The organism is Acinetobacter sp. 1542444 (genome assembly GCF_000581835.1).
Lineage (GTDB): Bacteria > Pseudomonadota > Gammaproteobacteria > Pseudomonadales > Moraxellaceae > Acinetobacter > Acinetobacter pittii.
This window is the reverse complement of sequence record NZ_JEYA01000001.1, coordinates 230,687-346,029: the sequence shown is the minus strand read 5'-3', so window position 1 is coordinate 346,029 and position 115,343 is coordinate 230,687. Positions and strand designations below refer to the sequence as shown.

The 115,343-nt window shown below is 39.8% G+C and carries 107 protein-coding genes and 3 pseudogenes (2 of these 110 running past the window's edge); 48 read left to right on the top strand and 62 right to left on the bottom strand.

Annotated features, from left to right (window positions below; all coding sequences use genetic code 11):
- On the top strand, nucleotides 1-574 hold the 3' portion of the coding sequence (locus tag J580_RS06070; RefSeq protein ID WP_032003456.1) for a LysR family transcriptional regulator. Its footprint begins 329 nt before the window's first position; the window shows 574 of its 903 coding nt (coding positions 330-903); its start codon lies beyond the left edge, outside the window; the stop codon is at nucleotides 572-574.
- 90 nt (nucleotides 575-664) lie between these two features.
- On the opposite strand, the gene arsB is transcribed toward J580_RS06070, so the two are convergent.
- Together arsB and J580_RS06060 are read right to left on the bottom strand one after the other, a co-directional pair.
- Nucleotides 665-1,699, bottom strand: a complete 1,035-nt coding sequence (arsB, locus tag J580_RS06065; protein ID WP_032003455.1) for an ACR3 family arsenite efflux transporter — start codon at nucleotides 1,697-1,699, stop codon at nucleotides 665-667.
- Nucleotides 1,700-1,803: 104 nt separating this feature from the next.
- A complete protein-coding gene (locus J580_RS06060) occupies nucleotides 1,804-2,133 on the bottom strand; it encodes an ArsR/SmtB family transcription factor (protein ID WP_032003454.1) in 330 nt (109 codons plus the stop codon).
- Nucleotides 2,134-2,217: 84 nt separating this feature from the next.
- On the opposite strand from J580_RS06060, the gene arsC reads away from it, so the two are divergent.
- Nucleotides 2,218-2,646 (top strand): arsenate reductase (glutaredoxin), encoded by a 429-nt coding sequence (gene arsC / locus J580_RS06055; protein ID WP_017481620.1) that lies wholly within the window; start codon nucleotides 2,218-2,220, stop codon nucleotides 2,644-2,646.
- A gap of 69 nt (nucleotides 2,647-2,715) precedes the next feature.
- Here arsC and J580_RS22900 read toward each other — a convergent pair whose 3' ends face one another.
- The 3 genes from J580_RS22900 to J580_RS06040 form a co-directional block, all read right to left on the bottom strand.
- Nucleotides 2,716-2,877, bottom strand: a complete 162-nt coding sequence (locus tag J580_RS22900) for a DUF1427 family protein (protein ID WP_000784879.1) — start codon at nucleotides 2,875-2,877, stop codon at nucleotides 2,716-2,718.
- A gap of 56 nt (nucleotides 2,878-2,933) precedes the next feature.
- Nucleotides 2,934-4,808 (bottom strand): amidohydrolase, encoded by a 1,875-nt coding sequence (locus J580_RS06045; RefSeq protein WP_032003453.1) that lies wholly within the window; start codon nucleotides 4,806-4,808, stop codon nucleotides 2,934-2,936.
- 109 nt (nucleotides 4,809-4,917) lie between these two features.
- Nucleotides 4,918-5,604: a hydrolase gene (locus tag J580_RS06040; RefSeq protein WP_001043290.1), complete on the bottom strand. Its 687-nt coding sequence runs from the start codon at nucleotides 5,602-5,604 to the stop codon at nucleotides 4,918-4,920.
- 196 nt (nucleotides 5,605-5,800) lie between these two features.
- On the opposite strand from J580_RS06040, the gene J580_RS06035 reads away from it, so the two are divergent.
- Nucleotides 5,801-6,691: a LysR family transcriptional regulator gene (locus J580_RS06035; RefSeq protein ID WP_032003451.1), complete on the top strand. Its 891-nt coding sequence runs from the start codon at nucleotides 5,801-5,803 to the stop codon at nucleotides 6,689-6,691.
- A gap of 49 nt (nucleotides 6,692-6,740) precedes the next feature.
- Here J580_RS06035 and J580_RS06030 read toward each other — a convergent pair whose 3' ends face one another.
- A complete protein-coding gene (locus tag J580_RS06030; RefSeq protein WP_068791269.1) occupies nucleotides 6,741-7,481 on the bottom strand; it encodes a GntR family transcriptional regulator in 741 nt (246 codons plus the stop codon).
- 400 nt (nucleotides 7,482-7,881) lie between these two features.
- Here J580_RS06030 and J580_RS06025 point away from each other — a divergent pair, with 400 nt between their 5' ends.
- Both J580_RS06025 and J580_RS06020 read left to right on the top strand, forming a co-directional pair.
- Nucleotides 7,882-9,351, top strand: coding sequence for an NCS1 family nucleobase:cation symporter-1 (locus tag J580_RS06025; protein WP_032003449.1), 1,470 nt, complete (start codon nucleotides 7,882-7,884; stop codon nucleotides 9,349-9,351).
- The gene (locus tag J580_RS06020) at nucleotides 9,348-10,082 is read left to right on the top strand and encodes an aspartate/glutamate racemase family protein (RefSeq protein ID WP_032003448.1); all 735 of its coding nucleotides are present in this window, start codon (nucleotides 9,348-9,350) and stop codon (nucleotides 10,080-10,082) included. Before J580_RS06025 ends, J580_RS06020 begins: the two co-directional genes overlap by 4 nt.
- 67 nt (nucleotides 10,083-10,149) lie before the next feature.
- Here the strand turns inward: J580_RS06020 and tauD are convergent, their stop codons facing one another.
- From tauD to tauA, 4 genes are read right to left on the bottom strand one after another with little or no spacing between them, the layout of a single operon-like run.
- The gene (gene tauD / locus J580_RS06015) at nucleotides 10,150-11,031 is read right to left on the bottom strand and encodes a taurine dioxygenase (RefSeq protein ID WP_032003447.1); all 882 of its coding nucleotides are present in this window, start codon (nucleotides 11,029-11,031) and stop codon (nucleotides 10,150-10,152) included.
- Between the two features lie 8 nt (nucleotides 11,032-11,039).
- Nucleotides 11,040-11,909 carry a taurine ABC transporter permease TauC gene (tauC, locus tag J580_RS06010; RefSeq protein WP_032003446.1) on the bottom strand — a complete coding sequence of 290 codons (870 nt, stop codon included), beginning with the start codon at nucleotides 11,907-11,909 and terminating at the stop codon, nucleotides 11,040-11,042.
- A complete protein-coding gene (locus tag J580_RS06005) occupies nucleotides 11,906-12,700 on the bottom strand; it encodes a taurine ABC transporter ATP-binding protein (protein ID WP_032003445.1) in 795 nt (264 codons plus the stop codon). The genes tauC and J580_RS06005 overlap by 4 nt, the downstream gene beginning before the upstream one ends.
- A 9-nt stretch (nucleotides 12,701-12,709) precedes the next feature.
- Entirely contained in the window at nucleotides 12,710-13,750 is a 1,041-nt protein-coding gene (tauA, locus tag J580_RS06000; RefSeq protein ID WP_081403545.1) for a taurine ABC transporter substrate-binding protein, read from the bottom strand.
- Between the two features lie 441 nt (nucleotides 13,751-14,191).
- Between tauA and J580_RS05995 the strand changes: the two genes are divergently transcribed.
- Nucleotides 14,192-15,376 (top strand): hypothetical protein, encoded by a 1,185-nt coding sequence (locus J580_RS05995; protein WP_032003442.1) that lies wholly within the window; start codon nucleotides 14,192-14,194, stop codon nucleotides 15,374-15,376.
- Between the two features lie 61 nt (nucleotides 15,377-15,437).
- Here J580_RS05995 and J580_RS05990 read toward each other — a convergent pair whose 3' ends face one another.
- The 4 genes from J580_RS05990 to J580_RS05975 form a co-directional block, all read right to left on the bottom strand.
- Nucleotides 15,438-16,904: an MFS transporter gene (locus J580_RS05990; protein ID WP_032003441.1), complete on the bottom strand. Its 1,467-nt coding sequence runs from the start codon at nucleotides 16,902-16,904 to the stop codon at nucleotides 15,438-15,440.
- 194 nt (nucleotides 16,905-17,098) lie between these two features.
- Nucleotides 17,099-18,490, bottom strand: a complete 1,392-nt coding sequence (locus J580_RS05985) for an LLM class flavin-dependent oxidoreductase (protein WP_032003440.1) — start codon at nucleotides 18,488-18,490, stop codon at nucleotides 17,099-17,101.
- A gap of 177 nt (nucleotides 18,491-18,667) precedes the next feature.
- Nucleotides 18,668-19,963, bottom strand: a complete 1,296-nt coding sequence (locus J580_RS05980) for an acyl-CoA dehydrogenase family protein (RefSeq protein WP_032003439.1) — start codon at nucleotides 19,961-19,963, stop codon at nucleotides 18,668-18,670.
- Between the two features lie 134 nt (nucleotides 19,964-20,097).
- Entirely contained in the window at nucleotides 20,098-20,916 is an 819-nt protein-coding gene (locus J580_RS05975; RefSeq protein ID WP_032003438.1) for a hypothetical protein, read from the bottom strand.
- A 643-nt stretch (nucleotides 20,917-21,559) separates the two neighbouring features.
- On the opposite strand from J580_RS05975, the gene J580_RS05970 reads away from it, so the two are divergent.
- The 5 genes from J580_RS05970 (at nucleotide 21,560) to J580_RS05950 (ending at nucleotide 26,689) form a co-directional block, all read left to right on the top strand.
- The gene (locus J580_RS05970; RefSeq protein ID WP_005076460.1) at nucleotides 21,560-23,005 is read left to right on the top strand and encodes a cytochrome ubiquinol oxidase subunit I; all 1,446 of its coding nucleotides are present in this window, start codon (nucleotides 21,560-21,562) and stop codon (nucleotides 23,003-23,005) included.
- Nucleotides 22,998-24,005 carry a cytochrome d ubiquinol oxidase subunit II gene (cydB, locus tag J580_RS05965; protein ID WP_005076463.1) on the top strand — a complete coding sequence of 336 codons (1,008 nt, stop codon included), beginning with the start codon at nucleotides 22,998-23,000 and terminating at the stop codon, nucleotides 24,003-24,005. The genes J580_RS05970 and cydB overlap by 8 nt, the downstream gene beginning before the upstream one ends.
- A 14-nt stretch (nucleotides 24,006-24,019) precedes the next feature.
- Nucleotides 24,020-24,154, top strand: coding sequence for a hypothetical protein (locus tag J580_RS22890; protein WP_005076466.1), 135 nt, complete (start codon nucleotides 24,020-24,022; stop codon nucleotides 24,152-24,154).
- A 98-nt stretch (nucleotides 24,155-24,252) separates the two neighbouring features.
- Nucleotides 24,253-25,671: a PLP-dependent aminotransferase family protein gene (locus tag J580_RS05955; RefSeq protein ID WP_032003436.1), complete on the top strand. Its 1,419-nt coding sequence runs from the start codon at nucleotides 24,253-24,255 to the stop codon at nucleotides 25,669-25,671.
- Between the two features lie 100 nt (nucleotides 25,672-25,771).
- Nucleotides 25,772-26,689: a LysR family transcriptional regulator gene (locus J580_RS05950; RefSeq protein ID WP_032003435.1), complete on the top strand. Its 918-nt coding sequence runs from the start codon at nucleotides 25,772-25,774 to the stop codon at nucleotides 26,687-26,689.
- Nucleotides 26,690-26,743: 54 nt separating this feature from the next.
- On the opposite strand, the gene madM is transcribed toward J580_RS05950, so the two are convergent.
- The 9 genes from madM to mdcA are packed head-to-tail and all read right to left on the bottom strand — an operon-like array spanning nucleotide 26,744 to nucleotide 34,083.
- A complete protein-coding gene (gene madM, locus J580_RS05945) occupies nucleotides 26,744-27,505 on the bottom strand; it encodes a malonate transporter subunit MadM (protein ID WP_000338775.1) in 762 nt (253 codons plus the stop codon).
- 44 nt (nucleotides 27,506-27,549) lie between these two features.
- Nucleotides 27,550-27,951 (bottom strand): malonate transporter subunit MadL, encoded by a 402-nt coding sequence (madL, locus tag J580_RS05940; RefSeq protein ID WP_002114391.1) that lies wholly within the window; start codon nucleotides 27,949-27,951, stop codon nucleotides 27,550-27,552.
- A 53-nt stretch (nucleotides 27,952-28,004) separates the two neighbouring features.
- On the bottom strand, nucleotides 28,005-28,937 hold the full coding sequence (mdcH, locus tag J580_RS05935) for a malonate decarboxylase subunit epsilon (protein WP_017481602.1): 933 nt from the start codon (nucleotides 28,935-28,937) through the stop codon (nucleotides 28,005-28,007).
- A gap of 13 nt (nucleotides 28,938-28,950) precedes the next feature.
- Nucleotides 28,951-29,559 carry a malonate decarboxylase holo-ACP synthase gene (locus tag J580_RS05930; RefSeq protein WP_068791268.1) on the bottom strand — a complete coding sequence of 203 codons (609 nt, stop codon included), beginning with the start codon at nucleotides 29,557-29,559 and terminating at the stop codon, nucleotides 28,951-28,953.
- Nucleotides 29,550-30,377, bottom strand: a complete 828-nt coding sequence (gene mdcE, locus J580_RS05925) for a biotin-independent malonate decarboxylase subunit gamma (RefSeq protein WP_032003433.1) — start codon at nucleotides 30,375-30,377, stop codon at nucleotides 29,550-29,552. Before mdcE ends, J580_RS05930 begins: the two co-directional genes overlap by 10 nt.
- The gene (locus tag J580_RS05920; protein ID WP_032003432.1) at nucleotides 30,374-31,225 is read right to left on the bottom strand and encodes a biotin-independent malonate decarboxylase subunit beta; all 852 of its coding nucleotides are present in this window, start codon (nucleotides 31,223-31,225) and stop codon (nucleotides 30,374-30,376) included. The genes mdcE and J580_RS05920 overlap by 4 nt, the downstream gene beginning before the upstream one ends.
- Nucleotides 31,218-31,517, bottom strand: coding sequence for a malonate decarboxylase subunit delta (locus J580_RS05915; RefSeq protein ID WP_025468447.1), 300 nt, complete (start codon nucleotides 31,515-31,517; stop codon nucleotides 31,218-31,220). The genes J580_RS05920 and J580_RS05915 overlap by 8 nt, the downstream gene beginning before the upstream one ends.
- A gap of 2 nt (nucleotides 31,518-31,519) precedes the next feature.
- Nucleotides 31,520-32,404 carry a triphosphoribosyl-dephospho-CoA synthase gene (locus tag J580_RS05910; RefSeq protein WP_032003431.1) on the bottom strand — a complete coding sequence of 295 codons (885 nt, stop codon included), beginning with the start codon at nucleotides 32,402-32,404 and terminating at the stop codon, nucleotides 31,520-31,522.
- Nucleotides 32,404-34,083: a malonate decarboxylase subunit alpha gene (gene mdcA, locus J580_RS05905; protein ID WP_032003430.1), complete on the bottom strand. Its 1,680-nt coding sequence runs from the start codon at nucleotides 34,081-34,083 to the stop codon at nucleotides 32,404-32,406. Before mdcA ends, J580_RS05910 begins: the two co-directional genes overlap by 1 nt.
- A gap of 384 nt (nucleotides 34,084-34,467) precedes the next feature.
- On the opposite strand from mdcA, the gene J580_RS05900 reads away from it, so the two are divergent.
- From J580_RS05900 to J580_RS05890, 3 genes are all read left to right on the top strand, one after another.
- Nucleotides 34,468-35,655 carry an MFS transporter gene (locus J580_RS05900; RefSeq protein ID WP_032003429.1) on the top strand — a complete coding sequence of 396 codons (1,188 nt, stop codon included), beginning with the start codon at nucleotides 34,468-34,470 and terminating at the stop codon, nucleotides 35,653-35,655.
- 160 nt (nucleotides 35,656-35,815) lie between these two features.
- Nucleotides 35,816-36,646: an oxidoreductase gene (locus J580_RS05895; RefSeq protein ID WP_001098856.1), complete on the top strand. Its 831-nt coding sequence runs from the start codon at nucleotides 35,816-35,818 to the stop codon at nucleotides 36,644-36,646.
- Nucleotides 36,647-36,685: 39 nt separating this feature from the next.
- A complete protein-coding gene (locus J580_RS05890) occupies nucleotides 36,686-37,678 on the top strand; it encodes an AraC family transcriptional regulator (RefSeq protein WP_032003428.1) in 993 nt (330 codons plus the stop codon).
- A 3-nt stretch (nucleotides 37,679-37,681) separates the two neighbouring features.
- Here J580_RS05890 and J580_RS05885 read toward each other — a convergent pair whose 3' ends face one another.
- Nucleotides 37,682-38,275, bottom strand: a complete 594-nt coding sequence (locus J580_RS05885; RefSeq protein WP_032003426.1) for a GNAT family N-acetyltransferase — start codon at nucleotides 38,273-38,275, stop codon at nucleotides 37,682-37,684.
- A gap of 42 nt (nucleotides 38,276-38,317) precedes the next feature.
- Entirely contained in the window at nucleotides 38,318-38,953 is a 636-nt protein-coding gene (locus J580_RS05880; RefSeq protein ID WP_032003425.1) for an FMN-binding negative transcriptional regulator, read from the bottom strand.
- Between the two features lie 114 nt (nucleotides 38,954-39,067).
- Here J580_RS05880 and J580_RS05875 point away from each other — a divergent pair, with 114 nt between their 5' ends.
- Nucleotides 39,068-40,558, top strand: a complete 1,491-nt coding sequence (locus J580_RS05875) for a PLP-dependent aminotransferase family protein (RefSeq protein WP_032003424.1) — start codon at nucleotides 39,068-39,070, stop codon at nucleotides 40,556-40,558.
- Nucleotides 40,559-40,565: 7 nt separating this feature from the next.
- On the opposite strand, the gene J580_RS05870 is transcribed toward J580_RS05875, so the two are convergent.
- Nucleotides 40,566-41,255 (bottom strand): LrgB family protein, encoded by a 690-nt coding sequence (locus J580_RS05870; protein ID WP_032003423.1) that lies wholly within the window; start codon nucleotides 41,253-41,255, stop codon nucleotides 40,566-40,568.
- A gap of 12 nt (nucleotides 41,256-41,267) precedes the next feature.
- On the bottom strand, nucleotides 41,268-41,699 hold the full coding sequence (locus tag J580_RS05865) for a CidA/LrgA family protein (RefSeq protein ID WP_032003422.1): 432 nt from the start codon (nucleotides 41,697-41,699) through the stop codon (nucleotides 41,268-41,270).
- Nucleotides 41,700-41,809: 110 nt separating this feature from the next.
- Between J580_RS05865 and J580_RS05860 the strand changes: the two genes are divergently transcribed.
- The 3 genes and pseudogenes from J580_RS05860 to yghU all read left to right on the top strand — a co-directional run bounded on the left by J580_RS05860 (nucleotide 41,810) and on the right by yghU (nucleotide 44,356).
- The gene (locus tag J580_RS05860) at nucleotides 41,810-42,715 is read left to right on the top strand and encodes a LysR family transcriptional regulator (protein ID WP_032003421.1); all 906 of its coding nucleotides are present in this window, start codon (nucleotides 41,810-41,812) and stop codon (nucleotides 42,713-42,715) included.
- A gap of 120 nt (nucleotides 42,716-42,835) precedes the next feature.
- The gene (gene yfcF, locus J580_RS05855; RefSeq protein WP_032003420.1) at nucleotides 42,836-43,462 is read left to right on the top strand and encodes a glutathione transferase; all 627 of its coding nucleotides are present in this window, start codon (nucleotides 42,836-42,838) and stop codon (nucleotides 43,460-43,462) included.
- A 33-nt stretch (nucleotides 43,463-43,495) separates the two neighbouring features.
- Nucleotides 43,496-44,356: pseudogene (yghU, locus tag J580_RS05850) on the top strand (glutathione-dependent disulfide-bond oxidoreductase).
- A 37-nt stretch (nucleotides 44,357-44,393) separates the two neighbouring features.
- Here yghU and J580_RS05845 read toward each other — a convergent pair.
- Nucleotides 44,394-45,314 carry a LysR family transcriptional regulator gene (locus tag J580_RS05845; protein WP_032003419.1) on the bottom strand — a complete coding sequence of 307 codons (921 nt, stop codon included), beginning with the start codon at nucleotides 45,312-45,314 and terminating at the stop codon, nucleotides 44,394-44,396.
- 125 nt (nucleotides 45,315-45,439) lie between these two features.
- Here J580_RS05845 and J580_RS05840 point away from each other — a divergent pair, with 125 nt between their 5' ends.
- The 5 genes from J580_RS05840 (at nucleotide 45,440) to J580_RS05820 (ending at nucleotide 50,994) form a co-directional block, all read left to right on the top strand.
- Nucleotides 45,440-46,177: an SDR family oxidoreductase gene (locus J580_RS05840; protein WP_032003418.1), complete on the top strand. Its 738-nt coding sequence runs from the start codon at nucleotides 45,440-45,442 to the stop codon at nucleotides 46,175-46,177.
- A 238-nt stretch (nucleotides 46,178-46,415) separates the two neighbouring features.
- A complete protein-coding gene (locus J580_RS05835; RefSeq protein ID WP_032003417.1) occupies nucleotides 46,416-46,925 on the top strand; it encodes a rhodanese-like domain-containing protein in 510 nt (169 codons plus the stop codon).
- An 18-nt stretch (nucleotides 46,926-46,943) separates the two neighbouring features.
- Nucleotides 46,944-47,885 (top strand): serine O-acetyltransferase EpsC, encoded by a 942-nt coding sequence (gene epsC / locus J580_RS05830; protein WP_081403544.1) that lies wholly within the window; start codon nucleotides 46,944-46,946, stop codon nucleotides 47,883-47,885.
- Nucleotides 47,886-48,125: 240 nt separating this feature from the next.
- Entirely contained in the window at nucleotides 48,126-49,058 is a 933-nt protein-coding gene (locus J580_RS05825; protein ID WP_001107594.1) for a family 2A encapsulin nanocompartment shell protein, read from the top strand.
- Nucleotides 49,033-50,994: a family 2A encapsulin nanocompartment cargo protein cysteine desulfurase gene (locus J580_RS05820; RefSeq protein WP_032003414.1), complete on the top strand. Its 1,962-nt coding sequence runs from the start codon at nucleotides 49,033-49,035 to the stop codon at nucleotides 50,992-50,994. The genes J580_RS05825 and J580_RS05820 overlap by 26 nt, the downstream gene beginning before the upstream one ends.
- A 394-nt stretch (nucleotides 50,995-51,388) precedes the next feature.
- On the opposite strand, the pseudogene J580_RS23765 reads toward J580_RS05820, so the two are convergent.
- Both J580_RS23765 and J580_RS05815 read right to left on the bottom strand, forming a co-directional pair.
- Nucleotides 51,389-51,509 (bottom strand): annotated as a pseudogene (locus tag J580_RS23765) (hypothetical protein).
- 88 nt (nucleotides 51,510-51,597) lie between these two features.
- Complete coding sequence (locus J580_RS05815) at nucleotides 51,598-52,236, bottom strand: LysE family translocator (protein ID WP_032003413.1); 639 nt, start codon at nucleotides 52,234-52,236, stop codon at nucleotides 51,598-51,600.
- A gap of 91 nt (nucleotides 52,237-52,327) precedes the next feature.
- Here J580_RS05815 and J580_RS05810 point away from each other — a divergent pair, with 91 nt between their 5' ends.
- Nucleotides 52,328-53,257 carry a LysR family transcriptional regulator gene (locus J580_RS05810; RefSeq protein WP_032003412.1) on the top strand — a complete coding sequence of 310 codons (930 nt, stop codon included), beginning with the start codon at nucleotides 52,328-52,330 and terminating at the stop codon, nucleotides 53,255-53,257.
- A 48-nt stretch (nucleotides 53,258-53,305) separates the two neighbouring features.
- On the opposite strand, the gene J580_RS05805 is transcribed toward J580_RS05810, so the two are convergent.
- The 5 genes from J580_RS05805 to J580_RS05785 form a co-directional block, all read right to left on the bottom strand.
- Nucleotides 53,306-54,172: a cysteine ABC transporter substrate-binding protein gene (locus J580_RS05805; protein WP_032003411.1), complete on the bottom strand. Its 867-nt coding sequence runs from the start codon at nucleotides 54,170-54,172 to the stop codon at nucleotides 53,306-53,308.
- Between the two features lie 82 nt (nucleotides 54,173-54,254).
- A complete protein-coding gene (locus J580_RS05800; protein WP_021510695.1) occupies nucleotides 54,255-55,115 on the bottom strand; it encodes a transporter substrate-binding domain-containing protein in 861 nt (286 codons plus the stop codon).
- Nucleotides 55,116-55,145: 30 nt separating this feature from the next.
- Entirely contained in the window at nucleotides 55,146-55,877 is a 732-nt protein-coding gene (locus tag J580_RS05795; protein WP_032003410.1) for an amino acid ABC transporter ATP-binding protein, read from the bottom strand.
- A 2-nt stretch (nucleotides 55,878-55,879) separates the two neighbouring features.
- Nucleotides 55,880-56,545, bottom strand: a complete 666-nt coding sequence (locus J580_RS05790; RefSeq protein WP_005076530.1) for an amino acid ABC transporter permease — start codon at nucleotides 56,543-56,545, stop codon at nucleotides 55,880-55,882.
- Nucleotides 56,535-57,194 carry an amino acid ABC transporter permease gene (locus J580_RS05785; protein WP_032003409.1) on the bottom strand — a complete coding sequence of 220 codons (660 nt, stop codon included), beginning with the start codon at nucleotides 57,192-57,194 and terminating at the stop codon, nucleotides 56,535-56,537. Before J580_RS05785 ends, J580_RS05790 begins: the two co-directional genes overlap by 11 nt.
- Before the next feature lie 64 nt (nucleotides 57,195-57,258).
- On the opposite strand from J580_RS05785, the pseudogene J580_RS22880 reads away from it, so the two are divergent.
- A pseudogene (locus J580_RS22880) lies at nucleotides 57,259-57,369 on the top strand (hypothetical protein); the annotation flags it as partial.
- A 109-nt stretch (nucleotides 57,370-57,478) separates the two neighbouring features.
- Here J580_RS22880 and J580_RS05780 read toward each other — a convergent pair.
- The 3 genes from J580_RS05780 to J580_RS05770 form a co-directional block, all read right to left on the bottom strand.
- Nucleotides 57,479-57,763: a GNAT family N-acetyltransferase gene (locus J580_RS05780; RefSeq protein ID WP_005069864.1), complete on the bottom strand. Its 285-nt coding sequence runs from the start codon at nucleotides 57,761-57,763 to the stop codon at nucleotides 57,479-57,481.
- Nucleotides 57,764-57,905: 142 nt separating this feature from the next.
- Complete coding sequence (locus tag J580_RS05775) at nucleotides 57,906-58,865, bottom strand: response regulator transcription factor (RefSeq protein WP_002114366.1); 960 nt, start codon at nucleotides 58,863-58,865, stop codon at nucleotides 57,906-57,908.
- Nucleotides 58,865-62,326 (bottom strand): ATP-binding protein, encoded by a 3,462-nt coding sequence (locus J580_RS05770; RefSeq protein ID WP_032003408.1) that lies wholly within the window; start codon nucleotides 62,324-62,326, stop codon nucleotides 58,865-58,867. The genes J580_RS05775 and J580_RS05770 overlap by 1 nt, the downstream gene beginning before the upstream one ends.
- A gap of 195 nt (nucleotides 62,327-62,521) precedes the next feature.
- Here J580_RS05770 and J580_RS05765 point away from each other — a divergent pair, with 195 nt between their 5' ends.
- Entirely contained in the window at nucleotides 62,522-64,138 is a 1,617-nt protein-coding gene (locus J580_RS05765; RefSeq protein ID WP_002114289.1) for a purine-cytosine permease family protein, read from the top strand.
- A gap of 56 nt (nucleotides 64,139-64,194) precedes the next feature.
- Here the strand turns inward: J580_RS05765 and J580_RS05760 are convergent, their stop codons facing one another.
- Nucleotides 64,195-64,650 carry an Lrp/AsnC family transcriptional regulator gene (locus J580_RS05760; protein WP_000376211.1) on the bottom strand — a complete coding sequence of 152 codons (456 nt, stop codon included), beginning with the start codon at nucleotides 64,648-64,650 and terminating at the stop codon, nucleotides 64,195-64,197.
- 156 nt (nucleotides 64,651-64,806) lie between these two features.
- On the opposite strand from J580_RS05760, the gene J580_RS05755 reads away from it, so the two are divergent.
- A complete protein-coding gene (locus J580_RS05755) occupies nucleotides 64,807-65,418 on the top strand; it encodes a LysE family translocator (protein WP_000885232.1) in 612 nt (203 codons plus the stop codon).
- Nucleotides 65,419-65,488: 70 nt separating this feature from the next.
- Here J580_RS05755 and J580_RS05750 read toward each other — a convergent pair whose 3' ends face one another.
- On the bottom strand, nucleotides 65,489-66,100 hold the full coding sequence (locus tag J580_RS05750; RefSeq protein WP_032003407.1) for a LexA family protein: 612 nt from the start codon (nucleotides 66,098-66,100) through the stop codon (nucleotides 65,489-65,491).
- 287 nt (nucleotides 66,101-66,387) lie between these two features.
- On the opposite strand from J580_RS05750, the gene J580_RS05745 reads away from it, so the two are divergent.
- A complete protein-coding gene (locus tag J580_RS05745) occupies nucleotides 66,388-66,621 on the top strand; it encodes a hypothetical protein (protein ID WP_002114518.1) in 234 nt (77 codons plus the stop codon).
- Nucleotides 66,622-66,683: 62 nt separating this feature from the next.
- On the opposite strand, the gene J580_RS23905 is transcribed toward J580_RS05745, so the two are convergent.
- Nucleotides 66,684-68,129, bottom strand: coding sequence for a KGG domain-containing protein (locus J580_RS23905; RefSeq protein WP_032003406.1), 1,446 nt, complete (start codon nucleotides 68,127-68,129; stop codon nucleotides 66,684-66,686).
- Between the two features lie 474 nt (nucleotides 68,130-68,603).
- Between J580_RS23905 and J580_RS05735 the strand changes: the two genes are divergently transcribed.
- Together J580_RS05735 and J580_RS05730 are read left to right on the top strand one after the other, a co-directional pair.
- Nucleotides 68,604-69,005: a DUF6367 family protein gene (locus tag J580_RS05735; RefSeq protein ID WP_032003405.1), complete on the top strand. Its 402-nt coding sequence runs from the start codon at nucleotides 68,604-68,606 to the stop codon at nucleotides 69,003-69,005.
- A 139-nt stretch (nucleotides 69,006-69,144) separates the two neighbouring features.
- The gene (locus J580_RS05730) at nucleotides 69,145-70,023 is read left to right on the top strand and encodes an SDR family oxidoreductase (protein ID WP_000432004.1); all 879 of its coding nucleotides are present in this window, start codon (nucleotides 69,145-69,147) and stop codon (nucleotides 70,021-70,023) included.
- 54 nt (nucleotides 70,024-70,077) lie between these two features.
- Here J580_RS05730 and katE read toward each other — a convergent pair whose 3' ends face one another.
- Together katE and J580_RS05720 are read right to left on the bottom strand one after the other, a co-directional pair.
- On the bottom strand, nucleotides 70,078-72,222 hold the full coding sequence (gene katE, locus J580_RS05725; protein WP_081403543.1) for a catalase HPII: 2,145 nt from the start codon (nucleotides 72,220-72,222) through the stop codon (nucleotides 70,078-70,080).
- A 41-nt stretch (nucleotides 72,223-72,263) separates the two neighbouring features.
- Nucleotides 72,264-73,682, bottom strand: a complete 1,419-nt coding sequence (locus J580_RS05720; RefSeq protein ID WP_032003403.1) for an iron-containing redox enzyme family protein — start codon at nucleotides 73,680-73,682, stop codon at nucleotides 72,264-72,266.
- A 314-nt stretch (nucleotides 73,683-73,996) separates the two neighbouring features.
- Between J580_RS05720 and J580_RS05715 the strand changes: the two genes are divergently transcribed.
- From J580_RS05715 to surA1, 3 genes are all read left to right on the top strand, one after another.
- On the top strand, nucleotides 73,997-74,473 hold the full coding sequence (locus J580_RS05715; protein ID WP_032003402.1) for a CinA family protein: 477 nt from the start codon (nucleotides 73,997-73,999) through the stop codon (nucleotides 74,471-74,473).
- Between the two features lie 279 nt (nucleotides 74,474-74,752).
- Nucleotides 74,753-74,980 (top strand): hypothetical protein, encoded by a 228-nt coding sequence (locus J580_RS05710; RefSeq protein ID WP_002114279.1) that lies wholly within the window; start codon nucleotides 74,753-74,755, stop codon nucleotides 74,978-74,980.
- Nucleotides 74,981-75,095: 115 nt separating this feature from the next.
- Entirely contained in the window at nucleotides 75,096-75,413 is a 318-nt protein-coding gene (gene surA1 / locus J580_RS05705; protein ID WP_002114287.1) for a surface antigen protein 1, read from the top strand.
- An 82-nt stretch (nucleotides 75,414-75,495) separates the two neighbouring features.
- On the opposite strand, the gene J580_RS05700 is transcribed toward surA1, so the two are convergent.
- From J580_RS05700 to J580_RS23630, 3 genes are all read right to left on the bottom strand, one after another.
- Nucleotides 75,496-75,717: a hypothetical protein gene (locus J580_RS05700; protein ID WP_032003401.1), complete on the bottom strand. Its 222-nt coding sequence runs from the start codon at nucleotides 75,715-75,717 to the stop codon at nucleotides 75,496-75,498.
- 95 nt (nucleotides 75,718-75,812) lie between these two features.
- The gene (locus tag J580_RS05695; RefSeq protein ID WP_032003399.1) at nucleotides 75,813-76,241 is read right to left on the bottom strand and encodes a hypothetical protein; all 429 of its coding nucleotides are present in this window, start codon (nucleotides 76,239-76,241) and stop codon (nucleotides 75,813-75,815) included.
- A gap of 265 nt (nucleotides 76,242-76,506) precedes the next feature.
- On the bottom strand, nucleotides 76,507-76,653 hold the full coding sequence (locus tag J580_RS23630) for a hypothetical protein (protein ID WP_005069891.1): 147 nt from the start codon (nucleotides 76,651-76,653) through the stop codon (nucleotides 76,507-76,509).
- A gap of 904 nt (nucleotides 76,654-77,557) precedes the next feature.
- Here J580_RS23630 and J580_RS23750 point away from each other — a divergent pair.
- Nucleotides 77,558-77,860 (top strand): hypothetical protein, encoded by a 303-nt coding sequence (locus tag J580_RS23750; RefSeq protein WP_016806122.1) that lies wholly within the window; start codon nucleotides 77,558-77,560, stop codon nucleotides 77,858-77,860.
- Here J580_RS23750 and J580_RS05685 read toward each other — a convergent pair.
- On the bottom strand, nucleotides 77,853-78,758 hold the full coding sequence (locus J580_RS05685) for a LysR family transcriptional regulator (RefSeq protein WP_032003398.1): 906 nt from the start codon (nucleotides 78,756-78,758) through the stop codon (nucleotides 77,853-77,855). The genes J580_RS23750 and J580_RS05685 overlap by 8 nt on opposite strands.
- A 111-nt stretch (nucleotides 78,759-78,869) precedes the next feature.
- Between J580_RS05685 and J580_RS05680 the strand changes: the two genes are divergently transcribed.
- On the top strand, nucleotides 78,870-80,108 hold the full coding sequence (locus J580_RS05680) for an SGNH/GDSL hydrolase family protein (protein WP_032003397.1): 1,239 nt from the start codon (nucleotides 78,870-78,872) through the stop codon (nucleotides 80,106-80,108).
- A 49-nt stretch (nucleotides 80,109-80,157) separates the two neighbouring features.
- On the opposite strand, the gene J580_RS05675 is transcribed toward J580_RS05680, so the two are convergent.
- The 5 genes from J580_RS05675 to J580_RS05655 form a co-directional block, all read right to left on the bottom strand.
- The gene (locus J580_RS05675) at nucleotides 80,158-81,513 is read right to left on the bottom strand and encodes an MFS transporter (protein ID WP_032003395.1); all 1,356 of its coding nucleotides are present in this window, start codon (nucleotides 81,511-81,513) and stop codon (nucleotides 80,158-80,160) included.
- 100 nt (nucleotides 81,514-81,613) lie between these two features.
- Entirely contained in the window at nucleotides 81,614-82,897 is a 1,284-nt protein-coding gene (locus tag J580_RS05670) for a DcaP family trimeric outer membrane transporter (protein ID WP_081403571.1), read from the bottom strand.
- A gap of 276 nt (nucleotides 82,898-83,173) precedes the next feature.
- A complete protein-coding gene (locus J580_RS05665; RefSeq protein ID WP_032003392.1) occupies nucleotides 83,174-83,845 on the bottom strand; it encodes a class I SAM-dependent methyltransferase in 672 nt (223 codons plus the stop codon).
- Nucleotides 83,846-83,916: 71 nt separating this feature from the next.
- Nucleotides 83,917-85,611 carry an AMP-binding protein gene (locus J580_RS05660; protein ID WP_032003391.1) on the bottom strand — a complete coding sequence of 565 codons (1,695 nt, stop codon included), beginning with the start codon at nucleotides 85,609-85,611 and terminating at the stop codon, nucleotides 83,917-83,919.
- Nucleotides 85,612-85,719: 108 nt separating this feature from the next.
- The gene (locus J580_RS05655; RefSeq protein ID WP_002114305.1) at nucleotides 85,720-86,337 is read right to left on the bottom strand and encodes a TetR/AcrR family transcriptional regulator; all 618 of its coding nucleotides are present in this window, start codon (nucleotides 86,335-86,337) and stop codon (nucleotides 85,720-85,722) included.
- Nucleotides 86,338-86,481: 144 nt separating this feature from the next.
- Between J580_RS05655 and J580_RS05650 the strand changes: the two genes are divergently transcribed.
- The 5 genes from J580_RS05650 to J580_RS05630 are packed head-to-tail and all read left to right on the top strand — an operon-like array spanning nucleotide 86,482 to nucleotide 92,995.
- Complete coding sequence (locus tag J580_RS05650) at nucleotides 86,482-87,654, top strand: isovaleryl-CoA dehydrogenase (RefSeq protein WP_032003390.1); 1,173 nt, start codon at nucleotides 86,482-86,484, stop codon at nucleotides 87,652-87,654.
- Between the two features lie 24 nt (nucleotides 87,655-87,678).
- On the top strand, nucleotides 87,679-89,280 hold the full coding sequence (locus tag J580_RS05645) for a carboxyl transferase domain-containing protein (protein WP_017481557.1): 1,602 nt from the start codon (nucleotides 87,679-87,681) through the stop codon (nucleotides 89,278-89,280).
- Between the two features lie 9 nt (nucleotides 89,281-89,289).
- On the top strand, nucleotides 89,290-90,093 hold the full coding sequence (locus tag J580_RS05640; protein WP_032003389.1) for an enoyl-CoA hydratase/isomerase family protein: 804 nt from the start codon (nucleotides 89,290-89,292) through the stop codon (nucleotides 90,091-90,093).
- 11 nt (nucleotides 90,094-90,104) lie between these two features.
- Nucleotides 90,105-92,096 (top strand): acetyl/propionyl/methylcrotonyl-CoA carboxylase subunit alpha, encoded by a 1,992-nt coding sequence (locus J580_RS05635; RefSeq protein ID WP_032003388.1) that lies wholly within the window; start codon nucleotides 90,105-90,107, stop codon nucleotides 92,094-92,096.
- Complete coding sequence (locus J580_RS05630) at nucleotides 92,093-92,995, top strand: hydroxymethylglutaryl-CoA lyase (RefSeq protein WP_032003387.1); 903 nt, start codon at nucleotides 92,093-92,095, stop codon at nucleotides 92,993-92,995. Before J580_RS05635 ends, J580_RS05630 begins: the two co-directional genes overlap by 4 nt.
- A gap of 251 nt (nucleotides 92,996-93,246) precedes the next feature.
- On the opposite strand, the gene J580_RS05625 is transcribed toward J580_RS05630, so the two are convergent.
- Nucleotides 93,247-94,188, bottom strand: coding sequence for a LysR family transcriptional regulator (locus tag J580_RS05625; protein ID WP_005069913.1), 942 nt, complete (start codon nucleotides 94,186-94,188; stop codon nucleotides 93,247-93,249).
- Nucleotides 94,189-94,392: 204 nt separating this feature from the next.
- Between J580_RS05625 and J580_RS05620 the strand changes: the two genes are divergently transcribed.
- Nucleotides 94,393-97,875 (top strand): indolepyruvate ferredoxin oxidoreductase family protein, encoded by a 3,483-nt coding sequence (locus J580_RS05620; protein WP_032003386.1) that lies wholly within the window; start codon nucleotides 94,393-94,395, stop codon nucleotides 97,873-97,875.
- A gap of 60 nt (nucleotides 97,876-97,935) precedes the next feature.
- On the opposite strand, the gene J580_RS05615 is transcribed toward J580_RS05620, so the two are convergent.
- Together J580_RS05615 and J580_RS05610 are read right to left on the bottom strand one after the other, a co-directional pair.
- Nucleotides 97,936-98,739, bottom strand: coding sequence for a thioesterase family protein (locus J580_RS05615; RefSeq protein ID WP_029424162.1), 804 nt, complete (start codon nucleotides 98,737-98,739; stop codon nucleotides 97,936-97,938).
- A 196-nt stretch (nucleotides 98,740-98,935) separates the two neighbouring features.
- Entirely contained in the window at nucleotides 98,936-100,738 is a 1,803-nt protein-coding gene (locus tag J580_RS05610; RefSeq protein WP_032003385.1) for an acyl-CoA dehydrogenase C-terminal domain-containing protein, read from the bottom strand.
- Nucleotides 100,739-101,046: 308 nt separating this feature from the next.
- Between J580_RS05610 and J580_RS05605 the strand changes: the two genes are divergently transcribed.
- Nucleotides 101,047-101,496: a PaaI family thioesterase gene (locus tag J580_RS05605; RefSeq protein ID WP_081403542.1), complete on the top strand. Its 450-nt coding sequence runs from the start codon at nucleotides 101,047-101,049 to the stop codon at nucleotides 101,494-101,496.
- A gap of 20 nt (nucleotides 101,497-101,516) precedes the next feature.
- On the opposite strand, the gene J580_RS05600 is transcribed toward J580_RS05605, so the two are convergent.
- The 6 genes from J580_RS05600 to J580_RS05575 are packed head-to-tail and all read right to left on the bottom strand — an operon-like array spanning nucleotide 101,517 to nucleotide 107,971.
- Complete coding sequence (locus J580_RS05600; RefSeq protein WP_032003383.1) at nucleotides 101,517-102,734, bottom strand: MFS transporter; 1,218 nt, start codon at nucleotides 102,732-102,734, stop codon at nucleotides 101,517-101,519.
- Between the two features lie 18 nt (nucleotides 102,735-102,752).
- Entirely contained in the window at nucleotides 102,753-104,069 is a 1,317-nt protein-coding gene (dcaP, locus tag J580_RS05595) for an outer membrane trimeric porin-like protein DcaP (protein WP_032003382.1), read from the bottom strand.
- Between the two features lie 36 nt (nucleotides 104,070-104,105).
- Complete coding sequence (locus J580_RS05590; RefSeq protein WP_002114302.1) at nucleotides 104,106-104,759, bottom strand: 3-oxoacid CoA-transferase subunit B; 654 nt, start codon at nucleotides 104,757-104,759, stop codon at nucleotides 104,106-104,108.
- Entirely contained in the window at nucleotides 104,759-105,427 is a 669-nt protein-coding gene (locus J580_RS05585; RefSeq protein ID WP_005069928.1) for a 3-oxoacid CoA-transferase subunit A, read from the bottom strand. Before J580_RS05585 ends, J580_RS05590 begins: the two co-directional genes overlap by 1 nt.
- Nucleotides 105,428-105,474: 47 nt before the next feature.
- Nucleotides 105,475-106,758, bottom strand: coding sequence for an MFS transporter (locus J580_RS05580; protein WP_212750310.1), 1,284 nt, complete (start codon nucleotides 106,756-106,758; stop codon nucleotides 105,475-105,477).
- A 58-nt stretch (nucleotides 106,759-106,816) separates the two neighbouring features.
- Nucleotides 106,817-107,971, bottom strand: a complete 1,155-nt coding sequence (locus J580_RS05575) for an acyl-CoA dehydrogenase family protein (protein ID WP_000617391.1) — start codon at nucleotides 107,969-107,971, stop codon at nucleotides 106,817-106,819.
- 311 nt (nucleotides 107,972-108,282) lie between these two features.
- Here J580_RS05575 and J580_RS05570 point away from each other — a divergent pair, with 311 nt between their 5' ends.
- The 6 genes from J580_RS05570 (at nucleotide 108,283) to J580_RS05545 (ending at nucleotide 114,855) form a co-directional block, all read left to right on the top strand.
- Nucleotides 108,283-109,071, top strand: coding sequence for an enoyl-CoA hydratase (locus J580_RS05570; RefSeq protein WP_032003380.1), 789 nt, complete (start codon nucleotides 108,283-108,285; stop codon nucleotides 109,069-109,071).
- A gap of 29 nt (nucleotides 109,072-109,100) precedes the next feature.
- The gene (locus J580_RS05565; protein WP_032003379.1) at nucleotides 109,101-109,862 is read left to right on the top strand and encodes an SDR family oxidoreductase; all 762 of its coding nucleotides are present in this window, start codon (nucleotides 109,101-109,103) and stop codon (nucleotides 109,860-109,862) included.
- A 61-nt stretch (nucleotides 109,863-109,923) separates the two neighbouring features.
- A complete protein-coding gene (locus J580_RS05560; RefSeq protein ID WP_032003378.1) occupies nucleotides 109,924-111,447 on the top strand; it encodes a 3-hydroxyacyl-CoA dehydrogenase in 1,524 nt (507 codons plus the stop codon).
- A 14-nt stretch (nucleotides 111,448-111,461) separates the two neighbouring features.
- Entirely contained in the window at nucleotides 111,462-112,667 is a 1,206-nt protein-coding gene (locus tag J580_RS05555; protein WP_032003377.1) for a 3-oxoadipyl-CoA thiolase, read from the top strand.
- A 109-nt stretch (nucleotides 112,668-112,776) separates the two neighbouring features.
- Complete coding sequence (locus tag J580_RS05550) at nucleotides 112,777-113,619, top strand: IclR family transcriptional regulator (protein ID WP_000081480.1); 843 nt, start codon at nucleotides 112,777-112,779, stop codon at nucleotides 113,617-113,619.
- Nucleotides 113,620-113,682: 63 nt separating this feature from the next.
- Nucleotides 113,683-114,855: an MFS transporter gene (locus tag J580_RS05545; RefSeq protein WP_017385560.1), complete on the top strand. Its 1,173-nt coding sequence runs from the start codon at nucleotides 113,683-113,685 to the stop codon at nucleotides 114,853-114,855.
- Between the two features lie 58 nt (nucleotides 114,856-114,913).
- On the opposite strand, the gene J580_RS05540 is transcribed toward J580_RS05545, so the two are convergent.
- Nucleotides 114,914-115,343, bottom strand: the 3' portion of a protein-coding gene (locus J580_RS05540) for an NAD(P)H-dependent flavin oxidoreductase (RefSeq protein ID WP_032003376.1). The gene runs 542 nt beyond the window's last position; the window shows 430 of its 972 coding nt (coding positions 543-972); its start codon lies off the right edge, out of view; it ends in the stop codon at nucleotides 114,914-114,916.

Below are 115,343 nucleotides of genomic sequence, written 5' to 3'. Positions count from 1 at the left end.
AGTATTGCGCTCATATCGAGAAATATATCCAAACGTACAAACTAAACTTGAAGAAGCAGGCAGCCAAAAACAATTAGATCGATTAATCTCCGAGAAACTTGATATTGCTTTTTTAAGAGCACCGATCAGCCGTGATATTGGGTTAAAACATCACCATATATTAGATGAGCCAATGATGGTGGCATTGCCTATAGGCCATCCACTTACACAAAAAGAAAAAATTAGTTCAAATGACTTATCAAATGAAAATTTTGTCTTATACCGTCGTTCTTCAGGACAAGGTTTATATGACAATATTTTATATAGTTGCTACCAAGCAGGTTTTAGTCCACGCATTATTCAAGAAGCGCCTCGACCTACCGCTACATTAAATTTAGTCGCTGCTGGAATTGGTATAACAATTGTGCCGGCCTCAATGCATAATTTTTGGGAACATGAAATTGTATATCGCGAGTTTGATGATTCAATGAAACTAAATGCGCCTCTTTACCTGATTACTCGGGAAAATGAGAGTTCTGCCAAAGTTTCAAACTTTATTGAACTATTACAAAAACTTTTGCCCACAATGGCCTGAATGTAAAAGCTAAACAATAAAAAGTGCCTATATAAAGGCACTTTTTTAAAGTCATTTTTAACAAAAAATAGTTTAAATTTTGCTACGTTTTTAAGAGTAATACTTTTTCTTTAACCAAAGCGAAACGGTGACGAGTGAAATTAAAACGGGTACTTCAACCAATGGTCCAATCACTGTGGTAAATGCCACAGGTGATGCCAAACCAAATGTTGCAATGGCAACCGCTAAAGCTAACTCAAAATTGTTACCTGCCGCGGTAAATGAAATTGCCGCTGTACGCGGGTAATTATTCCCCATACGTTTACTCATAAAGAAGCTAATAAAGAACATCACCACAAAGTAAATCGTGAGTGGAATCGCAATACGTAATACATCTAAAGGTAAGCTCACTACATCACCACCTTTTAGGCTAAACATCGCCACGATGGTAAAAAGTAAAGCAATTAAACTAATTGGGCTGATTTTTGGTAAAAATTTAGTTTGATACCATTCCAACCCTTTCGACTTGACTAAAATCAAACGCGTCAAGAACCCCATTAAGAATGGAATACCTAAATACACCAAAACCGCGTGTGTAATAGTCCAAAAATTTACATCAATGACTTGCCCTGCCACACCAAAATATGGAGGTAAGAAAGTTAAGAAAAGCCATGCGTAGGTACTAAAGAACAAAATTTGGAAAATACTGTTAAAGGCAACCAAAGCTGCAACGTATTGGTTATCACCACAAGCAAGACCATTCCAAACCAAAACCATTGCGATACAACGTGCCAAGCCAATTAAAATAAGACCAGTCATATACTCTGGATAACTATGCAGAAAAACAATCGCAAGAATGAACATTAAAACTGGAGCAATAATCCAGTTCTGTACCAACGATAAAGTTAAGGTTTTCTTATCTTTAAATACTTCAGGTAACGCAGCATAATCAACCTTTGCTAAAGGTGGATACATCATCAAAATTAAGCCGATTGCGATCGGAATATTAACGTTATCTACACTTAATTTATTTAAAGACCCAGATGCCTGAGGAAAGAAAACTCCAATGGCTAAGCCTAAAGCCATCGCAATAAAAATCCATAGCGTCAGGTTTCGATCTAAAAAGGAAAGCCCTTGTTTGGTCATGTTCTACTCGAAGAAAGAATTGATTAATTTTGCTCAATACACACAAATGACTAATGCATTTATGCTAAAAAAATCCGAATTTTTAAGACAGAAATCTAGGAAGATTAATCACAGCATGTTATCGTGATGAAAGGCTGATGCTGTTGTTTTACTCTTGTCTCATTCTCATCATTTCCAATCACTTTTAAAATATCTAAAGCCCAAATAGGTAAATCAGGATTTAAGCTGTAATAGACCCACTGGCCTTTTCTTTCATCCAGTAATACGCCATGAGTTCTTAATAAGGCCAAGTGTCTGGAGATTTTTGGTTGGCTCAACTCAAGCTGTTCTGTTAGCTCACAAACACAAATATTTTGTTTATTTAGAACTAATTTAAGAATATTTAACCGAGTTTGGTCAGATAGACATTTAAAGAAATCGACTTGGTTGATCATATCTTCAACAGAGTATATTCGTTATTGCAAATATACGGATATCCATATATAAATGCAATATCTTAATTTGACAATAAATTTACCATGACCGAGCTAGTAAAGATTTACCATAACCCTGCTTGTGGCACATCACGCAATACCTTGGCGCTTATTCGTCATGCTGGGTTTGAGCCTATCGTTATTGAATATTTGCAAACTCCACCTAGTAAAGATGAATTAATTCAACTCATTAAGGATTCAGGCTTAACTGTACGTGAAGCAATTCGTAAAAATGTTGATCCCTATAAAGATTTAGAGTTAGAACAAAACCATTGGACCGACGAACAGTTAATTGATTTTATGTTGCAATATCCAATTTTAATTAATCGCCCATTTGTTGTTACACCAAAAGGCACGCGACTTTGCCGACCTTCTGAGATTGTACTGGACATTTTAGATTCACAAAACTTAAGCTATTTTGCAAAAGAAGATGGCGAAGTAATCATTGATGAACAAGGCCGCCGTATAAAGTAATTGAAGATATTTATTAATATAAAAAGCTAAATGGCATGGCACCATTTAGCTTTTTCTGAATGAAACGGATTAAAAATAGGATTTAATAAAAGGAAGCAGTTGCTCTCCTATTACCATGCCTAATAAACCGACTAATGCAACAAGAGGTGGAGCTGGTGACTTAACATTTAAAACATAATATAAGACACCAACAAGCAACCCTACAGCCAAAGATAACAAGTACATTTTCATCGTACATACCTTAGAGAATCAAGCCATTTAATCAGCAGGTTCCCATACTGTTTTATTTAAAATGCAAAACACGAGCACCCAAGTGCGCCCCAGAAAGATTTTTTATCCTTATCATTTACAGGAACATCAAGTATCCAAGCATGGCTATGCCCATGCATGCCACAACTGCTAGCACATTCACACAATGCACTTTGTGACTGTAATGATTGATTCGAAGGTGCATTACGATTTTCGGATAACCGCCACTGACCACCGAAGCGTTTTACCGGCGACCATGTTGGAGATGCTGGCGGTAATGGCGGATCGTCTTGCTTAAACTCTGCCCCTGCGTACACCACTTTGCCGCCTAAAACAGTGAGTACAGACTCAATCCACTGGATATCTTCTGCTTCAACTTTGAAGTAGTCATCTGACAACACAACTAAGTCGGCGAGTTCCCCTGCTGTGAGTGAACCCTTAATATCTTTTTCACCTGAGAACCAAGCTGAACCTTTAGTCCAAAGTTTAAGTGCTGTTTGACGGTCTAATAGATTTTTTTCATCATAGAGAGGTAAACCGCCGACTGTTTTACCCGTACTTAGCCAATACAAACACACCCAAGGGTTATAAGAAGCAACACGAGTCGCATCTGTGCCCGCACCAACAGGAACACCAAGTTCTAACATTTTCTTAACTGGTGGCGTTGCCTGAGCAGCCTCGGCACCATAGCGTTTTACGAAAATCTCACCTTGGTAGGCCATACGGTGTTGAATGGCGATACCACCACCCAACGCACCTATACGTTCAATATTACGCTCAGATACAGTTTCGGCATGGTCAATAATAAATCGAGTTGCAAAAGGCTGTTTTGAATTTACTTTCTCAAATACATTGAGCAAACGATTAATACTTTCATCATAGGTTGCATGAATACGGAATGGCCATTTCTTTTCAGCCAAGTGCTCTACAATAGCTTCTAGTTCACCTTCCATTTTTTCTGGTAAATCTGGACGTGGTTCATAGAAATCTTCAAAGTCACCCGCTGACCAAGTCAGGTTCTCACCTGCTCCATTCATTCTAAATAGCTCATCACCATCACCCGGAAATGTCATTTCTGTCCAACGGCGATAATCATCAAGCTCTTGGCCTGCCTTTTGAGCAAATAGGTTGTAAGCGATTCGCACCGTCATTTGATTTTGATCGTGCAATTGCTTAATCACATCATAATCTTCAGGATAGTTTTGACCGCCACCACCCGCATCAATTGCTGAAGTAATACCCAACCGGTTCAATTCACGCATGAAATGTCGAGTTGAATTGACTTGATCTTCAACTGGCAATTTCGGTGCTTTCCCTAAGGTCGAATACAAAATCATAGCCGATGGCGTAGCGAGCAAGAGACCTGTTGGCTCACCTTTTTCATTTCGTACAATCTTGCCGCCAGGTGGGTCAGGTGTATCTTTGTTAAAGCCTAATACATCAAGTGCAGCTCGGTTCAACAAAGCACTGGCATATAGATGTAAAACGAATACGGGAGTATCTGGTGCAGCTTTATTAATTTCTTCTAAAGTCGGTAAACGCTTTTCGGCAAACTGGAATTCCGTCCAACCGCCTACTACGCGAACCCATTGTGGGGCTGGAGTATTATCGGCTTGTTCTTTGAGTAAGCGTAATGCATCTGCAACGGATGGCACACCTTCCCAGCGCAACTCCATATTGTAATTTAGGCCACCCCGAATAATATGCAGATGACTGTCATTTAGACCCGGTATAACGCGACGGCCATTTAAATCTACAACTTTACTTGTTGGAGTTGCGAGTTTCATTACCTCATCATTTGTACCCGTGCGTAACACTTTACCATCTGCAATCGCAATTGCTTGTACTTCTGGACTTTTGGGGTCTAATGTTGTGATTTTACCGTTTATGAGTATGAGGTTTATTTCGGTCATTCTGAACTCCATTCTTGTGAATTATCGTTCTAAAAAATAAAGGCATATCTGTATTAATATCACTTAAATATTGAATACTAGACATGCCTTTACCTAAATCAGTAGTGTTTTATTTTGCAGGAACTGGTGCAAGTACTTCATGTTTTGATGTTGTACGCTCAGGTGCCTTATGCACCATCGTATAAGCATAATCCACACCCATACCGTAAGCACCAGAGTGTTCACGGACAATCGCCATAACTGCATCATACGTATCACGGTGTGCCCAATCACGCTGCCATTCTAGTAATACTTGTTGCCAAGTTACCGGAACAACACCTGCCTGAATCATACGTTGCATGGCATAGTCATGTGCCTCTTTCGATGTACCACCTGAAGCATCTGCAACCATATAAATTTCATAATCCCCTTCAAGCATCGCACCAAAAGCAAAGGTGTTATTGCACACTTCAGTCCACAAACCTGAAACAATCACTTTTTTACGATTATTTTTTGCAAGCGAATCACGTACTTTTTGGTCATCCCACGAATTCATTGAAGTACGTTCTAGTAATGGAGCATCTGGAAATACATCTAAAAGTTCTGGATAGGTATGACCAGAGAAGCTTTCAGTTTCAACCGTGGTAATGGTGACAGGAATATTGAATGTTTTAGCTGCTTTTGCTAACCCTACAGTATTATTCTTTAATACTTGGCGATCTATTGATTGTACCCCAAAAGCCATTTGTGGCTGATGATCAATAAAAATAACCTGACAATTGGTTGGTGATAGTTGTTCTAAAAGTGATTTATTCATGGGTAAACTCCATTATTCCTTATGAGTAATGCATTAAAATTGCTTACTGGTTATTATGAAAACAGATAAAAATGTAAAAGCATAGACAGTAAATCAGCTCGAATCTGTATTCTGTACGAATACAATCAAAACAATGATTGCTTTTTAATTTTTATAGTTTAATCATTGATATATATTTTTTATTATTCGCTTATCCATGGATCGATTAGACTGTATTTCCACTTTTGTAAGTGTTGTAGAACATGGGAATTTTAGTAGCGCAGCCAGAGCACTCGATATTTCTCGTGACTTAGTTGCCAAACGTGTTTGCTACCTCGAAAATGACCTCAGAACCACACTTTTAACTCGAACCACAAGACAGATGAACCTCACCTCTTGTGGGGAAAAGTTTTATCAACATAGCAAAGTCATTTTAAGTGAGTTCGAATGGGCTGCATACGAAATTAGCTACAATCAGCAGTACCCTGAAGGCGAGCTCAAACTCAATACGCCAATGTCTTTTAGCAATATTTTTCTTCAACATATCATTTCGGACTTTATAGAGAAATATCCGAGCATCAAAATTGATTTATTCATGACTGATCAACTATTAGACACGAATAATAATAAATTTGATTTAACCATTCGTGTAGATGGCTCTCCTCCAAACTTAGCAAATAGTAAAATATTAAATACCTATCAACGATATTTATATGCAACCCCTGAGTATTTTAATCAGCATGGATTACCAAATTCATTAGAAGAACTTAAAGAACACAAGTTTCTAATTTACTATCAGGATAGCCGACATAAGAAATTGATCTTTCAAAAAGATCAAAAAGAAGTGTCCTTTAATTGCTTCCCTGTGATGACCTGTAATAATGGTGAATTATTATTAGATATGTGTTTGAAAGACCACGGCATTGTTTTTCTTCCAGAGTTTATTGCGGAGCCTTACTACAAAGAAGGTAAATTACAGAAATGTTTGGAAGACTACACCAGTCAGCCGCTTCACCTATATGTCACATGGCCAAACCGTAAGATTTTATCGAAGAAAGTAAAACTATTTATTGATTTTTTAACACGTCAAATCGTTCCTATAAAATAACCAATCCGGGCCTTTTCCATAGGAAATTGGCCCTTGATTTTCAGTTAGTTTAAATGGTTTCAATCTTCTTATTTTTAAATAAATTTAATAAATTTTGTTCTGCTGACGCTGTGCTGTCTTCTTCAATAAAGGTCGTCGCGTAATGTTCTAAATGTTCTTCCATCAATTGAGTTGCTCGTTTTTCATCGCCTTGCTCAATCGCATCTAAAATCGCGCGATGTTCATCTGCAGAACAATTATTATGTTTTGGGATTTCATATAACCCAATCAATAATGAAGTCCTTGCAATAAGCGTCTGCAAATAACTGGTCATAATCGTATTTTGATTTGCTTCAATCAACTTTAAATGAAATTGACCTGATAGCTTAATCCACTCAGCCCAATTTCCAGCTAAACGCTCATGAGACTCTTGATCTACTAAACCTCGAAGCTTACTAAAATCTAGGTTATGTGACTTTTGAGCTAGCTTTTTTACAGTAGCGATTTCAAGCATGCTACGTGCTTCAAAGACCTCTTTTGTTTCATGAACACTATGTTTTGCAATGAGTGCTCCACGATTGGGCTGAATTTCGATGACCTTATCATGAGCAAGTTTGACGAAAACACGTCTTAACACTCCTCGCGTTACACCGAATGCTTCACACAAAGGTGCTTCTACCAAACGTGCGCCAGGAACGAGTTGTCGATTTAAAATAGCATCTACAATAGCGTTATATATATGGTCATCAATTTCATCATTGCTCATTTCTACGGCTTTTTTTGGTGCATTTGATGGCATTGATTTCTCCATTTTTATTAACGCCTCCTCTTTTTAAAACTTTATCTAATAACTGTAGTGTAAGTTTAACTTAAGCATTTTGGAATATTGCTCTCATTCCCAAAACACTAATGTTGAGCTAAACAATTCAATATTAGACTTCTAAATATCCACTTATACACCTAACTTTACTTACTTTTTATAAAAAAATTAAGCACTTATCATTTTACAAATCTGTCTCTTCATATTCCAAAATCGTATCAAGCGAAATCACTCATCAATACCACATCTCAAGTTTGGCATAACTTTTGCTCAATATAATTGTGCACAATCCAAATACATATTGTGCACAATTTTAACTTCATTCTTTTAGCCAGAGTTTCAAGCTGCTGAAGAACGTGCCCGCCCAACATACGGGAAGTGAGTATTCAAGATGAATAATACCGAAGCAATAATTAATCCTTCTTATGATGCAAAGCTAACAAATCAAGACCTAGCTCCTTTAAAAAAACAAACTTGGGGCGCTTATAATATTTTTGCCTTTTGGATGTCTGATGTTCATAGTGTCGGTGGCTATGTCATGGCTGGGAGCCTTTTTGCACTTGGGCTAAATAGCTGGCAGGTACTTTTATCTTTACTCATCGGCATTGCCATAGTTCAGTTTTTTACAAATCTGATTGCCAAGTCTAGCCAACAAACAGGTACGCCCTATCCTGTTATTTGTCGTGCCACTTTCGGTGTGCTTGGTGCAAATATTCCTGCTGTTATTCGGGGTCTTATCGCTGTTGCATGGTATGGCATTCAAACCTATTTGGCCTCAAGTGCCTTTTTATTGGTCATTTTAAAGTTCTTTCCAGAATGGTCAGCCTATGCTGATGTTTCAACTTACGGCTTTCTTGGGCTTTCCTATTTAGGATGGGTTGGCTTCATGCTGCTTTGGCTACTGCAAGCGATTGTTTTTTGGTCTGGCATGGATAGTATTCGTAAGTTTATTGACTGGGCAGGCCCAGCTGTCTACGTTGTGATGTTTGCGATGGCAGTATGGCTGATCTGGGAAGCTGGCTGGCAAAATATTGATTTAAACTTGAGTGGTGTTCAATACGACGGCTTTGCGGTTGTACCTGTCATGATTGGTGCTATTGCGCTTGTAGTTTCATATTTTTCAGGGCCGATGCTGAACTTTGGTGACTTCTCTCGTTATGGTAAAAGCTTTAACGCGATTAAAATGGGCAACTTTCTTGGCCTACCGATCAATTTCTTAGGCTTTTCTTTACTTACTGTGGTTTGTATTGCTGCAACGCTTCCAGTGTACGGCAAGCTCATTACAGACCCTGTCGAGATGGTTGGAAAACTTGATAATACTTTTGTGGTGATTTTAGGCAGCTTGACCTTAATGATTGCTACCATCGGAATTAATATTGTCGCTAACTTTGTATCACCTGCCTTTGATTTTTCTAATGTTTCACCGAGCAAAATTAGCTGGCGCATGGGTGGAATGATTGCAGCAGTTGGTTCAATTTTCATTACCCCATGGAATTTGTTTAATAATCCTCAAGTGATCCATTACACCATTGATATTTTAGGCGCATTTATCGGTCCACTTTTTGGTGTATTGCTCGCCGATTTTTACCTCGTTAAAAAACAAAAAATTGTGGTAGATGATTTATACACCTTAGATACCAAAGGTTCGTATTGGTACAAAAATGGTTATAACCACTCTGCCTTTTATGCCTTAATTCCAGCTTCATTAATTCCTATTCTCTGCGTACTTTTACCACAACTGTCTGGGCTGGCTAATTTCACATGGTTTATCGGTATGGGATTCGGTTTTGTCATTTACCGATTCCTTAACCAACCGCTTGCCCATGCTAAATCAGCAATGACTAAGGTAAAAGTACAATGAAAATTAAAATTATTAATCCCAATACTACTCAAAGCATGACTAATAAAATTGCTACATCAGCAAAGATAGTCGCGAATTCTGGTACTCAAATTATTGCAGTGAGTCCTCAAATGGGCCCTGCAACAATTGAAAGTTATTACGATGAAGTCCTAAGTGCCGTAGGTGTGCTAGAGGAAATCCGCCAAGGTGAATTTGTAGGTGTAGATGCCTATATCATTGCCTGTTTTGGTGATCCTGCGCTTTATGCCGCCCGTGAAATGACGTCAGCACCTGTAATTGGGATTGCCGAAGCAGCTATGCGAACTGCAAGTTATGTCAGTACGGGTTTTAGTGTGGTGACAACCTTACAACGCACAGTGAATATGAGCTGGCATCTGGCTCATCGCTATGGTGCTCAACCCTTTTGCAAAAATGTTCGGGCATGTGATATCGCAGTTGAAGAGTTGGAGCTTCCTAACTCAGATGCTTATCGAACCATACGAGATGAGTGCAAAAAAGCACTCGCTGAAGATAAAAGCGATGCAATTGTTTTGGGCTGTGCAGGTATGAGTGATTTGTGTCTAAAGCTACAAAACGAGTTAGGCGTAATCGTTATTGACGGCGTTGCAGCAGCCGTTAAACAAGCTGAAATGCTAGTTCAGTTAAATTTAAAAACCAGCAAAGTTGGCGATTGGGCCTCACCTCCCGTGAAAAATTACACTGGCATATTGTCAGGGTTTGGAATGCACTAAAGAGTTACTGTTTCAATTCCAGCTCAAAACTCAGAGTTGGAATTGAAACAAAGAATAATTAAAGGAATTAAGCCTCTACTAACTCTGGCTGTTGTTCTTCTTTATAAAATGGCACATCGCCATTAATAGTTGCGCGGTGCATAATTCGATGGGCGTCGCCATAATCAAATAATGCTTTATGTTGTGTGCAACGGTTATCCCAAATCGCGACGTCACCGTCTTGCCATTTCCAGCGTAAATGAAATTGCTCTTGGGTCGCATGTTCAAACAAGAAATTAAGTAATTGCTCACTTTCTTGTTCGGGTAACTCATTAATGTGTGTGGTAAAGCCCTCGCTTACAAACAACAAAGGCTCGCCTGTGACCGGATGGGTACGCACCACTGGATGAACCACTGGCGGGTTACGCTTAAAGGTTTGCAAAAGCTTTTCACGTTCTTCTTCGTTATGAGCAAAACGTTCAAGCGGAAAAGACTTACGAATATCGTGTGTTGCGGTTAAGCCACGTAGTTTTTGCTGTAGTTCGAGCGGAAGCCCTTTAAAAGCTGCTGTGTTGCTCGACCATAATGTATCTCCACCTACAGGTGGAATTTTAATGGCTTGCAACACACAACCTAAAGGCGGGGGTTTACTAAAAGTCACATCTGTGTGCCAAAGTTCATTGTCACGCAAATCTTGTTTCCAGCTATCGAGTACCATCACTTCAGGTACATCTTCAATTGAAGGATAAATCGGGTGCACATGTAAGCTGCCAAAACTACGTGCCAAGTCTGCTTGTGCTTGCGGTGCCAATTGCTGCTTTCGAAAAAAAATAACCTGATGATCAAGCAAAGCCTGCTGGATTTGTTGCGTTGTCTTTTCATTTAACGCATTCAAATCAATATCGTGAATAATTGCGCCAATGGTAGGCTTGATCACTTCTATATTTAAGTTTGCTACTACTGTATTCATCTTCTTTACTACAACTGCTGACCATACCAAGGAGAAAACTGTTTTTGTAACCAACGTAAAAACAGCTCAAAACTAACTGCGACAATCGCAATCACAATAATGCCCAGAATCACCGTATCGGTAATTAAGAACTGTGCTGCCGATTGCACCATAAAACCAATACCACGGTCCGCTGCAACCAACTCTGCTGCAACTAATGTTGACCAACCCACCCCAAGACCAATACGAATACCGGTAATAATATGAGGTAAAGCTGTTGGTAAAATGACATGCCAAAATACTTGTGTCTGACTTGCTCCTAGCGACAATGCCGCACGTTCACGATTCAGCTGATGGCTTAACACACCATGCGCACTACTAATAATGACAGGCGCCAAAATCGAGAAGAAAATCAAAAGTACTTTTGTGGTTTCGCCAATACCGAACCAAATTACGAGTAAAGGTAAATAAGCTAACGGTGGAATTGGACGTAATAATTCAACTAAAGGATCTAGAACAGCGCGAACCCATTTGTTCAGGCCCATCCATAAACCCAGTGGTACACCAATCACCACGGCAGCAATCAAAGCTAAAAATACACGTGAGATACTGGCTGCCAAATGTTGCCACAAAGTCGCCTTCATAAAGCCTTCTTGGCTGACCGATATAAATTTTTGCCAGACTGCCTGTGGGCTTGGTAAAAACAGTTCAGGTACGACATGCAAAGCAGTAATGAGGAACCAGAGTGCAACCACACTTCCCACACTAATTATGCTAACTGCCAAAGTACGATGCTTTTCAAAAAATGACGATAGGAATGAAGCATTTTCTGTTTGCACATCTGGCTTAAGTTTTAGCCCTGCTTTGTCATATTCATAGACGTTATCTTTAGTACTCATATGGTTAACGCCTCCTTACCGCTTTGTTTTTGCGCCCTTAAACTTTCAAATAACTGCTCTCTGAGCTGAATAAATTGAGGATCCGATTTAATCGAGCGAATAGACTCGCCCTGACGATATCGATTAGCAAAATCGAGATGTAGAGTTTCTACAATTTTGCCCGGATGCGCTGTCATCAGTACTAACTGATTACTGAGCAATAATGCTTCTTCAATGTCATGAGTAATCAAAAAGAAGCTTTTATTTTGTTGAATCCATAAATCGAGCACTAACTGCTGCATGTTTTCACGCGTAAAAGCATCTAATGCGGCAAAAGGTTCATCTAATAAAATAAACGGCGCGTGACTGATCAAAGCTCTGGCAATACCAACACGTTGTTTCATACCGCCAGAAAGTTCCCAAATATTGGCTTTTTCAACGTGACTTAATCCCACAATTTTTAAAATTGCGTTCACTTGTGCTTCAATATCTGCGCGTTTTAAACCTTTTAACTGCAAAGCGAAGCCAACATTATCTGCAACATTTAACCAAGGAAGGAGTGCATGATCCTGAAACACGACAGCGCGGGTTACATCTGGTCCATTTACCACTTCATGATTTACAAGCACATCACCTGAACTCGGCTTTTGAAACCCCGCCAAGATATTAAGCAAAGTTGTTTTGCCACAACCTGACTCGCCCAAAATGACGGTTAAAGAACCTTCTTCAATCGTTAGGTTAATGTCTTGTAAAACTGGCTTTTGCTGTTTAGGAAAAGTCAGATGAATATGTTTGGCTTCTAGTACACTCATGACAACTCCTTAAGGCTGCAAAAATGAAGAATTCACATTGCCTTTATAATCGGCTTTAAGTTGATCAACCTTGCCCTGACCTTTTAGGAACTTCGCTGTATCAAAAATATTTTGCGCAAATTCACCATCTAACGTTTGTTTTTGCTGAGTGTGGTCAAGGTAAATATTTCCACTTAATAAAAGCGGGATATCTTTTGCATCAGAACCTGTGAGCTGCGCAATTTTTTGCACGTTATCGCTATCTTTAACGTAAGCAGCTGGGTCTTGGTTATATTTTTCGAGTTGCTCAAGTGTGGTTTTCACAAAAGCTTTTAAAAAGTCAGGATTTTTCTCTGCAAAATCTTTACGTACAACCCATAAGTCATAAGTTGGAGCGCCCCATTCACCCACTTGTTTTGAGTCGGTTAAAACCGTACCAGATGCTTTAGCTTTACTTAAAGTAGGTTCCCAAACATAGGCAGCATCAATATCACCACGTTCCCAAGCAGCTGAAATTTCAGGTGGACGCAAGTTAATAATTTTTACTTTGTCTTCTGGAATGTTCCAATGTTTAAGTGCCGACAAAAGGCTGTAATGCGTAGTTGAAACAAACGGTACAGCAATGGTTTTGCCAATTAAATCTTGAGGGCTTTTTATGCCTGATTTATTACTTACCACTAATGCTTCAGACCCACCAAGTTTTGAAGTAATTAAGAATACTTCAATCGGTAAATCACGGCTTGCCGCAGCAGCAAGTGGGCTTGAACCAATATTACCAAGTACGACATCACCTGAAGCCAGAGCATTGACAACATCTGAACCCGCATCAAATTTTTTCCATTGAATGTTACGTTGACTATGTTTTTCATAATCTCCGTTAGCCTGTGCAACTTTGCTTGGGTCAACCCCAGTTTGATAAGCAATCACGACAGGTTTGTTGTCACGAACTGAAACACTTGTATTATTGTCTTTTTTATTTTGCCATACGATAAATGCAACAATTGCTACAACCACAATTGCCGTGATAATCAACGGTTTGGTCTTTGTGCTCATAATTTCATGATCTTTCAATAATATAAGCTCATGGTATGCAGCTGGCTTTATAATGAAAAATAAAAAAATATGAGTTGCTTATCTAATTTTTATAAATAACTTTTCCTTATAAGTTTTTATCTTTTGGTAAAAAGCAATTTCCAAGTAAACTTACAGATTAAAATAAAAATTAAAATACTTATATATCAATAATTAAAAACCATATTCACAAATCATATGATTAGGCAAGCCTGACAGACGGCCTCTAAGTATTTTATCCTCTCATATTTGATCATTTTTATTTTTGCTTATTGCATCCAGAGTTTTGCATCTAATTAATTTTCATTCTTTTATATAAAGTTCAGATTTTATTATCTTTTTATCTTAAAACCTCTGCAAATATTGAGATTTGGGCAAATCTTTTTCTGGTTTATACATGACGCAAATTTAATTTTTATTTTTAAGAGGAGAAAAATTCTTTTGTTTAAACATTCTCAAATTTTGAAAAAAACATTAATTACAACGTCTTTAATTACATTTAGCCTTTCAAGTCATGCGGCTCTCACCTTTGGTAATGCTGAAGAAGGTCAACTTAAAGTAAGTGGTACTGTTCGAGCTAAATATGTTTATGATTTTGACTCTGAACCCTCTACCAGTAAATTTTCTTTTAATGACGCCGTATTATGGCTAGATTACAACTCCTCGAAATGGATTGGCCGCTTAGATTATCGGATTTATGAATATTACGGGCATTTAGGCGATGCCAATTGGCTCACCGATGCATGGATGGGTTATAAAATTAATGACAACAGTAAAATTATTGCTGGCTTAAACCCCGTTCCTTTTGGCTTGGGTCGCTTTTGGGGAAATACTTATTATTTAGGCATTGCCAATAGTGCTGGTTGGGAAGATGTACACAACCTTGGGGTGAAATATGATTTCAATGATGGCATCAATGAAGCACAACTCGCCTTTTATCCTACCGATGGTGGCACCTATAGAGGTAAAAGCAAAGACTCGAGTCGATTTAGTATCAACCCTGTCAATGCAGATGACTCAGTACCAGAAGGCACCAATACCAAAGAAAAGAACTCCATTGTTGTTCGTGGTGCTCATACCTTTAAGAATGTATTAGGCCAAGAAAATTTCTCTACCCAACTGGGCGCCTCTGCATGGTATTCCACCATTGAAAATAAACGTTCAGGGCAAGATGGCGATCGCCAAGTCTATTCAGTTTTTAGCAATACCAATTATAACCAATGGAATTTACAGCTTTTGGCTGGTTATCAAGACATTGATAATGCCGACAATGAATATAAAGATCATCTGACTTTGGGCGGTTTCGATTATTCATTCAACTCTGCAACCAAAGGTCAGATTTACTCAGCCGAACTCAGCTATTTATTTCCTCAGCAGTTTGGCCCAATTACCTCTGTTCGCCCGTACTTAAACTATAGTTCTTATCGAAAAGAGCAAGATGGCTTTAAAGACTCCACCCGTTTTATTCCCGGCATTGCCTTTAACTATCAAAAATTGACAGTACAAGCCGAGTTACTCATTGGTAAACACGATCCATATCTAGGAGACAGTGAAGGCCTTGCGGCTGGTGGAACCAATGATAAATGGAATAAAAAAGCATTTGTAATTTTTGCTTATTACTTCTAATTCTTAAAACAAAGGCCAACAGATGTTGGCCTTTGTTTTTATTTAGATATCTATTTTTACTCTAGTCGATTACTGGTGAATTATTGAGAGGAAGTTCTGCTTTATCTTCATCAATCACATCGACATCTTGAGCGGTAGGCTCAAACTTAATCAGTAGCCCAATCACAATTAAAGGAATAAACGCAAAGATAGAAATAATCAGGTAAACATCGGTTTTATATCCCGCCATCCAGATCGGTAAAACAAACAAAGCAATTGCTTGAGCAACACCCGTTACTGCACGGTTAAAGCCAACTCCAACGCCACGAATCGAAGCTGGATAAGCCATGGTTGGATAAACCATCATTTGTGCCCCAGGCCCAAAGCCTTCGGCAAAAAGCCACAAACCTAGCATGCCAATTGCAGTATAGAGTAAAAAGCTATTACCGGGTTCACCAATTAATGCTAAGGCAATGAGGGCTATAAACTGGAGTAAAAAGCCTGTAAGCAACACATGCCGAGATTTAAATCTACTAGCAACAAATACGCCTAACAACCCGCCCGTAAATGCAAATAGTAAATTAAGTCCAAGCGTGGTGGTAATGGTCGTCAAGACATCGGTATGAAAGAAACGCGTTAAAATAGAAGGTAAAAAGAAGGCAATGGTCGTGTACTGAAATGCCACCGAAATGTGAATCACAATGGCCACAATAGTTCTTGGCAAATAGGTTTTATTAAATAAAACTGCAAAACCCTCGCGCTTTTTCTTTTCAGCAGTTGTTTCTACTTTTTCAACTGTAGCAACTGCATTAATTGCATAGGATTCTTGTAGAACTTTAGCTGCCCCCTTTAAATCGCCTTGGTTTGCAAGCCAGATTGGTGATTCAGTTAAATATTTACCGCGAATAAAAATAATGAGTAACGCTGGCACTGCTCCGAAAATTAAAGATGCTCGCCATAACCAATTGCTATGCTCAGGGGGTAAAAGAAAATAAAGCGCCAGAACTAGACCAAAACAGACCGAAGAAGCGGCATACCACATTGGGCACCATGCAGCTAAACGCGCTGCCTTGTTGCTACTTCCATTAAACTTGGAAAACTCAGATAAGTATGACATTGCCACAGGCAAATCAATACCAACACTAATTCCCATAATAAATCTGGCTAAAATCAAAACCCATACATTCGGTGCAAAGCCTGCGACAATTGCCGCAATGACAAAGAGCACCATGTCCGCCATAAAGACCCGATAACGGCCAATTTTATCTGTCAGCCAACCACCAATCAGGTTACCAACAATGGTTCCGCAGACAATTGCTGAAGCCACCACACCAGTCATCACAGGGCTTAAAGAAAACTCTGAGATAACTTGCTCAATACCAAAGGACAGCGTTGTTAAATCGTAGGCATCAATAAACACCCCAATCAGTGCCAACCAAATAACTTTATTCGATTTACCCTTCCCTGCAAATTTGGAAATTAATTGTGAAACATCATCGGGAGATTTAATTTCATAACGATGGTTATGATCGAGTTCTTGTGTGCTCACTTAATAATTCCTGAATTTTAATAACAGGAACAAAATAATGATTATTCACATAATACAAAAACAAATTAATCTGATGTTTTAATCTAAATTATAGAATTATCTTTTCATTATTAACTCAGCAGTAAAATGGATATAAAAAGACAAAATAAAAGCTGGCATTTAACCAGCTATTTATTTAAAGGTTTTCCAAAATATTAACTTGCCTCAGCAAGTTTTAACTCTTTTAGATTACGATATTTTGCACCTCGGTGATTTTCAGGCAAATATGGCCCAGCACCAAATAGTTTTTCTCTTAATGTTCCTTGTGCATATGAGGTTTGATATACCCCACGTTTTTGCAACTCTGGCACAATAAACTCAACTACATCGGCAAAGGTTTGATGCGCCAAAATATAGGCAAGGTTAAAGCCATCAATATCCGTATCTTCGACCCATTGCTGTAAAGCATCCGAAACGGTTTCTGCCGAACCCACTAACACAGGTCCATTCCCACCTAAGCTGTTCCAGTTTGCAATTTCTTCAATGGTCCAAACACGTTCTGGGTCCGCATTTACATAAGAATCTAATAAAGATTGAATGGCATTGGTTTGAATATATTCAACTTTATCCGTTGGCTGGTATTGTGAAAAATCTACACCTGACCAGCCAGACAGCAAGGTTAAAGCACCATCATAGCTTCCATAGCTTTGATATTCTTTAAACTTAGCCTGAGCTTTTGCATCGGTTTCATCAGTGACAATCGATAAAAGTGCATAAATTTTAACAGAGTACGGGTCACGGCCTTCTTGAGCCAATTTCTGGCGAATGCCCTGTACCACTTTTTTAGTGGCAATTTTAGACGGCGCTGCAATGAATACGCACTCGGCATTTTGACTCGCAAACTTCTGGCCACGTGAAGATGCCCCCGCTTGATAAAGTACAGGTGTTCGTTGCGGTGATGGTTCACAAATGTGGATGCCGGGTACAGTAAAGTATTTACCCTCGTGCTGAATTGGATGCACTTTTTTATGGTCAGCAAAGATACCGTTTTCACGGTCACGAAGTACCGAACCCTCTTCCCAAGAACCTTCCCAAAGTTTGTACAGGACTTCTAAATATTCATCGGCAATATCATAACGATTGTCATGGTTGACCTGAGTTTTTAGGCCCAAGTTTTTCGAACCGCTTTCCAAATAAGACGTCACGATATTCCATCCAACTCGCCCTTTGGTTAAATGGTCTAGCGTACTAATACGTCTAGCAAAAGGATACGGATGTTCAAAGGAAATAGAAGTTGTGACACCAAAACCCAAGTGCTTTGTGACTGCTGCCATAGCAGGCACAATCTGTAGCGGATCATTGACTGGAACTTGTACTGCACCTGTTAAGGCATATTCAGCACTTTGATGATAAACGTCATAAATACCGAGCACATCTGCAATAAAAATACCGTCAAAAAAACCACGCTCAAGAATTTGTGCTAAATCTGTCCAATATTCTAAATCTTTATATTCAACAGATCGATCTTGAGGATGTCGCCATAATCCAGGAGATTGGTGGGCAATACAATTCATTTCAAAAGCATTAAAACTAATTTTCTTAGTCATAAAATATTCGCCAGCATTTTATTTAATTTTTATACTAAAGCAATTTTTATGTTTTCTTTATAATATATACCCCAAACAAAATATGATTTTATTCTAATAGGTTTTTATAATTTAATTTAAACAATCAAAATAATATTAAGCCACTAAAAATAGCAGCTTAATATCTATGATTATCAATTATTGTTTAGCTACTTCACCAATACGCCATTGATAAGGTGGTAATGTGCCGTTTACACTAAAATCACCGACAATTCGATTTTTAAATACTCTGGGATTATGTGAAGATAAAGTTCGTACGTTACGCCAGTATCGATCTAGGCCTAAATCTTTGTCCGTTGCAGAAGCACCTAAAGCGTCAAATAAAATCGTAGAAGCATTTAAAATTAGATCGGTAATTACCGTTTGAGACTGCGCACTTTCAAGTTCGGCAAGTGCATTTTGCTCTTCTTCAAGCTGCTCATTATTTTGAAATGCAGCTAAGTAAGCACGCTGTAAGCTTTGTGCAACTTTTTCAACAATCGCTCCTGCACTGTAAGCTGCACCACGAATTTGTCCCACTACTTGTAAAATTTGCGGATCCTGTTTTACAAATTGAGCATTTGCATGCGTGTAGTTTCGGGTACGTTTCGCCACAGCTTGAGAAACATCATAGGTTGCAGCACGTCCTAGCCCTGTAATGATTGCCAATTGGACCAGTTGATAGTAAGCAGCCGAATATTTAAAACGGTCATCGTCAGGTAAAATTTCGGTTTCATCGACCAATACGTCATGGAAATATGCTGTACCGCTTGCGGTGAGTTGCTGACCAAAACCATTCCAGTCATCAACAATTTCGACACCTTCATCTTCACGGCGAACAACGACCGAGCCAGACTCACCCTTTAAATCTGTTACACCAACGTCCACCCAGTCTGCATATAGACTCCCTGTGGTGTAATATTTTTTCCCTTTAACGCGAATTTTTCCTTCACTGTCTCGATACAAATGAGTTTCGAACTGATCAATTGACTCTTTCCCGCCTTCAGACCATGCACTACCGACTGTTTCCCCATTAGCAATTCGGCTAAGCCAACGCTGTTGAAACGCTTTGTCTTTACTTACCAAGACATCTTCAGTGAAACCAAAATGCACACGCAAAGCTTGCGGTAAGTTTGAATCGGCCTCGGCAAGTTCAATGAGCAATGCAAATAGTTCAGGGATGGTTGCATCAAAGCCACCATGAGCTTTAGGAAGTCTTAACCTTGTAAAACCAACATCTTTGAGCCATTGAAGTTGTTCATAGGGCAAAATATGCTGTTGCTCACGGATTAAAGCCCCTTCTTTAATGCGGGCAAAAGTTGGTCTGAAATTTTTTGCCAATTCATCATAACGTGATGACGGCCCTTCCCCCCACACCCGAGAAATAATTGTGGCCTGACTAAGTGCTGCATGCGTTAGTGAACCGAGATGATGCTCAAAATTTAAATTTGTCATGTAAGTAAAACCAATATTGCTTTGCTTTTACCATAAAATATTTATTTCACATGAAAACGATTATTTTTTTATAACTGTATTCATTCTTTATATAAGAACCCAAACACAAAGATAAAAAGCTCGTATCTCAAAGACTAAGACGCCTCTTTTTGCCGAACGCTCTGCTGGCTTTGCAATAAGGTTTGTATATATTCTGAATAGACAGATAATTTTTCAAAAATATGCTCTGAATAAAACATATCATCAATTAGATGCGTCATTTGACCAGCAGTAAAGGTGTCGCATAAACCAACCAGCGCTGCGTTCATTTGAGCGAATTTCGCGCATAATTTGATATAAGTCTCATCTTTATTTTTGAATAATAATTTCCGCATTTCTAAGCCATTTAGGTTTTTTAAGTCATCATCTTTTGTGGTTTTAATCCAATAAATTTTGACCTTTAAAAATTGCTCCAGTGCTTCTAAATGCTCGACATCTACATCTAAACTCGTAATTAAAAAAACGGTAGAGAGATCACTTCGGCACAGTGCCTTGATTAGGCTTAAATAAATAAACTCAACTTCATTAAGCTCTGTAAGTTCCAAATCTATATAAATTTTTAAGCTGTCTAAAACATCATCTACTTTGAATAGTGCTTTTTTTTCAGCTTGGTAATATTTATTCAGAATAGAAAGCACAGGCGTTGTCGCAGGTGTTGTATAAATAGCAGCCTTGTTTAAGTTGGCAAAAATAAATGGTGAAAATAGATAAGCCACACTACTTTGCTGTGGCTCAATATGAGATTGGATTAAATATACAGTTTCAGATTTAGAAAAGTCTCTGAGTACTTTCGCTCTTAATAAGGTAGCTTCAAAATTAACATAGGTCTGCTCTAACTGAGCCAATATAGATACAGGAATAGGCTGATTTTTAATAATTTTATGCAGGACATTGAGTTGAGAAGTAATAAACATTTTTTAACATCCAAGCTATTTTAGAAGAGCTACACTTAAATCAGGTCTTTAATAACCTACGTAACAACCAGACCTCACGCAAAACAACAAAGGAATAAAAGAGAAGAAACTATTCTGCGCTTATTACCCAAAGTCGCATTCGCTGTATTTTGGAGAGTGATTTTGGCCATTCGTAAATCTTGTTCATTTATTTTGGACTTTTGAAGAATGGATACATAGCTACAGATAATTGAAAAAAAACTATAGCACACCTCATGACTGCTCCAGACTGTTATAGTTTTATAAAAAATTTCTGTATCTACATATACAAAAATAGTAAGTGCATGATTAAGGAAACTTCTTAAGGTAGGTAGTTTTCATGAGACGATCTATTGCATATCGCCAGATATTTCATCAATGTTTCAATGCAACATGCTTTTTTACAAATGCAACATCAAGCATAAACTTTGTTAACAGATTGAGAACAATAAATCAGTCTATTCTCTTGGAATATCAAGCAATTATATTGTTTAACCCTGTTGGCATTTTACTTGCTAAGAAGATCTATCACAGAAGTAAGTTTAATCGCCAAAATACTTTGTTGCCTGAAAATAAGTATTTAACTCATTCAATCATCATCAGCTAGTTCACAGGGGGAAAGTTTATGAGTCTCGGTCTAACCGCTCTAGAATTAGCGCGAATACAATTTGCTTTTACAGTATCCTTCCATATTATTTTTCCGGCCACTTCCATCGGTCTTGCGTGCTTTTTAGCAGTGTTAGAATGGAAATGGTTAAGAACCCAAAACCCGATTTATAAAGATCTATTTAAATACTGGATTAAGATCTTTGCCGTTGCATTTGGTATGGGTGTGGTCTCGGGCGTGGTCATGAGTTACCAGTTCGGTACGAACTGGAGTGAATTTTCACGCGTTGCCGGAAGTATTACTGGTCCTTTACTTACCTATGAAGTCTTGAGTGCCTTCTTCTTAGAAGCAGGTTTCTTAGGCATTATGTTATTTGGTTGGGGACGTGTTGGTCCTCGAGCCCATTTCTTCGCAACACTTATGGTTGCCATCGGAACATGTATTTCCATGTTCTGGATTCTATCTTCGAATAGTTGGATGCAGACACCTCAAGGCTTTGCCATCGAAAATGGCATTATTGTGCCAAAAGACTGGTTTGCAATTGTCTTTAACCCATCCTTCCCTTACCGCTTTGCCCACATGGGTGCTGCCGCCTTCTTAGTTTCATCATTATTGGTCGTCGGAACATCTGCATGGCATTTAGTAAAAGGCCGTCGTGATGAATTGGTGAAAAAATCGTTCTCGATGGGTCTCTGGATGGTGCTTGTGACTTCATGTTTACAAGTAGTAATTGGTGATAACCATGGTTTAAACACCCGTGAACATCAACCAGCCAAACTTGCGGCAATGGAAGGACACTGGGAAACCAATCACAATGAGCCAATGCCATTATTGCTTTTTGCAATTCCAGATATGAAAGAAGAACGTAACCACTTCGAAGTGGGTGTTCCTTATTTGGGTAGTTTAATTTTAACGCATAGCTTAGATGGCCAAGTGACAGGATTAAAAGATTTCGCACCTGAAGACCGTCCAAATTCAACCATCGTTTTCTGGAGCTTCCGTGTGATGGTGGGTCTTGGTGTGCTCATGGTCACTCTGTCTTTAATTGCGCTTTGGTTACGTAAGCGTGGAAAACTCTATGAAACATCATGGTTTCATAAATTTGCTGTAGTGATGGGGCCTGCGGGTTATGTGGCAATGCTGGCTGGCTGGATTACTACCGAAGTAGGCCGTCAACCGTGGGTTGTATACGGGATTATGCGCACTAAAGACGGGCTTTCACATACCGTTTCGGCAGATCAGGTTGGACTTAGTCTCTTTATTTTTGTGGTGGTCTATACCATCGTTTTTGGTAGCGGTATTTACTACACCTTAAAACTCATTAATAAAGGCCCTGTATTTATCGATACACCAAATATTGAAACTGGTGGCGTTGGACACTTTAAAACACCAATGCGTCCACTCAGTGCTGTCGATGAAAACATTGACGATAATCAAAAATCTGGGGAGAAACATCATGATTGATCTTTCTTTAATATGGGTCGGTATTATTGGTTTAGGTGTTTTAATTTACGTGGTCATGGATGGTTTTGACTTAGGAATCGGAATTATGTTCCCTTTCATTAAGAACAGCCAAGAACGTGACGTCATGATGAATACCGTCGCTCCTGTTTGGGATGGTAACGAAACTTGGATGGTTCTCGGTGGTGCTGGTCTGTATGCAGCCTTCCCGCTGGTTTATTCAACAGTTTTATCAGCACTCTACCTGCCTATCATTTTCATGGTCATTGCCTTGATTTTCCGTGGAGTTGCTTTTGAATTCCGTTTTAAAGCTCATCGAACCAAACACCTTTGGGACTTGGCTTTCATTTGGGGTTCAGTTTTAACGAGCTTCCTTCAAGGGATTATTTTGGGTGCTTATATTCAAGGAATCAAAACCGAAAATGGTATTTTTGCTGGTGGGTCTTTTGATTGGCTTTCCCCGTTTACCATCTTTACAGGTATTGGCGTAGTTGCCATGTATGCCACTTTAGGCTGTGGATGGCTGATTTTAAAAACCGAAAAAGGTTTGCAGCAACGTATGTATGAGCTTATGCCAAAGCTGATCATTGCACTGCTCATTATTTTTGGTGGCGTGAGTTTATATACACCGTTGACTCATCCTGAAATTGCAGATCGCTGGTTCTCTTTACCAAACCTGTTCTATTTTAGCCCAGTACCGATTTTGGTCTTATTGTTTGTTGGTCTGATTTTATCGGCATGTAAAAAACAGGATCATGACCTTAAACCATTTGCATATACATTAGCGCTCGTTTTCCTTGCATTTACTGGTTTTGTGATTAGTTTATGGCCATATATTATTCCGCCATCAGTCACAATCTGGCAAGCCGCAGCACCGCATTCAAGCCAGATGTTTGCTTTGGTCGGTGCACTTATTCTGATTCCAATTATTATTGCTTACACCATTGTTTCTTATTGGGTATTTAGAGACAAAGTTCGTGTAGGTGACGAAGGCTATCATTAAGTATGGAGGGTTTTATGAAAAAGTCATCCGTTAAACTCAATCAAACCCAATGGTTTATTCTGCTATGGATCGGTGGTTTTTTAGCCTTAGCTGTGATTGCGGGATTGTTTAAAGTTATCTTGATTTATGCAGCCCCTTACTTAAAGTAAATCTATTGTTCTAAACAAATGCCGTTTGTAGATTCTGCAAACGGCATTTATTATTGATTAAGTGCTTCTTTCATTTTGTTATTTCGTGCAGCTCATACATGTATAAATCAGAACAACTCGCTCATAGCATTCGCCAACTCATTGAGAGCGGCACTTTAAATGCACATGAAAAATTACCGTCATTGAGAGATCAGGTACAACGTTCTGGTTTTAGTTTAATGACCGTCATGAATGCTTATCAGGAGCTTGAATCACAAGGTCTGATCTATTCAAAAGAAAAATCTGGCTACTTCGTTGCCGAGCAAATTGCACTAAAGCCACTCGAACAATATTCAGTTGTTTCACTGAACTCTAAAATTGAAATTAATTCATTAGTTTTTAAATATCTTAAGTCAATTCAACATGAGTCCGTCGTACCTTTTGGTTCAGCTTTTCCGGACAGTCAGCTTTTAACAGCACCCAAACTTATTCAAATTATGGGACAGCTTGCCCGTCAAAGACAAAGTTATGACCAGACCACAAGTTTGCCTCCCGGTAATTTAGCCTTAAGAAAACTAATTGCTCAACGCTACTGTATGCAAGGCATACAGACAGACCCAGATGACATTGTCATTACATCTGGAGGTTTAGACGCACTGAACCTTTCGCTACAAGCGGTCGCTCAAGCCGGCGATTATATTTTATTACAGCAAACCGTGTTTTATGGGGCGTGGCAAGCCGCTGAGCGTTTAGGACTTAAAGTGATTACTATTCCTGAACATCCGCAACATGGTTTTGACCTAGAGGCTTTTGAACAAGTCATTCAAACCTATCCTATCAAGGTCTGTTGGCTCATGCTGAATGCCCATAACCCGATTGGTTTTACCGTCAGTGATGACATTAAATATAAAATTGCCAAGTTGCTTCATGAGCATCAAATTTATTTGATTGAAGATGATGTCTATGAAGAGCTTTTTTATGGCGGCCAAAAACCACTTTCAATGAAGTATTTTGATCAACAAAATTTGGTGCTTCACTGCTCGTCTTTTTCTAAAACATTAGGTGCAGGTTTTCGGGTCGGTTGGGTTTATGCGGGTAAGTTTTCAGATCATATTCAACACTTGCAGCTTATGAGCACCATTTCAGTCAATGCACTTATTCAAAATGCGCTAGTTGAATTTCTGTCTCATCATCATTATGAAAAACACTTACGTACGCTTAGGCTTTCACTTGAGCGTTATAAAAAGCAGTTTTATCATTATTTAAAACAACATTTACCTAACTCTTGTGAAGTGTATTACTACCCAAGTGGTTATTTTCTATGGGTCAAACTTCCTAGTACGCTGGACAGTATGCAAGTTTATGAAGAGTTGATTCATCAAGACATTGGTGTTGCGCCAAGCCCACTGTTTAGTGTTTTACCCGCACAGCAGCATTATTTGCGAATCAATTGCTCTTTTGAATGGAACACTAAAATTCAAAGCGCATTAGATCAAGTGATTAAAACCATTCAACAAAGAGTTGAAGCAAGTCTCTAAAGAAATGCTTCGACCTAAGCACAATTTTATAGACTTTATTTTGTGGTAACTTTATAGCTCAAATCTATTGGTTTTAGGGAAGCAGGTTCAAAGGATTAATATGGAAATTGATGAGGAACTCACCCTTAAAAAAATACAGATTTTTTTAGCTTTTATGCGCTGCGGAAATTTGTCTAAAACAGCCACAGAAATGCAGCTGAGTAATGTCAGTGTTCATAAAGCCTTACACTCTTTAGAAAGTGCTTTACGTTGCCCTCTTTTTAAAAATGAAGGCCGTAATCTCATTCCTTTAAAAAGTGCTTATGTCTTTGAAGAACGGGCACAAAAAATCGTACAAGACATTTTTATTACCGTAAATAAAACCAGAGAAGCCGCTGGCTTTGCAGCTAAGGTTTTACATTTAGGTTCTCTTTATTCTTTGACTGTAAATACAATTCCAAATGTGATTAGCGGTCTTAAGCTCCGACGTAGTGAGCTTGATATTCAACTATTGCTGAGTTCAAATCAGGATTTGGTGAAAAAGCTGAAAGCCACGGAGCTTGATGCCATTATTGTGGCTTTAAATGAAACTACTCAAGATGATGACTTTGAAATTTTGCCAATGTTTTCAGACGATATCTTTCTGGCAGTCAATAAAGATTCAAAATATGCCGATTTTAAAGATATTGATTTAAGCCTTTTAAAAGAAGAAACTTTTTTAACTTTAACTAAGGGGTTTGCAACTCATAACGACAGCGATATCATTTTTAAAAAAGCTGGTTTTTCACCAAAAGTTGCTTTACAGGTCAATGATATTTTTACCTTAATTAGTATGGTCAGCTCAGGCGTAGGTTTTGCACTATTACCCGGCCGTATTTCTGCGGTTTATGAAAGTTCGGTAAAACTTATTCCCTTAAAACAGCAATACCACTTGCAACAAGAAATTGGTCTGGTCTTTTTAAAAAGTAAAGAACGCGACCCAAACTTACTTGCTCTGATTGCTGAATGTCGAATGTTTGCCTCTAATTTTAAAAGATAAATATCGGCAACTTATTAAAGAATAATGAGTTGCCGTTGTAGGATTTTCAAAAATTTATCCAAAAATCGCATTAACCGTTAAGAAAAAGACAGAAGGTCCAAGTAAACACCCTAGTCCTGTATAGAAGGTTGCAACTAAAGCGCCATAAGGTACCAATCGTACATCTGTCCCTGCCAATCCCGCAGCTGTACCACTGGTTGTTCCTGCCAAACCGCCAAAGACCATGGCAGAGCGTGGACTTTTTAGATACATAAATTTCGCAAGAAGTGGCGTACCGACCATAAAGAAAACTGACTTGATTAAACCAATTGCAATAGAAAGTGCGATGACATCAGAACTCGCGCCAATTGCAGTACCAGTAATTGGACCTACAATATAAGTCATTGCGCCTGCACCAATCGTTGTCATCGAAATTGGATCTCGATAGCCCATGCTCCATGCAACCAAAACTCCAATTGCAAAAGGCACAACACAACCAAGCATTAATGCAATTAGACCAATTTTGCCTGCTTTCTTCACTTCTTTCACATCAACTTCAAATGCAGTTGAAGCGATAGCTAAATCACGAATCATGGCTCCGCCCAACAGCGCAAAACCAGAAAAAATAGCGATGTCCGAAACACCTTTGGTTCCTTGCGTATAAACTCCTGCAAAGTAAGCAACAACCAAACCTAAAGTAATCGCAATTGCAGAACTTTGTAGTTTCCCTTTCGTCAAATATTTTGAGAGTAAATGGGAAACGAACATCATTAAACCCGTTACTGCAAGAGCAGTAACTAATGCATTTTTTGATAACACAGCAATTATAGCGTCCATCATTTAAATCCTTTTTGATTGAACTTTTTGTAGTTTATGTTTGCTTAGGCTATTTTTTCTTTGGATTCTATCGTCCATTCATAGGTTTCATAGTCGCCACTAATTCTATTTAAATAACGGATGACTAAAACCGTACCGATTAACGATGCAATAGAGACAATCAGTCCTAACATGCCCCCTGATAAAGCGGCAACCACATTTTGACCTGCTGACATCGCAACTACGATCGGAATATACATACCTGACCAATACAAGACGCCAAATTGTGTGACTTGAGGTAAGTAACCTTTTTTTGCCAATAACTCTTTAGATAAGATTAACAGAATCATCGAAATAGCCACTCCACCGACATTGGCTTTAACGCCTAATACCATGCCTAAGGTGTTGCCAAGATAGTCACCTAATAAATGGCAGATCGCTAATATTGCTGTTCCATAAATAATCATTGTAAATCCCTCATATCCTTGGGTTATTACTCAATTTTTAATTTGTATTGTAATTACAAAGAAGCATTATTTTCGTTTTGCATTGCCAATTGAATGCTGTCTAAACGTGTTCCCTGAAATGACAATACAGTTCCTTCTTTAAACGTTCGACGTGCAAGTGTAGTAAGTACCGTTCCCGGCAAAGCTTCTATCTGTAACCTTACACCTCGCTCCCATGCAGCTTGGATGGTGCTTTCCCAATCTACAGTTCGACTCATATTAAAAGCCAAGTCATCACCAATTTGTTCTGGCCTGCCAAGCGTACGAGCCGTTGTTCCACTTAAATAACGTATTTTAGGCTGCTTTAAAGTCACTCCCTCCATAGATGCTGCAAGTTGCTTTGCTTGCTGGCTTAATAATTCACAGTGCGATGGTACCGATACATCTAATTTTTTTGCCACCACGCCTTGTTGCTTTGCCAAAACAGCAACTTGGTTCATGGCTTCAAAGCTTCCTGAAATAACGATCTGGTTATGTGCATTAATATTTGCGACAAAAACCTTTGGCGTTATTTCATAAATCTGTTTGACCCATGCATCGACAGCTGAACGATCTGTACCAATCAGAGCTGTCATGCCATATCCAGCGGGGTAAGCGTTTTGCATAAGTTCACCTCGATAGGCAACCAAACGAACGGCATCCTCAAAGGCTAAAACTTCTGCTACAACCGCAGCCGACCATGCACCAATTGATAGACCAGCCACATAGTCAGGTGTTAAGTTTTCCGCTGTTAATAAAGCTGAACTCACCACACCTGAAATCAGTAAACAAAGCTGTACTGCACGTGTCGATTGCAATTCAGCCGGACTATCTAACATCAAGACATCTTCTTTGAGTGCATCCGATGCACGCTCAAGGTATTCTTTAACCAGAGCGTTTTGAGGTAAGTCGTGCAGCATATTGCTTCGTTGCACACCTTGTCCCGGATATACCCAAATTGAAGCCATGATATCTATTTCCCTAATTCCATGGGTTTTCTACTAAAACAGCACCCTCAGGACGTTTCAATAGAACTTTTCCACTATTCCTGACCCATTCTTTTAAAGCCAACCCACCTTGTGAAAGTTGTAGCTGTACATCCACATTAAGTCCTGCTTGCTGAAAATATTCGAGTAGCTCAACCGCCTGCTTTTTGGGAAAAGGTTGTTCAGTTCGAATCAATAAATCTATGTCACTTTGCTCGGTTACTGTTTTAATGCCCGTTGCCAGTTCAAACCCGAAACTTCCTGTATATCCCCAACATCCTGAAAAGTTTTTCATAATGCTAGAAATGCTCTTTAAACGTTCTGCCAAGTGCTCAAACTGTTGCGTATCTATGCGAGTCAGCGCTTCTGGCTTGAGCTGTCTGCTAATCGCTGATCGTGGCATTTGAGCTGCATATCGTTGATGACGAAATTGCCCTCTTATACCCACAGCCACCTGATCTACAGGAGTAATTGCCCGTCGAACCACAACAGGATCACCTCGTTGCAATACCTCTTTCACCCAATGCGGAGCATCATCGGCCAAGCAATCGACCGTCATACCCCACAGTAAATCATGGGCTTCAAGCTTAAGTTTCATGACCATTGCTCACGCAATAATTCACGGACTCTTTTAGACATCTGACGGTTTGGACCGTGAAGTCGTTGTTCCAATCCTCTCGATTGATCAGCATTAATTTCTTTAAACGCTTGAGCGATCACCTGCTTCGCTGATAAAAGATCATCGGTTGTTGGTTGTTCAGGGTTTTCAACAGATAACAGTTCAGATAACAAACCTAGAGTTGCATAACTTTCAATGTCATAAGCCATTGGCGGAATGCTTGAGGCCAATTGCTCTAACTCATCAACCGATCGCAAGGTAACGCGTGCAGCAGATTCCTTACCCATCGCATGCACCATAACACCTGAATCTTTTAAGGCAATAATACGATTGGCTTGGTATCCATGCGCCAAGAAAGCACCAGACATCGACTTACCAAGCAATAAACTCACAATAGGATGACCTGCTAATCTGGCTCTAGCATAGCTATCTACTGCACCCGCTAAAGCTTGATGAATCCCTAATAATTCTTCACGGCGCCCATAGGCCTGACTTGGGACGTCAACCAAACATAAAATGCCGCGTTTAGTTTCCGAATGAACATCGGCTTGAATCACGTCATCAACCGCTTTTGCCAAGCTCCAGCCTTCTAGCAGTCCAACTTCACCTTGTTTTGCCCGCGGGAACAGATTATTACTGTCTTGAACAACGGCAATCACACGTACCGCTTGCTGATCAATCTGACCATCAGCCACCCAAACCGAAGCTGGAAAACCTTCAACTGTCTTAAAGCCTTGTGTCAGTGCTTTAAACCAATGTGCACCACGTGTAGATGCTTTTAATGTATCAACGGCGATATTCATGCTTGCTCTCCTTGATACAAAGCTTGAACCTGTGCTGGGGTAATCTGCTCAGCAGTATCGACTTGTTGTAGCTTCGCTAAATAGAATGAGTAGTTTGAACTACGATGCTGCTGAGGCACGCCTTGAATTAAATAATCGATGACTTGCTCACGAATTTTCTGGCGATCATCGTCAACATAAGCATCTGCCAAACCACTAGCGAAACGCTGATTACCACCAGTAATACTCCATATAAATGGACGATCTTTGGCGTTATATTCTTGTACACCAGCTTCTTGTTCAATCACTTGCGGGCCATTTAAGCCTAAACGTCCTTCTTGTGTCATTACAATATAGCTACATAGGCCAGCCGCAATTGACATACCGCCGAAGCACCCAACACTGCCTGCGACTACTGCAATCACAGGTTGATACTGACGTAAGTTCACAATTGCAGCCTGAATTTCAGCAATGGCTGCCAAACCCAGATTTGCTTCTTGTAAGCGAACGCCTCCCGTTTCCAACAGTAAAATTGCCGCTGTTGGAATACCTTTTAGATTGTCTTCAACTGCAAGTTCCAAGGCACCCGCAATCTTGGCACCGCCCACCTCACCTAAACTTCCGCCTTGAAATAAGCCTTCAATAGAAATTAAAACTACTGGCTGTTCTTGAATAGATCCTTTTACAATCACTACACCATCATCGGCTTGCGGCACAATATTTTGCTGAGCCAACCAAGGCGACATAACACGTGCAAATGGGTCGAGTAGCTCTCGAAAAGTCCCTTCATCTAATAGCGCTTTGGCACGCTCTCTGGCGCTGAGTTCAATAAAATCTTGCTTATTTAACAAACTCTGAATATCAGTCATGAGCAATCTCCTCCAATGCTTGTTCTAGACGTAAACGAACGACACCGGGAGTTGCACCAAAGTCATGAATATCAATATTGACCGCTGGCGGTATTTGCGCAGTAAAAATTCGTTCAAAAAGATTGTGCCAACGTGCTGCACTGCCATCTACCGAAGTCACCACGTGAATAGAGGTCTTTCCCTTTTCACCGGGTTCCATCAAAATTTCTAAATCACCCGAGCCAACACATCCTACTAGTGCTTTTTTTACAGGTGGCTCTGTGGCCACAAATTCAAAATGAAGTGTTTCCATCATCAAAATCCCTTTTTGTTTTTCACAGATGACTGCTCAGCACGATCTATAAACAAGGTTGCTGCCAACAAATCTGCGGCACCACCTGCAGAAGCTTTCATCCGAAGCAGGTCAATCTCTAAAAGATGCAAAGCACGTCGACCTTCCAAGCTTGAGCTACCGCCCAAATCCAGTACTTGCTGTGCGCCTTGTTGCATACGCTTTAAGCCATTTGTTCCAGAGCGATAAAGCACACAGGTATCGGTCAGGTTGGTCATCATGGCAAGTAAGGCATCTAAGCGAGCGAACTCTTCTTTCATTGGTTTACTACGACTTTGGTAAAGCTGCTTTAAACCAAAATTCACAATAGTTGGAAAACCTTGTTGAGCCTGTTCTTTGGCACCTAAGATGCCTAATTTCTTTTGGACTTGCTGACCATGACTCAAGGTCTGCTTTGGAATAAAACGATCTTCAAGCTGAGCAATCTGACCTGCTAACTGGCATAGTTCAACAGCCAATAAATATTGTTGATTGGTGCGCGCCAATGCTGCTGCCGTAACCATTAAACCCAAGGCCCAAATTGCACCGCGGTGTGTGTTAACACCATCTGTTGCCAACATCATGGTCTTTTCACCTTGGCGACCAATTTCGCCAATGTCTTCACGCAAGGCCAAACAGACTTTTCCATGATGCTTTGCAGCTTGAGCCATCGCTTCAAACATGGGCCCTAAACTTTTCGCAGAGCGCTCCATTAATTCCAAAGTCAGGTCATTGTGTGCACCACTGCCGCGACGATCAACCAAAGCTGGTTTCGGTGTCAGATTAACTTCATCAATTAACGCTTCGACTGCTAAACTTGCCAAAATCTGACTATCGCTAAGTGCTTGATATTGAACTTGTGCCATCATTACCAACTCCTAAATTTTGCAGGTGGTTGATATAAACCATCTGACCATGTCACCAAGTCGGCAATATTTTTTGCAGCTAAAAGCTCACGTGTTGCATCGGTGCGGCGAATACCTAAATCTTCAGGGAATACCACCAAGCCTTCGCTTCTTAAACGTGCTGTTGTTTTAGGGTCTTGAGTTAAACCAATACTGGTCACACCTGCCACCGCAGCGATCATGGCTTGACGCTCTTCTTGGCTGCTTGCTTTATATAGATAAGCAATGCCTTCTTCGGTCAGTAAGTGAGTGACATCATCGCCATAAATCATGATCGGTGCTAAAGGTAGGCCTGCTGTTTTAGCAACATCAATTGCATCGAGACGATCCACAAAAGTTGGCTTGCCACCCTCTTGGAAAGTTTCAACCATTTGTACAACTAGTTTTTTACCACGTGCCAAATAGGTTTCAGTTTCATTGGCACCTTGCAAACGCATATCTAACCATGCTGGCGTATCGTGACGACGACCACGCGGATCATGTCCCATGTTCGGTGCACCGCCGAAACCAGCTAAACGACCTTTGGTGACAGTCGAAGAATGGCCCATGCCATCAACTTGCAAAGTTGCGCCAATAAACAAATCAACGGCGTATTGACCTGCAAGCTGACACATCATGCGGTTAGAACGTAAAGCGCCATCACGACCTGTAAAGAAAACATCAGGACGAGCTGCAACATATTTTTCCATACCGAGTTCGGTACCAAAGCAATGCACGCTTTCAACCCAACCTGTTTCAATCGCTGGAATTAAGGTTGGATGCGGATTTAGTGTCCAATTTCGGCAAATTTTTCCTTTTAAACCCAAAGACTCACCATAGGTCGGTAAAATGAGTTCAATTGCCGCAGTGTTAAAACCAATACCATGGTTTAACGATTGCACATTATGCTTTTCATAAATTCCGCGAATTGCCATCATCGCCATGAGCACATGCACAGGCTTGATATGTTTCGGGTCACGGGTAAACAAGGGTTCGATATAAAATGGCTGGTCTGCAACCACTACATAATCCACCCAAGAAGCAGGAATATCGACACGTGGTAACTCTGAGACGTCATCGACCAGTTCATTGACCTGAACAATCACAATACCGTCACTAAAAGCGGCAGGTTCAATAAGTGCTGGAGAATCTTCGGTACTTGGGCCTGTATAGATATTGCCTTGACGGTCTGCCATGAAGCCCGCTGAGAGCACCACATTTGGAATGAGGTCGACTACCAAACGTGAATATAGTTCGATATAGGTATGAATGGCTCCAATCTCTAGTAAACCATCTTCAATTAACTGACTAATACGTAAACTTTGCGGGCCAGCAAAAGAAAAATCGAGCTTACGCGCAATGCCTTTTTCAAATAGATCGAGATGTTCCGAACGCCCAACGCTTGGCATAATCATATGTAAATCATGCAAAACATCTGGATTGGTTTGTGCCAAAGAACGCGAAAGGAAATCTGCCTGTTTTTGGTTATTCCCTTCGAGTACAACTTTGTCGCCCGGTGTAATCAGCGTTTCTAAAACTTTAATAATGTCCTGAGTTGGAATCACCACACCGTCGGTATATTGGTTTGCCATCTCTAGTTTTAGTTGTTTGGCATGACGCCGCTTTGTCCATAACCGTTCTTTATTCTGAACTGATCCTTCCATGTGCTTACCTATATAGATCGCAGTTTTGTTCTGTATCTATAAAAACGCTTTATGGAATTTTGATCAATCAACCTACATCAATGGTTATTAACCTCAGGTTAATGATTTATTTTAAGGTGGCTGAAAAAGAATTTGAGAAAATAGACTTATTTAGAAAAATTGGGGGGCTTCGATTGTTTTGTATTAAACTATCAGATGATAGAATATTAAGTCCGATTATTCAGCTGCAATTACTTGATAAAAAATAGTTTATGCCAAAGAAATATTGTTATAACTACCGCCAAGAACATCTCAACATTTTCAAGCTGAGCTGTTGATACTTTCTTCCTATATAAAAACTCAGCACCCAGACTCATCGATTAACACATATAATTAAAGGCTCTCATGCTTCAAAATACGATGCATCGCCAAGTTCTTATTTTGGCGAGTTCTCTGTCACTTTACCAAACCGTATCGATCATGGTCATGACGATTGGTGGTTTGGCTGGGGCAAATATTTCTAACACACCGATACTAGCAACTTTACCCATCGCATCTATGTTTTTGGGTACAGCTTTAATGATGTTCCCTGCATCAATGTTGATGGCACATGTGGGACGGCGTAAGGGTTTTCTTTTCGGCGCTTTTTTAGGTGTAATTGGCGGTATTATTGCCGCCATTGGTATCTTTTATAGTTCACCTACTTTCTTAGCCTTAGGCACGTTATGTGTCGGAGCCTACCAATCCTTTGCTCAGTTTTATCGTTTTGCTGCCAGTGAAGTAGCAGATGATGCGTTCCGTTCACGTGCTATTTCTTGGGTTATGGCAGGTGGAATTGTTGCCGCACTGATTGGTCCGACTTTGGCGCGCTTTGGTGGCCCATTATTTCAACATTTAGAATATATCGGTTCATTTTTAATTATTAGTATCATTTCACTTGTGGCAATGGGCATTTTATCTAGCCTACATATTGCCAATACAGTTGAGCAAAAGTCTGACTTTACTGCTGGTCGCCCATGGCAACAGATTGTCTTTCAGCCTACCTATCTAGTTGCTCTGTTTGGTGCAGTCACAGGCTACGGCATCATGATTTTAGGTATGACCGCAACACCCATTGCCATGCGACATTCACACCATGAACTAGGCACGATTACAACTGTCATTCAGCTTCATGTGCTTGGTATGTTCCTACCTTCATTCTTTACTGGACATTTAATCGCTCGATTTGGTGTGCTTAAAATCATGTTTGTAGGTCTTATATTATTTGCTAGTTATATTGGTTTTTCCCTCTCGGGTATTCAGTTCGCATCGTTTGCAATCTCACTCATTTTATTAGGTGTGGGATGGAACTTTTTATTTATTGGTAGCACGTCTTTGCTTACCGGAACGTATACAGCGGCTGAAAAAGCCAAGGCGCAAGCCATTAACGACATGACGGTTTTTGTTGTCGGCTTAATTTGTTCTTTTAGCGCAGGTGCTTTACTCGATTTATTTGGCTGGGAAGCAATGAATATTGCTTTAATCCCGTGGCTAGTAATTGCAGCATGCTCATTACTATGGTTAAGCAAAAGACGACCAGAAGCTTTAATTTAACTTTGTGTATCTGCTCTTATTTCGAGGAAATAATATTTTAAAAATTTGGCGCACTTTGATTAAACATTGTCGCCATTCGATTTGGATAAATATCGTTCAAATTCCTATGATGTCTCTATCGAAAAGTAAGTTCCTTAAAACTTTAGTTGAGAGACAGAATATGAACACAGTTAAAGAAAAAATCGTTCTCATCACAGGCGCATCATCTGGTATGGGAAAAGCATTTACCAAAGCATTACTCAAAGAAGGTGCAACGGTTTATGCCGTTGCCCGTCGCGTTGATGCTATGCAAGAACTAAAAACACTTGGTGCTCATACATTAAAAATGGATATTACCAATCAGGATGATATCGACCAAGTTGTGAAAACCATTGAAAAAGAAACCCATGGTGTTGATATTTTAGTTAACTGCGCAGGCTTTGGTATGTATGGTGCTATGGAGGATACCACCCTTGCCGATGCACGCTATCAATTTGAAGTGAATCTGTTTGGTATGGCCTATTTAACCCAAAAGGTTCTGCCTAGTATGCGTAAAAAAATGCAGGGTCGAATTATCAATATTTCATCAATGGGTGGGAAAATTTATACACCACTTGGTAGTTGGTATCATGCGAGTAAACATGCAGTTGAAGGTTGGTCTGACTGTCTACGTTTAGAGTTAAAATCATTTAATATTGATGTTGTTGTCATTGAACCCGGTGCTATCGCAACTGAATTTGCAGATGTAATGATCCAACCTATGCTGGAACGTTCAGGGCAAAGTGCGTATAGCCATATGGCAGCCGCAGTTGCTAACTCAACAAAAACTACAGTAGAAAAAGGTGAACTTTCAGACGTGCAAGTTGTCGTCGATATGCTGATGAAAGCTGTTCATGCATCCTCACCTAAAACACGTTATGTGGGTGGCAAATATGCCAAACTGATGATATTTGTACGTAAATGGTTTGGCGACCGTGTGTTTGATCGTATGGTGATGTCAGTTATTAAATAAATGAAGTGCCCCATATAAGTTTAATGTTGAGATGCTCAAATGAAATATGCTTCAAATTTTGCCCTAAATACCCACTGGAAGTTATTACTGAACGACCTAGGCATAAATCTTGAAGATGCATTACGTTTGGCATCTCTACCGCTTGATTTGTTTAATCGTAAAGATGCAAGCCTTACCCCCGTTCAATATTTCAATTTTTGGCACGCAATTGAACAACTTGCTGGAATAAATGACTTACCTTTAAAAATCGGTCAAATGATTACAGTTGAGCTTTTTGACCCAGCGATTTTTGCCTGTATTTGTAGTCCCAACTTCAATATTGCGATACAGCGTCTATCTGAATTTAAAAGACTCATTGGGCCAATGCAGTTACAAGTAGCAATTGATAACGACACAACAACGCTAGAACTCAAATTTTATAATGTATCTACGCCAACGCCGCAAAGCCTTGCTATGTCAGAACTTGTCTTTTTTGCTCAATTAGCAAGAATATGTACAAGGCATCAGGTTATACCTTTGAAAGTTACACTGCCCGATTTACCTAATAATCTGGCAGAGTACAAAACATTTTTTGGTGTACTTCCACAAAAAAGTGAACACATTTCAATTGTCTTTTCACGCCAAGATGCTGAACGTCCTTTTTTAACAGCCAACCCGACCATGTGGTCTTTTTTCGAGCCAAACTTGCAACGTAGTCTTATACAGCTTGATGAAGATGCAACAGTTAGTGAAAAAGTTAAAGCAATACTTTTAGAAAACCTACCTGCTGGACTATGTACGATAGAAGATGTTGCTCAACGACTCGCGATGAGCAAACGTACGCTACAACGGTTACTTTTAGAAGAGCAAACTAATTTTAAAACGCTTTTGGATGCGACTCGTCAATCTCTTGCCCAACATTATTTAGAAAAATCATCAATGAGCACGGGTGAAATTTCATTTCTATTGGGCTTTCAAGAGCACAACTCATTCAGCCGAGCATTTAAAAACTGGACGGGTAATACTCCGCAAGAATATAGACTTATGCATTAATTCCTAACGCGGTTTGTTCAACATCCATTCCAGATTTTGGCGAACCGCAGGCCACTCATGTTTTAAAATGCTGTAAACGTGAGTGTCCCGCAAAATATCATCTTTTACAATTTGATGGCTTCTCAGCACACCATCTAACTTTGCACCTAAACGTACGATCGCGGCTTGACTTTGAACATTTAAAGAAGATGTGCGTAACTCAACCGCAATACAGTTTAAAGTCTCAAATGCATGAGCCAACAGTAGCTTTTTACACTCGGTATTTACAGGTGAACGCTGTGCAGACTTGCGGTACCACGTCGAACCAATTTCTACACGGCGATGTGCTTCCTCAATATGCATTAAAGTCGTCATGCCTAACGCTCGTCCTGTTTTTCTGTCTTCAATATAAAAAGGCAACATAGAACCAGAACTTTGTAAACCGAGACGTCTTTCAATTTCAGCAGCCATTTGTTCAGGTCTTGGCACACGGGTATACCAAAGATTATAGAGTTCCCCATCGCAAACGGCCTCTTTGAGCGCTTCAGCTTGAGTTACATCTAACAGCTTTAAAATAACGTGCTCACCCACTAATTCAACAGGTGTAGTCAAAGACATCTTTATCTCCTCAATTGATATTAAGCTTTTATATTTTCGAAATTATTTATTTAACTCAGCCACACTGTACATGGCATTCGCTATAGTTTGATGACCAGATTTCGATAGGCCATCTGCCGCGCCTAAAATGTCTCGGCGTTCTTTGTTTTGCCCAAGTTTTGATTTTCCTTGCAGCTTAGTAATTTCAATTTCTATTCCCACAATCGCCTTTAACATTGGTTCAAGATAGTCCTTTGGTGCATCGGACATTTTCCATGGTTCAGGTTGAGATGCTTCATGAGTACGGGTTAAACGAGCCACAACACCGCGAACATAACGTTCGTCATCTCGAATCGTCACTTTGCCATAAGCATGCACAACCCTATAGTTCCATGTCGGTACTTGTCTGTGCTGTTCATGTTTGGATGGGTACCAGTTTGGTGAAATATAAGCATCGCCCGCTTGAAACACGACCAACACCTCATCTCCATTTTTAATGTCTTGCCAGACTGGATTAACTCTAGACACATGCGCACGTAGTACACACAATTCCCCTTCGCTTGCCTGTAATTCGAATGGCAGATGATTTGCATCTAAGCCATTACTTCCATGCGTAAAAAGCACACCAAACGGATATTCGGTAATAAGAGAATGCAATACATCCAAACGGTTTTCTGCAAAATCATCAGGGATATACATGGCTAAAACCTCACTATAAATATCAGGGTTATTTATATTTTGTGTTGTAAATTTTCTGGTTTGTGTGGTTTATTAAAAAGAACCACTTTGTATTTTTTTAAGTAGACCAGAATTATGGCAAGAATGGCAAAAGTTGTTGAACTTCCGTCTATTGCAAAGATTGATAAAAGCCAAGGAAAGATAAGTGCTCAACTAACCCAAGCTTTACGCGAAGCTGTACAAAGTGGTGATTTACAGCCTGGCGATCCATTGCCTTCTTCACGTGAATTGGCTTTAACCCTAGGTGTCGCTCGCGGAACCATTATTGAAGCTTACGATCAGCTTTTAGCTGAAGGTGTGTTTGACTCTCAACCACGAACTGGCACTTATGTGTCTCATTCTTTGGTTAAAACATCTGTAATACAACATTCATCAAAAGAAAATAAACCTAACTCGATATCTTTGACCAAATCGGCACGTTCTTATGCCAAAGTGCTTGATGAATTTAAGCCACTTCCTCATGTTCCTTTTGCGGTATCTGTCCCCGTCGGTCGTACTCAACCAAGTGATATCTGGCGTAAATTTGGTAATAAATATAGATCACGAGGTACAGGTGCCCCTTCGGGTTATGGCGAACCTCAAGGCGTGTTATCACTAAGAGTCGCTATAGCCGACTATGTACGTCGATCACGCTCTGTCCACTGCGAACCTGACCAAATTGTGATTACACCTGGCATCCAGCAATCACTTTATATTTGTAGCCAGATTTTATTTGAAGCAAAAGATGAAGTCTGGATAGAAGATCCAGCTTATCGGGGTACAACGGCTATTTTTGAGCATGCTGTACAAAACATTCGGATGGTGCGTGTTCCTGTCGATGAAGAAGGTATTCAAGTTGAAACCGGAATTAGACTTTCGAAAAATGCACGTGCCGCCTTCGTGACACCCTCTCACCAATATCCACTTGGCATGCCGATGAGTCTAGCAAGACGCACTGCTTTATTGGCTTGGGCAAAACAGCAAAATGCATGGATCATTGAAGATGACTATGACAGCGAACTCCGTTATAACGGTCAGCCCTTCCCATCTTTACAAGGCATGGCACCCGACCAAGTCATTTATCTTGGCACTTTCAGTAAGGTCCTATTTCCATCACTTAGACTTGGCTATGCAGTATTGCCTAAAGAATTGGTGGCACCTTTCTGTGGACTTAGAGTATTAATTGATAGACACCCGTCAGCTGCCGACCAACATGTTTTAGCTGCTTTTATTCAAGAAGGCTATTTAGAGCGGCATATTCGACGGACTCGAAATGTCTATGCAGAAGTTCGAGAATACATTATTGGCTTGATTGAAAAATATATATCTCAAGAACTGGCTTGGTTACAGCCAGGCGATCAAGGCATGCATATGGTGTTATGGCTTGCTCATCATATTAATGACATTGACGTTGCAATCTCAGCAGTCGATGCAGGCATTGCGATTAAAGCTATTTCACCGACATTTTCAAAAGAGCAACAACGTCCGGGTTTAATTGTGGGCTTAGGCGATTTTGAACCCGAACTGATGAGGCAAGCAATAAAAAAACTATCAAAGATTATTCAACAACATGACAAGCCAACTTAAACCAAGTTTATAGTAGCAACCATAGATGAATTGCAAATGGCCCAATCAGTACCATTAAAATACCTGCAATGACCATGGTCAAACTGGCAATTACACCTTCTTCACTATTGCGCTGCTGTGCTCTAACAGTACCAAAACCGTGGGCTGCATTTCCGAAGGCTGCCCCATTTGCCACATTAGAACGGATTTTAGTAATCGCTAAAATCGCATCGCCGCAAATCATACCGACCAAACCGGTAATGACGGTAAATAGTGAAACCAATGCTGCCGAACCGTGAATATCTTCCGCTAAAATCATGGCAAAAGGTGTTGAAATAGAACGTGCCATTAAACTGTTGGTCACTTCTGGGCTAAAGTGGAACCACTGAGCCATCTCATAGGCTGACATCACACCTACACTCATGCCTACAATAATCGCAATTGAAAGGACTCCAAGGTTTTTACGAATCGTTTCCCGATAACGATAAATCGGTACAGCAAACGCAACCGTTGCAGGCCCTAATAAATTAACAATCCACTGCGTATCTTCTGAATAAGTTTGGTATGAAATTCCAAAAATCGTCATCAAAATGATGGTGAGTACAGGCACACTAATCGCGGGTGACAACCAAAGTTTTGGATTTTTCTGATAGATCCGCTTTGCTACAACATAGGCTGCCAAAGTCCAGATCAGACAAAGAATTGACCAGATATTCATCTCGTTTGCTCTTTAGATATGCTTATGTTGAAGACGTTTTCTAGCCTGTAAATAAGCTTTCAAACAATTGTAATAGTGAATCGTGAGGCAGGTACTGAGCATGACTGAAATGGTCCCAACCGCAATGCTCAAGACAATTTGCCACCCTTCGGTCATAAACAAGGTTTTATATTGAACAACGGCAACTACAACAGGCACAAAAAACAGTAATAGCTCACCTAAAACCACAGTTGCTCCCATTGCCACCTGATCCATTTTGATAATTTTAAAGAACAGGCATAAAAGCAATAAAAACATACCTAAAATGCCTGCCGAGACAGGTACACCAAGTTTTTGATGTAATAGATATCCGACCCACCAAAATCCAGCCAAAATCAAAATTTGTTTAACTAAAACTAAAAGTGAAGGCTGTTTGGGTGTTCCAGAAGCAGATTCAGTACTCATTTTGCGAAATTAGATGGTTAACTACACTATTATGCTAGCTTGGTTAGACCTGCTAAATATGAATTATTTATGTTAATATTATTCTAAAATGGAATAATTTATTCTTTATTATGCTTTCTCTAAAATCATTACAGTGCTTTGTTACGCTGGTAAAAACTAAAAGTTTTACCCGTACTGCTGAAGAGTTGTATCTGACTCAGCCCACCATTAGTAAAATATTACAGCAGCTTGAAGAGCAGCTTCAGGTACAGCTTTTGGTTAAACCCGATCATGGACGAAAAAGACAAATCGAGTTAACTGAAATTGGAGAGCGCATTTATCAACATGCAATCGAGCTTCTTCAGGCAGAACAGAACATCTTTCTTGAAATTGAAAACTACCAACAATTAAAAACAGGAACTTTAAAACTTGGCGTTCCGCCTTTAGGTTCGCAGCTTCTGACGACTGCCCTGTTTGATTATCATCAGCAATTACCAGATATTGAATTGGCTTTTATGGAGGTTGGTTCACGCGGTATTGAGCAAGCTTTGCTTAACAATGAGTTGGACGTTGGCGTTTTATTGCAGCCTTTTGATGAGCAAATCTTTAATAGCATTGAGCTATGTAACTACCCTTTAATGGTACTTTTACGCCGTGATGCCACTTGGGCAACCCGCAAAAAAATAAATCTAGAAGAGCTACAACACCAATCATTTTTAATGTTTCCTGAAAATTTTTCTTTGAACAGTATTATTCTCGATGCCTGTAAGCAGCATGGTTTTTACCCAACCATTGCTTGCCGTACCAGCCAATGGCACCTTTTGGCAGACATGGTGCTACAACGTATGGGAATCGCGCTTCTTCCTCAATATTATACGGACATGCTTGACCCGACTTTATTTGCAGCAGTGCCACTTGAGAAACCAAATATTCAATGGCACTTAGTGATGGCTTGGAAAAAGAATCTTCCTGTCTCACCAGCGGTACAGGCGTGGCTTAGTATTGTTCGTCAACATTTTCAGCACATTAAGCCCTAACGTTGAACACTGAAATGGCTTAATTCAAAAACCGATAAAGCTTTTCCACAAAAAAGCTACCCAATCTTGGATCAGCTCACTTAGACTAGATCCGATTGTTTTATGACATGGACAATAACAATGAATAATGAACATTTTAAGCTGTACACAGATTCACAATTTCTAAGTCCCTATGCGTTTACAGTTTTTGTAGGGCTACATGAAAAACAAATTCCATTTGAAATAGTGACCATCAACTTAGGCCAGCAAGGCCAGTTTGAAAAATCTTATGTAACAAAGTCATTAACTGCCAAAGTACCTGTACTTGAGCATAATGATTTTGCCTTATCAGAATCTTCTGCCATTTTGGAATATCTTGAAGAACTTTATCCAAACACATCTATTTATCCAAAAGATATTCAAGCACGCGCAAGAGCAAGACAAATTCAGGCATGGCTCCGATCGGACTTAGTTGCACTAAGAACTGAACGACCAACCGATGTTATTTTTATTCAGCCCAAGTCCACTCCACTTTCAGAAGAAGGTCTAAAAGCTGCGGAGAAACTTTTCTTTGTTGCAGAAAAACTTCTTGCGTCTGATGCCGAATTTCTTTTTGGTTCATGGAGCATTGTGGATGCTGAACTTGCATTAATGCTGCAACGCCTTATTCAAAATAGTGATGCTGTACCAGAACGTTTAAAAAACTATGCATTACAGCAATGGCAAAGACCGACCATACAGAAATGGCTTGCCTTGCGACATAAATAAATCCTTATATTTACACCAAACATGAGATAAAAAATGAGTGATTCAAACTATATTCCTCCACAAGTTTGGTAATGGACTGGAGAGAAAACCGATTTAAACCAACCTACTTCAGGTGCGCGTTACGAGCATACACTTCCGATAGGGAAACATCCGCTCCAGCTCTATTCTTTAGCAACGCCTAATGGTCAAAAAGTCACTATTTTGCTAGAAGAGCTTTTAGCGCTAGGACATCAAGATGCTGAATATGATGCTTGGTTGATTAAAATTGGTGAAGGACAGCAATTTGGCAGTGGCTTTGTAGAAATTAATCCCAACTCTAAAATTCCAGCATTGGTTGACCATAGCCAAACCCCGCCATTAAGAGTGTTTGAGTCTGGTTCAATTTTGCTTTATTTGGCTGAAAAATTTAAAGCGTTTATTCCGACTGATATTACTGCACGTACTGAATGCCTTAATTGGTTATTCTGGCAAATGGGTAGCGCGCCTTACCTAGGTGGTGGTTTTGGGCATTTTTATGCCTACGCCCCTGTCAAAATTGAATATGCAATTAACCGCTTTGCCTTGGAAACAAAACGCTTACTTGATGTATTAGATCAGCATCTAGCAAAGCATGAATATTTGGCTGGTTCTGAATATAGCATCGCTGATATTGCAGCGTTCCCTTGGTATGGCGGTCTTGTTAAAAACTGGGTGTATAACGGCGCGGAGTTTTTAGGTGTCGATCAATATAAAAATGTTCAACGTTGGGCAGATACAATTTTAGCGCGCCCTGCGGTACAACGTGGTCGTATGGTCAACCGTACCTTTGGTGATTTAGCTACACAGTTGCATGAACGCCATGATGCCAGCGATTTTGAGACCAAGACGCAAGATAAATTACAGAATCAGTCTTAAAAATATCATTCAGTTTTTGACTTACCCGCAAGATATTTCATTTTTGCGGGTATTCAAAGTTGGCAAAATAACTCGTATATAACTCACTCAGCCAAGCGACAAAAACTCGTACGCGTGGCGAGAGCTGCCGATGCTGCGGATATAAAGCAGAAACTGACATCTTCGGGATTTCCCACTCAGATAAGACCTCAACCAGTTGCCCGTCTTTTAATTCATTCGCCACATGATAGCGCGGTACTTGAATTAAGCCTGCCCCACGTAAAGCAGATAATACATAGTTTTCAGCGTCATTTACCGCTATCCAGCTTTTTAAAAAATAATCTTGTTTTTTGCCATTCACCATCAATTCAAATGGATAATTTCGCCCGCCTGATGTCGAAAAGAAATTAACACAATAATGTGATAATAAATCTTCTGGTTGCTGTGGTGTTCCATGTTTATTTAAATAGTCAGGACTTGCACAAATCACTTGCGGCATATCGACCAAATGTCTAGCAATTAAAGTGGAATCATCCAAACGCCCCGCTCTCACCACACAGTCTATCCCTTCCCGAATCAGATCAACTAAACGATCGCCTGTACTAATTACGAGTTCAATGTCGGGGTACAACGCGTGAAATTGATCGATATTGGGTAAAACAATTTTAGTTGCATGTGCGCCTGATAAATCGACACGTAATAAACCACGGGGCTGAGCAATTACATTGCGTAAAGATGATTCGGCATCATCGAGTTCCGATAATATTTGTGTACAACGCTCATAAAATGCCTGCCCATCTAGTGATGGTCTTACATGCCGAGTCGTCCGCTCTAGCAAACGGCAATGTAAATTATTTTCTAACTCCTTAATGGCATTACTTGCTGTAGCACGTGGGATATTCAGCTGATCGGCTGCCTGACTAAAACTACCCAGCTCTACGATGCGGGTAAAAAGTTGCAAGGTATCAAATTTATCCATGGTGCTATCTTTTAACCCTACCCATTATTAATTTATATGGAATTATCTTATCCAATTCTGATGATTTATCCCATATTTCTATATTATTAAAATAAGCCATACTTACTCAAACAGGCAATCTAAAAATGAATATTTCAAGAAAAACAGCTCTGGTTACTGGTGCTTCACGCGGTATTGGTCGCGCTATTGCTGAGCGTTTAGCTCAAGATGGCTTTTATGTCATTGTTAACTATGCTGGCAATAAGGTTCATGCCCAAGCAACTGTAGATCATATTATTGAGCAAGGTGGTCAAGCCTCTGCTATTCAAGCAGACGTTGCAAATGAACATGAGGTGAGTCGTTTGTTTCAAGAAGCTAAAGCCATTAACGGTCAATTAGACGTGGTAGTTCATAGTGCCGGTATTATGCCTATGGCAAAAATTACACCTGAAGGTCTGCCAGATTTCGATAAAGTAATTCATACCAATTTACGTGGTGCGTTTTTAATATTGGCGCATGCGGCCGAAACAGTTCCAGATGGTGGCCGGATTATTGCGCTTTCAACCAGTGTAATTGCTAAATCTTTTCCAGCGTATGGTCCCTATATTGCTTCAAAAGCAGGTGTAGAAGGTTTGGTACATGTGTTAGCAAATGAGTTACGCGGCCGAAATATTACAGTAAATGCTGTTGCACCCGGCCCGACAGGTACTGACCTTTTTTACAATGGAAAAACTGATGAGCAAGTGGCAGCAATTGCAAAACTCGCTCCCTTGGAAAGAATCGGAACACCTGAAGAAATTGCCAGTGTAGTTGCCATGCTAGCTGGCCCAGATGGACGTTGGGTAAATTCACAAGTCATTCGAGTAAATGGTGGATTTGCTTAATTTTAAAAACCGTGCGGATTATTTTAATCTGTACGTTTTTTTACTAAATAATAAAATTTCTTAAATCTATTTTATTTTAATAACTTTATAAGATTAACTAATAATATTTTATATAAAACATTCATCGCTCTTATTTATCAAAAAAATATATATAAATAGATATTCCTTATTTTTGCTTATATTTAAAAACGCGTAAATTGATCCTTAACAATCTAAATCAAAGATAAGGATATATTCAATGAACGCTAAATTAAATACTGAAACTCCGCAAAGTTTTATTTCAAATGGTTCAAATACATCCTTTTCAGCCGAAGAAATTCTTTATAAAGCACAGCAATATGCACAAGAACACGAACTAAATTTTAGTGGCAGTTTATCACCTGTTGATGCATGGCAACTCGTACAACAAGGAGAAGCCGTTTTAGTTGATGTACGTACTAATGAAGAACGTAAATTTGTAGGTTATGTCCCTGAAAGTGTTCATGTCGCTTGGGCAACAGGCACATCGTTTAACCGTAATCCACGCTTTTTAAAAGAACTCGAATCAAAAGTTGGTAAAGACAAAACCATTCTTTTGTTATGCCGTAGTGGCAACCGTTCAGCACAGGCAGCAGAAGCCGCATTTAATGCAGGTTTTGAGCACATTTATAACGTTCTTGAAGGCTTTGAAGGTGATCTAAATGAACAGCAACAGCGTAATCAGAAAAATGGCTGGCGCATCCACCAACTTCCTTGGCAACAAGACTAATACTTCAATCAATTTTCAGTGAATCAAGGAAAGCTTGTGACTCAATGGAACATTAATGCGGTTGTACAAGGTTTACAACAAGCAAGGCATGACTGGCGTCAGCAGCAGCATAGAACCAAAGAATTTGGGGGTCGTGAACTTCCATCTAAAGAAGCTTTAAAGGCCATTTTAGATGACCTGTGCGGGATTTTATTTCCAATGCGTTTAGGCCCTGCCGACTTACGTCAGGAAACTGAAGATTCTTATATTGCCTATACTTTAAATCGGGTACTAACAGCTTTACATGCTCAAGTACAACTGGCTTTAAATTATGAAGCAAAACGTCATTTGGGTCATTCAAGCCCAGTGCAGCAGCCACAAGAATTTGCTCAAACAATTGTGCAGGATTTTGCCAACACCTTGCCCTCTATACGACGTCTTTTAGACGGCGATGTGCGTGCTGCTTATGAAGGTGATCCAGCAGCACATAGTGTAGATGAAGTATTACTCTGCTATCCGGGCATATTTGCGATCATTTATCACCGAATTGCGCATCAACTCTATGCCCAAGTGCCTTTATTGTCTCGCATTATTTCCGAGTTGGCTCACTCTGCAACGGGTATTGATATTCATCCGGGTGCGCAAATTGGCAAAGGATTCTTCATCGATCATGGTACGGGTGTAGTGATTGGTGAAACTAGTGTCATTGGGGAACGTGTTCGTATTTATCAAGCAGTGACTCTTGGAGCAAAACGCTTTGAAACCAATGATGATGGCGCTTTGAAAAAAGACTATACACGCCATCCAATTGTTGAAGATGACGTCGTGATCTATGCAGGTGCAACCATTTTAGGCCGTATTACCATTGGTCGAGGGTCAATTATTGGGGGAAATGTTTGGCTAACCCATAGTGTGGCAGCAGGTAGTCAGATTTTACAGTCTCCTAATGAGTCTTATCAAAAAAATCATATAGCCGGTTAAAAACTATAGATGTGAAATAAATAGATAAGGAGATAAATAAACAAAGAACGTGCAGATTAATAAAATGCTTATTTCTAGTTTAAATATATTTTTATTTAGAAAATAGATAACTCATTAATAAGCTCAGTATTTAAAAAATTTATAACGCGATTTTAATTTTAAAACCAGAACTAATTCTAGTTTATATGCATCCTAGAATTTTTATTTTCAAAAAGCCAATGTAATAAGGAAAAATGATTCATGGCGAAAAATACAGACAAAGCCCAACTTGCACTTGGGGACCATGCGGCCCGTCAATTGGCCAATGCAACCAAGACAGCTCCCCAGCTTTCTACAATTACTCCCCGCTGGTTGACTCACTTACTTCAGTGGATTCCTGTTGAAGCAGGTATTTATCGCCTAAACCGTGTAAATAATACCGATGATATTCAAGTGGCTTGCACACAACGTGATGAAGCCACTTTGCCACAAACTTTTGTTGATTATGACCCTGAGCCACGCGAATACTTTTTAAATGGTGTATCTACAGTTTTAGATGTGCATACACGTGTAGCCGACCTTTATAGTAGCCCACATGACCAAATTAAAGAACAACTTCGCTTAACCATTGAAACCATTAAAGAACGTCAAGAAAGTGAGCTCATCAATAATCCTGAATACGGTTTACTGGCAAGTGTGACAGATGACCAACGTATTTCGACTTTAAATGGCCCACCTACTCCAGATGATCTTGATGACTTATTACGTAAAGTCTGGAAAGAACCGGGGTTTTTCTTAGCGCATCCTGATGCGATTGCAGCATTTGGACGTGAATGTACACGCCGTGGTGTACCACCTCCAACGGTTAGCTTATTTGGTTCGCAATTCATTACATGGCGCGGAATTCCACTCATTCCATCTAATAAAATTCCTGTAGAAGATGGCAAAACTAAAATCTTGCTGCTTCGTGTTGGTGAAAAGCGTCAAGGGATTGTTGGTTTGTTCCAGCCGGGTCTTGCTGGTGAACAGTCACCAGGGCTTTCAGTACGTTTTATGGGGATTAACCGTAACGCGATTGCGTCGTATCTAATCTCGTTATATTGCTCACTTGCAGTATTAACAGACGATGCTTTGGCAGTGTTAGATGATGTGGAGGTGGACAAATATCATGACTACCCAGTTAACTACAAGTAATCTGCAAGGTAGTCCAACGGGGCCTGAAGTGACTGGTGTTAACCCACCAGCCAACTTCCCTGATGAGTCCACCATTGCTCGACTTGCTAATGAGTTTTTTTCAGCATTACCAAGTTCAAGCAGTTCAGCTTCTCCATCGGGCCTTAACTTGGACTTACCTATCGGAGCGCCACCGCACCCACCACAACCGGGTGAACCATTTTCTGCACTCAGTGGTCGTGCGCCCAATATCGCCTTTCAGAAAAGTCTCAATCCGGAATATCCTGAGCATATTCCAAATTTGCCAGACTACCCTGAACGTCGAATTGTAGCGTCTGCGCCTGTGATTGGTGGAGCTAATTTGCCGCGCCCACCATTTGAGCCACATTTGCCACAAGCTGCTCATAGTGAACCCAATGTGCCACGCATTGAACCAAACTTACCCACTGGTGCAGGTGAATCACCTTATTATTTTTTAAATGATTTTTCTGCTCCCAATACAGCAGAACCGTCTGTTAAAGGTGTTGAAGATAATTATTCAGTTGCACAGTCTTTTCAGTTGCCACATGGTGACCAGCTGAAATCATTGCTGACGGAAGATCGTTTTGCAACAAACACGCCCACCCAAAGTTCGGCAAGCTCTGCATTTTATTTTTTAGACTTGCCTCAAAGTGGACAAAGTTATAGTCACTATCAACCATCGCAACCCACTTTTGTAGCAAGCAGTGCTCAACCACTCGATGTGCATGCCATACGTCGCGATTTCCCAATTTTACAGGAACGCGTCAATGGTCGACCTTTGGTCTGGTTTGATAATGCAGCTACTACACAAAAACCGCAGCGCGTGATTGATCGGATTGCTTATTTTTATCAGCATGAAAACTCAAATATTCACCGTGCTGCCCATGAATTAGCGGCTCGTGCAACCGATGCCTATGAGCATGCAAGAAATGTAGTGGCCCGATTTATTGGTGCACCCTCTTCTAAAGAAATTATCTTTGTTCGAGGAACAACCGAAGGCATTAATCTGATTGCAAAAACATGGGGTGAGCAAAATATTGGTGAAGGTGATGAAATTATCGTTTCTCACTTAGAACACCATGCCAATATTGTGCCTTGGTATCAACTCACTAAAAAAACTGGAGCGAAATTACGAGTCATTCCTGTGGATGACACTGGGCAAATTATTTTAGAAGAATTGCCAAAACTGATTAATGAGCGCACCAAACTGCTGTCGATTACTCAAGTTTCAAATGCTTTGGGTACAGTCACACCTGTTGCTGAAGTCATTAAAATTGCCCATGCCAAAGGTGTACGCGTTTTAGTTGACGGTGCTCAATCTGTTTCTCATATACCCACTGATGTACAAGCTCTTGATGCAGACTTTTTTGTGTTTTCTGGACATAAAGTGTTTGGGCCAACGGGAATTGGGGCGGTCTATGCAAAACCAGAGTTGCTAGAAAGTATGCCTGTTTGGGAAGGCGGCGGTAACATGATTCAGGATGTAACCTTCGAACAAGTGGTTTACCAACCTGCACCAAACAAGTTTGAAGCTGGTACTGGGAACATTGCCGATGCTGTTGGTTTAGGTGCTGCACTTGAATATGTCGAAAGTCTAGGCATTCATAACATTGCTCGCTATGAACATGATCTACTCGAATATGGTCAAAATGCACTGAGCAGTGTGTCTGGTTTACGTCTGATCGGAACCGCACATCATAAAGCCAGTGTTATGTCCTTTACCTTACAAGGCTATTCAACTGAACAAGTCGGTAAAGCTTTAAATCAACATGGCATTGCCGTACGTTCCGGGCACCATTGTGCACAGCCAATTTTACGCCGTTTTGGTGTGGAACAGACCGTGCGTCCGTCTTTGGCTTTTTATAATACGACTGAAGAAATTGATTTATTGGTGTCGGTGTTACATCAACTGACGCGTAATAGGCGTACTAGTTAAATTTATTTTTTTGAGAAAAGACTGCTTTTGGGCGGTCTTTTTTATGGATTATTTATTAAAACTACTTGAGCTCAAAAGTTATATATGAAGTAACAAGTCAAAGTAGCTATTACAGTGGAGTCTTATTATTTTAAATTCGATTTCTGAATTAGCCTTCGGCTAGACTTACTTTGGTTTCGCCCAAAGTAAGCAAAAGCATTTTCATCTGCAAAACCTGTCCTCTTCTTATATCTAATCGATATATCGCAGAAACATAAACTATTTAATACCACGCAGGTTGCAGATGATTTTAGCTCGAATTAAGAGTCATCAATAGTTCGGACAACTCAAAGTAGTTATCACTGCGGAGTCTTGTTATTTTAAATTCGATTTCTGAATTAGCCTTCGGCTCGTGCTAAGAGTCATCTACAGCCTGCCCATAATTTATAAAAATAATGTTTTTGCAACATTTCCTGATAGATGAAAACAGTAAACAGGTTCTGTAGATGACAAAGTTTTTTGGTTACTTTTTCCAAAAAAAGTAACAGAATTAGCTACTTTATTATGACGTATAAACGGTAAGACTCCGTCGCGCCACCCCATCCACTTATAAATAAAACCAACTTAATTAAACAATCCCCAAATCAATCTCAATGCAATTCCAATCAACAACAATCCCATTACCCTCTCAAAATAAACCCCAAACTCCAAAAATCTTTTACGTACGATAGGCTGTGCAAACAGTACACTCACCACCATAAACCAAATGGCATTGACCATACACATCCACACACCATAAAAAACCTGAACTTTCATTGGTGTGGCCGTACTTACAATCGTCGTAAAGATTGCCAGAAAAAAGATAGTGGCTTTTGGGTTTAATGCATTGGTGAGAAAACCCATGGTAAACGCTTTAAATAAACTCGGCGTATCACCGTCTGCTTGGCCATTTATCTCAATATTAGTATTTGGCTGGCTACGTAAACACTGCCATCCTAAATACACTAAGTAAGCTGCCCCTGCTGTTCTGATCAGTGACATGAGCCATTCACTTTGCTGAATCAAAAAGCCAATACCAACGAGTGTATAAAACACATGTACTGAAATCCCGACACCAATACCAATTGCAGTCAGACATCCAATTAAATAGCCATAACGTACACTTTGCCTTACCGTAATCACAAAATCTGGTCCTGGTAAAATCACCGCCATAAAGTGAATAAGAGCTAGCGTTAAAAACTCATGTCCATACAACTGCCACATAACAATTTAGTTTCCTGAAAATCACTTAAAAGATTGTATTGCGATTTTTTAGACGCGATAATCCAATCAAAATCCAAATAACTTTTGCCTCATGAGCACAAATCAAAGTCTGGTTCTGTTAAATGAAATGGCGACTTTCGTTAAGGTTGTCGAGTCGGAAAGCTTTTCTGAAACTGCACGCCAGCTTGGTACAACACCTTCTGCTGTGAGCCGCGCGATTGATCGATTAGAACGTGCTTTAGGCACCCGCTTACTGTATCGAACTACGCGGAAACTTCGCTTAAGTGAAAGCGGACAACAGGTTTATCAACGTTGTTTAGATATGGTGAATGCTGCACAAGCAGTCATGGAAAGTTCGGGCCAATTTCATGTCGAACCCGAAGGTATTATTCGTATGAGTGTTCCGAAAGCTGTGGGACATTTTATGATTCATCCGCATTTACCCGAGTTTTTAGAACGCTACCCGAAAATTGATATACAAATGCTTTTAGAAGATCGCTATGTAGACCTGATTGATGATGGAGTAGATTTAGCACTTCGAATTACAGAGCAACCACCAGGTGGCCTTATGGGTCGAAAGCTGATTGATATTGATCACTTGGTTTGTGCTACACCTGAATATTTGTCCAAGCACGGTACACCGAACCATCCTCATGATTTAAAGCAGCATGAATGTATTTACTTGGGCGAACAAGCCAGTGACTCAAAGTGGAAATTTCAACAAGGAAATAAATCGATCAGTGTGGCTGTGCGTGGCCGTTATGCAGCAAACCATACGGGTGTGCGTTTGAGTGCTGCATTACAGCATTTAGGTATTGCGAGCTTGCCGTACTTCGTTGCACGCCATGCTCTACAACAAGGTACCTTAGTTCAGGTTTTACCAGATTGGTATTTTAAGACCTATTATAGCGGTGGGCTGTGGTTACTCTACCCACCGACACGGCATGTCCCACCTAAATTGAGTGTATTGATTCAATATTTGGCAGATAAATTAGCAGCAGAGCCGACTTTAAAAATCTAGTCGACTCCTAGCTCGAGCAAATCCTATCTAGAGTCCTCTTTGTTAGAATTACTCAACCAATAGATCTTTTGGATTAATCGTATCGCCATAAACTGGTTTTAACGTTTTTTCATAAGCCTGATGAATCACACCTTCTTTTGCCAGTTTCTCTAAGTCTTGGTTCAACCAGCCCAGTAACTCTTTATCGCCTTTTTTCACTGCTGGTGCAATTAAGTCCTGCTCACCTAAATTAGTAATGCCAACAGTGTAATTTGGATTTTCTTTGGCCCAAGCTAAAACCAGCAAGTTATCATGTGCAAGCGCAGCACCACGACCATCTTTTAAAGCATCAAAAGTTTCAGTGTTTTGCTCATACTTTTGTAGTTTAATCTCAGGATGAGTCTTGGTGAAGAATGAATCAGCCGTTGTACCTTTGTTTACCAGCAAGGTTTTATCTTTAAGTTGAGCCACATCGGTAATTGGTTGGCTTTTAGGAGAAACCACACCGAGCGCCACTTTTAGGTAAGGCTTAGCAAAATCGACCACCTCTTTACGTTCTGGGGTAACAGTAAAGTTTGCAAAAATAATATCTACTTTATTGGCTTTTAAATATTCGACACGGTTAGCTGCTTCAGTTAAAACGAACTCAACTTTGTTTTCATCACCGAGTAGATCTTTAGCGACATGCTTGGCAATCTCTACATCAAAGCCTTGGTTTTTACCTTGAGCATCTAAATATCCAAACGGCGGTTTATCACTAAATACGCCAATTCGTACCACACCATTCTTTTTGATCTGTTCAATACTTGACGTAGTTTGTGTGGTATCGGCCGATTTTTCAGTAGACTGAGTTCCTTTATCACATGCAACCAAACCCAAACTCAGTAAAGATGCAGCCAAAATATGCTTCACGTTTTGAAATGTTAATGTTGTCATTATTTCACCCTATCGTTCTTGTAAAAGTCTTATTTAGAATCACAGCGCCTACTTTTAGGCACTGCTCTAGCGATATCGAAAATTATTGGCCTACGTCTAAAAACACATTCGGATTAACCGAGTCACCGTAAATTGGTTTCAAGGTTTCATCATAAATTTTCTTAATTTCACCGCTTGTTCTGAGCTGCTTGATTTCAGTATTGAGCCAATTCAATAGTTGGGTATTGCCCTTTTTAACTGCCGGTGCAATAAACTCTTGATCACCAATAGACTGAATACCCGCAACATAACTTGGGTTCTTCGCGGCCCATGCCAAAGCATACGTACTATCTTGTGAAATTGCGTCACCACGACCGTCGGTTAAAGCTTTGAAGGCATCCGAGTTTCTTTCAAACTTGAGTAAATTCACTTTCGGATAATGCTTGGTAAAGTAAGTATCCGAACTTGTGCCTTTATTTACGATTAAGGTTTTACCTTCTAATTGAGCAATGTTAGTAATCGGCTTGGCTTTAGGCGAGACAATCCCAAAAGCCCCTTTTAAATAAGGCTCAGCAAAATCTACAACTTCCTTACGTTCAGGGGTTACTGTAAATGTCGCGAATACCACATCGGCACGATTTGATTTTAAAAACTCCACCCGATTTGAAGCTTCAGTCACAATAAACTCAACTTTCTTTTCATCACCAAGCAAATCTTTAGTCACCCGTTTTGCTAGAGCTACATCGAAGCCCTGATTATTCCCCGCACTATCTACATAACCAAACGGCGGATCATCGGCAAAAACAGCAACGCGTAGAACCCCATTTTTTTTGACTTGTTCTAAAGAATGGTCTTCTTGAGCATTACTTGCCTGTTCAGTTGATGGCGTTTTACTACATGCAGTTAACAACACCCCAGCAACGGCAAGACTGCTTAATATTTTTATTGAATTACGTTTAAACATTCACTTCCTCATGATTCAAATAATAAAAATTTAGTACGACAAAATATTTAGAAAGGCTTTCGCTCGTTCTGTTTTCGGCTGTTCAAAAAATTCTTCTGGTGAAGCCTGTTCAATAATCTTGCCCTTATCCATAAAAATAATGCGGTCAGCAACCTTGCGGGCAAAGGACATCTCATGTGTCACAATCAACATGGTCATTCCTTCATTCGCCAATTTAAGGACTACATCAAGCACTTCCCTAACCATTTCTGGGTCAAGCGCAGCAGTGATTTCATCAAGCAAGATGACTTTAGGTTGCATGACCAGTGAACGAACAATAGCGATACGTTGTTTTTGTCCACCTGAAAGTTGGCGTGGATAATCGAGCTTTCGCTCATATAGCCCGACTCGCTTTAGCAATTCATCTGCTACTTGTTCAGCTTCATCACGGTGACGTTTTTGTACTTTGAGTGGTCCGAGCAAGATGTTGTCAATGACGTTCATATGCCCAAACAGCTCATAGTTCTGAAAAACCATGCCAATTTTTTGACGAGCGTTAGTCCAGTCCACATCTTTACCGAGTATACCTGAGCCAGTTAAACGAATTTCACCACCCTGAATCGGTTCTAAGCCGTTAATACAGCGCAATAAGGTACTTTTCCCACAGCCCGATGGACCTAAAATAACAACCACTTCTCCTTGTTCTACATCCAGATCAATGCCCTGTAAAATATGACTTTGTGCAAATGATTTCTGTAATTGTTGTATCGATAACAAAGGCATAATTACTCCCAGACCTTTTCTAAATGTGCCGCCAAACGAGATAAGGGATAGCAAATCAGAAAATACAAAATAAAAATAAAGCCATAAATCCAAAGAGAAGCGCTCGGCACGGTCAACAGCGAATTTTCAATAATTTGCTGGCCAACTTTAATGACCTCAACCACACCAATCAGGACTGCCAAAGAGCTGGTTTTCACCATTCGGGTAAATAAGTTAATCGCGCCTGGTGTTACTCGTTTTAGACTTTGCGGAAAAATGACATAGATCAAAGCTTGAACATGAGTTAGTCCGAGCGCATAGGCCGAATCGCGTTGATGTTGGTCAATTGAAGTAATGGCTGCACGAACCAAATCGCCCATTTCTGCTGTACCCCATAAAACAAACACAACAATGCAGACCCACATTGCGGAAAACTGCCAGTTAAACCATGTCGCAAAGCCGAAATAAAACACAAACAGCAAAACTAAAATTGGAATGATTCGGATCGCTTCTAGATACAGGCGGCACAGCGATTTAACGACTATGTTTTTAGAAGTCATAATGACGCCGAAAACTGTGCCAAAAATTGCAGAGAAAAACACTGAAATAAATGCAATTTTTGCAGTTGCCCAAAGTCCCCACATTAAACGTTCGAGGTGACTCGCTTGAAATAGATAATCAAGTTCCATGGCTCACCTTCCGACTTCTGTGCTCCAGATAGCTGGTTAAAATAGACACGGGCAATAAAATAATGAGATAAGCCATGATGAGTAAAAACAAAGCTTCTGTGGTTTTATAGTCCATGCCAATTAAGTCTTTGGTGACAAAAAGCAGTTCAACAACAGCAATGGCACTAACTACAGAACTTTCTTTAATCAGAAATAGACAATTTGCCCCTATTGCCGGAATTGAAATGGCAAGTGCTTGAGGAAAAATGACATATCTAAAAATTTGAGTCGGTTGCAAACCAATACTTTTTGCAGAATCAATCTGCCCTTTTGCAACAGATTGCAAACCTGCTCGGAAAGCTTCGGCCATATAGCTCCCACCTAAGAAGGTCAGTCCGATCACACCACAGGCGAAACCATCGATTTTGATGCCAAGCTTTGGCAAACCGTAATACAAAAAGAACAGTTGAATTAATAAAGGGGTATTTCGAGATAACTCAATATAGAACTGGGCAATTCTATTTAGCACCCGCACGCGATATGTGATTAAAATGCTGCAAATTAGCCCTACAATAATTGCCAAAATAATGCTGATAATTGAAATTTTCAGCGTGGTCAAAATTGCAGAGAAAAATTGCGGCAACACACTATGGATATACTGCCAGTTCAAGGAAAATTCCAAAAAATAATATTAAAACGTTATAAATATTTAGCTTTCGTCAGCCATTAAATATTTGTGTAACGAGTTTATTTTTTTCCCAATTGGTCTAAAACTATTTTTATTAGATAAGCTTTTCTATAAGTTTGATAAATTCGATCTGGCAATCGAAAATCTTCAAATCAGTTGGATACAACTGCTTAAAACATATTCACTAAAACAAAGATGAGTAATAAAACCAATAAAAAATCGGACACCAACGCCCGATTTTTATTAAATGATTTTCAATTTATTGCTTATTTTCTAAGTACATCACCAATGCTTGGGTCTTTATCAAAAACCGATTTTGCATATGGGCAAAGCGGAATTACTTTTACGTCTTTTTCACGAACAAAAGCTACCAAAGCATCAAGTAATTGGCGACCTACGCCTTGTCCCCGATAATTTTCATTTACATCTGTAGCGTCAATAATCAGCATGCCTTCGCCTGCCCATGTATAAGTCATTTCACCCGCAACGGTTTCACCATCAAGTAAGCTAAAGCTGCCGTGTTTTGCATCATCTTTTTGTTGAATATTCACAATGAATTCCTCGTATTATGGCTCAAATTTATTTAAAAATGACTTTATATATCTTTATCTATAAGAACAAATTTAAGTGTAAAAAAATAGACTATTTTTAGCAGTGAGTCTGTATGCTTTTTAAATACAATCGTCAATTAAATTAGTGAAACTCTTGCACCAGACTATTAATGTGCGCCACAGCAGCAGTTCGGTTTTCAACGCAAAGTTTTTCAAAAATATGCTCTAAATGTTTGTTTACGGTCCGTGGACTAAGCTCCAAAATTTCTGCAATATCTTTATTGGTTTTTCCTAACAACAACCAATGCATGACTTCTGCCTCACGTTGAGTCAACTGTGGGCAATATTTCAAAATATCAGCCATTTCTAAAGCTGGCGTAGAAGTCTTGATTTGTATCAGATAATTTTTTGCCACACTTGGCTCACTTTCCCACGGCGTGAGCAATAAAAGCTGTAATTGCTGAGATGGTGTCGAATAAGAACAGCTGGTTAATTTTTTTGGGTCTTTTTCATGTTCCAAATCTGAAAACCAAGCTTTTAAGCCTGCTTCAAAACCTTCTAATTCAGGTAAATATTGATTCAGTAAATCATTGGCTTTTTGAGTTTTCCAAACAATTTTACCGTGAACATCTAGTGCAAGAATTGCTGTTTCCGTTGCATCAATCACCTGTTTTTGTTGCTGCAATAGTTTGGCATGTGCCAAATGTGTTTTTACTCTTGCTAATACTTCTTCAATATTCAAAGGTTTGGTTACATAGTCCACCCCACCGACCTGAAAACCACGCACAATATGCTCTGTCTCAGACAAACCTGTCATAAAAATGACGGGAATAAACTGTGTAATTGGGCTCGCTTTAAGCTGTATACAACTTTCAAAACCGTCCATATGTGGCATATTGCCATCAAGCAAAATCATATCCGGTAAGCAGCGGTGGGCAATTTCAATTGCACTTAACCCATCAGTTGTGACAAGCACGCGATAACCTGCCTGATCCAGACTTTCATGTAACAAGCCTAGATTTTCTGGCACATCATCCACAATCAGAATAACAGCTTGCTCATTTGGCGAAGCTTGCTGAAAAGAAACATGTTGCGTACTCATTACTTATCCTGAATTAATCGTTGCGCGTGTTTTAAATCAAACTTTTGAATAGCCTGTTCAAGCTGTTCCCATAACTCATTATGCTCCGGAAAATTTTGACGGCATTGCATTAAAGTCTGTTGAATTCCTCGAATATAACCCTGTCCAATTAAATCATTTAACTGTTGCAAGCTTTGCGGTAAATCAAGCAGATCATTATTTTCTGGTTGTTGAATTGGTGTATGAACAGCAGCTTGCTCTTGCTTATATATATTTAAATCGAGTGCTTGAACTTCTTTATTTTCAAGGAGTGTCTCTGATTTGGAATCAATCCACACCAAGCCCAATTTATCTCCAATTTTACTCAGCAACAAATTGAGATCGATTGGTTTTAGCATAAAGTCTTCACTTAAGACCGCATCTTGTGGATTGACTTCGCGCTCGCCTGCATTGGCTGAAATAATTAAGATCGGCACATTGGTAATATTATTCTGACGCAATAATCGTGCTGTTTCCCACCCGCCCATCAAAGGCATATTTAAATCCATCAAAATCAGGTTAGGTTGAAAAATAGGTACTCGTCTTAAACAGTCAATGCCCGATTCGGCTTCTTCAATCATAAATCCCAAAGGTTTGAGAAAATTAGCGACTAGACCTCGGTCCACCGCTTCATTATCAACAACCAAAATTCGTTTTCGTTCGCCTTGATAGCCTGTAATTTGGTTGGAGTAAACATTTGAAATTGGATGAACTACTTCTTTTGAAGGTAAGTAAAACTTAATCTTAAATTGTGAACCCAGATTGAGCTGACTACTCACAGATAGCTGTCCACCGAGTAAATCGACCAATAATTTTACAATGGGTAGCCCGAGTCCTGTTCCGGTAAATCCGCCTTGCACTACATTGCTACCCCGTTCAAACGGGTTAAAGATTCGCTCTAAATCTGCCTCGACAATACCACAGCCCGTATCTCTAATTTCAAAATAAGCCGTTTGAAAACGGTACTCAACTTTTAAAGTAATTGTACCGCTTGACGTAAACTTTAAAGCATTGCCCAGCAAATTGATGAGCACTTGCTCTAAGCGTTTTTTGTCGGTACGGACATAGTGCGGCAGGTTATCTCCAATTTCATAAACAAACTGTAAATTCTTCTGTTTAAACTGCGGCTGGAACATTTGAATAATCTGTTCAATAAAATTTGGGAAATGAACGTCCACTACATTTAAAGAAATCTTGCCTGTTTCAATGCGTGCTAAATCTAGTAAACCATCAATCAATGAAGTCAAATGCTGCCCACTACGGCTAATCACCCCAAGCGCCATTTTGCCTTGTTCTGAAAGCTGCTCTTGTTTTTGAAGTAATTGACTATAACCTAAAATACTATTTAGAGGTGTTCTTAGTTCGTGACTAATGCCAATGACATAACGGCTTTTTGCATCATTTGCTCGCTCTGCTGAAATTCTGGCATCTTGCAGATCTTTTGAAGTGACTTCATGGGCAGCAATTTCATCAATCAATAATGCTGTTTGCTGATGCGTTTCGATTTCGGCATTACGACGGCTTTCATCGTTTAACACTAACCACCATGCAGCAACGCTCATTAATAAAAATAAAATGGTGTAAATTTTGACAAACAGTGTAAATAACTGAGGAACGGCTGCGGCATTAATGGTTTCTAAATAGGTTTTTTCTTGGATATAAACCAGACTTAAACTCACTGCCAAAACAATAGACAGCCCTAGAGTCAACAATAAATACAAACTGACCCTGCTATTTAAACGGCTCGCCCAACGTTCTGGTAAATAGTGCCAAATAGCTTTTTTGAGTTGTACTGACCAACGTGCATCGGGTTTACATAAATCGTGACAGCGTGCTTCAAGTGAACAGCATAGAGAGCAAATCGTACCGTTATAGGCTGGGCAACCCGCCATATCGGCAAGTTCATAGTCCCGTTCACACACAACACAGTTAGCAACCGAAGTCGCCTGAATTTTTTCAGGTTGGCGTGCAATGTAATATTTGCCTTTAGTTAGGTAAGCAATAACAGGAACACATAACACCGCGCTCCCTAGAGCAATGAAACTCGCCAATCCTTTTGCCATCAATCCGAAAAAACCCAAATAGCTCAGCATCGATAACACTGAAGCAATCAGTAAGGCGCCCACGCCTACGGGATTAATGTCATATAAATAAGCACGGCGAAATTCAATTCCTTTCGGGCTTAGACCTAAAGGCTTACAGATAATTAAATCGGCAACAACGGCGCCAATCCATGCCAAAGCAATATTGCTATATAGTCCCAAAATGCGTTCAACCGCATGGCTAATTCCCATTTCCATCAAAACAATGGCAATAAACACGTTAAAAAGAAGCCAGACAATTCGTCCCGGATGGCTATGAGTTAAACGAGCAAAAAAGTTTGACCAAGCTAAAGAGCCAGCGTAGGCATTGGTCATATTAATTTTAATTTGTGCCAAGCAAACCAGTGCTAGAGTCAATATTAAAGCAAGCTGAGGGTTTGGAATAAACTGTTGATAGGCGACCCAATACAGATAAGTCGGATTGTCTAGTTCAGAGACAGGAATAAACAGCTGAAAAGCCAACACCATCAGCAGCATGCCCATCAAAACTTTTAGAAAACCAAAAATAATCCAAGATGGACCACCTAAAAAAACGGCAAAACGCCATGCAGTTCTGTTCTTTTCTTTTTGCGGTAAGAAACGTAAATAATCGGCCTGCTCACCAATTTGGATCACAAATGAAAAAATAAGAGTGCACGCCGCACCAAAGTAATACAGATTAAAATCGGTCGAGTTTGAAACCGCACCAACAAAATGCAGGCTACTACTTAAAATTTGTGGCTGCTTCCAAAGTACAAAAAACCATGGTAATAACAGCAATAAAAGCCAGATTGGTTGTGTGATTGCCTGAACTTTATTAATAAAACCAATGCCTTTGACCACTAAAGGCAAAATCACTAAGGCAGAAATTAAATAACCAATAACTTGCGGAATGCCTAAAGCAAGCTCAAGTGCCATTGCCATAATTGCGGCTTCAAAGGCAAGCAAAATAAAGGTAAAGCTGGCATAAATTAGAGATGTAATGGTCGAGCCAATGTAGCCAAAACCTGCACCACGAGTAAGCAGATCAACATCTACATTATATTTTGCGGCGTAGTAACTAATCGGCCAACTGGTTAAAAATATAATGGTACATACGACAATTGCTGCCCAGACTGCATTGCTAAAGCCATACTGCCAAAGCATGGTCGCCCCAATGGCTTCCATCGCCAAAAAGCTGACTGTTGAAATTGCGGTATTGGTAACAGTCCAAGGTGACCATTTTCTTACTGAGGTAGGTGCATAGCGGAGCGCATAATCTTCGATACTTTCATCTGCCACCCAAATATTATATTCACGGCGTGTTTTGATCACACGTTGTGGCGCTTGTTGGGGGCGTGAAGAATCTGGCATAACACTCATGTTTCGGATGTGGCTGCATTAAACCCAGCAATCCTTATGCCAAAAGTCATTTATCATGGCGATTTTCTCAAATACGCACATATACGCAAAATAACGTATTTTCAATTTTTCCCAAAAATCACACACTCAAAACCATCAAAAAACAATGATCAATATTTGTGTTGATTGACCGAAAATGATTGGGAGATTGATGTTATGAGTGTATCTGAACATCCAAATCTGGACACTGTGCAAGGTACAGATTCACAAAAAGCAGTGAATGAAACCTTAGAAGATTATACTTTACGTTATGCTCCACACAGCTTTCGGCGCTGGAGTCCCAAAGTTGTCGCTATTACTGCTCTTGGTGGTATTGCCTATCTTGCTGACTTTTCTATTGGCGCCAGTATTGGTATGTCTTACGGAACAACCAATGCTGTTTTCTCCATTTTATTTGCAGCGATTATTATCTTCTTAACCGGCATTCCTTTAGCCTACTACGCAGCGCGCTATAACATCGATCTTGACTTGATTACCCGCGGTGCAGGTTTTGGTTATATCGGTTCGGTCCTGACCAGTATCATTTTCGCCAGTTTTACCTTTATTTTCTTTGCCCTTGAAGGTTCAATCATGGCGCAAGGGTTATTGCTCGGTTTAGGCATTCCGCTTTGGGCAGGTTACCTCATCTCAACAGTTATGGTCATACCGCTGGTGATTTACGGCATGAAAGCCTTAAGTAAATTACAAGTCTGGACTACCCCGCTTTGGCTCGTGCTGATGATTGGTCCTGTGGCCTATCTGATTTATCAAGAACCTACCTTAGTCAGCCAGTTTGCAACTTTCACAGGTAACGAAGGTTTTGCAACTGTAGACATGGCTGCAATCATGCTGGGTGCGGGTATATGCTTATCCCTAATTATGCAAATTGGTGAGCAAATTGATTACTTACGTTTCATGCCTGCTAAAACAAAAGAAAATAGCAAAGCATGGTGGGCTGCGGTTATTTCAGCAGGTCCAGGTTGGGTGATTTTAGGGGCAATTAAACAAATTATTGGGGCATTTTTAGGTTTCTATTTACTTACTAAAATACCGGGCGTAAACAGTACTGAACCTGTTCAACAGTTTAATGCGGCGTTTCATGACATGCTTCCGGGTTGGGCTGCTTTAACACTTGCAGTGATTTTGGTGGTTATTTCTCAAATTAAAATTAATGTGACCAATGCTTACTCTGGTTCCCTTGCATGGACAAGTGCCTACACACGTATAAGCAAACATTATCCTGGTCGTATTGTGTTTGTGATGGTGAACTTGGCAATTGCACTTGCTTTGATGGAAGGCAATATGTTTGCGGTACTGGGTAAAATCTTAGGATTCTATTCAAACTTTGCAATTGCATGGGTTGTAGTTGTTGCAACAGACATTTCAATCAACAAATATGTTTTAAAACTTTCACCTAAAGAGCCGGAATATCGTCGTGACATGCTATACAACGTAAACCCTGTCGGTATGGTTGCATTCCTTGTATCAGCAGGCTTATCGATTGCAGCATTCTTCGGCTTACTCGGTAGTTTCTTGGCACCTTACTCACCGCTTATCGCACTTGTGCTTGCTTTTGTATTAACACCAATCATGGGCTTATTAACCAAAGGAAAATACTACATCAAGTCACACGATGACGGTATTAAAGAACCACGTTATGATGCTGAAGGTACTCCTGTAGCAACCGTTTATCACTGCCGCGTATGTGAGCAAGGTTATGAACGTCCAGATATTATGTTCTCTCATAAACATAACGGTACGATCTGTTCTTTGTGTAAAACACTCGATGCTTAAGTATTCTTAAAACTAAAAAAGAAGCTTTAAAGCTTCTTTTTTATATCTGAGGATTCTTAGCCAATCGGAAATAAACGTTCAGGCACCACATCTTTCATCACAATGGTTGAGATGAGTCGTTGCACACTGGGAATAGCAGATAATTTTTCATCGTACAAACGCTGGAAAGCAGGTAAATCTTTAGCCACCACATGCAGCAAATAGTCTGGCTCACCAAATAAGCGCTGCGCCTGAATAATTTGTGGAATATCAATCACAGCATTTTCAAACTTCTCAACCGCCTGTTTATCACCTTCTTTAAGCGTAATAAAAACAATCGCTGAAAATTCAAATCCAACTAAGTTTGGGTCGAGCTCTGCCCGATAACCTTTGATAGCTCCTGACTCTTCTAAAGCCTTCACTCGTCTGTGACAAGGTGAAATGCTCAAACCGACTTTTTCTGCCAATTCAGTAATAGATAATCGGCCATTCAATTGCAATTCAGCAAGAATCTTTTTATCTGTGCGATCCATTTAGAAAAATTTACCCCAAATGAGTGTGATATGAGCAAACATTTAAAAGCACATTCTAAATACATGAGCATATTATTTTCAACAAGCTCGAATAAATAGGGATTTTTTCTAAACCACGAGCGAAACCTTTGGAAAATAATTTGCTGAGATAAGCATATGGCTTTTAACATTTTTATTGCATTTTGGAGTGTCTCCATTCTTTTTATTATTACGCCAGGGGCAGACTGGGCCTATGCCATTTCAGCAGGGATTAAAGGCAAAGTCGTCGTACCCGCCGTCGCAGGTATGCTATTTGGACACTTTATTACGATTTTATTGGTAGCAGCTGGTGTTGGTCTGCTTGTAGCAAATAATCCAACTGCTCTAATGATTCTTACTGTTGCGGGTTCTGCTTATTTGTTATGGATGGGAATAAACTTATTACTTACCCCTCCTACTCCGAACGAATCTGGTTCTGAAAAAGCTCAGTCATGGTTGAGCTGGGCAACCAAAGGCGTTTACGTGAGTGGATTAAACCCGAAAGTTTTTTTACTCTTTTTAGCCCTGCTTCCTCAGTTTATTGATACTACTGCTTCATGGTCAGTAACAACACAAATTCTTGCCTTTGGTGTTGTCCACATGATTAGCTGCGCGATAATTTACTTAATGGTGGGTTATGGTTCAGAGGCTATTTTGAAAACCAGACCACAAGCAGCACAATTAGTCGGCCGTTTTTCAGGTGGTTTGATGGTTGTTATCGCAACATGTTTATTGATTGGACAAATTTAAAAGTCATTCAGCAAAAAGTTACTGACTCACTTTTCGGGTCAGTAACTTGAATAATAAAATATAAGAAAAATTATCTCATTCGTTTGAGGTTATAAGTCACGACTCCCCAAATAACCAGTTCTTGCCCCTCTTCAATATAAATATTCTGATAATCAGGATTTTCTGCTTTTAGCCAAACTTTAGGTGGATGAAATTGACTATCAATCATTAAGCGCTTCACAGTGAAATCATTATCGATGAGTGCAATCACAATATCACCCGATTTAGCGGAAATGCTACGATCCACAATAAGCGGATCATTAATATCAATTCCAGCATCTAACATTGACAAAGAGTTGGCTTTGACAATAAACGTGGCATTTTCATTTCTAATTAAATATTCATTTAAATCGAGTGCTTGCTCAATATCATCTTGTGCAGGTGAAGGAAAACCTGCCGCAACACGTTCAGTTGCCAAAGGAATGTGGTAAATTTTATCGTTATTCGGGTGGACCTGTTGGACATTAAGTTTTGAGTTAAAGTCAGTCAAGTTATTGGTTTTGACATTATTCAGTAACCAATTTTTGATAAAGTTAACTTGAGACTCGGGAACACGAATGACTTTGGTGGGTTCATTGAACTGTGCTTTACGTCCGGCATTTTCTCGTACACCGCCATGCTCGAACTCTTTTTTCTTTGGCATATTGCCTCCATTCCACTGTTCAAATCCTACACAAACAATGTAACTTGAAAAAGTTACATTTTCAAGTTGACGAAATATTTTTTTTGCATAACAATAAATCTCATGATCAGATTTTAATCCATTTTGCTTTTAACAGGGATGTTTTAACCAAAATGGCAATTTGAAGAAAATCAAAACCTATTTCGAAATAGTCGTTATCGCTGACTGTTTTTTTGATTTTTATCAAATGAGATTCTGAACACTTAACATTCTGGTTAAATTCAGTTTTTGGTATGGAGACATGCGAAATGAAAAATCAACGTGATGCGGTTTTAGGTTATGCAAATGAGCAACATGCTTACTATATTCGCCTAATTGAAAATGATGCGGTTTTAGGTGAAAGCTACGGATTATTTTGTGAAAATCCAGATAGCGAAGCAGCCGAAAGTATTATGACGACACTTTTTTTGAAAAAATCTTTTTGGTTAAACGGTTCTGAATACCTTGATATTGTAAAAGGCCTACAACCTCTCCCTCAGTAAATACAGTAAGTAAGCTAAAAACAAAGGAGGCAAAAGCCTCCTTTGTTTTTAAAACATTCTGCTTAAGACGTAAAACGTCCGTAGGCATCACGTTTTTGATTACGAGAGTTTTGACCACGGCCATCATAATCATCATCGTCATCACGGCTGCGACCACGACCTCGGCCGCCTGAACGGCCTCCGCGATCATCATCGTCATCGTCATCACGGCTGCGACCTCGGCCTCGACCACCTGAGCGGCCACCGCGATCATCATCATCGTCGTCATCACGACTGCGGCCACGACCTCGTCCACCTGAACGGCCACCGCGATCGTCATCATCATCGTCATCACGGCTGCGGCCACGGCCTCGTCCACCTGAACGGCCACCGCGATCATCATCGTCGTCATCATCACGGCTGCGACCTCGGCCTCGACCACCTGAGCGGCCACCGCGATCATCATCATCATCGTCATCACGGCTGCGGCCACGGCCTCGTCCACCTGAACGGCCACCGCGATCATCATCGTCGTCATCATCACGGCTGCGACCTCGGCCTCGACCACCTGAGCGGCCACCGCGATCATCATCATCATCGTCATCACGGCTGCGGCCACGGCCTCGTCCACCTGAACGGCCTCCGCGATCGTCATCATCATCGTCATCACGACTGCGGCCACGACCTCGTCCGCCTGAACGGCCTCCGCGATCGTCATCATCGTCGTCATCACGGCTGCGGCCACGACCTCGTCCGCCTGAGCGACCACCACGATCATCATCATCGTCATCATCACGGCTGCGACCTCGGCCTCGACCACCTGAGCGGCCACCGCGATCATCATCGTCATCATCACGGCTGCGGCCACGGCCTCGTCCGCCTGAACGGCCACCGCGATCGTCGTCATCATCGTCGTCATCACGGCTGCGACCTCGGCCTCGACCACCTGAGCGGCCACCGCGATCGTCATCATCGTCGTCATCATCACGGCTGCGGCCACGGCCTCGTCCACCTGAACGGCCACCGCGATCGTCATCATCATCGTCATCATCACGGCTGCGACCTCGGCCTCGTCCGCTTGAACGGCCACCGCGATCGTCGTCATCATCGTCATCATCACGGCTGCGACCTCGGCCTCGTCCGCTTGAACGGCCACCGCGATCATCGTCATCATCGTCGTCGTAACGGCTTCGGCCTCGACCACCTGAGCGGCTACCGCGATCGTCATCATCGTCGTCATCATCACGACCGCGGCCACGACCATTACGGCCATCATTTTTATGGCTTAATGCACCCGCTTCACGCGCTTCTTCAGACGTAAATTCATGAGCGTTACCACTTGCATGGGCTGCTCGGCCAGCTTCACGAGCTTCTTCAGAGGTAAACTCATGAGCATTACCACTCGCGTGAGCAGCTCGCCCACCTTTGCTGGCTATTTCTCGTACTCTTTCAGGATCCATACTTGCAAATCCACGATTTGAAGTACCTGTTCTATTGTTATCATCATCTTCATATCTAGTATTAGCCATAGTTATATCTTCCTATATTTAATTATAGTCACTACCGCTTTTAGTTAACGGATTTAATAACAATAGAATATCTATAATATTTTCCCACCCAAGTGATGTATCAATCCTTTTAAATGTATATCAATCAAAAAATGAAATTTATTATAAACGTATTATTTTTAAAATATTTTAAAAATTTTAATTATTAATAATTTTACTCTTTAAATAATGAACATACTCATTATTACCTAATAGTACACTATAATATAGTTTTACAAACACAGTTAAAATAATTTAACTGATAACAAAAAATTTCAAAATGTACAAAACAGTAAAATAACACAACATCAGGTCTATTGAGAAAATAACAAACAAACAATTATTTTAATTAAAAAACAATAACATATATCATTACATTTTCAGAATTAATTTACTTGAGAGATTAATATGAATATTTAAAACTAATTTTAATAAGATGGTTTGAGTAACTTAACTATGCAATTAAAAAATCAACAGTCAGCTCTACAATATATTCATATTTCTATCCCTGAAATTTTATTAGGACATATTAAGTCCAAAAACTCATGGCAGGACTATGACAAAGAATGGAGCTATAGATTAGACCCACCTCATGCAAGTCATCCCTTCCAAAGAGACTTATATATTATTAAGTCAAAAAATATAGAACATGAAGATATAAAACTGTTGCTAGATAATATAGCTATTAAAAATAATAAAAATTCAGGAAATATAGATGGAGCAAAAGAAATTATTAAAAAAATATTAGACTTATCTAATAATATACCGATAGAAAACTGGTTAGAGGATACAGGAAATAGATCTATTATTGAAAGCATGATTGATAAAAACAAAATCAAGTTAATCGATATTATTTAGCCCTCAAATATAAAATATTTTTTTACATCCTTACAAATAAAATAACAAAGACAACTTATTAAAAAATTCATTTTACTCACATTTACGCGGTAACAGCTCACTATATGAAAATTAGATATTACAACCGAGGTATTTAAAAATGGAAAACTCAACAAACCAGTATCCAACATCTGCCCCCGCACAAGTTCAATCTCATCAACCAGGTGATCAGGAAAAAATGCATCCTGAACCTGAGATAATAAAAAGTACCCATAAAGGTAGCGATAAGCTAAAAGATAAAGTTGCCGTTATTAGTGGTGGCGATAGCGGTATAGGTCGTTCTGTCGCAGTATTGTTTGCTCGTGAGGGCGCTGATATTGCGATACTTTATCTCGAAGAAGATCAAGATGCCGAAATCACTAAACAACTCGTTGAAAGAGAAGGACAACATTGCCTTTTATTAAAAGGTGATATTTCTGACCCAGATGTTGCAAAACTCGATATTGATAAAGTTCTACAACATTACGGCAAAATTAATATTTTAGTGAATAACGCTGGTGTGCAATATCAACAAAAAGAAATTGAAAGTATTAGTAATGAGCAATTAGAAAAGACATTTAAAACTAATATTTTCCCAATGTTTTATCTTACTAAAGAAGCCATTCCTTATATGGAAGAAGGTGACAGTATTATTAACACCACCAGTATTACCAGCTATCAAGGCCATGATGAGCTCATTGATTATGCAAGTACCAAAGGTGCGATTACGACTTTTACGCGTAGCTTATCGAACAATTTAATGAAACAGAAAAAAGGAATTCGGGTAAATGGTGTTGCACCAGGACCCATCTGGACACCATTAATTCCAAGCAGTTTCGATGCAGAAACCGTTAAAGAATTTGGTAAAGATACCCCAATGGGAAGAATGGGACAACCAAGTGAAGTTGCTCCCGCCTATCTTTTTCTTGCCTCAGATGATGCAAGTTATATTACAGGTCAGGTCATTCATGTAAATGGTGGTCAAATCGTAAATGGTTAATTCCTAAAATATAAAAAAGCCCTGAAAGTTAAAACTTTCAGGGCTTTTTGTTTTTTAAGCTGGTATGTGGGCAGCTATTGGTTCTCGTGACCAAACACGATGAGCCATAATCAGGTTTTTGAACTTTTCAGCAATCGGCTGGAATTCATCTCCAACTAGAGTGCCTTCATCGGGAACTAAACCTAGCGGTTCAAGTAAATCAGATTTATTACCTAAAAACGCAATTGGTTTTAAATGCTTGTAAGCCTCTAATAGATAATGGCGAGTCACTCCGTCTTGCATGACAGCGTTTAAGTTATCGCCATCAGGAATAATCACTGCATCGTAAGCAATTGAAGGTTCAGCCATTTGCATGCCATCAGCAGTAATAATACTGTCTTGATGATCTTTTACAGGAGCTAAGCTTGGCGCTAATAAATGAAGAGTCACCCCTTCTTTAATTGCCCAGTTTTTCATAGCTTCTAATGCATCAGATTTCACTAAATTATGAATAAGTACTGCAACTTTTCGACCTTGAATATCTTGGGGCGGGAAAGCCAAGAAAGATAATTTAGCCGATTTTTCAACTGCAGTTTTTTTATAATCTAGTGTCAAATCAGGCACTTCAATTCCTAAATTAGCGCCTACTTGTCGTGCTAAGTCAAGATCAATATTTGCCAAAATTTGTTGAACTTGACGCTCACGAATGTGTTTTCGTTGCACTTTACTTAATTCAAAAGTATAGGCATCGACCACATGCTTTTGCTCATGAGGGGCAAGGCTCTTGTAGTAAAGGCGCGGTTGAGAAAAATGATCAGAAAAAGTTTCGCTTCTTTGACGAAGTTTGTGTCCGCTAATCTGTTCAGGATAGCTTTCAAAACCGCCGTTTGAAGCAGCAGGTGGGGTTTCGGCTGGCCAATCATTATCAATTGAGTTTGGTTGATATGAAGCCTGCCCTTTATGAATCGTATGCTGGTGAATACCATCACGTTGATTATTGTGGAATGGGCATACAGGTTTATTGATCGGAATTTGATGGAAGTTTGGTCCACCTAAACGGCTTAACTGGGTATCGGTGTATGAAAATAGACGTGCTTGTAGAAGCGGGTCATTTGTAAAATCAATCCCCGGCACAATATGTCCCGGACAGAAAGCCACCTGCTCTGTTTCTGCAAAGAAATTATCTACATTTCTATTTAAAACAAATCGGCCAATTGGTGTCACTGGAACCAACTCTTCAGGAATAATTTTTGTTGGGTCCAATAAGTCGAAGTCAAAGCTCATCTCGTCTTCTTCTTCAACAATTTGTACACCGAGTTCCCATTCAGGATAAACCCCATTTTCAATCGCTTCATAGAGATCACGTCGGTGGAAATCCGGGTCTTTACCTGCAAGCTTTTGAGCTTCATCCCAAACTAAAGCGCTTAAACCTTGTTTAGGGGTCCAGTGGAATTTCACAAAATGTGATTTTCCTTCGGCATTAATGAGACGGAATGTATGAACCCCAAACCCTTGGATTGAGCGTAAATTACGTGGAATTGCACGGTCTGACATAGCCCAAATCACCGCGTGTGCTGACTCAGGCACTAAAGACACAAAATCCCAAAAAGTATCGTGTGCAGTTGCTCCTGTTGGTATTTCTGTATCTGGCTCAGGTTTTACTGCATGAACAAAGTCTGGAAACTTAATCCCATCTTGCACAAAAAACACAGGCGCATTGTTGCCGACTAAATCAAAATTACCCTCTTGGGTATAAAATTTAATGGCAAAACCACGAATATCACGAACGGTGTCAGCAGAACCACGTGGTCCCTGCACTGTTGAGAAGCGTACAAAAATTGGAGTTTGAATGGTTGGGTCAGTCAAAAAACCAGCTTTTGTTAAGCGCTCATTTCCTTCATAAGCCTGAAAGTAACCATGAGCACCCACGCCACGTGCATGCACAATACGCTCAGGAATACGTTCATGGTCAAAATGAGTAATCTTTTCTCGTAAAATAAAATCTTCTAATAGTGTCGAACCGCGAATATCTGCTCTTAAACTATTCTGGTTATCAGCAATTTTAACCCCTTGATTTGTGGTTAATGCTTCATTGGTTGCATCGTCTCTGACTGAGTCTAATTGTTCAGTTTTTTGGGTAGTATTGGCTTTATTTGCAGCGTCAGCACCAGCCATTTCACTTGTTTTATTTGTTGATTTAACATTATCAGTCATGTTCATTACCTATGTTTTAAAGTTAAACGTGGGGTGAATTAAAAACTTCAAGAGTTAGTTTTGTTAAAGGAACTTAAATATGGAAAAAGGAGCTCGACATATTTACGTGTGCTCCAGAGCCCAATGCTTTTATGGTGTGAATCTGGGGCCAAAAACGGAGTCAGCTTGCATATTTTTATGGCAAGATCAGGTGTCTGACGTATACGCTCTTGGAGGGCATCCAGTTCGCCATCAGAAATATAGCTAAACAGATAATCTTGAATGCGCTGGCTATTCTTAAGTTCCCTGCTGTAGGCCAAGTAGTTAGAAGAATGATCACTACCTGCAATCCAGTCATGAATAATTTGTCGTTCTACAGGGTTAAATACCCCAAACATTTTTCCATTTTCTTCATTAATCATTCGCCAGAATACGCTCTGTTCAGGATCGGTATTCAATTTAATCCACTTGTGATCAATGAGATGTGTAACTAAGCCTTTAACGTCTTCTGGATTTGATAACCATTGGTTAATGGTTTTGCATCCAAACTGTCTGGTTTCGTTATGTATTAGCTGCCCCACGAGCGCTTTTCTTTTTAAAATTTTAAGGACTAAATCTTCAAGATTTAAATTTTTAATAATTTTTGAAGAAGAAACACCATGGTTATTAAGAGCAAAACCACGTTTTAATTTATTAAAGAAAGCTTCTTTATCTCTGTATTTATCGTAAATATTTTCTATAACTTTAATTGCTTTATCTGCATGTCCATTATCAATATTGTCGATAGTGATGTGCAAATTAAAATATTTAGAATCAATACCCAGTTCTGCAAGCTCATAATTACTAATGAGTAAATGCAGTGGCAGTTGCTCATAACCTAAATTGAAGCCGACAATTTCGGGAATAAACTCAGGTGGAGCATAGCCAAGCGCCAGCTGAATCACGGCATTATGATAGTATTCATCCTCTAAAAGCAGATCAAAACTATCGAGTCCTAGACTACGCAGCAAGTCTTCATAGATACAGACGTGATTTGCTTTCGGCTCACCGAGTCCAAGCTCTTCTAGATAGGTAATAATAAGGTCATGAAAAACCGGATCGTTCCAGTAGTGAACTGAACTATATAACCATGCACCATCTACCTTTTTAGTTGGAGAGACCTTAATTAAAAATTCAAATGCCTGACCGACATTCTGGAAATACTCTCTCTCACCCCCACTTTGTCTACGATTTAAATAAGCCTGAAATAACTCACAATTTTGTTTATTGTCATTTACACACCATTCTTTAACCATATTTATAGTTGCAGGAAAATCTATTTCATTTTCATTTATTTTATCTATTTCTTTAACAAGGAAATCTCGTGCTTTCTTCTCTTTTTCAAAACTAGAAATATCAGGATCAAGGAAAAAAACGAATAATTCGTAATAGTTCTGTTGATTATCTTGTAATAGGTCTAATAATCTTTTTTTCACTACAACAGGCATTTCTATTCTCCTTTAGTGAGATATAAATTACCATACTTTAACCAAACTATAATCCCAGCCTATCTTTGTTATATTACGTTATTAAGAAATCTCATATATTTTTAAATCATTAAAATTCAATAACATAAATAATAACACAAACTTACATTCTCAACTTTAGAATAATTTAACTATCTGTTTTTATAAAAAATATATAAATAACAAACTAAATTTACATTTGAGTTACTTTTAAAATTATAAAGGCTAAAAACTTAACAAAAAGAAATTAAAATTAATTTTATAAATAAATTAAAACAGTTTTAGGGAGAAAACAAATGTTTAACTCATGTTGCAAATTACTAGCACAAGAAAAAATTAAAATCGCATTTTTTGAAAGTGCTTCGGCGGGTTATCTCGCTTACCGTTTTTCTTTAAGCCCCTATTCTGGTGACATTCTTATTGGAAGCTTAGTTAGTTACGACTTACGTGTAAAAGAAAATACACTTCACATTTCACCTGAACTCATTGAAAAATACACACCTGAGTCGATGCAAGTCACTGTAGAAATGATCAAAAAAGGTAAAGAACTTTTACATGCCGACCTTTATATCGCTTGTACTGGGTTATTAAAAAAAGGAGGCTCTGAAACTCAAGAAAAACCTGTAGGCACCTTTTTTTATTCTATTTATTATAAAGATAATTTTTATAATTTCAGACGTATATTTAAAGGACCTCCTAGCCTTAAACTTATACAATTACTCTATTACATTACACAAGATATTAAATGCATAATATTAGATAATAAAAAATAGAATTCTTTTATAAAAGATAACAAATACACATTTAGAAATAATCATAGTTTTTATTTAACCTCTATGTACCCAAATGTAATTTTAACTATATTCATATTAATTATGTTTAATCATTAAAATTACATTTTATAGAAATCAAGGTTTTATTTAATTTTTAAATTTACATTTAAATATAGGGTAACACCCCAACGCTACACATTAAAAATTTTCATGTTTTAATGAACCTATCTGAAGCTCTCAGATAAAACACACATCATAAATGATATGAGGTAATTAAAGATGAGCACTACTAATAATCAAAGCAATCAACGCAATAATCAGCAGCAACAACAACAGCAAAACGACAACCGTAACAACCAGCAGCAACAAGGCAACCAACAGCAAAACGATCAACAGCAACAAAACAATCAGCAACAACAGCAAAATGACAACCGCCGCCAACAACAAGGCTCTAATCAAAAAGATTCAGGCCAACAAAACTCAAATAACAATAATCAGCAACGCTAATCCGTTGTTGAATTAAATGTCATTTGATGCGGTCATTCATTTTATTTAGGAAGGTGCCCTCACCTTCCTAAATTTAACATAAGCATAAAATTAAATAAGAGAAGAGGAAAAACTGATGACAGATCAAAATACAGACCATGCTCAACTTGTAGCTGGCGACCATAATTATTCTGACTCTCGCTGGCGAGAAAGTTATCTTACTCGACCTTATTATCAAGAAGCTCAATTAACTACGCCAGATCTGGATTATGATCGTGATTTTTCTGCAGCTTATGAACTAGGTCATCGTGCCCGTTCAGAATCTAAAGAAGGAACTCAGTTTGAAGAGATGGAAGGTAGCTTGCAACAAAAATGGGAAGAGCTCAAAGCTGAGTCCCGATTAAAATGGGAACATGCAAAACAAGCCATTAAAGATGCATGGGATGACATGTAACATCCTTAATTGGTCCAAAGCATATAGCTTATTTCCTATTGGCCCTGGGAAATAAGCTTTTTTATTATTTGAAGTATTTATATTAGAAAAACGGCGGCATATTAAAATTATTACTAAGATATTGATTGGCTTGGTGCGGATCATCAAAAATTTCTTTTTTAAATTGTACATCCGGCATTGTAGAAAGAGTATGTGTTGGCTTGATCGTAACTTCTACTACATATCTGTTTTGTTCTTGCTTGGCTTTCACACCATAAATTTCAGAATCATTAATGCAAGTTCCATCAGTAAAATATACAAACATACCGCCACCTTATCTCTTAACTAAAGTTACTGGTTTTTCCCATTTATTTAACATAAAAGCCTAGCAATAGACTTGAGCCGTACGTAAACAAAATTTCAGTTTTGGTTTTTCTTAAAATATTCAATAATTTCTTCCCCGTTATTCACAGGAGTTTCTTTAGCAGGATATGTTTCTTCATAAGCATATGCAGGTAATGCAACTTTATCGCGAATTGGCGGTAACTTTTCTTGGCCACCTGTAGTAATACGCTCAATAAACCCTGCAAGCCATAATACAAATTCTTGTGTGTTTTTACTCTTCGGAATAATACTTAAATCTAATTTAATTTTAGATTCCTGAAGAGGTTTAATCAGCAATTCAGCAAAATCAATATAATTGTATAAAAGTTTAAGTTTTGTCCCCTTAATCTCATGTCTAAGCTCAATCATTAAATTGTTAAGATCTTCCATAGGATCATCTACAAACCCTTTTTTTTCCTTAACATTTTGATAGATTTTCTCAGCTAATTTTAAGTACTGGGGCATATCCTTACCTTTAAAAATTGTTTTCTCTAAAATGAATTTTGGATAAATATAAGTAATTTATTGTGTTTATTTTATTAATTTTTTGAAACTATAATTTACTGAGGAAACAATTCAATAACAACAAATTAATATAAAGGCTATAAGACACTAATTTATTGATTAATTTTATATTTTTATATGATTGCCTTTTTTATTATGTTACATATTTTATAGAAAATAACGATAAGAAAACCCACATAAATGTGAGTTTCCTTAAGCGAAATAATTATGAGTTTTTTTCCATTTGTTGAGTAGTTGCTGGGTCATTCGAGCCATGTGTTCCATCATCATCTGTTGAATTTCGATCTTGGCATGCACTCATACCCATTGCGATTGCAACTACCATACTCACTGCACAAAAAATTCTTAACATTGAGGTCACCCTTATAAATCTTAAGATGTAGGCTTATGAATAACATTATCTTATGTTGGCCTACCGCTGTGGTTCTCTTAAGTTTTGTAGGTTGTGCAAGCTTTTGTAAAAATCTAAATAATATAAATGTTAAAAAATTACTTTTCTTGCAATTGATATTTTAATTAAAATTTGGCAACGGCTATTTATTTAATTACATGATATTCATAAAATCAAAATTTCCCGCTCTTTTTTGACTTATGTTGAAATAAGTCATTACTTGCAAACACTATATAAATAAACAATTAATAAATATTTGATATATAAACATTAAAAATTATTTTTTAACCTCTATTGAACCATTATTCAATATTTTCAATTCTAAATAACTCATTATTTTATTAATGAAAATTTAAAAATATTAATATTTGTTTATATAAACCAATCTTTTATTTTTGCAATTGACCCGCTTTAAGGCTCAGCTTATGATGCTCCGGCTGACCTATTTTGTCAGTCGGTTTTAGCAGACCGTCTACCTAAGCGCACTAAAAACAAGTTTTTTGGTGTGTAGCCCTCGTGCCTTTGACGGAGGAACGGGAGTGGGACACCTTCGGGTGTGCTGGTTTCTTAGGTATCAGTCTGCTAACCCTCTTTCGTTTCACCACCATAATTAATAGCAGTGATTGGGCGCAACTTCTTTCATCAAGGAGTCTCTAATGACTATTATTTTATATCGTGTTTTTTCTTCTACTCTTCATCACGTTATCGACTTAACTGAAAATATTTTCAAGAAAATATCCTACAGTTTTATGTTTCTGCTTTGCTATCTTTTCAGAGTAAATATTTCCATATTTAACGCTCGATAAAGACTAGAAAATTTCTATAAACATGACTTAACGATAACAACAACCAATGAAGAGCAATAATGATGTTTTTTTTATATCGTATTGTTTTAATCTGCACCCTATTAATAAGTTCTATAAGTTTATTAGGTTGCAGGTCTATCAGTAAAAATGAATTTAATACACATTGTGTTTGGGCAGGTCGTGCACTTTCACAATGCAACTGTATTTATAACTCTTTAGAAAAACATTATTCGCCGCAGTTTGTAGAGAACTTACCCAAAGTAAGCTTACAAAATATTAATGCGAATATGCACTTTGTGGAAACTATGAATGAAACTATGCACCAATGTCAGTTAAGCGCAAGAAAAGACTCAATTAACTAACTTTTGCATGCTCTACCAAGAAATCTAAAAAAGCCCTTACGCGCTTAGGGACATATTTATCATGTCCTATCCAAACAGCATGAAATTCTTCTGAAGCCTTGATATTCCAGTCTTCAAGGATTTTGACCAACTGTTTTTGTTCTAAAGCTTTTTTGACTTGGAACTGGTTAAGCTGTGCAATACCAGCACCTGCAAGCGCTAACTGTAAGATGGCTTCTCCATGATTTACTCTTAAAACCTTAGTGGGAGCAAGTGTGATTTCTTGATCGTCTTTTTTAAAAAGCCACGTTTTATTTTGACGTTGGTAACTTACGTCTAAAAGCTGATGTTCGTATAACTCTTCTGGATGCTGCGGATAACCATTCTTTTCAATATAGGTAGGTGAACATACATAATGTTTCTGAGTGCTTCCGAGTGAGCGAGCAACCAAATTTGAGCTTTTCAAAGGTCCCGTGCGAATTGCAACATCAATTCTTTGCTCAACTAAATTAATGACTTCATCACTCAAATGAGCTTCTAATTCTATTTGTGGGTAGCGCTCGTTAAATAGAGAAATACAAGGCAATAAAAAATGCGTCCAATATGAAAGACTGGTATGAATTCTAATTCGCCCTTGCGGTATATGGTTTGCAGTAACAGATTGTTCAAGCTCGTCTAGATCGTTCAGGATTTGAATGCCTTGCTCATAAAATTGGCATCCTTCACTGGTAAGCTGAAACTGGCGTGTTGAACGGTTCAGTAGTCTGACGCCAAGTCTTTTTTCTAAGCGTGAAATTAACTTACTCACAGCAGACGGCGTCATGTCACAAGCTCTTGCGACTGCTGAAAAGCTTCCTAACTCGACCACTCGAATAAAAATTGCCAACTCCCCAGACCGATTAATATCAAAATATGACATAACAAAATCTATTTATGAATTTCATTCACAAATCTTATTCCGCTTATGTTGCTATAACAAGCCAGTAATTTGTTTCAAGATAACTTTAATTTATTTTAAAGAGTTCACGAGATGAAACTTTATCAACCCGCCCTATTCTCTCTTGTTTTATTTACGAGCTTTGCACAAGCAGAAGTACAAAAGAGCCAGTGGGTTACCACTTGGGCAGCTAGTCCCCAAAAAGTCTGGAATAAAGATTTCGTTTTCCCGACCAATATTCCCAATCAAATATCGAATCAGACCATTAAACAAATTAGTCAAATTAGTTTAGGTGGTGAAGCTATTAGACTCGTTTTTACCAATCAATATGGCGATCAACCGCTCTATATTGATAAAACTACCGTGGGGCTAGTCAAAGGACAAAGTCTTAAATCAAAGAATGCTTATCCAGTTTATTTCTCTGGAAAGCTTAAAGCACAAATTTTACCAGGCAAACAACTGATGAGTGATCCAATTCAGCTCCCTGTTCCAGATCATGCACAGTTAATGGTAAATACCTTTATTCAAAGGCCAACTACATTTAAAACTTTTCATTGGGATGCGAAACAAACCAGTTGGCTCATTACGGGTAACCAGACCGCGAACTTAAATACGCCTAGCAGTGCCAAAAAAACAACCGCACGATTATTATTATCAGCTGTAGAAGTAAAACCAAAGCGTAAAGCACATGTTGTTGCAGTCATTGGAGATTCAATTACCGACGGTGCAACTGCAACTTTAGATGCAAATACGAGATGGACCGACTTTTTAGCTAAACGGTTATCGCCACATCAAATAGCAGTCATTAACAGTGGAATTTCAGGGAATCGATTACTTACAGACGGTATGGGTGACAGTGCTTTAGAACGCTTACAAAAAGAAGTATTTCAATATTCAGGTGTGAAAACATTAATTGTTCTGGTGGGTATTAATGATATTTCATGGCCCGGTACTGCTTTTGCACCTAAACAACAAATACCGAGTTTTGAAGCACTCACTCAAGGTTATAAACGTGTTGTAGATGAAGCACATCGCCAAGGTATTCAAGTGATTGGAGCAACCTTATTACCATTTTCGGGAGCTTTACCAAATACTCCTCTTGATAACTATTATCAGCCTAACAAAGATGAATTACGCCAGCGCATTAATCACTGGATCAGAACCAGCCATACATTTGATGGAGTACTTGATCTTGAGCAAGGTTTAAAAGACCCTAAACATCCTGATCGATTAAATCCAATTTATGATTCAGGAGATCATTTACATCCGAATGACCGTGGTAATCAACAAATGGCAAATCTAGTTGATTTAAACCAATTAATTAATCAATAAAACATCCAGATACGGATAGGAATTTGTTTCCTACCCGTATCCATATTGATTAATTCCCCTCTAACTCGACATTAAGTTTTGGTGTAATAGGCTGTTTTTCAGCTGCATATCGTCTTAAAACCATGACGGCGAAAAGCGCTAAAATTGCAGGAATTGCGATCATCACAAAATTCATCTTATGTGGTAACTCTAAACCTAATAACAGGCCCGTTAAGATAGGTCCAACAATTGCCCCAATACGACCAACGCCAGAGGCACAACCAATTCCAGTAGAGCGCACACTTAATGGATAATATTGTGCAACGTAACTATAAAGAAGAATTGAAGTACCAATCGTTGCTGCTCCTGCAACAGTCACCAAACCATATAAAACATAGGCTGGTGACTTAAAGCCTAAACCGACCAGTGCCAAAACACCAGCTAGCAGCATTCCCATAATTACAGGTTTTAAATGGAATTTATCAGACAAAATACCACCACCGATTGAACCGATCATTGCGCCAACATTTAGAGCAAGCAAGAATAAAATACTCTTTCCGAGTGAATACCCTGCTGCCAGCATGAGTTTTGGTAACCAGCTACTTAAGGCATACACCATGAGTAAGCACATAAAGAACACGAGCCAAAACATGAGTGTATTGAAAGCACGGCCTTGTTGAAATAATCCCTTTACAGAACTACCTGTTGGAACATTATCTTCATTAAGCACTAATTGCGTATTGATCGTTAGGTTTTGTTCAGGTGAAATTTTTTGAATAATGCGCTGTGCTTGCTCAGTCTTACCTGTCTTAACTAAAAAGGTTAAAGACTCAGGTAAAAACTTCCAAATGACAGGTAATAAAAATAATGGAATACCGGCAATTAAAAACATAATTTGCCACCCCTGACTTTCAACCAAATAACTACCGATTAATGCTGAAAGAATTCCCCCAATTGCATAACCACTAAACATACTCCCCACCAAAGTACTTCTTATACGTTTAGGCGCATATTCTGATGTAAGTGCAACTAAATTTGGCATGACCCCACCAATGCCTAGTCCTGCCAAGAACCGAAGTATCCCGAACTCAAGTGGGCTTGATGCAAAAGCACCTAAAAAGGTGAAACCACTAAAAAAAGTCACACAGATTAAAATTACCTTTTTACGACCTATTTTGTCTGCCAATGTTCCAAAGAACATCGCCCCAAACATCATTCCGCATAGTGCTGTACTTGCTAACATTCCCGCCTGTACAGCTGTTAACGACCACTCTTGCATTAGCAAAGGCAATACCACGCCATAAATCACCAGATCGTAACCATCAAAAATAATAATCAATAAACACCAAAGTAAAATACTCCAGTGAAAAGGGGTAAATCTGGCCTGATCAATAACTTCATTTACATTTAATTTAGATGTTGTCATTTACTCACCTCCTTTGTGAGATAAATTCATATTCAATTTTTTAAAACGACATACTGCACCCTAAAGAAAAAACAAATTATTCAAGGTTTTATTGAATAAATTAAAAGTCATAACTCGCCATCATATTGAAGCGGTTATCAATCCCGTTACGTCCATCAAAAGTTTCTCGTTCGCCATACACATATTCGACGCCCAAGGTAATTGGTTTGTATGGGTTATAAAGTGCATTCACCCAGCCCTGCCAAAGTTCTTTATTTTGGGTGGTGCTATTACGTTGTAATTCAGCAAAACGGTTATCATCTTTGGCTTTCATATAGCCATAAGCTAAGGTTGAACGAATTTGTGGTGTAAATTGATGAGTAATACCAAAAGAAACGGTATCAAATTCATTGCTATGCATATTGTTTTGATCATCTATTGCATAGCCACTGTTACTCCATAGCAGGAAACGCCCATCTCCTTTGACATGGTAATAATCGGCTTTGAGTAATGTATCGGGCGTAATTTGGTATTTACCGCCCAAGCCTACGCCCCAAGACATTTCTTCATCATTATTCGTTCTCTTTTCGGCAACAAAACTACGTCCCGATAACATCGAGCCATTGGCAAATTTATGATTCAAGCGCCCTACCAACGCTGGTAAACGCATTTTATTATCTGGGTCTGAGGTCGCAGTATATTTCGGATCTTCAAACGATATTGCAAAGCTTGTATTTGCCGTTAAGTTATCGCTATAGCGAACTAGCGGTGATCTTAATAATGCACTGCCTACAAATGTGCCTGCATCAATCGTTTCCGGATAATATTCGGGTGCGATAAATGTTGACCACGTTTGACCAATAAGCCATTTATCAAAAGTTAAATAAGCATGGCGTATGCGAAACTGATCACGAGTGGCTGCGCCAAAGAAGTCCATTTCCAACTTTCCGCCCACATCACCCGCGGCTGTTGGGGTTTTAAAATTCAACCCGAAACGTGTCACATTAACCGTACTGTGCAACTGGTCTTTTTGTGCAGATTCTTCTGGCGTGTTTTCAAGTGGAACACCGCTAATATTGTTATACATGGTAGATGCCCCCTTCATTTGATAAGAAGCATCTGCCCGTATATAACCATATAAGTTAAATTCTGCACCAGACTTGGTTAAACCTTGTTTTGTAGGCTGAATAGCTTGGGGCGTTGCAGTAGTTGCTAGCTCCACTCGTCCTTGCGATAAAGATTTTTGCGCCTGCATATTGGCTTGTAACATAGCCCGAAGTTCTTTCACTTCTTGGCGAAGTTGTGCTATTTCAGGATCTGTTTGACCTGCCAAAGCGGAAGACATAAACAGGGTCACAGAAACAGCCAACAGGCTTTTTTGAACCGTTGTATTTAAAACTTTCATCATGAAATTTTCCTTTTGATCTTTAATTAGACTTAAAGATCTCGACATCCTTTTTGTTATGTACCCATCTAAAATAGGTGCTTAAAATTTGTCTTTCTTTCACAAGAAAAACCTTCGATCATATTTTTTAGACAAAACCTCCCTAAAGCGGCCTAAAAACCACTTTTAATTTGTTTTAAGTAAAGCTAAATCTTCTAATTCTTTTCAGTTTTTATATTCTCTTCCTCATTGAGAATATGCAGGTTTTATATCCGTATTAACGCTTTCCCAAATCCATTATTTTTTTGCAATAAATCCTTGATACGTCAAAATTTGCGTATAAGGATGCACACTTTCAAAACCAGTTTTTTCTAAAAGTTTTATATATCCTTCAGTGGTTAGGCTAAAAAAGTCTTGCGCCATACGCTCTAACATTTTTTGACATTGTTCTTCTGTTAAGCCTTGTGCCAAACATAAATAACGTAAAGCTTGAAGATGCTGTGGATTTACACACGTCATTAAATCGTAAGTCAACAAAACAGCTTTTTCTTTTAAACGATCATAAATATCTTTAAAAAAAACAGGTTTTATGTCATCTGCAATAAAATGAGCCACGAGAATAGAAAGTGCAGCATCAAAGCAATTCTCAAGAGGTAAAGCTGACGTTTCACCGTGAACAAAGGTGACTTGAGAAGATTTATCTAAAAGTTCAACCTGTTCCTGAGCTTTTTGCAGCATAGTCAAAGATGGATCAACTGCTGTAAATTTCCAGTTTGGATGACGTTTAAGTAAATATTCGAGTTCATACCCCGTCCCACATCCCACAATTAGGATATGAGCATTAGGCGGCAACACTGATTGCAAAATGGCATCCACCTGTTGATGGATCACTTCATAACCGGGAATTAATTTACGAATATGTTCGTCATATCCTTCGACTACCTTTGGACTATTAAAGTCTTTTGCCATTTTGCCTATCCTCTATTTAAGCTGCCTTTCAACTTATAGTTTGCTGCACTTTGACCAAACTTTTAACCTCTTTAGTCAAAGACATTTCCAGTTAAGTTAAGTTCAGCTCGCATAATTTCCTGCAATTTAAACTTCTGCGCTTTGCCTGAAGCTGTCATTGGAAACTCATTAAAGAATCGGACATAGCGCGGCACTTTATTATGAGAAATATGCTCTTTGCAGAATTGGCGAATGCTGTCTTCATCAATTTGATGATGCTCATGCAAAATAATACAAGCACAGAGTTCTTCGCCATATCTGGCATCTGGTAAGCCAATGACTTGGACATCACTTACATCGGGATGAGTGTATAAGAAGTCTTCAATTTCTTTTGGAAAGAGATTTTCCCCACCACGAATCACCACATCTTTAATACGGCCTTTGATTTTAATAAAACCGTCTTGATCCATTTCGGCAATATCACCTGTATGCATCCAGCCAGCTGAATCAATGACTTCTTTGGTCTTTTCTTCTTCACCCCAATAACCAGCCATCACTGAATAACCACGAACGCATAGCTCACCCAAAGTTCCTTGCGGAACAATCTGCCCCTCTAAATCGACAATTTTAATTTCAACATGCGGATGAACATGCCCAACTGTGCTTACTCGTTTATCAATCGAATCATTTACCGAACTTTGTACACTCACTGGCGAGGTTTCAGTCATACCATAACAAATCGTGATTTCAGACATGTGCATGCGGTCTATAACCCGCTGCATAATTTCTCTTGGACAAGGACTACCTGCCATAATGCCCGTTCTTAAGCTCGACAGGTCAAACTCATTAAACTGTTCATGTTCTAAGGTTGCAATGAACATGGTAGGCACGCCATAAGCTGCCGTACAACGCTCTTGATGAATCGCTTTTAAAGTTTCTAAAGGATTAAATACCGCCGATGGATAGACCATGGTTGAACCATGCGTAACACATGCTAGATTTCCCATCACCATGCCAAAACAATGAAACAACGGTACAGAAATACAGACTTTATCTTGAGGAGTTAAACGAATGCCTTCACCGACAAAATAGCCATTATTTAAAATATTATGGTGGGTCAACATGGTCCCTTTAGGATTACCTGTTGTACCTGAAGTAAATTGAATATTAATGGTTTCATCAAACTGAAGTTGCTTGGTTAATAGTTTTAATTGTTCTAGCTGTTCAGAAGTTGGCGTAGTGACCAAATCACTAAAGCGATGAATACCCGTATGTTGCTGATCATCGATTTTAATGACAAATTTTAAATGTGGTAGTCGCGCTGAACTGAGCACTTTGTCAGTACAAGTGGTTAACTCAGGGGCAATTTTTGTGAGTAGTTCTTGGTAATCAGTCGTTTTGAATTGAGAAGCAATAATCAATCCTTTGCATGAGACTTTATTCAACACATATTCAAGTTCATGGCTTTTATAAGCTGTATTTAGATTGACTAAAATAATCCCTGCTTTAAAAGCTGCAAATTGGGTTACCGTCCATTCCACACAGTTAGGTGACCAGATGGCTAATCGATCACCTTTTTTTAATCCCAATTTTAAAAGGCTACAAGCAAAAGCATTTACTTCATCCTGTAAAGCTTTATAGGTTAATCGTCTGTTTTGATGAAAACTAACGATTGCTTCTTTTTCAGCATATTGCCGACAAGCCTGATCAAATTGTTCACCAATGGTCATACCCAATAAGGGCTGCGTGCTTGGTCCCGAGGCGTAGCTTAACCGTTCTTGTTGCATTGAATCATTCTCCTTGATTCTTTTATTCTCTTCTTACCTGATCTAATTGTTGTTACTGCAACTACTTTTCCAAACTACTTATTTTGTGTTGTTTATCGTTTATATGCTCTATTTCCTCTGCACAGCATCTACACAAAAGTCAGCAATCTGTTTTGAAAAATAGTCTTTATGCGCATGATCAAACTTTGTATTTTGAGCTGGGTCTAGGGGTTCAACCACCACATAGGTCATGGCACCGACAACACAAAGTGCTGCTGTATTTAAATCATCCAAGACAAACTCACCACTTGCATTTCCATCCGCAAGTATTTTTTTAATACTTTGTTTGATCAATTGCTTCACACGAAAACGCTCATGTTCAACCGTTGAATCGACAGGTTCAAACATGAGTGAATATGCAAGCTGAGGACTATTGAGTGCCCGTTTTACAAAGGTTGCCACAGCCTTATGTAATTTCTGCTTTGCCGATAAGTCACTTTCAGTAATCGAATCAATCACTAATAGTTCTGTATTAATGGCTTCGGACAAAACCTCAATCAGCACTTGGCTTTTATTATCAAAGTAGCGATAAACCAGACCACTTGATACGCCCGCTTGCTCTGCAATTGTTTGTATTTGTGCGTCTTTAAACCCTCCCTCTGAAATTAACTTTCTGGCTGAACTCAAAATCGACTTACGATTTTGCTCCATCCGCTCTTGCATTAAAGATGATCGTTTATAGCTCATAATTTATTCTCTAACAAATAAAATGAATTGTAAATCATTTTATGAATCAGTATTCACTTTTTTAAAAAATCATTGTATGGTAATTATCAAATACCCACAAAATATTTTATGGACAACAAATATAACCAATAGGATGAAGATATCATGAACCTACGCAGCTTGAATTTCGGTCTAGATGAAACTTTAATTGCGCTTCAAGATTCAGTGGCAGCATTTTGTGCAAAGGAAATTGCACCAATTGCCCAACAAGTTGATCAAGACAACAAATTCCCTGCACGTCTCTGGAAAAAATTTGGAGATATGGGCCTTTTAGGCATGACGGTTTCTGAAGAATATGGCGGTGCCAATATGGGTTATTTAGCTCATATTATTGCTATGCAAGAAATTTCCCGTGCTTCGGCAGCCATTGGTTTGTCATACGGTGCTCATTCTAATTTATGTGTAAACCAGATTAACCGTAACGGTAACGAACAGCAAAAACAAAAGTATTTACCAAAACTGATTTCCGGTGAATATGTGGGTGCCCTTGCGATGTCTGAACCGAATGCGGGTTCTGATGTCGTCAGCATGAAATTACGCGCCGAGCAAAAAGGTGATCACTTTGTTTTAAACGGTTCAAAAATGTGGATCACTAACGGCGGTGATGCAGATGTATTGGTGGTTTACGCCAAAACTGACCCACAAGCTGGCGCAAAAGGCATGACTGCTTTTTTAATTGAAAAAGGCATGAAAGGCTTTAGTCACGGCAACCATTTAGACAAACTCGGTATGCGTGGCTCTAACACTTACCCGCTGTTCTTTGACAATGTAGAAGTACCTGCTGAAAACGTACTCGGCGGTGTCGGTAACGGTACAAAAGTACTCATGAGTGGTTTGGACTATGAACGTGCAGTTTTAAGTGCTGGCCCTTTAGGCATTATGGATGCCTGTCTGGATGTAGTAATTCCATACTTGCATCAACGTGAACAGTTTGGCCAAGCTTTAGGTGAATTCCAGCTTATGCAAGGCAAACTTGCCGATATGTATTCAACTTGGTTGGCATGTAAAGCTCTCGTTTATGCTGTTGGTGCTGCCTGCGATAAAGCTGACCATGACCGCAGTCTACGTAAAGATGCTGCAAGTGCCATTTTATATTCGGCCGAAAAAGCAACATGGATGGCTGGAGAAGCAATTCAAAGTTTAGGTGGCAACGGTTATATCAATGAATTCCCTGCTGGTCGTTTATGGCGCGATGCAAAACTTTATGAAATTGGTGCAGGAACTTCTGAAATTCGCCGCATGCTGATTGGCCGCGAACTCTTTAATGAAACCAAATAATAATTATAAATAAGGACGCATCTTATGAACCAATTACAAAGCAAGATTAATGTTCGAAGTGAAGACTTCAAAACAAACCAGCAAGCCATGCAAACATTGGTCACAGATCTAAAACAAGTTGCCCAGCGTATTGCTTTAGGCGGCGGTGAAAATGCCCGTCAAAAACATTTGGCTCGAGGCAAACTTTTACCCCGTGAACGTATTGACCAACTGATTGATGTCGGCACGGCATTTTTAGAAATTGGTCAATTGGCAGCGTACAACGTTTATGAAGATGATGTTCCTGCCGCAGGTGTGATTGCAGGTGTTGGTCAAGTCAACGGCATCACTTGCATGATCGTTGCCAACGATGCAACAGTAAAAGGTGGAACATACTATCCCCTTACGGTTAAAAAGCATTTACGCGCACAAGAAATTGCTGAACAAAATCACTTGCCTTGTATTTATTTGGTGGATTCAGGCGGTGCTTATTTGCCAATGCAAGATGAAGTTTTCCCAGACCGTGATCACTTCGGGCGTATTTTCTATAATCAGGCACGTATGTCGAGCCTAGGGATTGCCCAAATTGCTGTAGTAATGGGTAGCTGTACCGCTGGCGGTGCCTATGTACCTGCCATGTCTGATGAAACCATTATTGTCCGTAATCAAGGTACGATTTTCTTAGGTGGCCCCCCTCTTGTAAAAGCTGCGACTGGCGAAGTCGTGAGTAGTGAAGACTTAGGTGGTGGTGATGTGCATACACGGCTTTCGGGTGTAGCTGACCATTTAGCTGAAAATGATGAACATGCGATTGCGATTGCACGAAACATTGTTGCTAACTTAAATAAAAAGCCAAACGACTTAAATAAACAAGTTGATGAACCATTGTTTGATGCATCAGAACTCTATGGCGTAGTTCCAAGTGATGCACGTAAACCTTTTGATGTACGTGAAGTGATTGCCCGTATTGTAGACGGTTCTCGTTTTGATGAGTTTAAAGCACGTTTTGGTTCAACACTGATTACTGGTTTTGCTTCACTCTATGGTATGCCAGTCGGCATTATTGCCAATAACGGAATTTTATTTTCCGAGTCAGCACAAAAAGGCGCGCACTTCATTGAGCTATGCACACAGCGCAATATTCCATTGTTATTCCTACAAAACATTACTGGGTTTATGGTTGGTCGCCAGTATGAAAATGAAGGGATTGCAAAAAACGGCGCTAAATTGGTGATGGCAGTTGCAACCGCAAATGTACCAAAACTCACCCTAATTATTGGTGGTTCATTTGGTGCAGGTAACTACGGTATGTGTGGCCGTGCTTATTCACCACGCTTTTTATGGACTTGGCCGAACTCTCGTATTTCTGTGATGGGGGGTGAACAAGCAGCGAGCGTACTTTCGACTTTAAAACGAGATCAAATTGAGCAAAAAGGTGCCGAGTGGTCAGCGCAAGAAGAAGACGAATTTAAACAACCAATTCGTGAACAATATGAGCGTCAAGGCCATCCTTACTATGCTTCTGCCCGCCTTTGGGACGACGGTGTAATTGATCCAGCTCAAACTCGTCAGGTACTTGGTTTAAGCCTTGCTGCGGCCATGAACGCCCCAATCCAGCCAACCAAATTTGGCGTGTTCCGCATGTAAGAGGTGTATATGAGCTATCAATTTTTACAACTCGAACAACAAGGTCAGGTTGCCTATGTTTGGCTGAACCGCCCTGAATTGCACAATGCTTTTAATACGACAGTCATTGAAGAATTGCATACTTGCCTTAAGCAAATTAATACACGTGATGACATTCGTGTTGTAGTTTTAGCGGGTCGCGGCAAAAGCTTTTCGGCAGGTGCCGACCTCAACTGGATGAAACAGGCGGGTCAGGCATCCTCAGCTGAAAATGAAGCAGATGCATTAAAACTTGCGCAAATGTTGGATGCACTTGCAACGTTAAAACAACCGACTATTGCTCGTGTGCATGGCATTGCTTTTGGCGGGGGCATGGGTTTAGCGTCGGCATGTGATATTTGTATTGCCAGCACTGATGCCAAGTTTGCAACCTCCGAGGTTCGTTTAGGACTTGCTCCATCCACCATTAGTCCCTATGTAATTCGTGCAATTGGCGCAAGACAAGCCTCTCGCTATTTCTTAACTGCCGAGCGAATTTCAGCACGTGATGCCAAACATATTGGTTTGGCACATGAGGTTGCAGATGCCGAAGACTTAGATAAAAAAGTTCAAGAAATTATTGATGTGCTATTACTCGGTGGCCCGCATGCTCAAGCGGCCTCAAAACAACTCATTCAAATGGTGAGCAACCAGACCATGAGCAATGACTTGCTGCAACAGACAGCCCATCATATTGCTCAAGTTCGTCAAGGCTGTGAGGCAAAAGAAGGTCTGAGTGCCTTTTTAAATAAGCAACAGCCTGCTTGGGTTTCTAACTCGAATAACAACAATTAAGGACGATCATCATGTTTGAAAAGATTTTAATTGCGAACCGTGGCGAAATTGCCTGCCGCGTAATTCGTACAGCTAAAAAATTAGGTATTGCAACAGTTGCCGTTTACTCAGATGCAGACGCAAATGCACAACATGTTAAACTTGCAGATGAAGCGGTTTATATTGGTCAGTCCCCTGCAACACAAAGTTATTTACAAGCCGACCGCATTATTCAAGCAGCGATTGATACAGGTAGCCAAGCGGTTCACCCAGGCTACGGCTTCCTTTCTGAAAATGACCAGTTTGCACTCGCTTGCCAACAACACAACATCTGCTTTATTGGACCGCCAGTGGATGCCATTTTAGCGATGGGTTTAAAAGCAACCTCTAAAGCTTTAATGGAAAAAGCTGGCGTTCCTTTAACACCGGGTTATCATGGAACCAACCAAGATGCTGACTTTTTAAAGCAACGAGCAGACCAAATTGGCTATCCTGTTTTAATTAAAGCCAGTGCTGGCGGCGGTGGTAAAGGCATGAGTCTGGTTGAACGCAGTGAAGACTTTCTGCATGCCTTAGCCTCTTGTAAACGTGAAGCCAAATCGAGCTTTGGTAATGATGATGTCTTGATTGAGCGTTATGTGATTCAACCGCGCCATATTGAAGTCCAAGTGTTTGGTGATACACATGGCAATTATGTACATTTGTTTGAACGGGACTGTTCGGTACAGCGTCGCCATCAAAAAGTGTTAGAAGAAGCCCCTGCTCCACAAATGCCAAGCGAGAAGCTCGATGCAATGCTCCAAGCTGCAATTGATGCTGCGCGTGCGGTAAATTATGTCGGTGCTGGTACAGTTGAGTTTATTGTGGAACAAGATGGAACGGCGTATTTCATGGAAATGAATACCCGTTTACAAGTCGAACACCCTGTCACCGAAATGATTACAGGTGAAGACTTGGTTGAGTGGCAACTTCGTGTGGCTTATGGTGAACCTTTACCTAAACTACAAAACGAATTGCAGATTCACGGACATGCGCTCGAAGCACGGATTTATGCTGAGGAACCTGAAAAAGGCTTTTTACCTGCCATTGGTAAAATTGACTATTTGCGTTACCCAACTCAAAACCAATATGTGCGTGTAGACAGCGGTATTGTTGAAGGTGATGAAATCACAACCTATTACGACCCAATGATTGCCAAACTCATCGTATGGGGCAAAAACCGCGAAGCTGCGCTCATTCAAATGCAAAATGCTTTAAGCCAATTCCATGTGGATGGCTTAGGCAACAACATTGCTTTTCTTGAAAAAATTGTTCGTAGCGAATCTTTTAAACAAGCCAAGCTTGATACCAACCTGATTCAACGTGAACAAAACTTCTTGTTTAGCCCAGAAGATATCAAACCTGAACTGGTGGTAGCAGCAGCATTTATTGAGTTTTTAAGCAAACTTAATAACAACAGCTCAAGTCAAAAACAGCTTTGGCAGGCTCAACCACTTTGGCGTTTAAATATTGCTTATCAGCACAGTATTAAACTGAATTATTTAAATCAGAATATCCAAATCAAATTTGCCTCAAATGAAGATGGCTTCACCGCAGAATATAACGGTCAAAGCTACCCGATTTCAGGTCAATTGATTGATGCGCATACGGCGTCTGTTCAAATTGGTGGGTCTAAGCAAAAGCTGTCTTTTAACCAAAGTCAGCAAGGCATTACCTTATTCCAAAATGGACAGAGCTATAAGTTTGCTTATATTCGCCAAGACTTTAATCAAGCAGATAGCCAAGCCGATGAAGGCCACCTAAAAGCACCAATGCCGGGTGTGGTCACGCAAGTACTGGTGAGTGCAAATCATAGCGTGAAGAAAGACGATATTTTAATGACGCTTGAAGCAATGAAAATGGAATATACCATCCGCGCCCCTAAAGACGGCGTGATTGTAGACTCCTATTTCCAAGTCGGTGATCAGGTCAAAGCTGGCGACGAGCTTGTGGAATTTCAGCCTGCTCAGGAGGAAGTTGCATGAGTGAGTTTGTCAAAATCGTGGAGGTCGGCCCCAGAGACGGCCTCCAAAATGAAAAGCAGGCTTTGACTGTCGAACAACGCTTAAACTTTATTAATGACCTTATTAATGCAGGTCTGAAATCGATTGAAGTCGGTTCATGCGTTTCGGCAAAATGGGTACCTCAAATGGCTCAAAGTGACGAGCTATTTAAGCTGTTACCCCAAACAACTGATGTGCAATTTAGCCTGCTCACCCCCAATATCAAAGGTTTTGAAACTGCTCAAGCGGTAGGATGCAAAGAGGTTGCGGTGTTTACCGCAGCTTCTGAAAGTTTTACCCGCAAAAATATCAACTGCTCTATTGATGAAAGCTTTGAAAAATTTAGCGATGTCATGAGCGCGGCAAAAGCGCATAACATCCGTGTGCGCGGTTATGTCTCTTGCGTTGTCGACTGTCCTTATGAAGGTGCAATTGCCCCTGAACAAGTGGTAAAAGTTGTTAAACGGCTCTATGACATGGGCTGCTATGAGGTGTCTTTAGGTGAAACTATTGGTACCGCAACACCAGATCGCGTTCAAAAGGTTTGGCAAGCATGCCTCGCTGAACTCGACAGCAAGGTTTTGGCAGGACATTTCCACAATACCTATGGCATGGCGATTGCCAATATTTATCAGTCTTTACAGCAAGGCATTCGTGTTTTTGACTCGTCCCTTGCAGGACTCGGTGGTTGCCCTTATGCCAAAGGTGCCTCTGGTAATGTATCGACCGAAGATTTGTTTTATTTGTTGTCGCACATGGGGTTTGAAACTGGCATTGACTTAGAAGAACTGATGCAAGCCAGTCAAAATATTAGCAATGTATTAAACCGAAAAAGCTTGTCGAATTATGCAAATGCTTATTGGCAAACCAAGTGTGCGTAGTCATTAATTAAAATAGCTCAGCATCTGGTATAAAGCTTAATATTAGGCTGAGTACCAGATCATCCTATCTCATCTTTATCTCATTTCGTTCAGGAATTGGGACTAATTCCCTCATGCAATTTTTTTAAAATCTATTATTTATCTCTGTATTAAATGCCTCTTTCAAAAGAAGCATTCTCTACCCTATTTTTATTCTAAATCCGTATTATTCTTCATCCTTTTTTATCTTAGTCCTTAAAAAATTTATCTCATTATTTATAAAAATAAGATGCATCCATTTCGATTCTTGGAGAAATATATTCTTCCACCCAATCTAACCATGCACGAGTTTTGGCATCAATAAAATGGCGTGAAGGCAACAAGGTATAAACCCCTATATCGGGCGAACGCCACTCTGGCAAGATATGACATAATCTTCCATTTTGAACCGCATCTAAAGCTGAAAACATCGGCAATAACGCGATGCCCATATCCTGTTGCACTACATCTAATAATAACTCAGGGTTATCTGCAATAAGTTGTCCGCCAATGTCGATTTGGTAAGACTCACCACTTGTATTTAATAAGTGCCAATCTGGCGTAATAGACGGGTTTACCAAGCGTAAACAGGCATGATTTTTTAAGTCTTCTGGGGACTTTGGCATACCATGTTTTTCGAGGTAAGCAGGTGAAGCACATAAAACAGAAAAAATAGTGCCAATTCTGCGTGCAACAAACCGAGAATCTGTTAGTGATTCAGTCAGATAAAGACTCACATCGACCCCTTTTGCCAACAAGTCTGGAACGTACTGTGATGTCGTATATTCCACAGTTAGTTCAGGGTAATGCTTACAAAACTCGGCCATCACTGGAAAAACATAATGATGTCCAAAGCTTCCCATGCTTAATACACGTAAACGCCCTTTCGGTTTAGATGCCGTTCCGGTTACTTCAGATTCTGCTTCATCCACCATTGAAATGACTTGGCGACAGCGCTCTGCGTAAGTCGCACCAATATCGGTCAGTGCCTGCTGGCGCGTTGAGCGTTGTATTAATTTTGTACCTAAGCGTGTTTCTAGCTCGCTGATAAGACGTGAAACCTGTGCTGTGGTCAGATCCATCTGCTCAGCTGCTGCTGTGAAACTCCCGCTATCAATCACTTTCAGGAATGCATGCATTGCATGCAATAGTCCACCATCGAGATTTTTGCGCATAACGTAAATATGTTTTCCTAAATTACGGATTGTTGCACCAGTTTAGATCAACCACAATGACTAAATGTACATACATTGGCACTAATTCTTTTTAAGAAGAGGAACCGATCTTTTTTTATTTCGTATGTCACTTGCTCCAAATATTCAACTGGATGTTGAAAAAAGAAAGTAGTTCGAGCTACTAAAAATTCTAAGGAGATATAAATGAATATAGCTACAAAAGTCACTCCAAATATTATTGCAACAAAGGATGTGTCACTTGAAGATAAATATGTAAGTGATAACGGTACAGCATATATGACCGGCATTCAGGCACTTGTTCGTTTGCCTCTTGCCCAAACTCGCCGTGACGCGATGAATGGTTATCATACTGCTGGTTTTATTTCTGGTTATCGCGGTTCTCCTGTTGGTAACTATGATAGTTTCCTTTGGCAAGTTCAAGGATTACTTAAATCCCATAATGTTGTATTTCAACCTGGTGTAAACGAAGACTTGGCTGCTACCGCAATTTGGGGTACCCAACAAGTTAACCTTTCAGGCCAAGGCAAATATGATGGAGTGTCTTCATGGTGGTATGGTAAAGGCCCGGGTGTTGACCGTTCAGGCGATGTACTCCGCCATGCTAACTTAGCTGGTACCTCTGAACGTGGTGGTGTGGTTGCTTTATTTGGTGATGACCACTCATGTAAATCTTCTACAATTCCTCACCAGTCTGAACATGTCATGATTGGTTGCGGTATTCCAATTTTCTACCCAACATCCGTTCAACAAATTTTAGACTTTGGTGTTCACGCCATTGCAGTTTCACGTTTTTCTGGCCTTTGGTCTTCAATGAAGCTAGTCAGTGAAATCGTAGAGACTTCTGCTTCTGTTCATGTCGACCTAGACCGTGTTACTCCAGTTATACCAGAAGATGTCAATTTCCCAGAAGGCGGCGTCAATATTCGCTGGCCAGATCACGGCATTCAGCAAGAAGAACGTCTTTATAAATATCGCTTACCTGCTGTTTTGGCTTATGCTCGCGCGAATAAAATCAACACCGTAACATGGCCTTGTGAAAATGCCCGTATTGGTATTGCCGCAAGTGGTAAAGGTTATTTAGATACCATTGAAGCTTTACGCATTTTAGGGATTGAAGATGAAACTGCTCAGCAGCTTGGGCTACGTGTTTATCAGGTCGGACTGATTTGGCCTTTAGAACCACAAGGCGTTCGTGAATTTGCCGAAGGTTTACAAGAACTGATTGTTATTGAAGAAAAACGACCAATTATTGAAACGCAAATTAAAGACGAGCTGTACTCACTGCCTGACGGCAAACGTCCTCGTGTCATTGGTAAAGCAACTGATGGCAAAGGTGAATGGAGTACCACTATTGAAGAAGCACCGCTCATTGGTCACTATGAGTATCAGCCTGAACCGATTGCAAAAATGCTGGCTGCTCGCTTCTTAAAACTTGATATTCCAGAAAACTTAAAAGCACAAATCCAAAGCAGAATCGACTTACTGCTAAAAGCAGAGCAAGAATCAAAACGTGTTATTGATCTCGCTGAACGTAAACCTTATTTCTGTAGTGGTTGTCCACATAACTCTTCAACAGTCGTCCCTGAAGGTAGCCGTGCATTAGGCGGTATCGGTTGTCACTATATTGCCGTTTCACTTGACCGCGGTACCGAAACGTTCTCTCAAATGGGCGGTGAAGGTGTAAGCTGGGTTGGTGCATCACCATTTACCAATGAAAAACACATTTTTGCTAACCTTGGTGATGGAACCTATTTCCACTCTGGTTACTTAGCAATCCGTCAGTCTATTGCTGCAAAAACCAATATTACCTACAAAATCCTCTACAACGATGCAGTCGCTATGACAGGTGGTCAGCATGTAGATGGACATTTGAGCGTTGCGCAGTTAACTCGTCAGCTTGCTGCCGAAGGCATTAAAAAACAAGTCATCGTGACGGATGAAGTTAAATTATTAAACGAAGAAGACGGCATTGCACCGGGTGTCGAAATTCGCCACCGTAATGAGCTCGACGCAGTTCAACGTGAGCTTCGTGAAATTACAGGTGTAACCGCTTTAATTTATGTACAAACTTGTGCCAGTGAAAAACGCCGTCGTCGTAAACGCGATGCCTACCCCGACCCAGCTGAACGTTTATACATTAACAGTGATATTTGCGAAGGCTGCGGTGACTGTTCGAAAAAATCAAACTGTTTATCTATTGAGCCAGTAGAAACAGCATTAGGTACTAAACGTCAAATTAACCAAAGTAGCTGTAATAAAGACTTCACTTGTGCCGAAGGCTTCTGCCCAAGTTTTGTGACTGTTCATACACGTGATATGAAACGTCCAGCTAAATTTGAAGGAATTGGTGCAGGCTGGCCAACATCACCAGTTATTCCTCAGCTATACGATGTTCCAAGTCGTATTATGGTTGGCGGTATTGGTGGTACAGGTGTTGTAACTATTGGGGCACTCCTTGGTATGGCAGCTCACCTAGAAGGTAAAGCCACACGTGTTATGGACATGGCAGGTCTTGCCCAAAAAGGCGGTACGGTTTATTCATACGTACAACTTGCAGCAAGTGATGAACAGATTTCTTCTACGAAAATTCCGGCGGGCCAATGTGAATTATTGATTGGTGCAGATGCCGTAGTGGCTGGTGGTAGCGCTGCTCTATCTCGCTTAAAAGATGATGCTTTGGTTATTGTGAATGAAGACAGTACTCCTACTTCTGAGTTTATTAAATCTCGTGACTGGTATGCGCCTATTAGCGATTTAATAGACCGTCTTCGTGGTCGTGTTCGCCAAGGTCAACTGGTTTCTCTGCCAGCGGCTCGCATTGCAACGCAACTGCTAGGTGATTCAATTTATACCAATCAGTTATTACTCGGTATGGCATGGCAGTCTGGACGCATTCCGCTATTACGTGAAAGCATTGAAAAAGCAATTCGCTTAAATGGTACTGCTGTTGAAAAGAACCTAGAAGCTTTCCGTGTGGGTTGTCATCTTGCAAGTGACCCGACTTTAGCTGCACGCTTAGTTGCGGCAATGCCAAAAACCAAAACTCCGCAAACTTTGGCTGAACTTGTTGAAGACCGTTGTGCTCGTCTAACAGACTACTGGAACGAAGCTTACGCAAGTAAATACCGTACGCTTGTAGAACTTGCAGCTAAAAAGTTACCAGAAGAGTTAACAGGTACGATTGCAACTCAGCTTTATAGAGTCATGGCGTATAAAGATGAATATGAAGTTGCACGTCTTTTAACAGGTAAAAGCTTCAAAGAATCAATTGAAACCCAGTTTGGTAAAGGCTTACGTTTAACGTATCACCTTGCTCCGCCAGCATTACTCGGTGGTCTAAAAAATGTCCGTAAACGTGCGTTTGGTTACTGGATGCGCTTCCCAATGATGATGCTTGCTCGCTTACAATGGCTTCGTGAAACTTTCCTTGACCCATTTGCACGTCAAGAAGAGCGTCAACACGAACAAGCATGGCGTGATCGTTACATCGCATTTGTTGAAGCACTTGTTGAAGCACCAGACAATCATAACTTGGCAGTTGCTGAACAAATTGCAAAATTACCGGCAGAAGTTCGTGGTTATGGTCATATCAAAATGAAAGCAATGGACGCTGCAAAACAACGTTGGGATGAACTTACACCAACACTGCTAAAAGTCCGTAACTAAAAATTAAATCTCAAAATAAAAAGTCATCCTTAGGGATGACTTTTTTATTGGCTCAAAAATTTACTTAGTCATTTTACGTAAAGTCAAAATCTGCTCGCTTCGTCCAAATGGGCCATATACATCATGTAAAACTGCACTGGTTAAACCAATACCATCCGAACCATATTGCTGAACGGTTTCCAAACCTAGCCATTTCCCTTGCGGATAACGGTGCATGTGGATTTGTAAATCAAGATTTGGAAAGCCCCAAGTAAATTCGCCTTCTTGTCTTGGGACAATGCCGTTTGCCGCATCTACCATGCCAATCAAATGGGCAAAATCTGTGGTCGGCTGCCCTTCCACGATTTCTTTATCATTATTGAGCCAAACAATGCCTTTACCCGCACGATGCTGATCATCCGTTTTAGTGACTAGCGTTTGAATAAAGCCACCCGGCCATCTTTTCATACCTGTCCATTCTGTAAAGGTATCTGGATGGTGAACTGGCTGATCTTCAAGCCCGGCAATATCGGAACTGTCTTGAGTACACATGCGCCATGCTCTAGCCACAATACAGGTTTTACCTTGTGCTTGCATTTCGGCTTCAATCAATTCAATGGTTTTACCGGCACGAATCACATGTGTCTTAATCGTAAATTCACCAAATGCAATCAATCCAAAAATATCAAAACTAATTCGACCAATTCGCATATCTTGTCGTGGTGAAAATTGCTCTAACTCTGCTGCGATTACACCACTTGCAGGCGCCATGTGCTGTTCATGAGGATTCCAAGCTCCTTGTGCATGAACAGTTGAGCAATAATGAGCAATAACTTCACCTTGAGGACCAATTGTTCTATTCAGTAATTGATAATAAGCATTCATGATTTTCTTTCCGTAGTCCTTGTCCAACATCAATATTTGATGAAAATTCACGTTTTAATGCTTATGTTAACCCTCTATTTCTTTGGCTCAACTGGTTTTTCCTACCAAAAACTGATGAGTCTAAAATTACAAATTTAATCACTAGGTAAAATTCCGCACATAAATTTCACCCAGTGATTCTAGATATTACGATTCATTAAAATGCAAAAGCATCTTGATCGAGCTCCATCACAGATTCAGCTCCACACTCAATAGAAGCAGCATGGCTCTGTGTACGATGTAAAAGTTTTTGATAGAAAAACTTAGCTGTCGTTAATTTTGCTTTATAAAAAGCTTCCTCTTGTGTACCCGATTCTAATTTTTCATGGGCAACTTGTGCCATTCGAGCCCACAAATACGCGAACACAACGTAACTGGAAAAATAAAGATAATCTACTGAAGCTGCCCCTATTTCTTCTGGGTTGTGCTTGGCTTTGTCAGCAATCGTTTTGGTCAGTGACAACCATTGCTGCTTAAGCTCAGCTAATTTTTCTAAATAAGGTTTCAAGACTTCATTGGATTGCTGTTGACCAATAAATTGATCAATTAAGTCGGTCATATTTTTTAGAAGTTTGCCTTCTGACTTGAGGACTTTGCGTGCAAGTAGATCTAAAGATTGAATTTCGGTCGTTCCTTCATACAATGTTGAGATACGCACATCACGTACAATTTGCTCCATTCCATGCTCAACAATAAAGCCATGACCGCCAAATACTTGAACGCCATGCTTGGCAGACTCATTACCTGACTCGGTTAAAAAAGCTTTGGCAATTGGCGTTAAAAAAGCCAGTAATTCATCGGAGTGTTTTTGCTGTTCCTGATCATTTGAGCTTTCCACAATATCGACATGCTGAGCTAAAAAATAAGCCAACGCACGGCCACCTTCAGAAAAAGCTTTTTGCGTCATTAGCATCGAGCGCACAGCGGGATGCACAATAATTGGGTCGGCATTTTTGTCAGGATATTGAGGGCCAGATAACGATCGCATGGCGAGTCGCTCTTTGGCATAACTTAATGCGCCTTGAAATGAAATTTCAGAAGCAGCAAGCCCTTGTACTGCTGTTCCAATACGTGCGGTATTCATGAAGGTAAACATACAATTGAGTCCGCGATTTTCCGGACCAATCAAATACCCTTTCGCGCCATCAAAATTCAGTACACAGGTGGCATTTCCATGAATCCCCATTTTATGTTCAATCGCACTACAAACGACTTTATTACGGTCCAGCACCTGACCGTCGTCACTCACATTAAATTTAGGCACAATAAATAAAGAAATACCTTTGGTCCCTGCGGGTGCCTGAGGCAACCGAGCTAAAACAATATGAATAATATTTTCAGAAAGATCATGCTCACCTGCCGAGATAAAAATCTTTTCACCCGTAATTGAGTAACTACCATCCGGATTTGGTTCGGCTTTCGTTCTAATTAACCCAAGGTCTGAACCCGCATGTGATTCGGTTAAACACATGGTTCCGGTCCAGACACCACTAATGAGCTTAGCCAAAAACTTCTGTTTTTGTTGCTCCGTGCCATGGTGCTCAATCGTTCTCATTGCCCCATGAGACAAGCCCGGATACATTGCCCACGCCCAATTAGAACCACATAACATTTCAGAAATCGCAATCCGCAGCAATGTCGGCAAGCCCTGCCCACCATATTCCGGATCGGCCGTTAACGAGGTAAAACCTAGCTCAGCATATTTTTGGTAGGCTTCTTTAAAACCTTTCGGGGTTGTGACTACGCCTTGATTTAAATAACAGCCTTCCTGATCACCATTTTGGTTAATCGGCGCTAACTCATTTTCACAAAAATCTGCTGCTGCTTCTAAATATTGATCAATTAATTCTCGATTTACGCTTTCCTGATATTTACTTAAACCTTGATAGTTCTGTTCTGTTTGAAGCATTTCATGCAGCACAAATTGCATATCACGTAATGGAGCTTTGTATAAAGGCATAGTTTTTCCCTTCCACGTTACTGCCTTTGTTATAGGGGGCAGATATCGTTTTTTCCTTAAAATGGACTTTTATTGTTTCAATCTCACCAAAATATCAAAAAATTTCTTATAGCAAAATATATTTTCACTAATTTAGTAAAATTATCATAACTTATTTATAGAGATTGAACATATATATGTGTTTTTAATATAGATATAAGATAAAAAGTTATTAGTCTCTTTTTAAATAGAATAAATATATATTTTGTATTGCAAAATTTTATTCCGTAAAAACTCAATTTATAGTATGGTTATTAGACTGCTTAATCATCCAAGGACGATTTATGGAAAGCCCGAAATATACAGGTCTTGAGTTTTTAACCGCTTTAAAAAATGGTGAAGTTTCACCATCACCTATAGCTCACACCATACCAATGGAACTCGTTGAAGTTTCCGAAGGTAAAGCAACTTATAAAGTTACTCCTCGCAAAGAACATAGAAATATACAAGGCGGTGTACACGGCGGCTTTTGCGCCACAGCTTTAGATACAGCAACAGGCAGCGCAGCTCATACATTACTTGAACATGGCGTTGGTTATGGAACCATTGATTTAAATGTAAAAATGATTCGTCCTATGCAAGTTGATACGTCTTACTATGCGACAGCCGAGTTGATTAATGCGGGCCGTAATATTATTAGTACCCAAGGTAAAATCGTAGATGAAAACGGCAAGGTGTATGCTTTTGCTTCGGCAACCTTAATGATTATTCGCAAATAATAAAATATCTAAGCTCCTGTTTATGGAGCTTTTTCTTGATTTACAATCTTACTCATTTCATAAAAATCTAAGCGATCAATCATAAAACTCACCAATGCCATCGCTAAGCCTAAAGCAGCACATGCTTCCCATCCCCAATGTTTCCAAGCATACACTGCAATAAAAGAACCTAAGGCGGCTCCACCAAAATATAAAGTCATATAAATTGAATTAATACGGGAACGCGCCTCAGCCGAAATTCGATAGACCAGATTTTGGTTCAAAACATGAAATGCCGACAAACCAAAGTACGCCATGATCACACCAACAGCATAGGCCACCAAAGACTGCTGCGCAAAAAATAGTGGTATCCATGCACTTATTAATAGGCCCATGCAAATTACCGCAATTTTATTTTCAAGTCCTGCTGCAATTTTCTTACCTGCCCATGGGGTCGCAAATACACCAGCCAACCCAACAATTCCAAATAAACCAATTTGAAAATCGTTAAAGTGATAAGGCTCATTCGCCAAAATAAAAGTCATGGTGGTGAAAATGAGGGCCAAAATTCCAAAGCCAATTCCACCAGCAAAACCACGGCGTAATAAATGCGGCTGGTGAACAGCTAATGAAAATAGTGAACCATAGATCTGTAGAATATTGAGTTGGTGGGATTTTCGCGCAACCGGTAACTTCACCCACATCACCCAAGCAAACACCAGAATGACAATTCCGCTAATTAAATAAACCGCATGCCAAGACCAAACTGTAGAGAGTAAGCCTGCAATAGAACGCGCTAATAATATTCCCAAGAACAAACCACTCATGAGAGTGCCTACAACTTGAGGACTTTTTTTCGGGCTAGCTAAACCTGCGGCGAAAGGAACCAAAACTTGAGTCGCAATCGAAAAGAATGTCGCTAAAAAGGTAAAGCCATATAAAACTGGCAAGGTTTGACTTAAGGATAACCCTACTTGTGCAAGTCCCGTACAACACATGAGCAAGCAAATATAACTGCGCTTTTCAAAAAAGTCGCCTAAGGGAACCAATATAAAAAGGCCAACTGCATATGACAGTTGGCTAATCACAATAGTTAAGGCGACTTGATCGGCATTAACTTTTAATGCTTCTGCAATTGAATAGATTAAGGGCTGGTTATAATAGTTTGAACCCGCACAAATGCCACATGTCATTGCCATGATAAAAATAAAGCTTTTTGACAGTATATTTTCTGCATTGGGCTCAACTATTGTTTTCATCTTTAACTACGTCCCATTTTAGAATTTATACATCGATACAAAGTTTACACGTGATACATCAGCGGTTCTGCCATCAAACACTTCTCGTTTGCCTTGATGATATTCCATCCCAATATCCATTTGCTCAATTGGTGAATAGAAAACGTTAGCTGCGTAATCCGTTAAACGCTTGTTGGCGTCTGGGTTGAGTTTGGCATAAGCCGTGTCGTCATCATAATCAAACATTGAAGCCGATAAGTTTGCACGCCATTGCTCATTAAATTTATATGAATAACCAATATTGATGCTATTCAACTTATTCATAACCAAATCTGTTTTGTCTTCGTTTAAAGAGAAATCACCCGCGGCATTTAAACTTGCTGAATTTGCCAATCCACTTTGAGTGGTGTACGGCATAAATTTTTGATCACCGACAATATATTGATAATTTGCTTGTACCGATTGCTGAGGCGTTAATTGATATTTTAAGCCGCCTCCAGCGCCCCAGCTTACTTTCTTAACTGTGGCGGTTGCGACATCTGTAGACTTTTCATTAATAAAGCCTTGCGCAAGTGCTGTTAAAGGACCTTGTTTAAAGGTATAGCGACCCGTTAAAGTTGGAAATGCCGAGACTCTCGAACCTGTATATTCCAAAGCTACTTTTAAATCATTATGGGCATCAATTTTCCAGTCATAGCGAATTTGAGGAGTCCGCGTATAGGAAGTTCCCACAAATTGGGTGTAATCAACAGCTTCTGTACGAGTTTCCATATTAGACATGAGTGACCATGTTTGACCAAAAGTCCAGTCTTTATAGGTAAAAAATGCATGACGGATGCGGAATTTACCATCTCCCGTTCCCATGTTAGAGCTATCAAAGAAATCGGCTTCAATATTTCCTGTAACCGCTTTATTTGGGCTATTAAAATAAACACCTAATCGGCTTGCATTAATCATGGCATCAGAGCGTGCATGGTTTGAACGCTTTTCACTTTCAAAAGGTGTTCGGTACAAACTGCTGGTCGTTCTACCCCCCGAGTCAGGTGATGATTTAAAATCGACCGCTGCATCAACACGGGCAATACCGTAAACCTTCACATTATCTGTCCAAGTGACCCACGAAGGAGCAACAGGCTTCTCTGTTACAGTGGCTTTAGTTCTTTCAATATTTTCTTCGATCTTTACCTGTTTGGCCTGTAAATTATTTTGAGTTTGTTTCTGAGCAGCAAGTTCTGCTTTTAATTTTTGCAGCTCGGTTTCTAGCAAATTAATTCTTTGTTCTGTGGTATCTGAAGAATTTGCAAAAATAGTCCCTGAAGCCGCAGCGCAAGCTGCAGCTAATATTAATTTTTTCATCTTTTAATCCTTAAAGAAGCGTTTTTCCGTGTGTATTTAGGCTACACGTGCATCGATTAGTTCACAGTCTGTGACTGCCTGTAGCTCATCAAAAGTTAAGCCTTCCACCATTTCTGTGACATAAGCTTTTTGGTCTTTGAGTTCAATAATGCATAAATCGGTATAAATACGATTTACACACTGCTCACCCGTCATTGGATAGCTCAGTTCTTTTACAATTTTGGACTCACCTTTTTTAGTGACGTGTTCCATATAGACATAAATCGTTTTCGCGCCGACTGCCAAATCCATAGCACCGCCGACTGCAGGTACATCATCTGCTTTACCAGTATGCCAATTTGCCAAGTCCCCATTTACCGCAACTTGGAATGCACCAATCACACAAATGTCCAAATGACCGCCTCGCATAATGTCAAACGAGTCGCCATGATGCATAAAGCATCCACCGTCTAACAAAGTGACAAGTTCTTTTCCGGCATTAACCAAATCTTGATCTTCCTCACCAGGCTGCGGCGGCGGCCCAAAAGCCAAAACACCATTTTCCGAATGTAAAAAGATTTCTTTGTCTTTTGGCAAAAATTTAGCAACGTTGGTCGGCAAGCCAATCCCTAAATTGACATAAGAACCTTCAGGAATGTCATTGGCAATGAGCTTGGCAATATCTTCACGAGAACGTTTTTGAACTGACATTAGATATCTCCTACTTTTACAACGTGCTGAACAAAAATTCCCGGTGTAATAATGCACTCTGGGTCAAGCGTTCCTAGCTCTACGGTGTTATTCACTTGAACAATCGTGGTCTTGGCGGCTTTTGCCATGATTGGGCCAAAATTACGGGCTGCTTTACGGTAAGTTAAATTGCCCCAGCGGTCGGCTTTATCGGCATAAATCAGTGCAAAATCAGCTTCAAGTGGATATTCAAGTACATAGTTTTTACCGTTAATGGTTCGGGTCTCTTTACCCTCGGCAACTTTGGTGCCATAACCAGTCGGCGTAAAAATAGCGCCTAAGCCTGCGCCAGCAGCCTGAATACGACATGCCAAATTACCTTGTGGAACCAGTTCCAACTCAATTTTTCCCGCACGATATAAGTCTTGAAAAACGGTTGATCCAGCAGATTTCGGAAATGAACAAATCATTTTTTTAACGCAACCCGCAATAATAAGCTTGGTTAGACCACGGTCACCAGAAGCCGCATTATTATTTACAATGGTGAGTTCTTTTTTTCCTAAATCGATTAAGGCTTCAATTAATTCAGCAGGTTGCCCCGTCACCCCGAACCCGCCTGTCATGATGGTTGCACCATCAGGAATAGCTTTTAAAATCGGTTCAATGTCACTGGTGATTTTATTTATCATCTCACTTGTCCCTTTTCATCCTTAATTTAAGGTGACAGATTGATCTGTCACTCTGCCTTTTGCGGGTTAAATAGTCGGTCTTTAATAAATAACAATGGAATTACCCCGCAGATAAAATAAGCTGCAGCCATCACCAAAAGCCCTAAGCCAATAGAACCATTTTGCGATAGATAACCAATTGTTAATGGAGAGAAAATAGAAAGTACTTTGCCAATGTTATAAGCACCACCCACTGCCGAGCCTCGAATCGAAGTCGGGAAGCTTTCTGTCATATATGTGGCATTAATTGCGTATGGAATACCGTAAAGGAAACCGAAAAACAGCATCATCCATAAAATATTGATTGGGGTATTTAAGTAGACAATGACAGGAATAAACAGTGCTGTACCAATGGTTCCAAAAGCAAATACAGCGCGTCGTCCTAATTTATCGGCAACGATTCCTGCGATCACTTTAGCAAACATCATAATCAGGAAAGTACCGACCATATACATGGCCATTTCTTTAAACTTGATGCCAAGATCAGACTCTAAATAAGCAGGTAACCAGTTACTCACGCCGTAATAGCCAAACTGCAATGCACCCGTACTAATAATCCAGAGAACAAACATGGTGCCATGTTTTTTATCTCTTAAAATCTCAAAATATGGATTTTGACGTTTTTTAGGTTGGTTACTTTGAGCAACTTCTAACGCTTTTAATTGACGCGCTTTTTTCCAAGACTCAGGTTCAGGTACACAAAAGTGCATCAAAACTGACAATACCACAGGCGCAATTGCAATCCAGTAAAGGAAACGCCAGCCATGTTCAGGAATAATATGTCCAGCTAATAAGGTCGCGAGTAAAGAACCTAAGGTGTACCCCGTCATGAGAGTAGCTAAAACAGTCGAGCGATGTTTGGTTGGTACCATCTCAGACATTAAGATATTACAGGCAATATAAAGTGCGCCTAAGCCCATCGCTCCAAATGTTCTTAAAACTGCAAATTGCATATAAGAATCAGTAAAACCCAGCGCACTGGTTAAAACTGAAGAATAAGCAATAAAGAACACAATAATGCGAACTCGCCCAAAACGGTCACACGCCCAGCCACCAATCAGACCACCCACAGCCGATCCAAAAAGCGTTAAACTGCCTAACGTTCCGGCTTGTACACCGGTTAAATGAAATTCTGTTTTAAGACTGGTCAGGCTCAATGCCAAAAAACCTAAGTCTGCCCCATCACACAACAATGTTAAAAAAGCGAATATAAATGCGGTAATCCAAATCTTTTTTGGTGTCTGGATAGCTTCACTGCTAGCCGTATTTTGGGTAACTGTTTCTGTTGTCATGTCCATATCCTCAGAAGGAACATGAGGCATCCAATGCCTCATGGCATTTGATTTTTTATTAGGCTGTAGCTTCCCTAATCATGTTTTTGGCAATAATAATTTGTTGAACTTGCGTGGTTCCTTCATATAAACGGAACAAGCGCACATCGCGATAAAAACGCTCGATGGCATATTCACTGATATAGCCTGCACCACCGTGAATCTGTACGCAGCGGTCAGCAACGCGTCCGCACATTTCAGTTGCAAACATTTTTGCGCATGATGCTTCTGTACTAATATTTTCGCCATTGTCACGGCGGCGAGCCGCATCTAGGACCATACATTTAGCTGCATAAATCTCGGCTTTTGAGTCAGCAAGCATGGCTTGAATCAACTGGAAGTTTGCAATAGGCTGACCGAACTGCTTACGCTCAATCGCATAGTGCAATGCGTCGTTTAACATACGTTCGGCAACACCCACGCTATAGGCACCAATATGCAAACGCCCTTTATCAAGCACTTTCATGGCCGTTTTAAAACCAACACCTTCTACGCCCCCAATCAATGCAGAAGCAGGCACACGGCAATTTTCAAAAATCACATCACAAGTATGCGAGCCCTTTTGCCCCATTTTTTGGTCAATTTTGCCCAACGTAATGCCTGGTGTATTCGCTTCGACTAAAAAAGCTGAAATGCCACCCGACCCTTTAATTTCAGGATTCGTTCGAGCCATTACAGTGAAAGTTGCAGCATGGGGTGCATTGGTAATAAAACGTTTGGTACCGTTTAACACATAAAAATCACCATCTTTTACTGCACTGGTTTTTAAAGAGGCAGCATCAGAACCAGATTCAGGCTCGGTTAAACAAAATGAACCAATAATTTCGCCACTTGCATAACGCGGTAAATATTTCTGCTTTTGCTCTTCTGTACCATCAATCAAAATTGCACTTGAGCCAATCCCGTTATTGGTACCAATTAAAGAACGAAAAGCCGGTGAAGTTTGTCCAAGTTCAAATGCAACTCTAACCTCTTCTTCCATGGTGATGCCTAGACCACCATATTCTTCGGGAATTGTGAGCCCGAACAAACCTAGCTCACGCATTTGCTGCACAATGTCATCTGGAATTTTGTCTTTCTCTACCACTTCGTTTTCACGAGGGATCAATTCATTTTTTACAAAATCTCGAATTGTTGAAAGTAACTGCTCCAACATCCCTTCATCACGGATCATCTGTGATCTCCCTTTTTATGTATTTCCATCGCACCCATCAGCCATCTCCAGCTTCTCTGGATACCATGTTTTAAATTTTGTTTACTGCGGATGTGTTTCATAGTACGAGAACGAAAATACAAATTTCAAGCTTTTTTGAAAATTAATTTCGTTAAACGAAATTTAAAAACACACCATTACGAAATATCAAACACTTAGCTTATTTAATAAATCATAATTGCTCTAATGGACTAAATAAGACTTGAAATAAATTCCAAAATAAGCATCATAAAAGGAATATAGTTTTGATGTGCGAAACAAGGAATTCAAAAATGAGTGTATCAATAGGGAATAATTTCGTAGAAGTCGACTTTTCTATTCAAAAAATAGCGATTGTAAAAATAAACCGACCTGAAGCAAAAAATGCATTGAATACAGAGGTTCGCAAACAACTAGCACAAGCTTTTACCGAATTAAGTTTTAACGATGAGATCAATGCGGTTGTGCTCACAGGTGGTGAAGAAGTCTTTGCCGCAGGTGCAGATCTAAAAGAAATGGCAACCGCAACTTCAACAGAAATGTTATTGCGCCATACCGAACGTTATTGGAATGCGATTGCTCAGTGTCCTAAACCCGTGATTGCTGCTGTAAATGGCTATGCATTAGGTGGTGGCTGTGAACTTGCAATGCATGCTGACATTATTATTGCTGGTAAAGGCGCAACCTTTGGCCAGCCGGAAATTAAAGTTGGTTTAATGCCTGGTGCTGGTGGTACACAACGTTTATTCCGTGCTGTGGGTAAATTCCATGCCATGCGCATGATTATGACGGGTGCCATGGTAAAAGCCGAAGAAGCTTATATCATCGGTCTTGTTTCACAAGTCACAGAAGATGACCAAACCATTCCAACTGCGATTCAAATGGCACAAAGCCTCGCAAAAATGCCTCCTATTGCCCTGCAACAAATTAAAGAAGTTGCGCTCATGAGCGAAGACGTTCCTTTAAATGCAGGCTTAACGTTAGAACGTAAAGCATTCCAGTTGTTGTTTTCTACCGAAGATAAAAATGAAGGCGTTCAAGCTTTTATCGAAAAGCGTAAACCGTTGTATCAAGGTAAATAATTTAAAACCATAATAACAAAGGAATGAAAATGGTTAGAAAAGTATTGATTAGTGCAGGTGGTTCAGGGATTGGACGATGCATTGCAGAAGCATTTTTAAACAATCAGGATGAAGTTTTTGTTTGTGATCTCAATGCTAAAAGCCTAGAAAAATTTCAACAAGATTATCCAAAGCTGCATATATATACATGTGATTTGGCTGATCATGAGCAAATTAAACTCATGTTTAGTCATGTAGTTCAGAAACTTGGTGGTATTGATATTTTAGTCAATAACACAGGCATTTCAGGTCCGACCGTTGCAGCAGATGAACTAAGTTTTGAAGATTGGAATACGGTCATTAATTTAAATCTGAATAGCACTTTTTTAATTACCCAGTTAGCCATTCCCTATTTAAAGAAAGCACAAGCAGGCGTGATTATTAATATGTCGTCTATTGCCGGCCGCTTAGGCTATCCATATCGATTGGCCTATTCCACTTCAAAATGGGGACTGATTGGTTTTACCAAAACGCTTTCTATGGAACTCGGTGCAGATAATATTCGAGTTAACGCTATTCTTCCGGGTGCGGTAGATGGTGATCGAGTTCAACGTGTATTACAGGCCCGTGCCGATGTAGCCCATACTTCACTTGAAGAAGTGACTCAAAACGCACTGAAAAATCAGTCGCTCAAATATTTTGTCAATCCAAAGCATATTGCAGATTTATGCCTATTTTTAGCGTCAGACAGTGGTCGCTCAATTTCAGGACAAATCTTACCCATTGATGGTGATAAACAATGCTTAAGCTAAATCACCCAACCCTATTTTTCCGTTTAATTTCAAATATAGATTAATCATCAGGATGATCGACATGACTTATGATATTAAAAGCATGGCTGTGATTGGTGTCGGTATTATGGGCAGCGGCATTGCTCAAATTGCTGCGCAGTCAGGTCATACCACTTATTTATATGATGCCAAAGCCGGTGCAGCTGAACAGGCAAAAGAAAAACTGGCTGCTACATTTCAAAAGTTAGTCGACAAAAATAAAATTACATCTGAGCAAGCGGCAGCAGCGAATAACCATTTAATTGTTGCTCATCAAATTGAAGATTTAAAAAATTGTGACCTGATTGTAGAAGCAATTGTTGAACGTCTTGATGTCAAACAAAGCTTGATGCAGCAGCTTGAAGATATTGTTTCGGATAATACTATTTTAGCCTCAAACACCTCTTCTCTTTCTATTACAGCCATTGCTGCAAATTGCAGAAAGCCTGAGCGTGTTGTGGGTTATCACTTCTTTAACCCAGTTCCACTTATGAAAGTGGTCGAAGTCATTCGTGGTTTAAAAACAGACCCACTTATTATTGATGCTTTAAACGATTTATCTCGTGCATTTGGTCACCGCCCTGTCGTAGCGAAGGACACCCCTGGATTTATTATTAATCATGCAGGTCGAGCTTATGGCACCGAAGCACTCAAAATTTTAAATGAAAATGTCTGTGATATTAGTGAAATTGACCGAATTTTACGTGACGGCGTTGGTTTTAGAATGGGTCCTTTTGAATTAATGGATTTAACTGGCCTTGATGTTTCGCATCCTGTGATGGAGTCGATTTATCACCAATACTATGAAGAAGCCCGCTACAAACCAAACCCGCTCACCAAACAAATGCTTGATGCCAAGCAACTTGGACGTAAGGTTAATCAAGGCTTTTATAATTATGAAACTGGCTCAAAAACAGGTGAACAACCTGCTCAGTTTGTAGAGCGTTTAGCGCAATATCCAAAAGTTTGGATCGCTGCCGATTTTTTAGACGATAAGAAACAGCTCGAAGATTATTTAACTCAGCAAAATATTGCCCTAGACACCAATTCTGAACCACAAACAGATAGCTTATGTTTACTTGCTTGTTACGGTGAAGATACAACTCAAGCAGCGACCCGTCTAGGGGTTAACCCTGAACATGCTGTTGCTATAGATATACTTTATGGCATTGCAAAGCACCGCACCTTAATGCCTTCACTCATTACCAAATCTGAATACCGACAAGCCGCTCACTCTATTTTCAATTTAGATGGAAATCTGGTGAGTATGATTAATGAAAGTATTGGCTTTGTTGCTCAGCGCGTTTTAGCAATGGTCATTAATTTAGGCTGTGATATTGCCCAGCAAAATATTGCAACGGTAGATGACATTAATGCTGCAGTACGTCTTGGCTTAGGCTATCCATTTGGCCCAATTGAATGGGGCGATCAAGTCGGCAGTGAAAAAATCTTACTCATTCTGAACCGTATAACATCACTTACGCATGACCCGCGTTACCGCCCTAGCCCGTGGTTACAGCGTCGTGTCGCACTTCATTTACCTCTTACTTTTACTCACGAGTCTTGAAAAGGAATTTCTCAATGTTAAATGCATATATCTATGATGGTTTACGTAGTCCATTTGGCCGTCATGCAGGTGAACTTGCCTCAATTCGCCCTGATGATTTAGCCGCAACTGTCATTCAAAAACTACTAGAAAAAACTGGTGTACCGGGTGCTGATATTGAAGATGTGATTTTAGGCGACACCAACCAAGCGGGTGAAGATAGCCGTAATGTGGCACGAAACGCATTATTACTTGCCGGTTTACCTGTTACTGTACCGGGGCAGACAGTAAACCGTCTATGCGCGAGTGGTTTAGGTGCCGTGATTGATTCAGCACGCGCTATTACTTGTGGTGAAGGCGAGCTCTATATTGCAGGTGGTGTAGAAAGTATGTCACGTGCTCCCTTTGTAATGGGTAAAGCAGAAAGTGCTTATAGCCGTGATGCAAAAATTTATGACACCACTATTGGTTCTCGCTTTCCAAATAAAAAAATTATTGCTCAGTACGGCGGTCATTCAATGCCTGAAACGGGCGATAACGTTGCAGCCGATTTTGGTATTAGTCGTGAGCAAGCAGACTTATTTGCCGCTCAATCACAAGCTAAATATCAAAAAGCCAAAGAAGAAGGTTTCTTTACCGATGAAATTACGCCAATTGAGGTTTTCCAAGGCAAAAAATTGCCACCTAAACTTGTTTCAGAAGATGAACACCCTCGCCCAAGTTCAACTGTTGAAGCACTTACAAAGTTAAAACCGCTCTTTGAAGGTGGCGTGGTCACTGCGGGTAATGCCTCAGGTATTAATGATGGTGCAGCAGCACTTTTGATTGGTTCAGAAGCAGCAGGTCAAAAATATGGCTTAAAACCAATGGCTAAAATTTTGTCAGCAGCAGCAGCGGGTATTGAACCACGTATTATGGGTGCAGGTCCGATCGAAGCCATTAAAAAAGCTGTTGCGCGTGCGGGACTTACTGTAGATGACATGGATATTATTGAAATTAATGAAGCCTTTGCTTCACAGGTTTTATCTTGTTTAAAAGGCTTGAATGTTGATTTTAATGACTCGCGTGTGAACCCAAATGGTGGTGCAATTGCGGTTGGTCATCCACTTGGTGCATCTGGCGCTCGTCTTAGCTTAACAGTAGCTCGCGAGTTAATCCGCCGTAAAAAGAAATATGCCGTGGTGAGCCTATGTATTGGTGTAGGTCAAGGTCTTGCAATGGTGATTGAAAACGTTTCATAACCATTGAACCAGATATCCATTCATCACAACAGCGCAGTGATGAATGGATTTATTTTGCAGAGCGAAATATAATGGCAAAACTATTGCTTTAATTATATTTGAGGATCGAATGTCTCAAAACACGGAAACTGAAAAACCAATAAATTTTGATGAGATACGTTTAGATCCTATTTCGCATATACATCGGGAAAACAACCCGCAATTTATTGCTTCTTTAGCACGCGGTTTAGAACTTTTAAGATGCTTTTCTGCAAATAATCAGGTGCTTGGCAACCAAGAATTAGCAAAAATGACAGGTTTACCTAAACCGACCATTGCACGTATTACCAATACCCTTGTGTCATTAGGTTATTTAAAACAATTGCCTAACTCGACCAAATACACACTAGATATTGGTGTCTTATCTTTAGGATACGCAGCATTATCTAACATCTCGATTCGTAATATTGCTCATCAATATATGGAAGAGATGAGTCAGTATGTTCAAGCGCCTGTGGCGATGGCAACGCGTGACCGCTTAAATATGGTGTATATCGATGTTGTGCAAATTGAAACAGCCTTGAATATGCGCCGTCCAATTGGTTCTACTTTGCCAATCCATAGTAGTTCAATGGGACGAGCATGCTTGGCTGCGACCCCTGAACGTGAGCGCAATTTTCTACTTGATGCGTTGAAACAAAAAAATCCAGAAAACTGGCCAGCCATAAAACGTTCTTTAGAACGAGCTTTCCGTGATTACCAAGATTATGGATATTGTTTGTCTTTAGGTGAGTGGCATAAAGAAGTGAACTCGGTAGCTGTACCTTTGGTCAGCTCGAAACACGGTCTTTATGTTTTTAACTGTGGTGCGCCAAGTTTTCATTTAAATCCGGAAAAACTTGAAGGTGAAATTGGACCACGTTTAATCCACATGGTGCACAACATTCAAGATGCTTTGAATGAAACGCATTAACAGTCGTGCTTAAAATAGTCATGGTTGTGTTGATTAAAGGTCTACTTTCATTATGACTAAGGCATGATGAAAAACGCACTCTATACCCCAACCATTATTTTAATGGCAATTGCCGCAGGCATTTGTACAGGTGGAAATTATTTTAGTCAGCCACTTATTCATTCAATTAGTGTAAGCCTAGATTTAACTGAAACAACTACAGCGTGGGTGCCAACTCTAGCCCAAATCACCTACGCATGTGGCTTACTCTTTTTAATGCCGTTGGGTGACATATTAGAAAAGCGCAAGCTGCTATTTGTCTTTATGTTATTGGCTTCAAGCGGATTAATTATTAGCGGGTTTTCGCACAATATTTATCTTTTACTGCTTGGCACTATCATTACTGGTCTATTTTCTAGTGCAGCCCAACTGTTGTTACCACTTGCTGCAAGTCTGGTTCCAATCCAACAAAGCGGCCGAGTCGTCGGTTTTTTACTCAGTGGACTGATGATGGGGGTTTTACTCGCCCGCTCTCTTTCAGGGCTGATGTCTACACTTTTTGCATGGAATATTATTTATCTGGTCAGTGGCTTTCTGTTACTTGTCATTGCCATTATTTTGCATCGTAATATCGGGTTATTTCCACCAACCAAATCTGAAAACTATGCAAAAACTATTCGCTCTTTACCACAGATTTTTATTCAAAATCGGCGGTTAAGAACCAGAACTTATATTGGTGGTTTTACATTTGCTTGTGTAAGTTTAACCTTTACCACCATGTCGTTGCTTTTGGCTCCAGCACCCTATTTTTTTAGCGACTTTACCATTGGCCTTTTCAGTTTTGTTGGCGTGTTAGGGACGTTCGTTGCCAATTTTTCAGGTAAATTTATTGATCAAGGCTACATTCATAAAATTTCAATTTATTGCGGCATTGGCCTTATTTTAAGTTGGATTCTTTTTTCACTTTTACCCTACCATTTCGCTTTTTATATTATTGCCTTACTCATTCTCTACGCTTCTCTTTCTGCTGTGCATGTCACCAACCAAAGTATTGTATTTAAACTTAATCAAGAACTACGCTCACGTTTTAACGCGATTTATATGACGGGTTACTTTGCTGGCGGCGCTTTAGGCACAACGGCAGGAAGTTATGCTTGGAAACACTTCGGATGGACAGGTGTCTGTATTTTGGGTTTAATTTTTGCCGTTTTATGTCTTTATTATTGTGAGAGTGATGCAAAAAATCAGCACAATTAAAACTTGTGCTGATGTATATAAATTAGGCTAATAATGAGTTATAGAAGCTAGGATAACTCTATAAAAGTCCTAATAATCGGCCACGAATAATATCTTCTGCATCTTTGACAATTCGGTTAACCAGTTCATCGCATGTCGGAATATCATGAATCAAGCTTGCCACTAACCCACATGACCATGCGCCAGCATTAACGTCCCCATCAATCATGACTTTGGGATAGACGCCCGCAACTTCTTCAATAATATCTTCAAATTTAATGTTATCACCGAGCGCTTTTTCTTTTGCCACGATTTTTTCTACAGCAGCATTATTCATAACACGTTCAGTATTTCGCAAAGCACGCATAATTAAACGCGTATCTCGTTCGGTTGCATTCAAAATCGCCTGTTTCACATTTGCATGTACGGGAGCTTCCTGAGTCGCAATAAAACGCGTTCCCATGTTAATTCCATCGGATCCCATCGCTAATGCAGCAGCGAGTGAGCGC

What these genes read in the sequence shown, in the direction of transcription:
- arsB (WP_032003455.1), bottom strand. Translation starts at nt 1,699, where the DNA reads ATGACCAAACAAGGGCTTTCCTTTTTAGATCGAAACCTGACGCTATGG.
- J580_RS06060 (WP_032003454.1), bottom strand. Translation starts at nt 2,133, where the DNA reads ATGATCAACCAAGTCGATTTCTTTAAATGTCTATCTGACCAAACTCGG.
- arsC (WP_017481620.1), top strand. Translation starts at nt 2,218, where the DNA reads ATGACCGAGCTAGTAAAGATTTACCATAACCCTGCTTGTGGCACATCA.
- J580_RS22900 (WP_000784879.1), bottom strand. Translation starts at nt 2,877, where the DNA reads ATGAAAATGTACTTGTTATCTTTGGCTGTAGGGTTGCTTGTTGGTGTC.
- J580_RS06045 (WP_032003453.1), bottom strand. Translation starts at nt 4,808, where the DNA reads ATGACCGAAATAAACCTCATACTCATAAACGGTAAAATCACAACATTA.
- J580_RS06040 (WP_001043290.1), bottom strand. Translation starts at nt 5,604, where the DNA reads ATGAATAAATCACTTTTAGAACAACTATCACCAACCAATTGTCAGGTT.
- J580_RS06035 (WP_032003451.1), top strand. Translation starts at nt 5,801, where the DNA reads ATGGATCGATTAGACTGTATTTCCACTTTTGTAAGTGTTGTAGAACAT.
- J580_RS06030 (WP_068791269.1), bottom strand. Translation starts at nt 7,481, where the DNA reads ATGGAGAAATCAATGCCATCAAATGCACCAAAAAAAGCCGTAGAAATG.
- J580_RS06025 (WP_032003449.1), top strand. Translation starts at nt 7,882, where the DNA reads ATGAATAATACCGAAGCAATAATTAATCCTTCTTATGATGCAAAGCTA.
- J580_RS06020 (WP_032003448.1), top strand. Translation starts at nt 9,348, where the DNA reads ATGAAAATTAAAATTATTAATCCCAATACTACTCAAAGCATGACTAAT.
- tauD (WP_032003447.1), bottom strand. Translation starts at nt 11,031, where the DNA reads ATGAATACAGTAGTAGCAAACTTAAATATAGAAGTGATCAAGCCTACC.
- tauC (WP_032003446.1), bottom strand. Translation starts at nt 11,909, where the DNA reads ATGAGTACTAAAGATAACGTCTATGAATATGACAAAGCAGGGCTAAAA.
- J580_RS06005 (WP_032003445.1), bottom strand. Translation starts at nt 12,700, where the DNA reads ATGAGTGTACTAGAAGCCAAACATATTCATCTGACTTTTCCTAAACAG.
- J580_RS05985 (WP_032003440.1), bottom strand. Translation starts at nt 18,490, where the DNA reads ATGACTAAGAAAATTAGTTTTAATGCTTTTGAAATGAATTGTATTGCC.
- J580_RS05980 (WP_032003439.1), bottom strand. Translation starts at nt 19,963, where the DNA reads ATGACAAATTTAAATTTTGAGCATCATCTCGGTTCACTAACGCATGCA.
- J580_RS05975 (WP_032003438.1), bottom strand. Translation starts at nt 20,916, where the DNA reads ATGTTTATTACTTCTCAACTCAATGTCCTGCATAAAATTATTAAAAAT.
- J580_RS05970 (WP_005076460.1), top strand. Translation starts at nt 21,560, where the DNA reads ATGAGTCTCGGTCTAACCGCTCTAGAATTAGCGCGAATACAATTTGCT.
- cydB (WP_005076463.1), top strand. Translation starts at nt 22,998, where the DNA reads ATGATTGATCTTTCTTTAATATGGGTCGGTATTATTGGTTTAGGTGTT.
- J580_RS22890 (WP_005076466.1), top strand. Translation starts at nt 24,020, where the DNA reads ATGAAAAAGTCATCCGTTAAACTCAATCAAACCCAATGGTTTATTCTG.
- J580_RS05955 (WP_032003436.1), top strand. Translation starts at nt 24,253, where the DNA reads ATGTATAAATCAGAACAACTCGCTCATAGCATTCGCCAACTCATTGAG.
- J580_RS05950 (WP_032003435.1), top strand. Translation starts at nt 25,772, where the DNA reads ATGGAAATTGATGAGGAACTCACCCTTAAAAAAATACAGATTTTTTTA.
- madM (WP_000338775.1), bottom strand. Translation starts at nt 27,505, where the DNA reads ATGGACGCTATAATTGCTGTGTTATCAAAAAATGCATTAGTTACTGCT.
- madL (WP_002114391.1), bottom strand. Translation starts at nt 27,951, where the DNA reads ATGATTATTTATGGAACAGCAATATTAGCGATCTGCCATTTATTAGGT.
- mdcH (WP_017481602.1), bottom strand. Translation starts at nt 28,937, where the DNA reads ATGGCTTCAATTTGGGTATATCCGGGACAAGGTGTGCAACGAAGCAAT.
- J580_RS05930 (WP_068791268.1), bottom strand. Translation starts at nt 29,559, where the DNA reads ATGGTCATGAAACTTAAGCTTGAAGCCCATGATTTACTGTGGGGTATG.
- mdcE (WP_032003433.1), bottom strand. Translation starts at nt 30,377, where the DNA reads ATGAATATCGCCGTTGATACATTAAAAGCATCTACACGTGGTGCACAT.
- J580_RS05920 (WP_032003432.1), bottom strand. Translation starts at nt 31,225, where the DNA reads ATGACTGATATTCAGAGTTTGTTAAATAAGCAAGATTTTATTGAACTC.
- J580_RS05915 (WP_025468447.1), bottom strand. Translation starts at nt 31,517, where the DNA reads ATGGAAACACTTCATTTTGAATTTGTGGCCACAGAGCCACCTGTAAAA.
- J580_RS05910 (WP_032003431.1), bottom strand. Translation starts at nt 32,404, where the DNA reads ATGATGGCACAAGTTCAATATCAAGCACTTAGCGATAGTCAGATTTTG.
- mdcA (WP_032003430.1), bottom strand. Translation starts at nt 34,083, where the DNA reads ATGGAAGGATCAGTTCAGAATAAAGAACGGTTATGGACAAAGCGGCGT.
- J580_RS05900 (WP_032003429.1), top strand. Translation starts at nt 34,468, where the DNA reads ATGCTTCAAAATACGATGCATCGCCAAGTTCTTATTTTGGCGAGTTCT.
- J580_RS05895 (WP_001098856.1), top strand. Translation starts at nt 35,816, where the DNA reads ATGAACACAGTTAAAGAAAAAATCGTTCTCATCACAGGCGCATCATCT.
- J580_RS05890 (WP_032003428.1), top strand. Translation starts at nt 36,686, where the DNA reads ATGAAATATGCTTCAAATTTTGCCCTAAATACCCACTGGAAGTTATTA.
- J580_RS05885 (WP_032003426.1), bottom strand. Translation starts at nt 38,275, where the DNA reads ATGTCTTTGACTACACCTGTTGAATTAGTGGGTGAGCACGTTATTTTA.
- J580_RS05880 (WP_032003425.1), bottom strand. Translation starts at nt 38,953, where the DNA reads ATGTATATCCCTGATGATTTTGCAGAAAACCGTTTGGATGTATTGCAT.
- J580_RS05875 (WP_032003424.1), top strand. Translation starts at nt 39,068, where the DNA reads ATGGCAAGAATGGCAAAAGTTGTTGAACTTCCGTCTATTGCAAAGATT.
- J580_RS05870 (WP_032003423.1), bottom strand. Translation starts at nt 41,255, where the DNA reads ATGAATATCTGGTCAATTCTTTGTCTGATCTGGACTTTGGCAGCCTAT.
- J580_RS05865 (WP_032003422.1), bottom strand. Translation starts at nt 41,699, where the DNA reads ATGAGTACTGAATCTGCTTCTGGAACACCCAAACAGCCTTCACTTTTA.
- J580_RS05860 (WP_032003421.1), top strand. Translation starts at nt 41,810, where the DNA reads ATGCTTTCTCTAAAATCATTACAGTGCTTTGTTACGCTGGTAAAAACT.
- yfcF (WP_032003420.1), top strand. Translation starts at nt 42,836, where the DNA reads ATGAATAATGAACATTTTAAGCTGTACACAGATTCACAATTTCTAAGT.
- J580_RS05845 (WP_032003419.1), bottom strand. Translation starts at nt 45,314, where the DNA reads ATGGATAAATTTGATACCTTGCAACTTTTTACCCGCATCGTAGAGCTG.
- J580_RS05840 (WP_032003418.1), top strand. Translation starts at nt 45,440, where the DNA reads ATGAATATTTCAAGAAAAACAGCTCTGGTTACTGGTGCTTCACGCGGT.
- J580_RS05835 (WP_032003417.1), top strand. Translation starts at nt 46,416, where the DNA reads ATGAACGCTAAATTAAATACTGAAACTCCGCAAAGTTTTATTTCAAAT.
- J580_RS05825 (WP_001107594.1), top strand. Translation starts at nt 48,126, where the DNA reads ATGGCGAAAAATACAGACAAAGCCCAACTTGCACTTGGGGACCATGCG.
- J580_RS05820 (WP_032003414.1), top strand. Translation starts at nt 49,033, where the DNA reads ATGACTACCCAGTTAACTACAAGTAATCTGCAAGGTAGTCCAACGGGG.
- J580_RS05815 (WP_032003413.1), bottom strand. Translation starts at nt 52,236, where the DNA reads ATGTGGCAGTTGTATGGACATGAGTTTTTAACGCTAGCTCTTATTCAC.
- J580_RS05810 (WP_032003412.1), top strand. Translation starts at nt 52,328, where the DNA reads ATGAGCACAAATCAAAGTCTGGTTCTGTTAAATGAAATGGCGACTTTC.
- J580_RS05805 (WP_032003411.1), bottom strand. Translation starts at nt 54,172, where the DNA reads ATGACAACATTAACATTTCAAAACGTGAAGCATATTTTGGCTGCATCT.
- J580_RS05800 (WP_021510695.1), bottom strand. Translation starts at nt 55,115, where the DNA reads ATGTTTAAACGTAATTCAATAAAAATATTAAGCAGTCTTGCCGTTGCT.
- J580_RS05795 (WP_032003410.1), bottom strand. Translation starts at nt 55,877, where the DNA reads ATGCCTTTGTTATCGATACAACAATTACAGAAATCATTTGCACAAAGT.
- J580_RS05790 (WP_005076530.1), bottom strand. Translation starts at nt 56,545, where the DNA reads ATGGAACTTGATTATCTATTTCAAGCGAGTCACCTCGAACGTTTAATG.
- J580_RS05775 (WP_002114366.1), bottom strand. Translation starts at nt 58,865, where the DNA reads ATGAGTACGCAACATGTTTCTTTTCAGCAAGCTTCGCCAAATGAGCAA.
- J580_RS05770 (WP_032003408.1), bottom strand. Translation starts at nt 62,326, where the DNA reads ATGAGTGTTATGCCAGATTCTTCACGCCCCCAACAAGCGCCACAACGT.
- J580_RS05765 (WP_002114289.1), top strand. Translation starts at nt 62,522, where the DNA reads ATGAGTGTATCTGAACATCCAAATCTGGACACTGTGCAAGGTACAGAT.
- J580_RS05760 (WP_000376211.1), bottom strand. Translation starts at nt 64,650, where the DNA reads ATGGATCGCACAGATAAAAAGATTCTTGCTGAATTGCAATTGAATGGC.
- J580_RS05755 (WP_000885232.1), top strand. Translation starts at nt 64,807, where the DNA reads ATGGCTTTTAACATTTTTATTGCATTTTGGAGTGTCTCCATTCTTTTT.
- J580_RS05750 (WP_032003407.1), bottom strand. Translation starts at nt 66,100, where the DNA reads ATGCCAAAGAAAAAAGAGTTCGAGCATGGCGGTGTACGAGAAAATGCC.
- J580_RS05745 (WP_002114518.1), top strand. Translation starts at nt 66,388, where the DNA reads ATGAAAAATCAACGTGATGCGGTTTTAGGTTATGCAAATGAGCAACAT.
- J580_RS23905 (WP_032003406.1), bottom strand. Translation starts at nt 68,129, where the DNA reads ATGGCTAATACTAGATATGAAGATGATGATAACAATAGAACAGGTACT.
- J580_RS05735 (WP_032003405.1), top strand. Translation starts at nt 68,604, where the DNA reads ATGCAATTAAAAAATCAACAGTCAGCTCTACAATATATTCATATTTCT.
- J580_RS05730 (WP_000432004.1), top strand. Translation starts at nt 69,145, where the DNA reads ATGGAAAACTCAACAAACCAGTATCCAACATCTGCCCCCGCACAAGTT.
- katE (WP_081403543.1), bottom strand. Translation starts at nt 72,222, where the DNA reads ATGAACATGACTGATAATGTTAAATCAACAAATAAAACAAGTGAAATG.
- J580_RS05720 (WP_032003403.1), bottom strand. Translation starts at nt 73,682, where the DNA reads ATGCCTGTTGTAGTGAAAAAAAGATTATTAGACCTATTACAAGATAAT.
- J580_RS05715 (WP_032003402.1), top strand. Translation starts at nt 73,997, where the DNA reads ATGTTTAACTCATGTTGCAAATTACTAGCACAAGAAAAAATTAAAATC.
- J580_RS05710 (WP_002114279.1), top strand. Translation starts at nt 74,753, where the DNA reads ATGAGCACTACTAATAATCAAAGCAATCAACGCAATAATCAGCAGCAA.
- surA1 (WP_002114287.1), top strand. Translation starts at nt 75,096, where the DNA reads ATGACAGATCAAAATACAGACCATGCTCAACTTGTAGCTGGCGACCAT.
- J580_RS05700 (WP_032003401.1), bottom strand. Translation starts at nt 75,717, where the DNA reads ATGTTTGTATATTTTACTGATGGAACTTGCATTAATGATTCTGAAATT.
- J580_RS05695 (WP_032003399.1), bottom strand. Translation starts at nt 76,241, where the DNA reads ATGCCCCAGTACTTAAAATTAGCTGAGAAAATCTATCAAAATGTTAAG.
- J580_RS23630 (WP_005069891.1), bottom strand. Translation starts at nt 76,653, where the DNA reads ATGTTAAGAATTTTTTGTGCAGTGAGTATGGTAGTTGCAATCGCAATG.
- J580_RS23750 (WP_016806122.1), top strand. Translation starts at nt 77,558, where the DNA reads ATGATGTTTTTTTTATATCGTATTGTTTTAATCTGCACCCTATTAATA.
- J580_RS05685 (WP_032003398.1), bottom strand. Translation starts at nt 78,758, where the DNA reads ATGTCATATTTTGATATTAATCGGTCTGGGGAGTTGGCAATTTTTATT.
- J580_RS05680 (WP_032003397.1), top strand. Translation starts at nt 78,870, where the DNA reads ATGAAACTTTATCAACCCGCCCTATTCTCTCTTGTTTTATTTACGAGC.
- J580_RS05675 (WP_032003395.1), bottom strand. Translation starts at nt 81,513, where the DNA reads ATGACAACATCTAAATTAAATGTAAATGAAGTTATTGATCAGGCCAGA.
- J580_RS05670 (WP_081403571.1), bottom strand. Translation starts at nt 82,897, where the DNA reads ATGAAAGTTTTAAATACAACGGTTCAAAAAAGCCTGTTGGCTGTTTCT.
- J580_RS05665 (WP_032003392.1), bottom strand. Translation starts at nt 83,845, where the DNA reads ATGGCAAAAGACTTTAATAGTCCAAAGGTAGTCGAAGGATATGACGAA.
- J580_RS05660 (WP_032003391.1), bottom strand. Translation starts at nt 85,611, where the DNA reads ATGCAACAAGAACGGTTAAGCTACGCCTCGGGACCAAGCACGCAGCCC.
- J580_RS05655 (WP_002114305.1), bottom strand. Translation starts at nt 86,337, where the DNA reads ATGAGCTATAAACGATCATCTTTAATGCAAGAGCGGATGGAGCAAAAT.
- J580_RS05650 (WP_032003390.1), top strand. Translation starts at nt 86,482, where the DNA reads ATGAACCTACGCAGCTTGAATTTCGGTCTAGATGAAACTTTAATTGCG.
- J580_RS05645 (WP_017481557.1), top strand. Translation starts at nt 87,679, where the DNA reads ATGAACCAATTACAAAGCAAGATTAATGTTCGAAGTGAAGACTTCAAA.
- J580_RS05640 (WP_032003389.1), top strand. Translation starts at nt 89,290, where the DNA reads ATGAGCTATCAATTTTTACAACTCGAACAACAAGGTCAGGTTGCCTAT.
- J580_RS05635 (WP_032003388.1), top strand. Translation starts at nt 90,105, where the DNA reads ATGTTTGAAAAGATTTTAATTGCGAACCGTGGCGAAATTGCCTGCCGC.
- J580_RS05630 (WP_032003387.1), top strand. Translation starts at nt 92,093, where the DNA reads ATGAGTGAGTTTGTCAAAATCGTGGAGGTCGGCCCCAGAGACGGCCTC.
- J580_RS05625 (WP_005069913.1), bottom strand. Translation starts at nt 94,188, where the DNA reads ATGCGCAAAAATCTCGATGGTGGACTATTGCATGCAATGCATGCATTC.
- J580_RS05620 (WP_032003386.1), top strand. Translation starts at nt 94,393, where the DNA reads ATGAATATAGCTACAAAAGTCACTCCAAATATTATTGCAACAAAGGAT.
- J580_RS05615 (WP_029424162.1), bottom strand. Translation starts at nt 98,739, where the DNA reads ATGAATGCTTATTATCAATTACTGAATAGAACAATTGGTCCTCAAGGT.
- J580_RS05610 (WP_032003385.1), bottom strand. Translation starts at nt 100,738, where the DNA reads ATGCCTTTATACAAAGCTCCATTACGTGATATGCAATTTGTGCTGCAT.
- J580_RS05600 (WP_032003383.1), bottom strand. Translation starts at nt 102,734, where the DNA reads ATGAAAACAATAGTTGAGCCCAATGCAGAAAATATACTGTCAAAAAGC.
- dcaP (WP_032003382.1), bottom strand. Translation starts at nt 104,069, where the DNA reads ATGAAAAAATTAATATTAGCTGCAGCTTGCGCTGCGGCTTCAGGGACT.
- J580_RS05590 (WP_002114302.1), bottom strand. Translation starts at nt 104,759, where the DNA reads ATGTCAGTTCAAAAACGTTCTCGTGAAGATATTGCCAAGCTCATTGCC.
- J580_RS05585 (WP_005069928.1), bottom strand. Translation starts at nt 105,427, where the DNA reads ATGATAAATAAAATCACCAGTGACATTGAACCGATTTTAAAAGCTATT.
- J580_RS05580 (WP_212750310.1), bottom strand. Translation starts at nt 106,758, where the DNA reads ATGACAACAGAAACAGTTACCCAAAATACGGCTAGCAGTGAAGCTATC.
- J580_RS05575 (WP_000617391.1), bottom strand. Translation starts at nt 107,971, where the DNA reads ATGATCCGTGATGAAGGGATGTTGGAGCAGTTACTTTCAACAATTCGA.
- J580_RS05570 (WP_032003380.1), top strand. Translation starts at nt 108,283, where the DNA reads ATGAGTGTATCAATAGGGAATAATTTCGTAGAAGTCGACTTTTCTATT.
- J580_RS05565 (WP_032003379.1), top strand. Translation starts at nt 109,101, where the DNA reads ATGGTTAGAAAAGTATTGATTAGTGCAGGTGGTTCAGGGATTGGACGA.
- J580_RS05560 (WP_032003378.1), top strand. Translation starts at nt 109,924, where the DNA reads ATGACTTATGATATTAAAAGCATGGCTGTGATTGGTGTCGGTATTATG.
- J580_RS05555 (WP_032003377.1), top strand. Translation starts at nt 111,462, where the DNA reads ATGTTAAATGCATATATCTATGATGGTTTACGTAGTCCATTTGGCCGT.
- J580_RS05550 (WP_000081480.1), top strand. Translation starts at nt 112,777, where the DNA reads ATGTCTCAAAACACGGAAACTGAAAAACCAATAAATTTTGATGAGATA.
- J580_RS05545 (WP_017385560.1), top strand. Translation starts at nt 113,683, where the DNA reads ATGATGAAAAACGCACTCTATACCCCAACCATTATTTTAATGGCAATT.